A 111,980-nucleotide genomic window follows, 5' to 3' on the forward strand; every position below is an offset into this window, starting at 1 on the left:
GAAATGCTCTCCCGGCCGCCGCTGCGGGACGCGCTCACCGCGCCGGTGCGGGTGCTGCTGCCGGACGGCACCACCGAATCCGTACGGCCCTACACCGCCTGGTGGCTGCGCGGGCACCCGGTGCTCGACGGCCGGCGGCCGGCGGGCCTGCGGTCGGCCGGTGGCGATCCGCTGCTGGCCGGACTGTACGAGCCCGCCGACGCGGGCGAGGTCGACGCGCAGGTGCTGCGCGCCCTCGGCGTCCGCACCTCCGTCGCGGCGCTCCTGGAGGAACCGGGCGGCGCGGCGGAACTGCTGGGCCGCCTGGCCGACGCGGAGTCGACCGTCGGCGCCGCCCAACTCCACGCGCTCTACGGCGCGTTGGCCGAACTCGACCCCGATCAGGTGACGCTCCCCGACGAGCTGCGGGCCGTGGTGGACGGCACGGTCACCGTCGTCGACGCCGCCGACGCGGTGGTCGCCGACGCCCCCGACCTGATGCCGCTGGCCGCCGGCCTCGCCCTGCTGCCGGTATCGCCGTCCCGGGCCGCCGCGCTGGCAGAACTCCTCCAGGTCCGCCGCCTGAGCGAGGTGGTCGCCGCCGAGGTCCGCTCCGAGGGCGTACGGCGCGACGTACCCGAGGCGGTACGCGTCCTGCTGGGCACCGGCACGCCCCGCACGTACGCCGAGCACGAGGAACTCCTCGTCGGCGACGGCGAGGGCGACGAGCCCGCCGAACTGGACTGGCACCGGACCCCGGACGGCACCCTGCACGCGGCCACACTGGAGGGCCTGGCCGCCGCCCTGGCCTGGTCCACCGCCCAGTGGCCCCGCCGCTTCGAGGTCGCGGCCCTCCTGGAGGAGCCGGAACGGGGCGAAGAACTGGCGCGGGCCCGCTGGTTCGACTAGCCGTCGAGTGGCGGTCGAGCGGGCGGCCCCCGTCGTATGCGGCGGGGGCCGTGCTGCTGCGCCGCGTCGGCTCAGGCGGAGAACTTCCCGCTTTTGACGGCGGCGACGAAGGACGACCAGTCGTCCGCCGGGAAGACGCAGGCCGGGCCGTGCGGATTCTTGGAGTCGCGAACGGGGACGGCGCCGGGGGCCCCGTCGGCGACCTCGACGCACTCGGCTCCCTGGCCGTTGCTGTAGCTGGACTTGCGCCAGCCGGTCAGAGCGGACGCGTCAGGAATCGTCTTCATCTTCGTGCTCCCTCGGTTGGCCCCCAGTTCGCTCAGGCGGAGAACTTGCCGGCCTTGACGGCGGTGACGAACGACGACCAGTCGGTCGCCGGGAAGACCAGCGCCGGACCGTGCGGGGCCTTGCTGTCGCGTACGGGGACGCCGCCGGGAAATCCATCGGCGACCTCCACGCAATCCCCGTTCTCGGAGCCGCTGTAGGACGACTTGCGCCACGTCGTGAGAGCGGACGCTGCGGGGATGCGGTTAGCGGTCATCGGCCTACTCTTTCAGGTAACTACGAATCAGGTCGAGAGATTCACGTTCTGGAAGGGCCTTTGAGCGCAGCCTGTCGAAGCGCTGAACAAGCTCGACAACCCTCTTTGGTGAGTCTACTGCGTCGCCTGAAATGAAGCTTTCGACAAGAGCCTCGGTGGTGCCGTCCTTGAACGTCAGCAGCGTCAGACTGCCACCCATCATGTCGTACAGCGCCTGCTCGAACGGAAGTACTTGAAGGGTGACGTTCGGGTTCTCGCTGACTTCCAGTAGGTGTTCGAGTTGCTCGCGCATGGCCTCTTTGTTCCGCAATGGACGCCTTAGCGCTGCTTCGTCCATGATGGCCCAGTAGGGTGGCGCGTCCGGGCGCTCGAAAATTCGCTGCCGATTCATTCGGGTGGTCACCCGCGCTTCGAGTTCGCATAGCAATTCAGTGGCCAATCCGTGACGGAAGAGCTCCCGGGTGTACTCCGCCGTTTGCATAAGGCCGGGAATGACGCTGCTCGTGAAGACCTGGATTCGAATGGCGTCACCCTCTTTGGCGACGAACTCGCGACTGTAGTTGGCGATCAGGGCGTCCTGTGCCATGCCGAGTAGTTCGGTGAACAATCCGTCCGTGCCGAAATGCTCATCAAAAGCCTGCGCCAGCGCCTCCGACGGAAGCTGCTCCCCTCGCTCCACCCGGCTGATGTACGTGTGCGGGTAGCCGACCTTGTCGGCCAGGGCTCGTTGGGACAGGCCCGCCGACTCCCGTAGGCGGCGCAGGCGGCGGCCCAGCATCGTGCGGGGGGTGGCCTTGTCGCCGTCGTCCTCGTTGTTCAACTCCATAGCTCGAACACGCTTTCAACTCGCTGTCCACTGGGGGACTTTGGTGACACGCAAAGCGTGCACCCATCGTGCTGGATCGGCAATGCTGAGTAACGAGAGAAGACCCCCGCGACCGCTGCCACGGTCCGGGGGCGTGGTCATCACCAGATGGAGGTCGACGACATGAAACACGCTATCGCGAAGCTCTTCGGGCCGCTGCTGAGTCTGTTGTTTCCGCCCTCGGGGCGTCGTAGGGGCGACACTTGTGCGGACGTTGTGCGGTGCCCGGAGGTCCCGCCCGTCGTGCGGCGGCCGCGCGCCGCGTACGTCCCGATGGTGCGGGGTGAGGACACGGTCATGGTCCGTCCGTACCTCGTCGCGTACGAGCGGGCCCATGGGCTGGAGATGGTCGCGCCATGACGCACACCGATGCCGTGCGGCTGCTGCCGTGGGCGAGTGCGGAGGGGAATCCCTGCTACCTCGTGGGGGACGGGGCCGGGTACGTCTCGCGGGTCGCCGACGACATCGAGCGCCTGCAACTCGACATGGCGGACGACATTCTCGGCCACGCCGCCGACATACTCGCCGGCTACGAGGTCACCAGGCGGGAGCTGCGGTTCCTCGCCCGGGCGTTGAGCGACGCCCTGCGGGACGTGCGGCGGGTCGCGGAGAGCCGGGGAGCGCGTCTGGGGCGGCACCTGGCCGCGTCCGCGGGGGCCGGGGCCGCCGAGGGGCGGGGCCGGGTCAGTCGGAGCTGAACTTCTTGGCGATGCCCCAGATGAGGACGGCCGCGGAGACAAGGACGATCAGCCATACCCACCACGGGTCGCTGCTGCCGCCGTGGTGGCCGTAGGAGCCGTAGCCGGAGTGGTAGTGGTAGTGGCGGTGTGTGCCCGCCAGGAGCTGGTGGGTGAGGTCCCCCGGGTGGAATGTCATGGGCACGGACACTATGCGGTGGCCGGTATTGATCGCCATCGCGGGGGACGATCCGTGACCGTGCTGTCATCGCGCCGCGCTCGGGCAGGGCGGCGGCCACGGCCGTGCGTCACGCCGGGAACCTGCGGGTGACCCGGCGCCAGGTGATCTCCAGCAGCAGCGCCGCGATCACGGCGATGCCCACCGCCGTCCACGGCATCGTCACCCCCACCAGCTTCAGGTCGAAGAAGCGCTGCAGCCACGGTGTGATCAGGACGGCGAGGAAGCCCGCGGCCATCGTCGCGACCAGGCCGATCCGCCACCAGGTGTAGGGGCGGGCGATGATCGTCAGGACCCACATCGCGGTGAGGAAGAGGGTCAGGGTCGCCGTGCTGGTCTCGGCGGGCAGGGCGTCCGGGCCGCTGTAGTGGGAACGGGCCAGGAGGTAGGTGACGAAGGCGGCGGTGCCGGTGATGAGGCCGGAGGGGACGGCGTAGCGCATCACGCGCCGGACGAAGTGCGGGCGGGCGCGCTCGGTGTTGGGCGCCAGCGCCAGGAAGAACGCCGGGACGCCGATGGTCAGGGTGGACAGCAGCGTCAGATGGCGGGGCAGGTACGGATAGGGGATCTGCCAGCAGGCCACCAGGACCGCCAGCAGCACCGAGTAGACGGTCTTGGTGAGGAAGAGGGTGGCGACGCGGGTGATGTTGCCGATCACGCGGCGGCCCTCGGCGACCACCGACGGCAGCGTCGCGAAGCTGTTGTTCAGCAGCACGATCTGCGCGACCGCGCGGGTCGCCTCCGAGCCGGCGCCCATCGCGACGCCGATGTCCGCGTCCTTGAGGGCGAGCACGTCGTTGACGCCGTCGCCGGTCATCGCGACGTGGTGGCCGCGCGACTGGAGGGCGGCGACCATCTCCCGCTTCTGCCGCGGGGTGACCCGGCCGAACACCCCGCCCTCGTCGAGCGCCGCCGCCATCTCGTCCCGGCCCGCCGGCAGCTCGCGGGCGTCCACCGGGGCGTCCGCGCCCGGCAGTGCGAGCTTGCCGGCCACCGCGCCCACCGACACCGCGTTGTCACCGGAGAGGACCTTGGCCCGCACGCCCTGCTCCGCGAAGTAGCGCAGGGTATCCCCGGCGTCCGGGCGCAGCCGCTGTTCCAGGACGACGAGCGCGGTGGGCCGGAGGCTCTCGGTGACCGCCGGATCGTCCAGCTCCCGTTCGGCGCGGGCCAGCAGCAGCACCCGCATGCCCTGGGAGTTCAGCGCGTCGGTCTCGGCCAGGGCGGGATCGCCGGCCGCCAGCAGGACGTCGGGGGCGCCCAGCAGCCAGGTGGTGCTCTCGCCGTCCGGGCCGTTGAGGGAGGCGCCGCTGTATTTGCGGGCGGAGGAGAACGGCAGCGACTCGGTGCAGCGCCAGGCCGCGTCGGACGGGTAGGCGTCGATGACGGCCTGGAGGGAGGTGTTGGGGCGGGGGTCGGCCTCGCCGAGGGCGCCCAGCACCTGCCTGACGTAGACCTCGTCGGGCGCGTCCGGGTCGGCGTCGGGGGCCGCGGTGTCCGGGCCCGCCGCCGGGCCGTCGGGGGCGGGGCCGAGCAGGCGCAGCGCGCGGACGTCCATGCCGCCCTCGGTGAGCGTGCCGGTCTTGTCCAGGCAGACCACGTCCACCCGGGCCAGGCCCTCGATGGCGGGCAGTTCCTGGACCAGGCACTGCCTGCGGCCGAGCCGGATGACGCCGATGGCGAAGGCGACGGAGGTGAGCAGCACCAGGCCCTCGGGGATCATCGGCACGATGCCGGCGACCATCCGGCGCACCGAGTCGTCGCCCGCCATGTTGAGGGTGTAGAGGTGGCTGAGGACGAGGCCGATCGCGGTGGGGATCATCATCCACGTCACGTACTTCAGGATCTGGCTGATGCCGGTGCGCAGCTCGGAGTGGACCAGGGTGAAGCGGCTGGCCTCCTCGGCGAGCTGGGCGGCGTACGCCTCGCGGCCCACCTTGGTCGCGGTGAACGCGCCGCCGCCCGCGACGACGAAGCTGCCGGACATCACCGGCTCGCCGGGCCTCTTCAGCACCGGATCGGCCTCGCCGGTCAGCAGCGACTCGTCGACCTCCAGGCCGTCGGCCTCCAGCACCTCGCCGTCGACGATGACCTTGTCGCCGGGGCCGAGTTCGAGGACGTCCCCGAGGACCACCTCGGAGGTGGGGATCTCCGCGGCCACGCCGTCGCGCCGCACGGTCGGGCGGGCCTCGCCGATGACGGCGAGGTGGTCGAGCGTCTTCTTGGCGCGCAGTTCCTGGACGATGCCGATGCCGGTGTTGGCGACGATGACGAAGCCGAACAGGCCGTCCTGGATCGGGCCGACGATCAGGATGATGGCGAAGAGCACGCCGATGATGGCGTTGAAGCGGGTGAAGACGTTGGAGCGGATGATGTCGGCGGCCGAGCGGGAGGAGCGCAGGGGGACGTCGTTGACCTCGCCCCTGGCCACCCGTTCGGCGACCTCGGCGGCGGTCAGTCCCCGGTGGGCCGGTCGACCGGCGGCCCGGCCGGTGGGGCGGCCGCCCGGTCCGGGTTCCCCGACTTCGGTCCTCGCCCGCTGCGTCACTCCCCCGACACTACGGGCGGAACGCGCAAATCACCCGCCGACTGTGCGGGCGGCGGGGGTGGGTGTGTTGGTGGGGGTGGGCGGCTGGGGTTCTCGGTCAGGCCGAGTGGTTCGCCGCCGCGCGCTTGAGGGCCGCGTCGCGCCTGCGGACGTACCAGATGCCCACGATGCCCAGGGCGCCGCCGGCCAGGCAGGTCCACACCCACCAGCCGTGGCCGCGGTCGGCGTACCAGTTATAGAAGGGGAGCTGGCCGAGGAAGAGCACGAACCAGATGATGGTGCCGCCGGTGATCGTGCCGACGACGGGACCTTCGAGAGGCGCCGGGGCCTCGCGCAATTCGGACTTCTTCCACATGGTGCTCAGCTTAAGGGGCGCCCCGGCGGGGGTGCGGGCGGTGGTGAGGGGCGGTGCGGGGTGCGGACGGGTGGGGACGGTCCGTACGCCACGGGGGTCTACGCGCGGAGATAGCGATCAACGACTTGTTTATTCATACTGAACCTTTCTGGATCTGACTGGTTCGGCTCGTCAAAACACCCCATCTGATCCGGTTGTTCAATGTTCTGGGCCCTCGGGCCCCCGCGCCGCCTCCAGGCCCGTACGACTGAGGTCCCCGCATGTCCCCCTCGGCCTCCACGCCGGTCGACACCCTCAAGAACCCAGGTCCCAAGCCTCCCAAGAACGCTCTGGACCGCTTCTTCAAGATCTCCGAGCGGGGGTCGACGGTCGGCCGCGAACTGCGCGGCGGCCTGGCGACGTTCTTCGCGATGGCCTACATCATCGTGCTGAACCCGATCATCCTCGGCGCCGGCACGGACAAGTTCGGCCACCACCTGGACAACGCCCAACTGGTCACCGCCACCGCGCTGATGGCCGGCCTGAGCACCGTCCTGATGGGCGTCATAGGGAACGTCCCGATCGCCGTCGCCGCCGGCCTCGGCATCAACGCCGTCGTCTCGCTCCAGCTCGCCCCCAAGATGAGCTGGCCGGACGCGATGGGCATGGTGGTGCTCGCCGGCCTGGTGCTGATGATCCTGGTCGCCTCCGGTCTGCGGCAGCGGGTGATGGACGCGATCCCGAACGGGCTGCGGCGGGCCATCGCCATCGGGATCGGCATGTTCATCTCGCTGATCGGCCTGGTCGACGCGGGCTTCGTCACGCGCAACCCGGACGCCGCGCACACCACCGTGCCGCTGGGCCTGGGCCAGGGCGGGCAGCTCAAGGGCTGGCCGGTGCTGGTCTTCGTCATCGGCCTGGTGCTGATGTTCATGCTGATCGTGCGCAGGACCAAGGGCGCCATCCTCATCGGCATGGTCACCATGGCCGTCGTCGCGATCATCATCAACGCCGTCGCCACCATCCCGGACGCCGCCTGGGGCCTGGCCGTGCCCAACGTCCCGGACAAGATCGTCGGCGCGCCGGACTTCGGCCTGATCGGTCAGATCAGCCTCTTCGGCGGCTTCAAGGAGGTCGGCGTCCTAACCGGCTGCCTGTTCGTCTTCACCGTCCTGCTCTCCGGCTTCTTCGACGCCATGGGCACGATCATCGGCGTCGGCGAGGAGGCCGGGCTGACGGACGAGAACGGCAACCTGCCGGGCATGGGCCGCATCCTGATGGTGGACGGCATCGCGGTCGCGGCCGGCGGCGCGGGCTCGGCCTCCGCCAACACCTGCTTCGTGGAGTCCACGGCCGGCGTCGGCGAGGGCGCCCGTACGGGCCTGGCGAACGTGATGACCGGCGGGCTCTTCCTGCTCGCGCTGATCTTCACCCCGCTGGCGACCGTGGTGCCCTCGCAGGCCGCGACGCCCGCACTGATCGTCGTCGGCTTCCTGATCATGGCCTCGAACGTCAAGGACATCGACTGGGCCGACTTCACCGTCGGCATCCCGGCGTTCCTGACGATGGTCTCGATGCCGTTCACCTACAGCATCACCAACGGCATCGGCATCGGGGTCCTGGCCTTCATCCTGCTGCGGACGGCGACCGGCCGCTTCCGCCAGATCCCCTGGCTGCTGGACGTCGTCGGGCTGTGCTTCCTCATCTACTTCCTGCTGGATCCGATCCAGCAGGTGCTGGGTGTGAAGTGACGCCCGGCCCGGCGGCGGGCCCCTACAGCGGCGCCGCGTAGAACTTCTCCGTCTCGTCGACCGACGTCTTGAAGCGTTCGTCGAAATCATCGCGGATGAGCGTCCGGACCACGTAGTCCTGGACGCTCATTCCGCGTTTGGCGGCGTGCTGCCGAACGCGCTCCAGCAGCTCACCGTCGACGCGCAGGCTGAGCACTCTCGATCCCATACGGACACGGTCCCCGCACCAGGTGGTCAGGTGTGTCGCTTTCGGCCACGCCCTCACCCGGATGGGTGAACCGAGAGGTCCGCTAGGGGGTCCACGAGAGGCTTTCCTTAGAAAGGGTAATGAGTTACCCTAATGACCATGTCGGAACAGACCCACTCCCGGCCCGCGGGCCGGGGAGTGCACCCAGATGACGCCGCGGCCGTCAACGCACTGCGGTCCGCCGTCATGCGCCTGTCCCGCCGACTCAAGCACCAGCGGGTCGACGAGTCGCTGAGCCCCACCGAGATGTCGGTGCTCGGCACCCTCGCCCGGTGCGGGCACGCCACCCCGGGTGAGCTGGCCCGCAAGGAGCATGTGCAGCCGCCGTCGATGACGCGGATCGTGGCCATGCTGGAGGCCAAGGGGCTGGTCCGGCTGGAGCCGCACCCCGACGACCGCCGCCAGAAGGTGGTCACCCAGACCGAGCAGGCCGAGGCGATGCTCGAAGAGAGCCGCCGCAAGCGCAACGCATGGCTCGCCGAGCTGGCCGCCGGGCTGGACGAGGACGAGTGGGCGAAGGTACGCGCCGCCGCGCCCGTCCTGGAAAAACTCGCACAGATGTAGAAGCCGCACGGCCGTGGAAGCGCGTACGGCCGGAAAAATCGCACGGCCAGAAAAATCGCACGGCCAGCAAAAACGCACGGCAGTAAACGCGCCCGCAAGACACCGAGCCCAAGGAGGCGAAGCCACTTTGAGTACGGGATCCGGAGCACACTCCGCCCCCGCACCGAACTCCCACCACGACACGGTCCCCACCACACCCCGGCGCCAGGGCATGTTCCGTTCGCTCCGCGTACGCAACTACCGGCTCTTCGCCACCGGACAGGTGGTGTCCAACACCGGCACGTGGATGCAGCGCATCGCCCAGGACTGGCTGGTGCTCAGCCTGACCGGCTCCTCCGCCGCCGTCGGCATCACCACGGCCCTGCAGTTCCTGCCCATGCTGCTCCTCGGGCTCTACGGCGGCGTCATCGCCGACCGCTTCCCCAAGCGCACGCTCCTGCTGTTCACCCAGTCCGCGATGGGCCTGACCGGCGTCGCCCTCGCCGTCCTCACACTCAGCGGCCACGTCCAGGTCTGGCACGTCTACCTGGTCGCCTTCGTCCTGGGCCTGATCACCGTCCTGGACAACCCCTGCCGGCAGGCTTTCGTCTCCGAGATGGTCGGCCAGGACGAGCTGCGCAACGCCGTCAGCCTGAACTCCGCCAACTTCCAGTCCGCCCGGCTGATCGGCCCCGCCGTCGCCGGCGTGCTGATCACCGCCTTCGGCAGCGGCTGGGCCTTCCTCCTCAACGGCCTGTCGTTCCTCGCGCCGGTCGCCGGTCTGCTGATGATGCGCACCGCCGAACTCCACAAGGTCGAGCCGGTCCCGCGCAGCAAGGGACAGTTGCGCGAGGGCCTGCGGTACGTGGCGAAGCGGCCCGACCTCGTCTGGCCGATCGTGCTGGTCGGCTTCATCGGCACCTTCGGCTTCAACTTCCCGATCTGGCTGACCGCGTTCGTCCACCACGTCTTCCACGAGGACGCCGGCACCTACGCGCTGTTCAACGCCCTGATGGCCGCCGGCTCCCTGATCGGCGCCCTGCTCGCCGCCCGGCGCGGATCGTCCCGGCTGCGGCTGCTGGTCGGCGCGGCCCTGGCCTTCGGCGTACTGGAGATCGCGGCCGCCCTGGCCCCATCCTTCTGGATGTTCGCGGCGCTGCTCGCCCCGATCGGGATGGTCGGCCTGACCATCAACGTCACGGCCAATTCGAGCGTGCAGATGGCCACCGATCCGCTGATGCGCGGGCGCGTGATGAGCCTGTTCATGATGGTCTTCATGGGCGGTACGCCGGTGGGCGCGCCGCTCGTCGGCTGGGTCACCGACACGTGGGGCGCCCGGGCCGGCTTCCTGACCGGCGGAGCGATATCCGCCGTGGCCGCGGTCGTCATCGGGCTGATCCTCGCCCGGGTCGGCGGGCTGCGGTTGAAGGTGGACCTGCGCCGCGGGCACCGTCGCGTGCTGTTCGTGCCGCGGCAGACCGCCGCGACGCGGGAGGAGCGGCCGGCCCCGGTGGCCTGACCGGGCCGCGGCCCGCCGCCCGCCAGGAAACCCCGCGCGCCGGTGGCCTGTTGGGCGAGACTTGCCGTATGAGACTCTTCGCCGCCGTCCTGCCGCCGCCCCCCGTCGTCCACGAACTGGCCGACGAGGTCGCGGCGCTGCGGGCACTGCCGGGCGCGGACGGGCTGCGCTGGACCGGGCCGGACGGGTGGCACTTCACCCTCGCGTTCTACGGCGAGGTCGCCGAGGAGGTCGTGCCCGAACTGCGCGAGCGGCTGGCCCGGGCCGCGCACCGGCATCCGCCGTACGAGCTGCGGATCTCCGGCGGCGGGCGGTTCGCGGACCGGGTGGTGTGGGCGGGCACCGAGGGCGACCGGGAGGCCATGCGCAAGCTGGCGGACTCGGCGACGGCGGGCGGGCGCCGGGTGGGTCTGGAGATGGCCGAGCAGCACCGCCCCTACCACCCGCATCTCACGCTCGCCAGGAACCGCACCGCCGGCCTCGACCTCGCCCCGTTCGTCGCCGGACTCGGCGACTTCGCGGGCACGCCGTGGACGGTCGGCGCGCTGGCCCTGGTGCGCAGCCACCCGCCGGTAGCGGGCGTCGTGGGCGCTCAGCCGCGTTACGAGGCGCTGGCGTCCTGGCCCCTGGGCCACTGAGAGGCGGCGCAACCGGGCCATGGGCCGCGTCCCCGCGTTCCCGGGTCGCCGAAGTGTTCGTATCCGGTCCGGTTACGCTCAAGGGGTGGACCCCAAAACACGTAACCGGATCATGTCCGGTCTTTTCGCCGTGCTCCTCGTCGTGGTGATCGTGGCGGCCGCCTTCCGCTGACCGGGCCGTCCGTGGGCCGGGCACCCTTGCGTTGAGCGGACTCGAAGGCGTTGGCTGGCTCGTCATGAAGTACACGCAGCTCGGACGCACGGGACTCAAGGTCAGCAGGCTCGTCCTCGGGACGATGAACTTCGGGCCGCAGACCGATGAGGCGGACAGTCACTCGATCATGGATGCCGCGCTCGACGCGGGTCTGAACTTCTTCGACACCGCGAATGTGTACGGATGGGGGGAGAACAAGGGCCGCACCGAATCGATCATCGGCAGTTGGTTCGCCAAGGGCGGCGACCGCCGGGACAAGGTCGTACTCGCCACCAAGGTGTACGGGAACATGGCCGCCGACGGCGACGCCTGGCCCAACCACGACCGGCTCTCCGCGCTCAACATCCGCCGGGCCGTCGACGCCTCGCTCAAGCGGCTCCGGACGGACCACATCGACCTCTACCAGTTCCACCACGTCGACCGCCGGACCCCCTTCGAGGAGATCTGGCAGGCCGTCGACGTACTGATCCAGCAGGGCAAGATCCTCTACGCGGGGTCGTCCAACTTCCCCGGCTACAAGATCGCCCAGGCGAACGAGGCCGCCGCCCGGCGCGGCATGGTCGGCCTGGTCAGCGAGCAGTGCCTCTACAACCTGGCCGAGCGCCGCGCCGAGATGGAGGTCATCCCGGCCGCGCGCGACTACGGTCTCGGCGTCATCCCGTGGTCGCCGCTGCACGGCGGACTGCTGGGCGGCGTCATCAAGAAGGAGAACGACGGCCCGACCGGGCGCCGCGCCTCGGGACGTTCGGCCGACGCACTCGCCAACACGGCTGTGCGGGAGCGGATCCAGGCGTACGAGGACCTGCTCGACAAGAACGGCCTGGAGCCCGGAGAGGTCGCCCTGGCCTGGCTGCTGACCCGCCCCGGGGTGACGGGGCCGATCGTCGGTCCGCGCACACCGGCCCAGTTGGCGAGCGCGCTACGCGCGGTGGACCTGGAACTCGGCGAGGACCTCACGGCCTCGCTGGATCAGATCTTCCCGGGACCGGGCCCGGCCCCGGAGGCGTTCGCGTGGTGATCTGACGCGGCAGCGGTCGCCCGGCCGCCGCCATCCGGCCCGCTGACCGGGGCCGGGGGAGCGGCGGCCGGCGCGTACGGCCCCCCGACGCCCCACGCCTGGTGCATCGCGTCGGCGAACGCGCCCGCCAGCAGATGCTCGCCCAGAGCCGAGGGGTGCGTCCCGTCGTAGGTGGCGGTGGCGATGTCCCAGCCGGCCGGCTCGGAGGCCAGCAGCAGGGGCGAGCCGGGGGTGGAGAGGTCCGCGACGGCCTTGGCGAGCAGCTCGTTGAAGTGGGTGCACGCGGCGCCGAACGCCGGGTCGGTCGCGGCCCGGACGTTGGGTATCACCGGCATCAGCACCGCCCGGATGTGCGGTGCGGCCTGACGGGCCGCGGCCACGAAGTGCCGTACGTTCTCCGCGGTCTGGGTGGCGTTCGTATAGAAGCCGAGGTCTATCAGGCCGAGCGAGACCAGCAGGGTGTCGGCCCGGTGGCGGCGGACCGCGTCACCGATCAGCGGGGCCATGTGCAGCCAGCCCTCGCCCCAGCCGGCCAGGTGGCGCCGGGCCTCGGCGGGGAAGGCCGGGTCGCCGTAGTCGTGCGAGACGGGGGCGTCCTGGAGGGTGTCATGCAGCGCCCGGCGCGGGCCGACGAGGTGGCAGGGGCCGTCCAGCGTGGCCGTCAGGTGCTGCCAGAGGCGATAGCGCCACGTGAAATCGCCGGTGTGCCCAATGGTCATCGAGTCACCGACGCACATGATCCTCATCCGGCCATGATGGCCGACAACCCCACGTGCCTGATACGTGACGCTGAACACGCCCGACACGCGGTGGCCGCGCGGATGGCAGGCTGTGCCCATGCGTTCGCTTCTGTGCGCGGCCGGTGCCGCGGGGTTGCTGCTGTGCGCGGCGGTCGCGCCGGCCGCCGCCGACGAGTCCGACGGCTTCACCCTTCGCGATCCCCGGATCAGCGAGTCCAGCGGGCTGGCCGCCAGCCGCCTGCACCCCGGCGTCTACTGGACCCACAACGACAGCGACGACGGCCCCTACCTCTACGCCGTCGACGGCAGGTCCGGCCGTACGGTCGCCACCCTCACGCTGCGCGGCGTCGGCGCCCCCCGGGACGTCGAGGCGATCTCGGTCGGCCCGGACGGCGACATCTACGTCGGCGACATCGGCGACAACCTCGGCGGGACGTGGGACCACGTCTGGATCTATCGCTTCCGCGAGCCCCGGCAACTGCGCGACGCCACCGTCACGGCCACGCAGTTCACCGTGAAGTACGCCGACGGGCCGCGCGACGCCGAAGCCCTGATGGTGCATCCCACGACCGGCCGGGTCTACCTCGCCAGCAAGAAGCAGGGCGGGGGCGGCGCGCTCTACGAAGGCCCGCGGCGGCTGACCGCCTCCGGCGCCAACACCTTCCGCAAGGTCGCGCCGATCGATCTGTGGGTCACCGACGGGGCGTTCTCGCCGGACGGCACCCGGCTGGTGATGCGCAGCTACTTCGGGGCCCGGATGTACCGGTGGCGGGACGGCGTACCGAAGGACCTCGGCAGCGTCGGCGTGCCGATCCAGCAGCAGGGCGAGTCGGTGACGTTCACCCCGGACGGCCGGACGCTGCTGTACGGCTCCGAAGGGCGCGGCAGCCAGGTCGAGCCGGTCGGCCTGACCGGCGACGAACTGCCGGAGTCGGCGAAGGACGATCCGGCGTCCGGCTCGCCCACCAAGGGGCCCGACGGCCGGGACGACGCGGGCCCGGGCCCCAGCTTCGGAAAGGGCGCGCTGGTCTTCGCGGCGGCGACGGTGCTGGTCGTGGCCCTGCGCCGACTGCTGCGCCGTCGGCGTTGACGCAGCGTCACGACGCGTCCGAGCCCCCTTCCCGCTCCCCGTCCCCCTTCGCGTCCCCGCCGTCGATCAGCCGCAGCTCGTAGTGCAGCGTCCGGTCCTTGCGCAGACGGTGCAGGAGCGGCACGAACAGGCCGTGCAGCAGCGGGTATTTACGCGTCAGCAGGCGCTCGGCGCGCCGGTACTCGCGCGTCGCGGGGTCCAGCAGCCGCACCCGTGCCCGGTAGGCGGGCCCGGTGGGCCGGCCGCGCAGGGTGGAGGCGCGGAACTCCACCTCCGGGTTGGCGCGCATCCGCTTGGCCTTGCCCGCGCTGTCGTAGGTGCGGATGTAGGCGTGGTCGCCGTCGACGACGATGCTGACCGGGGTGCCGACGCCGGTGCCGTCCTGCCGATACGTCGTGAGCAGGATCGTGCCCTGGCGTTCGAAGGCGGCGAGGCCGGGGGCCGTGGGAGTCGTCATCTCTCCATACAGGCACAGACGTCCCGATTCGTCCTGCCGTACCGCGTCCGTTCGGGGGCGTGCGACGGGCGCCGAGCCGGGCCGCGGGAACGAGCGGGCCCCCGGCGAAGGACGCCGGGGGCCCGAGCGGACGCGGTGAGGGGACGCGGCGGCTACAGCTTCTCGATGACGTAGTCGACGCACGCCGTCAGCGCCTCGACGTCCGACGGGTCGATCGCCGGGAACATCGCGACGCGCAGTTGGTTGCGGCCCAGCTTGCGGTACGGCTCGGTGTCGACGATGCCGTTGGCGCGCAGCGCCTTGGCGACCGCCGCCGCGTCGATGTCGTCGTTGAAGTCGATCGTGCCGATGACCTGCGAGCGCTTGGCCGGGTCGGTGACGAAGGGGGTGGCGTACTTGGAGTCCTCGGCCCAGCCGTACAGGGTGCGCGCGGAGGTCGCGGTGCGGCGGACCGCCCAGTCCAGACCGCCCTGGCCGTTGATCCACTCGAGCTGCTCGTTGAGCAGGAAGAGGGTGGCGAGCGCCGGGGTGTTGTACGTCTGGTTCTTCAGCGAGTTGTCGATCGCCGTGGGGAGCGAGAAGAACTCCGGGATGTGGCGGCCGGAGGTGTGGATGGCGCGCGCACGCTCCAGGGCGGCCGGGGAGAAGACGGCCAGCCAGAGGCCGCCGTCGGCGGCGAAGGACTTCTGCGGGGCGAAGTAGTAGACGTCGCTCTGGGTGATGTCCACGGGCAGGCCGCCGGCGCCGGAGGTGGCGTCGACCAGGACCAGGGAGTCGTTGTCCGCGCCCGCGACCCGCTGGATGGGGGCCGCGACACCGGTGGAGGTCTCGTTGTGGGTCAGGGCGTAGACGTCCACGCCCTTCTCCGCCGTGGCCTCCGGGTGGGTGCCCGGGTCGGCGGAGATGACGGTGGGCTCCTTCAGCCACGGCGCGAGCTTGGCCGCCTTGGCGAACTTGGAGGAGAACTCACCGAACGTCAGGTGCTGGGACTTGCGCGCGATCAGGCCGTGCGTCGCGATGTCCCAGAACGCGGTCGAGCCGCCGTTGCCGAGGACAACCTCGTAGCCCTCGGGGAGCTGGAAGAGGTCGCGCACGCCCTCGCGCACCTTGCCCACCAGGTTCTTGACCGGGGCCTGGCGGTGAGAGGTGCCGAGAAGGGAGCTACCGGTTGCGGCGAGGGCGCCGAGCGCCTCCGTACGCACTTTGGAGGGGCCCGCGCCGAAGCGTCCGTCGGCGGGCTTGATGTCAGCGGGAATCTGGATATCAGCCACGGGGCGAAGCCTAATCCGTCGCGGGCGGGGCGCCCGCCGCGCGTCCACCCGATGAGATGGGATCAGCCTCCTGGTGGACGCCCGGCGCAAGGTCCGCGGCGTACAGCCCGGTGACGGCGGCCGCAGCGTCGGCCAGCACCCGGCGGGCCTCCGGCGGATCCAGCACCTCGAGGGAATCGGCGAACTGGAGCAACTGGCGGACGGCCCGCACCTCCGGATACGCCAGCTCGATGACGGCCCAGCCGCCGCCCGCCGCGCCCTGGGCGCCACCGGAGTCGTCCGTCCGGGGCGGGCCGGTCAGCGAGGCCCCCAGGATGCGGACGGCCAGGTCCAGCCGCTCGCGCCGGATCCGGGCGGTCACCCGCACCGGCGCCGGCCGCTCCTCGACCTGGCGCCGCAGCAGCCGCCACACCTCCGCCAGCTCCACGCCCGGCCGCCGGCGCACCGGCGCGTCGGTGAGGGTGGCCGACGCGACCCGGTCGGCCCGGAACAGCCGCGGCCGGCCGCGCCGGTCCGCGACCAGGTACCAGATGCCGGCCTTCGCCACCAGGCCGTACGGATCGACGGTGTACGTCCGCGCCCGGGTCTCGCCGCTGTGCCGGTAGCGCAGGCGCAGCCGGCGGTCGGTGAACACCGCGGTGTGCAGCTCGCCCAGGTCCACGGCCCGGCGCGGGCCGCTCATCCAGCGGTCGGGGTCGACCAGGATGCGCCGGCTCGCCAGCTCCGCGCCCGGCCGGTGCGGGGCGGGCAGCGCCGCCATCACCTTGCGCAGCGCCGAGCCGAGCGCGTCGTCCAGGCCGAGCGCGGTGTGCGCGCCGTCGGCCGCCAGGACGAACAGGGCCCGGGCCTCGTCGGCGGTCATCCCCGTCACGTCCGTACGGAAGCCCGGCAGCAGCGCGATACCGCCGTGCCGGCCGCGTTCGGCGTAGACCGGCACACCGGCCGCCGACAGCGACTCCACATCCCGGTAGACGGTCCGGGTGGAGACCTCCAGGCGCCGGGCGAGTTCGGCGGCGGGGACCCGCCCACGGGTCTGGAGGAGCAGCAGGAGGGAGAGCAGACGGTCGGACTTCACCTCAGGATTTATATACGGCGACTTGTACAGGCGAGCCGGCGAGCTATATATGACGGCAGGTGTCAACTTATGGCGGCAGGGTGCCGTCCATGACGATCGAGAACCGCACGCAGACCCCGCCCGCCCCCTTCACCCCGACCGCTCTGGCGGCCCTCACCCGTCAGGTCGGCGGCCCCGTCCTCCTCCCCGGCGACGAGGGCTACGACGCCGAGCGGTCCGGCTTCCAGGCGGCCTACGCGCACCGCCCGGCCGTCATCGTCGGCGCCGAGGGCCCCGGCGACGTGGCCGCCGCCGTCGCCTTCGCCCGCGACCAGGGACTGCCGGTCGCCGTCCAGGCCACCGGCCACGGGCTGTCCGCGGCCACCGACGGGGGCCTGCTGATCAGTACGCGGCGGATGACCGGGCTCCGGGTGGACGCGGCGGCCGGCACCGCGCGGGTCGCGGCGGGCGTCGTCTGGGAGCAGGTCGTCGAGGCGGCCGCCCCGCACGGCCTCGCCCCGCTCAACGGCTCCTCCCCGGGCGTCGGCGTCATCGGCTACACCCTCGGCGGCGGGGTCGGCGTCCTCGCCCGCACCTACGGGTTCGCAGCGGACCGGGTGCGCTCCGTCGACCTCGTCACCGCCGACGCCCGGCAGCTCCACGTCACCGCCGACAGCGACCCCGAACTCTTCGCGGCCCTGCTCGGCGGCGGCCACGGCCTGGGCGTGGTGACCGCCATGGAGTTCGGCCTGGTGCCCGTCGCCCGGCTGTACGGTGGGCAGCTCGTCTTCGGCGGCGAGCAGGTCGACGACGCGCTGGCGGCCTACCTGAGCTGGACCGAGACCGTCCCCGACCAACTGACGTCCTCCCTCGCGCTGGTCGCCTACCCCGACGTCGAGCAGTTGCCGCCCTCGCTGCGCGGCCGCTACCTCGCCCAGATCCGCATCGCCTACACCGGCACCGCCGCGGACGGCGAGAAGCTGGTCGCGCCGCTGCGCGCGGTGGGGCCGCGGGTCGCCGACGACCTGCGCGAGATGCCGTACACCGAGGCGCACACCATCCACCGCGACCCCAGCGACCCGCACGCCTACAACGGCGACAACGCGCTGCTCGACGGCCTCGACGCGGCGGCCCTGCGTCGGGTGGCGGCCCTGACCGGACCGCAGGCGCCGGTCATGTGCGTCGTGCAGCTCAACCACCTCGGCGGCGCCCTGGCCACGCCGACCACCGCATCCGCCGTCGGGCACCGCGACGCCCGGTTCGCGCTGCGCCTGCTGTCGCCGCTGGACGCCGCCGACCCGGCCGCGGACCTGCCGGTCGTACGGAGCGTGCACGCCGAGGCCCTCGCGGCCGTCGCGCCCCGGCGGCTCGGCCGCAGCGTGAACTTCCTGCTGGGCGCGCACGCGGAGCGGCCCGACGCCGACGAGGTGGCGCGCAGCACGCACGAGGAGGACGCGCACCGGCGGCGTACCGCCCAGAAGGCCGCCCACGACCCGGCCGGCCTGTTCCGCTTCCACCCGCTCGCCGGCGCGACCGCCCACGATCCGGCCCCGGGCGCCCGGCCCACCGCACTCACCGGCCGCTGACCTTTACGTCGGGCACCGCTCGGCCCGCCCGGCCAGTGCTCGGCCCTCCGGGCGGGAGGAACCCGCCCGGAGCGGGCAGGCTGGAGGAATGGCTGAGCGTACGGAGACGGAGAAGCGGGATCTGGAGAAGGAGTTGGCGGCCGCGGTGCGGGGGGAGGTGTCCTTCACCGCCGCCGACCGGGCGCTGGTGACGATGGACGCGTCCAACTACCGGCGGGTGCCCACCGCGGTCGTCGCACCGCGCGACGCGGCGGATGTCGCGGCGGCGCTGCGGGTGTGCCGCGAGCACGGCGTGCCCGTCGTGCCGCGCGGCGGCGGGACGAGCATCGCGGGGCAGGCGACCGGCGTCGGCGTGGTGCTCGACTTCACCCGGCACCTGCGGCACATCGTGTCGCTGGACCCGGCCGCCCGCACCGCCGTCGTCCAGCCCGGCGTGATCCTCGACGACCTGCGGGCGGCGGCCGGCAAACACGGCCTGACCTTCGGCCCCGACCCCTCCACCCACAGCCGCTGCACCCTCGGCGGCATGATCGGCAACAACTCCTGCGGCTCCCACTCGGTGGCCTGGGGCACCACCGCCGACAACGTCCGCGCACTGGAGCTGCTGACCTACGGCGGCGAACCGGTGCGGGCCGGGCGCGGCACGGACTCCACCGGATGCCCCACCGGCCTGCCGCCCCGCCTGCGCGACGGCGTCAAAGCCCTGGTGGACGGCGAGTTGGCGCTGCTGCGCACCGGCTACCCCGAACTGCCCCGCAGGATCTCCGGCTACGCGCTGGACGCCCTGCTGCCCGAGGCGGGCACGCACCTGGCGCGGGCGCTCACCGGCAGCGAGGGCACCCTCGGCGTCCTGACCGAGGCGACCGTGGATCTGGTGCGGACCCCGGCCGCGCGGGCGCTCGCCGTACTCGGCTACGCCGACGAGAGCGCGGCGGCCGAGGCGGCCCACACCCTGCTGCCGCACCGCCCGCTGACCGTCGAGGGAATGGCCGCCGACCTGGTGGGCGACGCGTCCGGGCTGCCCCGGGGCGGCGCCTGGCTGTTCGTCGAGATGGGCGGCGACAGCCCGGCCGAGGCGGCGGCGCGGGCCGGTGCGCTGTGCCGGGCGGCGGCCGCCGACGGCACCACCGGCCACACCGTCGTCACCGACCCGACCGGGCAGCGGGCCCTGTGGCGGGTACGCGAGGACGCCTCCGGCACCGCGACCCGGCTGCTGGACGGCAGCGAAGCCTGGCCCGGCTGGGAGGACTGCGCCGTGCCGCCCGCCCGGCTCGGCCCGTACCTGCGGGAATTCCGCGCCCTGCTGGCCCAGTACGGACTGCGCGGCACGCCCTACGGCCACTTCGGCGACGGCTGCATCCACGTCCGCATCGACTTCGATCTGCTGACCCCGCCCGGCATCCGCCGCTTCCGCGCGTTCTCCTACGACCTGGGCGAGTTGGTCGTGGCGCACGGCGGTTCCCTGTCCGGCGAGCACGGCGACGGCCAGGCCCGCGCGGAGCTGCTGCCGAAGATGTACGGGCCGGAGCTGGTGCGCCTCTTCGACCGCTTCAAGGACCTGTGGGACCCGGCCGGCGGACTGAACCCCGGCATGCTCGTCCGCCCCGACCGGCTCGACGACAACCTGCGCTTCGACGTCCTGCCGAAACGGCCCGTCCCGGTCGAATTCGGCTACCCGCACGACGGCGGGGACTTCTCGGCGGCCGTGCGGCGCTGCGTCGGCGTCGCCAAATGCCGCCAGACCACGACGAACGCCGGCTCGGCCGACGTCATGTGCCCGTCCTTCCGCGCCACCGGCGAGGAACGCCACTCCACCCGCGGCCGGGCCCGGCTGCTGCACGAGATGCTCGCCGGCGAGGTCGTCACCGACGGCTGGCGCTCACCCGAGGTACGCGACGCCCTCGACCTGTGCCTGTCCTGCAAGGGCTGCCGCAGCGACTGCCCGGTCGGCGTGGACATGGCCACCTACAAGGCGGAATTCCTGCACCACCACTACGCGGGCCGGCCGCGCCCCGCCGCCCACTACGCGATGGGCCGGCTGCCGCGCTGGCTGCGCGCCGCCGCCCCCCTCGCCCCGGTGCTCAACGCCCTCGCCCGCACCCCGCTCGCCACCCCCGGCAAACGCCTCGCCGGCATCGCCGCCGAACGCCCGCTTCCCCGGCTGGCCACCGAGCCGTTCACCCGGTGGTGGTGGCACCGGCGGCGGACCACGCGCGCCCCCGCCACCGGCCGCACGGTCATCCTCTGGGCCGACACCTTCACCAACTACCTTTCCCCGCAGGTCGGCCGGGCCGCCGTCACCGTCCTGGAAGCCGCCGGGCTGCGCCCCCTGCTGCCGCCCACCGCACCCCTGCCCCCGGCCGGCGCCGCGCCCCGCCGGCTCCCGCCGCGCTCGCACCGCCCGCTGTGCTGCGGACTGACGTACGTCTCCACCGGCCAGCTCGACCAGGCCCGGGCCGTGATGCGGCGCACGGTCGAGGTGCTCGACCCGCTGCTCGCCGACGGCCGTCCGCTGGTCGTCCTCGAACCGAGCTGCGCGGCGGCCCTGCGCACGGACCTGCCCGAACTCCTGCCGGACGACCCGCGCGCCGCACGCCTCGCCGCGTCCGTACGCACCTTCGCCCAGGCCCTGGAGGAACTGGCCCCCGACTGGCGGCCGCCCCGCGTCGACCGCCCGGTGGCCGGCCAGACCCACTGCCACCAGCACGCCGTCCTCGGCGACGCCGCGGACCAGCGGCTACGGCAACAGGCCGGCCTGACAGGCGAGTTGATTGGCGGCTGCTGCGGCCTGGCCGGCAACTTCGGCTTCGAGCGCGGCCACTACGACATCTCCGTCGCCTGCGCCGAGGACCGCCTGCTGCCCGCCGTGCGGGCCGCGACCCCCGACACCGAAATCCTCGCCGACGGCTTCTCCTGCCGCACCCAACTCGACCACCTCGGCGACCGCCCCGCCCGCCACCTCGCGGAGGTGCTGGCTCAGGCGCTGGAATCCCAGGAATCCCAGGACTCCCAGGTGGCGCCCGTCAGCCCTCGTCGCCGCCGATGACCTCCCGGGCCAGTGCGACCAGGTCCGCGATGCGGGGGTGGCCGGGGCCGTCGCGCCAGGCCAGGACTACGGGGACGGGTGGGGCGTCGGTCAGTGGGAGGTAGGCCATCGCCGGGTGCGGGTGCATGCCGGCGGTGGCGGTGGTGGTGACGCCCACCGCCCGGCCGCCGGTGATGGCGGCCAGCCAGTCGTCGGTGTTGCCGATGGTGAGCGTGGTGGCGGGGCGGGCACCGGCGGGCCACAGGTCGAGAGTGGTGCTGCCGGAGACGGTGTTGAGGGCGATGGTGCGGTCGGAAAGCTCGGTGAGGGAGAGGGTGGCGCGGCGGGCGAGCGGGTCGTCGGCGGGCAGCCCCGCCACCCGCGGCTCGGAGGTCAGCCGCGCGGTGATCAGCCCCGGGGCGTGGACCTCGCCGCGCAGCAGGGCCACGTCCACCTCGCCGCGGGCCAGGCCGGCCGTACGGTCGTCGACGCGCAGGAGTTCGAGCGGGGTGTCGGGGTGCCGCTCGTGCCAGCGGCGCAGCAGCGCGGTGGTGGAGGCGCCGGCCGCCGACCAGGCGTGGCCCAGGCGCAGCGGCCAGCCGGTGCGGTGGGCCTGGCCGAGCGCCCGGTCGAACGCGGTCACCGCGATGGCCGCCTGGTCGCGGAAGGTGACGCCGTCGGGGGTGAGCGCGAGGTGGTGGGTGGAGCGGTCGATGAGGCGGGTGCCCATCTCCTGCTCCAGTTGGCGCAGGGTCCGGGAGACGGCGGGCTGGGTCAGATGCAGACGCTCGGCCGCGCGGGTCACGCTCAAGGTATCGGCGATGGCCAGAAAGCAGCGGAAATGGCGGAGCTCGATGCTCATGCCTGCCGAGCATAACAACAGGGGAAACGGCATTTCACGAACCGGAAGGCGGGGTCTTAGCGTGAGGGGGTGAACGCTTCCCCCGCCGACTCCGATGGCTCGATATCGGCCACTTCCGCTCCCACCGCCCCTTCCACCCCCACCGCCGCATCCGCCACCGCGGTACCGGGGCCGGTGCCCGCCTCGGCCGAGGTGCTGACGGCGGAAGCCGCGGCCACGGGCCCGGCGGCGCCGCGCGAGCGGATCGCTTCGGTGGCGCTGGTCATCGGCGGGATCGTCTCCCTCCAGTTCGGCGCGTCCGTGGCCGTGCTGCTCTTCCCGCGAGCCGGCGCGCTGGGCGTCGTCACGCTCCGCCTGGTCGCCGCCTCGCTGGTGCTGTTGCTGCTCTGCCGCCCCAAGGTGCGCGGTTACTCGCGTGGCGACTGGGCCACCGTGGCCGGCTTCGGCGTCGCGCTGTTCGGTATGAACTCGCTCTTCTACCAGGCCATCGACCGCATCCCGCTGGGCGCGGCGGTCACTTTGGAGTTCCTCGGCCCGCTGATCCTCTCGGTGGCCACCTCCCGGCGGGCGCTGAGCCTGCTGTGGGCGGCGCTGGCGCTCGGCGGCGTGGGACTGCTGGGACGGGAGGGCTTCGACGGGCTGGACGCGCTGGGGGCCGGCTTCGCGCTGGCGGCCGGCGGACTGTGGGCCGCGTACATCCTGCTCTCGGCTCGTGCCGGAGCGCGTTTTCCGCAGGCGGACGGGCTCGCGCTGGCCATGACCGTCGCCGCGGTGCTGAGCCTGCCGCTGGGCATCTCCACCGGGGGCGCCGCGCTGCTGAACCCGGTCACCCTGGGCCTGGGCGCCGCCGTCGCCCTGATGTCCTCGGTCGTGCCCTACACGCTGGAACTCCTCGCCCTGCGCAAGCTCCCGGCGTCCGGCTTCGCGGTCATGATGAGCCTGGAACCGGCCGCCGCGGCCACCGCCGGCTTCCTCGTCCTCCACCAGGCGCTGGGCTGGGCCGAGGTGCTGGCGATCGGCCTGGTCGTCGCGGCGAGCGTGGGCGCGGTGCGCAGCGCGGGGGCGTCGTCGCACGGTTGATCCCGGCCGCCACTCTGCTGTTCCCGGCCACCACCTGCTGTTCCTGGCCGCCGCCCGCTGGTCCCGGCCGCCCTCGGGTGTGGGCGCCTCAGCCGCCACGGCCGTGCAGTACGGCACGCAGCGGCGGGTCCGGTTGGAGCAGCATCCCGGCCTCCGGGCGTACCTCGCGCGGCGTGACCTCCAGATGGAAGCGCTGCGCCAGCGTGGCCAGCACCAGTGCCGCCTCCACCTGGGCGAAGCGGGCTCCCAGGCAGGCGCGCTGCCCGCCGCCGAAGGGGAACCACGCGCGGTCGCGTACGGCGTCCGGGGCGTCCGCGGCGGCCCCGGCATCCGCGGCGTCCGGGTCCCAGCGTTCGGGGCGGAAGGCGGCGGGGTCGGGGAACCAGCGCGGGTCGCGGTGCGTGGTCCACTGGCTGCACCAGACCGTGGTCCCGGCCCGGATCGCGGTGCCGCCGAGCGTGGCGCCCTCCCGGGCCACGGCGGGCATCAGCCACGCGGGCGGATACAGCCGCAGCGTCTCCTTGACGATCTGCCGGGTCCACGTCAGCCGCTCGTAGTCGTCGAGGCCCGGCAGCCGCCCGCCGAGCACCCGCGCCAGCTCCTCGTCCAGCCGGGCGCGGACCTCCGGCGCCCCCGACAGCAGATACCAGGCCCAGGTCAGCGCGGTGGACGTCGTCTCGTGACCGGCCGCCCACAGCGTGACCGCCTCGTCCCTGACCTCCCGGGCGGACAGCGGTCGGCCCTCCTCGTCGCGGGCGGCGAGCAGCCGGCTCAGCAGGTCGTCGCGGTCACCGCCGTCCGGCGCGGTGGCCCGCCGCTCGCCGATCAGCCGGTGCACCTCGGCGTCCACGGTGGCGACGGCGGCGAGCAGCCGGCGCCGGGCGGGGGTGCGTACGTACGCGGGCAGGAAGAGACCGACGCCGCGCAGTTCGCCGCCGACCACCCGCTGGGCCACGCCCATGGCCTCGCCCAGCGCGCGGGTGCTCCCTCCCAGGTCGTTGCCGAACAGTGTCCGGAGCACGACGCGCTGGGTGAGGCGCGCCATCTCCGCGCGGACGTCGATCCGGTCCCCCGGCCGCCAGTGCCCGGCCGTCAGCCGTGCGCAGTCGACCATCGTGGCGGCGTACCCGCGTACCTGGCGGGGGCGGACCGTCGGCTGCACCAGGGAGCGTTTGCGGCGCCAGTCCGCGCCCCGGCTGAGGATCACGCTGCGGCCGGTCACCTGCCGGAACGCCCAACTGATCTCCAGGATGTCGAAGGTGTGCTCCCGCGCCGCCAGCATTTCCGCGATGTGCTGCGGATGCGCGAGGAACAGGCTGCGCAGGGGGCCGAGCGACCAGGTCACCGTGTCGCCGAACTCGTCCCGGAGCCGGACCAGGAAGCTCAGCGGGTCCTTGCCGAACGCGGGCAGATTCCCCAGCCACGGCAGGCCGCGCGGACCGGCGACGGGGGTCAGCGGTACCAGGCAGGGTGCGGCGGACGTCATGGGCGGCTCCTCCGGGGCGGCGCGGCGGACCTACGCGCCGCTGGGGGCGCCGGAGGAGCAGAGCGCGTACGCCGTGCCGCCGACCGGTGCCCGCTGCGGCAGGTCATAGGCCACTTTCCGCGCCTCCTCCAGGGCTTTCGCGGCGACGCGCCGCTCCTCCTCGGTGGCGGCCTTGTCCAGCGCGGCCTGCTTGGCCTGGATGACCTCCAGTTGCCGGAGCAGCGCCGGGTTGACGGAGTCGGCGCTGACCATCCAGCCGTCCCCGGCGGGGGTCGGGTGGGAGGCGGTGACGGCCTGTTCCATCTGGTAGCCGGAGATCTCGTAGCCGCCACCGGTGACATGGGAACCGGCCGGGCAGCGCGCGGTCAGCTTGTCCAGGGCGCCCTTCACCGTGACCGTACGGGGGGTGTCCCCGGGCGCGCGGCCGGTGTGGTGCGGCGCGGGCCGGGTGCGGGCGGTGGCCGGGACGGCGGTCAGGAGCAGGCCGGCGGCGGTGGCCGCGCAGAGGGTCAGTGCGGTGGCGCGCATGGCGGCTCGGCCGTTCCTTCCGTGGCGGGGCGTGACGTACGGGCCTCGACGGGCCCTTGTTACCCCTTGCCGGTTTCGGTGCAGATCCTCTGCCGGAGCGTCAGATTCACCGCCTTGGCGGCGAGGACCGGACGGAGGCCGGGCGGGAGACGGGAAGGAGGCCGGGCGGGAGACGGGACGGAGGCCGGGCGGGAGACGGGAAGGAGGTCGGGCGGGAGACGGGACGGAGGCCGGGCGGGAGACGGGAAGGAGGTCGGGACACCGGAAGAGGGCCGGAAAATAAAATCATGCAGGCGTGCTTGATTGTTTCTTCGGGCGCTGCCACGCTCGGAGCGCACCGCACCGCACCGCACCGCACCGCACAAGCACCACATGCCACCGCGCCCCGCCCGCACGGCGGTTGGCCGATGAGGGGAGTGTCGCGTGTCCGATCCCGGCGCCGTACTGGCCGATCTCAGGGCCGAGAGCGAGGAACTCGACGCGCTCGTCGCCGGACTCCCGGCCGCGCGCTGGGCGGCCCCCACGCCCGCCGAGGGCTGGACCCTCGCCCACCAGATCGCCCACCTCGCCTGGACCGACCGGCAGGCACTGCTCTCGGCCACCGACCCCGAGGGCTTCGCACGGGCCGTACGCAAGGCCCTCGCCTCGCCGCTGACCTTCGTCGACGAGGGCGCCGAAGAGGGCGCCCAGGCCCCGCCCGCACGGCTCCTCGCCGACTGGCGGGCGGGCCGCGAGGCGCTGTGGGAGGCGCTCGCGACGCGGCCGGCCGGTCAGCGGCTGCCGTGGTACGGGCCGCCGATGAGCGTGGCGTCGATGGCGACCGCGCGGCTGATGGAGACCTGGGCGCACGGCCAGGACGTCGCCGACACGCTGGGCGTCCACCGCACCCCGACGGCCCGGCTGCGGCAGGTCGCCCGGATCGGCGTCCGCACCCGCGACTTCGCCTACTCCGTGCACCGGCTCGACCCGCCCGACGAGGAGTTCCGTATCGAACTGCGGGCGCCGGACGGGGATGTGTGGACCTACGGGCCGCCGGAGGCCGCGCAGCGGGTCACCGGTGACGCACTGGAGTTCTGCCTGCTGGTCACCCAGCGGGCCCACCCCGCCGACCTGCCGTCCCTCCGGGCCGAGGGGGCGGACGCGCGGCGGTGGCTGGGCATCGCCCAGGCGTTCGCCGGCCCGCCGGGAAAGGGACGGAAGCCCGCCGCCGGCGCGGGCACGGCGGGCGGCCCCGCGTGAGCGCCGCCCGGCCCGGCGCCCGCCCGGCCGCACCCCCCGCCGCCGGCCCCGGCCCGCTGCGGATCGGCAACGCCTCCGGCTTCTACGGCGACCGCTTCGACGCCCTGCGCGAGATGCTCACCGGCGGCCCGCTGGACGTGCTCACCGGCGACTACCTCGCCGAACTCACCATGCTCATCCTCGGCCGCGACCGCCTGAAGGACCCCCGGCGCGGCTACGCCAAGACCTTCCTGCGGCAACTGGAGGACGGCCTCGGCCTGGCCGCCGACCGCGGGGTGCGGATCGTCACCAACGCGGGCGGCCTCAACCCGGCCGGACTCGCCCACGCCGTACGGGAGTTGGCGCAGCGCGTCGGCGTGCCCGTACAGGTGGCGCACGTGGAGGGCGACGACCTGCTGCCGCGCGGGGGCTGGGGCGAGGGGGTGCTGACCGCCAACGCCTACCTGGGCGGCGAGGGCATCGCCGCCTGTCTGCGGGCCGGCGCCGATGTGGTGGTGACCGGCCGGGTCACCGACGCCGCTCTGGTCAGCGGCGCGGCCACCGCCCACTTCGGATGGCGGCCGCGGGATCTCGACCAGATGGCCGGCGCGGTCGTCGCCGGGCACGTCCTGGAATGCGGTACCCAGGCCACCGGCGGCAACTACTCCTTCTTCGCCGCCCACGACGTGCTGCGGCCCGGCTTCCCGCTCGCCGAGATCGCCGCCGACGGCAGCGCGGTGATCACCAAGCACCCGGGCACCGGCGGCGCGGTCACGGCCGGTACGGTCACCGCCCAACTGCTGTACGAGACCGGTGGCGCGCGCTACGCCGGGCCCGACGTGACGGCCCGCCTGGACACCCTCCGCCTGGTGGAGGAGGGCCCGGACCGGGTCCGGATCGAGGGGGTGCGCGGTGAGGCGCCGCCGCCGACCCTCAAGGCCGGGCTGACCCGGCTCGGCGGCTGGCGCAACGAGGTCACCTTCGTCCTGACCGGGCTGGACGTGGAGGCCAAGGCCGACCTGGTCCGCGACCAGATGGACGCGGCCCTCGGCGCCGCCGCCAAACGCCCCGCCGACGTGTGGTGGACGCTGGCCCGCACCGACCGGGCGGACGCCGACGTCCAGGAGGAGGCGAGCGCGCTGCTGCGGCTGGTGGTGCGCGACGCCGACGAGGAGGCGGTCGGGCGGGCCGTCAGCGGCGCCGCCATCGAACTGGCGCTGTCCAGTTGCCCCGGCTTCCACGTCACCGCGCCGCCCGGCAAGGCCGCCCCGTACGGCGTCTTCGAGGCGGTCGCGGTGGACGCGGCCACGGTGCCGCACACCGCGGTACTGCCGGACGGCACCCGCACCCCGATCCCGCCCGCCCCGCACACCCAGGTGGTGCGGCGGCCGGCGGACCCCGCCCTGCCCGAGCCCCTCGACCCGGCCCTGCCCACCCGCCGCGCGCCGCTCGGCCTGGTCGCCGGCGCGCGCAGCGGCGACAAGGGCGGTGCGGCCAACGTCGGGGTGTGGGCCCGCACCGACGAGGCGTGGCGCTGGCTGGCGCACGCGCTGACCGTCGACACCTTCCGCCAACTGCTGCCCGAGACCGCGCCGCTGCCCGTCGACCGGCATGTGCTGCCAAGGCTGCGGGCGCTGAACTTCGTCGTCGAGGGACTGCTGGGGGAGGGCGTCGCCGCGCGGGCCCGGTTCGATCCGCAGGCCAAGGCCGTGGGGGAGTGGCTGCGCTCGCGGCACATGGACATACCGGAGGTGTTGCTGTGACCGTGCTCGCGACCGGGCTCGACCCGACGAGCGCCGCATACGCCGAGCGTCGTGCCGCGATGCTCGCCAAACTCGCGGACGTCGAGGCCGCGCACGCCAAGGCCGTCGAGGGCGGCGGCGAGAAGTACCTCGCCCGGCACCGCGCACGCGGCAAACTGCCGGCCCGCGAACGCATCGAACTGCTCCTGGACCCCGACACCCCGTTCCTGGAACTGTCCCCCCTCGCCGCCTGGGGCAGCGACTACGCCGTGGGCGCGGCCCTGGTCACCGGCATCGGCGTCGTCGAAGGCGTGGAATGCCTGATCACCGCCAACGACCCCACGGTCCGCGGCGGGGCCAGCAACCCCTGGACGCTGAAGAAGGCGCTGCGCGCCAACGAGATCGCCCGCGCCAACCGCCTCCCGGTCCTCTCCCTGGTGGAGTCCGGCGGCGCCGATCTGCCGAGCCAGAAAGAGATCTTCATCCCCGGCGGGGCGCTGTTCAGGGACCTCACCCGGCTGTCGGCGGCGGGCATCCCCACCATCGCCGTGGTCTTCGGCAACTCCACCGCCGGCGGCGCGTACGTCCCCGGCATGTCCGACCACGTCATCATGGTCAAGGAACGCGCCAAGGTCTTCCTGGGCGGGCCGCCGCTGGTGAAGATGGCGACCGGCGAGGAGAGCGACGACGAGTCCCTCGGCGGCGCCGGGATGCACGCCCGCGTCTCCGGACTCGCCGACCACTTCGCCCTCGACGAGCCGGACGCGCTGCGCCGGGCCCGGCGGATCGTCGCCCGCCTCAACTGGCGCAAGGCACACGCCGATCCGGCGCCGGCCGCGCCACCGAAATACGACGAGGACGAGCTGCTGGGCATCGTCCCCGGCGACCTCAAGGCGCCGTTCGACCCCCGCGAGGTCATCGCCCGCCTCGTGGACGGCTCCGACTTCGACGAGTTCAAGCCCCTGTACGGACCGAGCCTGGCGACGGGCTGGGCCGCCCTGCACGGCTACCCCGTCGGCATCCTCGCCAACGCGCAAGGGGTGCTGTTCAGCGCGGAATCCCAAAAAGCCGCCCAGTTCATCCAGTTGGCGAACCAGCGGGACATCCCGCTGCTGTTCCTGCACAACACCACCGGCTACATGGTCGGCAGGGAATACGAGCAGGGCGGCATCATCAAACACGGCGCGATGATGATCAACGCGGTGTCGAACTCCAAGGTCCCGCACCTGAGCGTCCTCATGGGCGCCTCCTACGGCGCCGGGCACTACGGCATGTGCGGCCGCGCCTACGACCCGCGCTTCCTGTTCTCCTGGCCGAGCGCCAAATCCGCCGTCATGGGCCCGCAGCAGCTCGCCGGTGTCCTGTCGATCGTCGCCCGCGCCTCGGCCGCCGCGAAGGGGCAGCCCTACGACGACGAGGCGGACGCCGGGCTGCGCGCCATGGTCGAGCAGCAGATCGAGTCCGAGTCGCTGCCGATGTTCCTGTCCGGGCGGCTCTACGACGACGGCGTCATCGACCCCCGCGACACCCGCACCGTCCTCGGCCTGTGCCTGTCCGCCCTCCACACCGCCCCGGTCGAGGGCGCGCGGGGCGGCTTCGGCGTCTTCCGGATGTGAGGCAGGAATGATCTCTTCGGTACTCGTCGCCAACCGCGGCGAAATCGCCCGGCGGGTCTTTCGCACCTGCCGCGACCTGGGCATCTCCACCGTCGCCGTGTACTCCGACGCGGACGCGTCCGCCGCGCACGTCCGCGAGGCCGACGCCGCCGTACGCCTGCCGGGCGACGCCCCGGCCGACACCTATCTGCGCGGCGACCTGATCGTGAAGGCGGCCCTCGCCGCCGGCGCCGGCGCCGTCCACCCGGGCTACGGCTTCCTGTCCGAGAACGCCGGCTTCGCCGCCGCCGTTACCGACGCCGGTCTCCTGTGGATCGGCCCGCCCCCCGCCGCCATCGAGGCGATGGCCTCCAAGACACGGGCCAAGGAACTGATGGCCCGCGCCGGAGTGCCGCTGCTCGCCGCCCTCGACGCCGGCCGGGTGACCGCCGCGGACCTGCCGCTGCTGATCAAGGCGGCGGCGGGCGGCGGCGGCCGCGGCATGCGGATCGTACGAGACCTGGCGGAGCTGCCCGACGCGCTGGTGGCCGCCCGGGCCGAGGCGGCATCGGCGTTCGGCGACGACGAGGTCTTCCTGGAGCCCTACGTCGTCCGGGGACGCCACGTCGAGGTGCAGATCCTCGCCGACGCGCACGGCACCGTCTGGACGCTGGGGACCCGCGACTGCTCGCTCCAGCGCCGCCACCAGAAGGTCATCGAGGAAGCCCCCGCGCCCGGCCTGGACGACGCGCTGCGCGAGAGCCTGCACACCGCCGCCGCCGAGGCGGCCCGCGCGATCGGCTACCGGGGCGCCGGCACCGTCGAATTCCTCCTCTCGGACGAGCGGCGGCCGTACTTCCTGGAGATGAACACCCGCCTCCAGGTCGAACACCCCGTCACCGAAGCCGTCCACGGCATCGACCTCGTCGCCCTCCAACTCGGCGTCGCCGAAGGGCAGCCGCTGCCGGACCGGCCACCGCCGCCCACCGGCCACGCCGTCGAGGCCCGGCTGTACGCCGAGGACCCGGCGCACGACTGGCAGCCGCAGACCGGGACGCTGCACCACTTCCACGTCCCCGGCGAGATCCGGCTCGACACCGGCGTCACCGACGGCGACACCATCGGCGTCCACTACGACGCGATGCTCGCCAAGGTCATCGCCTGGGCACCCACCCGCGCCGAGGCCGTCCGCCGCCTCGCGCACGCCCTGGAGCGGGCCCGCATCCACGGCCCGGTCACCAACCGCGACCTGCTGCTGCGCTCCCTGCGCCACCCGGACTTCGCCGCCGCCCGCCTCGACACCGGCTTCTACACACGTCACCTCGCCGCGCTGACCGAGCCGGACACCGCCGCGGCCGCCGTCTCCGCGCTCGCCGCGGCCCTCGCCGACGCCCACGGCCGCTCCCGCTTCGGCGGCTTCCGCAACCTGCCCTCCCGGCCCCAGGTCAAGAAATACGCCGCGGGCACCACGGAACACGAGATCCGCTACCGCCTCACCCGGCACGGCCTCGACGCCGAGGACTTCCCCGGCGTCCGCCTCCTGGAGCTCCACCCCGAACGCGTGGTCCTCGAAGTGACCGGAATCCGGCGGCAGTTCACCGTCGCCCGCTACGGCGAGGACCGGGTCTTCGTCGACTCCCCGCTCGGCTCCTACGCCCTCGCGCCGCTGCCGCGCTTTCCCGACCCCGAGGCCCACACCGCCCCGGGCTCGCTCCTGGCCCCCATGCCCGGCACGGTGGTCCGCGTCGCGGACGGCCTGACCGAAGGGGCCCGGGTCGAGGCCGGCCAGCCCCTGCTCTGGCTGGAGGCGATGAAGATGGAACACCAGATCACCGCTCCCGCCGCCGGCACCCTGACCGCCCTCCACGCCACGCCCGGCCGCCAGGTCGAGCCGGGCACCCTGCTCGCCGTCGTCACGACCTGACCCCCGCCGCGGACCGCCCTCCCGGGCCGCCCGCCAACCCACGGAGCCGCCATGAGCAACGTCCTCAGCAACGCCATGAGCAGCAACGCCCCGCACAACCCGGTGACCGAGTCCGAGGAGCACCGCGCCCTGCGCGACGCCGTCGCCGCGCTCGGCAAGCGCTACGGCCGCGACTACTTCACCCGGGTCGTCGCCGACGGCGAGCACACCGACGCGCTCTGGGCGGAAGCGGCGGCCCTCGGCTACCTCGGCGTCAACCTCCCCGAGGAGTACGGCGGCGGAGGCGGCGGCATCACCGAACTCGCCCTCGTCCTGGAGGAGTTGGGCGCCGCGGGCTGCCCCCTCCTCATGCTCGTCGTCTCCCCCGCCATCTGCGGTACGGTCATCGCCCGCTTCGGCACCGAGGAGCAGAAGCGCACCTGGCTACCGGGCCTGGCCGACGGCACCCGCAAGATGGCCTTCGGCATCACCGAACCGGACGCCGGCTCCAACTCCCACCGCATCACCACCACCGCCCGGCGCGACGGGGCGGACTGGATCCTCAACGGCCGCAAGGTCTTCGTCTCCGGCGTGGACATCGCCGAGGCCACCCTGATCGTCGGCCGCACCGAGGACGCGCGGACCGGCCGCCTCAAACCCTGCCTTTTCATCGTTCCGCGCGACACCCCCGGCTTCGGCCGCAGCCCCATCCCCATGGAACTCGCCGCCCCGGAGAAGCAGTTCGAACTGACCCTGGACGACGTACGGCTGCCCGCCGACGCGCTGGTCGGCGACGAGGACGCCGGACTGCTCCAACTGTTCGCCGGCCTCAACCCCGAACGCGTCATGACCGCCGCGTTCGCCCTCGGCATGGGCCGCTACGCCCTCGACCGTGCCGTCGACTACGCCCGCACCCGCCAGGTCTGGAACGCCCCCATCGGCGCCCACCAGGCCATCGCCCACCCGCTCGCGCAGTCCCACATCGAGCTGGAACTCGCCCGCCTGATGACGCGCAAGGCGGCGTACCTGTACGACGCGGGCGACGACACGGGCGCCGGCGAGGCGGCCAACATGGCCAAATACGCGGCCGCCGAAGCCGCCGTCCACGCCGTGGACCAGGCCGTCCACACCCTCGGCGGCAACGGCCTCACCCACGAATACGGCCTCGCCTCCCTGATCACCGCCGCCCGCGTCGCCCGGATAGCCCCCGTCAGCCGGGAAATGATCCTCAACTACGTCTCCCACCAGTCCCTGGGCCTGCCGAAGTCGTACTGAGGCGGGGCGGGGGGGGGGGGGGGGGGGGGGGGGGGGGGGGGGGGGGGGGGGGGGGGGGGGGGGGGGGGGGGGGGGGGGGGGGGGGGGGGGGGGGTGGGGTGTCTCTGTGTCTCACCCCCCCCCCCCCCCCCCCCCCCCCCCCCCCCCCCCCCCCCCCCCCCCCCCCCCCCCCCCCCCCCCCCCCCCACGGCCGGGCGTGCCGTACGCCGGGGCGGCGGCCGGAGCGGCCGCGCCCGAACCTGCCCGCCGTCACTGTAGGATCTCGCGCTTCGCTTCATGTGCGGGGTGCTGTGACCTGCGGAGTCTCCGGCTGTCTCATGCCGCTTCACCAAGGTCAGCCTCAATTTCCGCTGCACTTCTTCGCAATGGGGCGAGAAGACGCTGGGAACCTTCTAACCGGCCGGGGCTGCTCGTCGCCCCACTCGCTCTGGCGTTCACTGAAGTGTGGAGTCGACGAACTGCTGGGTTCCCTCGGGACGTGCCGTCGCCGATCTGCCCGGAGACATTGTCGCCCCACGCCTTCACCGCGCCGTCCTTGAGCAGTGCGAGCGCGAAGCCGTGCTCGAAGGAGTAGCCGCCGGCGGACAGCTTCGCGACCCCGCCGCGTTCAGATCGGTGACCACGACGGGGGAGGCGCTTCTGTCGGCGGTGGTGCCCTTCCCGAGCTGGCCGGTCAGACCGGCTCCCAGCTCAGCATCACGGCGTCATCGGCGTTGCGGACCATCAAACCCTCCAGGTAGTCAACAGAACGGATGGGACGTGCGCGGTCAGTCTGGGTGCCGGCCTCAGGGACCGCGGCGATCAGATCTGCCGTTCACCCGTCGAGTGTGCTGATCCACGCCATGAAATACCGCGGAAATCGGCCACAGGCAACGCGGGGTGGGGAGATTCATTGAACCTGTTTCACCCTCCAGTACAGGATGAAACAGGTTCAGTAACCGGGGCGCCTACCCCTTCGTTCGATTCCTCTTCGCCGCAGGCGTCTTCTTCGCCACGACTTCATTCGCCGTCGCCGTCTTCTTCGCCGCGGTGGCCTTCTTCACGGGCGCCTTCTTCGCTGCGGTCTCCTTCTTGGCCGCGGTCTTCTTTTTGGTCGCGGTCTTCTTCGCCGTCGGGGCCTTCTTGGTTGGGGTCTTCTTTTCCGCGGCCACCTTCTTGCCGGACGACCTCTTCGCTGCGGCCTTCTTCGCCGACGTCTTCTTCCTCACGGCTCGCTTCGCCGTGGTCGACACGCTCACCGTGCCTGCGGGGTCGATGTTCACCGTAAGGTCAACAGCCTCCTCAAGAACTGCGTCGACCGCCTCCGCTGCCCGCTCCCGGCTACCGAGTCGCTTAGCGACTTTGGCAATGAGAGCAGGCCGATCCGCGACACTGACGCCTTTCCAGGGTCCAACGTCAGATGTCAGACTCGTCCCCGTCCAGGGAGTCACATCCCCAGATTCCCGCTCCCGATCTTTGTCCATGGCCACGCGTCCAATCGACTCGTTTAGGGTTGCGCCACGAGGGCGCTTGTGAGGACAGCGGCCATTTCAAGACCTAGGGCAAGTACGCCGTACCGGAACCAAGCGGCCTTCCGGTCGATGATCTGCTGGTTGTCCTCCAACGCCTGCAAGTGACCACGGACGATGCCTCGATGGAGGCTCTGCTCTTCCTGCCCGGTCACCTCCCTTTCGAGAAGGACTTGGACGGGATGCGCAGCCGCGTAGGACCAGTTTTTCACTGGCCACAACACCCAGAGAGCGCACACGAGCACTAGTCCCAGGCTCGCCATCATCCAGACAAGGTAGGCGAGTGGTGGTGGGTGATCTTTAGCGATGAAGCCTACGTTCGAGGCGAACGTTGCAATCAAGGCGGCAACTGTAAACAGTCCTGTGGACCGGTTGCGATAGTTGCCCAATGTGGTGTCTTGCTGTGCAATGATCTTGATAACCGACTCGTAGGCGATCTTGAGCTTCGCCGCGCTAGCGGTGTTTGCGGCGGCCCGGGCCTCGTTTAGTGCCTCGCACGATTTACGCACTTTGACAAGATCCATCGGCACACTCCCCGGTCGGCGGCTGCAGTCGGATCGCAGAGCCCTTCCAAGTCATCACACGTGGAGTGTTCCGAACACCCTGCAGTGCTCTGTATGCCCGCAGAACTCACGCCCCCGGGTGAACTCTTCTCGTGAAACGACAGCAGCCAGGGAAGCAATTGAGCGAGTGCGCGGCCGGCCCTGAGTGGGTTGCCGCGTGTCACGGTCGCTTCATAAGCGCAACCAATATGAAGCGGAGGGTGAGACTGTGCAGCGAAATTTGAGATCCTACAGTCACACCGCCCAGGAGTCGGACGGGTCGTCCAGCCAGGCCCGTTCGCCCTCGGCGGTCACCGTCAGGCCGAACCGGCTCCGTTCGGGCCGTCCGCGGCCGACCCACCACCGGTAGGCGGCCTCCACCTCGTCCCACAACCGGCGCGGGCCCGACTGCCAGACGCGCGCCCGATCACCGTCCCGGAACATCACACACGCCCAGGAACGGTCCGCCAGGCCGTAGAACCAGACCGGCCGGGCACCGTCGACCTTTCGGGCGACGGCGTGCCAACACCGGGACACACGGAGTCCCACGACGAACTCTTCCGGCCCGAACCGCTCACCGACGAACTCCTCCTCCGTCACCGACGTGGACGACTCATCGCCCTCGGCCACACTGCCCGTGACGTACTCGGAGTGGACCACCGGCGAAAGCCGCTGGGAGCGCAGCTTCATGAACTCCACGGGCCCGGCGAACCTCCCGGACGCGCTTTCTCCGCTCGGCGCGACCACGAGACGGGCCACCGCGTCACCATGGCCGTAGTTTGTCCCCCATGGGGCCACGATGACGCCCCCGGGCCGGCACTGCTCCACCCAGGCGAACGGAAGGGAGCGAAGGCCGCAGGTCGCGATGACCCGGTCGTACGGCGCTCCTCCCGGGTGCCCCCGCGCCCCGTCACCCCACAGAACCCGAACGCCGAGACCGAACCGCTCCACGGTCGCCCGGGCCGCCGCGGCCAGAGCCTCATCCACCTCCATCGTCGTGACCTTCCCCGGCCCGGTGCGGTGGGCCATGAGCAGCGCGTTCCAGGCCGTGGCGGTGCCGACCTCCAGCACCTTCTGCCCGGGGCGAAGGTCCAGTTCCCGGAGCATCCCGAACACGACGGAGGGCATGGACGCGGAACTGGTGGGCACCTCGCCCGGTTCGGTGCCGCTGTGCCGGCCGTCGTCCCACTGCGTGACGATCGGTACATCGCGGGCGTCCGCGTAGTCCCGCCAGCGCGCCGGCTCCCGCGACCGGGAAACGGGGACGCTCCTGCCCGCCACCATGTCGAACGGCCAGACCAGATCCGGCAGTACGGCGGGCCGGGGTACGGCTGCGTACGCGGCGGCCCAGTCAGGGGAGAGGACCCCGGCAGCCATGAGGGCACGCCCCAGCCCGTCCGGACCGGGGCGCTCCTGGTGTGCGTCGGGGATCACCGGTCAGCCGGCCTTCGGCGGGTTGGGGACGCCGGGACCGCCATCCGGAGTCGGTGACGGATGCGGTCCGGGGTAGGGCTCTCCCGGGAGCTTGTCGCCGCCGTCGTTCCACAAGACCGTGTTCATCGTTCCTCCTGCTGATGTCAGTACGTGCGTGGGTTCGGTGCCCGAGCGATTTCGACCGGGACCGGTTCGCCGTCGTGTCGCGGGTGACGCCGGAGCAGCACCCGGCAGTCCACCGCCTTGGTCAAGTCGCGTGCCCGCTCAGCCGTTTGCAGCAGGCGAGCCAGCTCCTGGCACGTGGTGCAGGCCATCGCGGACCTCGCTGCCGGATTTCCCGTCACGGCCGCTCCCTCCTCTCGTGCGGGTGGCTCGCCATCTCCTCGTCGATGCTCCGGACCCAACGGGGCCGACCCGTCGCGTGAGCCGTCTGCCGTTGCCGGTCAAGCGCCCGGCACACGTCGCACCCCGGCACCGGCACGGGCTCCGGCGCGCATCGCTCAACCATCCGAACCCCTCACTCTTTGTGGCTGGTTGGTGAACAGAGTGCAGCAAGTCTCAGTAATCTCAGAGAGATTCAGCGCCCAACCTGGGCGTTGGGAAAAGCGCGTGACTTGCGGGCCGCTGACCGGCGTGAACGCCGTTACCGTCGGTGGTGACCAGCCAAGTGGTCAGGGGGAGTTTTGGCCGAGCGAAGCGGAACAACCGGGGGTTCGCCGGGGGCTAAGGACCCGCGTCTGCGGTTCGCGGAGGAATGTCGGAGCGCCCGGGAGCTGTACCCGGCCGGGCCGTTGACCCAGACGCAGTTGGCGCGGCTGGCCCGGACGTCCAAGTCCACCATCAGCCGCGTGGAGACGTGTGTAGGGCCTGTCCCATCCAGCCTTCCGGCCGTGCTGGACCAGGTCTTCTCGACGGACGGACTGTTCAAGCGCCTCTATGCGGAGATCGCCGCACAGACCTACCCGGCGCATTCCCGGCGACGGATCGAGATGGAGCCCCGGTCGCTTGCCATCGCGGAGTGGTCGCCAACGGCGGTGCCCGGCTTGTTGCAGACGGCGAGGTACTGCTATTCGCTCTTCAGGGAGGGCAATCCGCGAGCCAGTGAGGCGGAGATCTCGCTCATGGTGCGCTACAGGATGGAGAGGCAAGAGATTTTCAAAGGCAGCTCCCCGCCCGATTTCTCCGTCATCATCTGTGAGTCGGTCATCCGGCGGACTGTAGGGGATGCGGAAGTGATGCGGGGGCAGCTCGCCGCGCTCCTGGAAGGCGGCGCTCGACCGACCACCGTGCTGCAAGTGCTGCCACTCAACGCCGGCACCCATGGGCTGATGGACGGCTCGATGTCGATTCTGACGCCCGCGGAAGGTGCGCAGATCGTCTATACCGAAGGCATCAGGTCTGCATCGATCATCGAGGAACCCTCGACGGTGCGTCATCTGGCTCGGGCCTACGATCGACTTACCGCTTCGGCCCTCTCGCGTGACGCGTCCGCTCACCTGATCCGCACGTTTTTGGAGACATTGTGACCTCGCCCCTCCACCATCCTTGGGTCAAGTCCAGCTACAGCAACCAGGAAGGCGGCAACTGCGTGGAGTGGTCGCCCGCCTATGCCCGGGAGCATGGCGCGGTTCCGGTGCGGGACAGCAAGGACCCGGCCGGCCCGGCGCTCTTCGTGGAGCGGTCGGCGTTCTCCGCGTTCGTCCGCGCGGTCAGGAACGGACAGTTCGGGGAGGTCTGACCGCGAACGGCGTCAGACGCGAAGGCCGGCTCGCCCCCAGGGAATCATGCAGGCACGCTTGATTGTTTCCCGGCCCGCTGCCACGCTCTGAGGGTCGCGTGAGCAGCCGTTCGGAACGGGGCGCGCGTGCCGGGGAAAGGAGCCGATCACCCGATGACCGACGTGACGAACGAGGCCGACGCGGGCGCCGAGGCGCCCGTGGAGTCGCTGGTGCGCCGTACGCACGACCGCGGCATCACCACGCTCACCCTGGACTCCCCGCGCAACCGCAACGCGCTCTCCGCCCGGCTGGTCGCCGAGTTGCGCGGCGCGCTGGCGTGGGCGGCCGGGGACAAGGCGACCCGGGCCGTGGTCCTGGCGCACACCGGTACCACCTTCTGCGCGGGCGCGGACCTCTCCGAGGCCACCGCCACCGATACGCCGACGGCCGGACCGCTGGGGCTGGTCCGGTTGTTGCGCGGCCTGGTGGAGCTGCCCAAACCGGTCGTGGCCCGGGTCACCGGCCACGTACGGGCGGGCGGTCTCGGCCTGCTCGGTGCCTGTGACCTCTCGGTGGCCGGCCAGGACGCCACCTTCGCCTTCACCGAGGCCCGGCTCGGCCTCGCCCCGGCCGTCATCTCCCTGCCGCTGCTGCCGCGTCTGGACGCCCGCGCCGCGAGCCGCTACTACCTGACCGGCGAGAAGTTCGGCGCGGCGGAAGCGGCCCGGATCGGGCTGGTGACACTGGCCGCCGAGGACGTGGACGGCTCCCTCGCGCCCCTTCTGGACGGGCTGCGCAAGGGCTCCCCGCAGGGCCTGGCCGAGTCCAAGAAGCTGGTCACCGCCGAGGTGCTGCGCGCCTTCGACCGGGACACCGACGCGCTCGCCGCCACCTCCGCGCGGCTCTTCGCCTCCGCCGAGGCGCGCGAGGGCATGACCGCCTTCCTGGAGCGGCGGGCCCCGGCATGGGCGCGGTGAGCCCGGCGCGCGGCCCCAAACAGCCGCAGCAGGAACGCAGCCGCGCCACCCGCCTCAAACTGCTGGAGGCCGCCATCTTCTGCCTGGCGGAACGCGGCTGGAGCGGCAGCACCGTCTCGGTCGTGGCCGAGCGGGCGGGCGTCTCGCGGGGCGCGGCCCAGCACCACTTCCGTACCCGGGAGGACCTCTTCACGGCGGCCGTCGAGCACGTCGCCGAGAAACGCCGGGGTGCCGTCAAGGCGGTCGCGGACAACCTGCCGCCGGCCGGGTCCGTGGCCCGCACCCGGGTCGTCGTCGAGGAACTCGTCGGGCTCTACACCGGGCCGCTCTTCCGTGCCGCGCTCCACCTGTGGGTCGCGGCCTCCGACGAGGAGCAGCTCCGCGACCGCGTCACCGCCCTGGAGGCCCGCGTCGGGCGGGAGGCGCACCGCACCGCGGTGGCACTCCTGGAGGCCGACGAGAGCGTTCCCGGCGTCCGCGAAACCGTCCAGGGCCTGCTGGACATGGCCCGCGGCCTGGGTCTCGCCAACCTGCTGACGGACGACTCGGCCCGCCGGGACCGGGTGGTCGCGCAGTGGGCGAAGATCATCGATGACGTGCTGAACCCGGCGGGGGCGTAGGGACGGGCCTCCGGCGGGCGACCCGGAGGGCCGGCCCCCGACGCGCCGTACGGCTGCGCGGGAGCGACCCGAGCCGCGGACCGTACGGCCCGCGGCTCACGGGGCGACATCGCTCAGCGGGCGATGTCGTCGAAGCCGGTGATCTCCCGCGGGCTGCGCGAGGCCGGGCCCACGTAGCGGGCCGAGGGCCGCACCAGCCGGCCGGTCCGCTTCTGCTCCAGGATGTGCGCGCTCCAGCCGGCCGTACGGGCGCAGGTGAACATCGAGGTGAACATGTGCGCCGGCACCTCGGCGAAGTCCAGGACGATGGCCGCCCAGAACTCGACGTTGGTGGCCAGCACCCGGTCCGGGCGGCGGCTGTGCAGCTCGTCCAGCGCGGCCTTCTCCAGCGCCTCGGCGACCTCGAAGCGGGGCGCGCCCAGCTCCTTGGCCGTACGCCGCAGCACCCGCGCCCGCGGGTCCTCGGCGCGGTAGACGCGGTGGCCGAAGCCCATCAGCCGCTCGCCCTTGTCCAGCGCCTGCCGGACGTAGGCGGCCGCGTCACCGGTCCGCTCGATCTCCTCGATCATGCCCAGGACGCGGGAGGGCGCGCCGCCGTGCAGCGGGCCCGACATCGCGCCGACCGCGCCGGACAGCGCGGCCGCCACGTCGGCGCCGGTCGAGGCGATGACCCGGGCGGTGAAGGTGGAGGCGTTCATGCCGTGCTCGGCGGCCGACGTCCAGTAGGCGTCGACGGCCTTGACGTGCTTGGGGTCGGGCTCGCCGCGCCAGCGCTTCATGAAGCGCTCCACGACGGTCTCGGCCTTGTCGATCTCCTTCTGCGGCACCATCGGCAGGCCCTGGCCGCGCGCCGACTGGGCGACGTAGGACAGCGCCATGACGGCGGCCCGCGCGAGGTTGTCGCGGGCCGTCTTCTCGTCAATGTCCAGCAGCGGTTTCAGGCCCCATACGGGCGCGAGCATGGCGAGCGCGGACTGCACGTCGACCCGGATGTCCCCGGAATGCACCGGAATGGGGAACGGCTCGGCGGGCGGCAGACCGGGGTTGAACGCCCCGTCGACCAGCAGGCCCCACACGTTCCCGAAGGACACATGACCGACGAGTTCCTCGATGTCGACCCCGCGGTAGCGGAGCGCGCCGCCCTCCTTATCCGGTTCGGCGATCTCCGTCTCGAACGCGACGACTCCCTCGAGTCCGGGTACGAAGTCGGACATCAGGCGGCTCCTCAAGATGGGGACGGCATCCGGTCCGTGACCAGATGCCGTGCAGTCGAGTCTGGTGTGCGGCGCCGGCGCGGTTACGCGGCTGCGGCGGGCAGCTCGCGGTCCGTACCGGTCGCCCCGGTGATGCCCCGCCGGCGCGGGATCACGCGGCGGTTGCGTCCGCGGTGGGTCGGGCCGCGGGCGGAGATGCGAGGTGGTGCGCTTACGTCATGGTGGTTTCCGGGGCCGTCTCCTCAGGGCGCGCGGTACGTCCCCTCAGGCCGGCCACGATAGCTTCCGATGTTCGGAGGCCACAGTGGGCCGACCCATGATTTTGGCGGGTTCACCACCTGCGGGGAAGCGTGACATCCGGCACACTGGGCGATTCGCCGACGGGAGGGTTACGAGCCGTCGACGAGGGGCAGGCTTCTCTCCTTCCCGGCTGCTTCCGCGCGCCCCCATGCTGCAAGATGAGGCCGTGCACTCCGCCGACACGCCCTCTCCCGTGACCCCCGACCCCGCCTCCATGCGCGCGCACTACCGCGCCGAGGGACTCGCCGAGTCCGAGCTCGCGCCCAGCCCGTACGAGCAGTTCGCGTACTGGTTCAAGGAGGCGACCGCCGCCGGCCTGCACGAGCCGAACGCCATGGTCCTCTCGACCGCGGACGCCGCCGGCCGGCCCAGCGCGCGGACCGTACTCCTCAAGGGCTTCGACGAGCGCGGCTTCGTCTTCTTCACCAACTACACCAGCCGCAAAGGCCGCGAATTGGCCGAAAACCCCCACTGTTCGCTGCTCTTCCCCTGGCACGCCCTGGCCCGCCAGGTCATCGTGAACGGCACCGCGGAGCGCATCGGCCGGGACGAGACCGCCGCCTACTTCCGCACCCGCCCGCACGGCTCCCAACTGGGCGCCTGGGCCAGCGACCAGTCCTCGACGGTCGGCGGCCGAACGGAACTGGAGCGGGTCTACGAGGAACTGGTGGCCCGTTACCCGGAGGGCGAGCAGGTGCCGGCGCCGCCGCACTGGGGCGGCTACCGCGTCACCGCCGAAACCGTCGAATTCTGGCAGGGCCGGCAGAACCGGCTGCACGACCGGCTGCGGTACGTGCGGGAGGCGGGCGACACGGGGGCGGTGCCCGAGGTGTGGCGCGTGGAGCGGCTGGCGCCCTGAGAGGGCCGCCGGGTCGCGGCTCGCCGCCCGGCGGGCCGCCGCACACGCAGACGACCCGCGGGCTGCTTCCCCCGCGCTCGGTGGCGCGAAGGGCCGGTCGGACGAACCGGCAGCCCGCGGGTCGGGTGACTGCTTGGGATTGGCCGGCTGCGCATCCTGCAGTATGCGCGGGTCCGGCGCTGCACTGGGTGAAGCGACGGGCCCTAGCCCGCAGCCACCTCACGCGTCCGGTGCGAAATCATTGGCCGAACCACCTCCCTTCTCGTGTGCTCCACACAGTAGGAAGTGCTTCAGAGGCGCACAAGCGAATTTTCCGGCGGCTACGATTTCGGGAATCGGGTGTGTGCTGGGTCACGTTCCAGTTGAATGAGCCCAGGTGCAGCACGTGCGGCCGCGTTCGTAAGGGGTGCCAGTGACTGCTTCGTCCGCTTCCTCCGCCTCCTCAGCCTCGCCGTCCGACCATCGCGCCGAGGCCGCGTCCGGTGGACCGGGCCGACAGCGGACCCCGGAGCCGGCGGTCCCACCGCCCGGCGCCGCGGCCGACCCCGACCCACCCGCCACCGACGACTCCGGCCTGCTCGCCGCCCTCCTGGACGGCATGGACGCCGCCCTGATCGCCTTCGCGGCCGACGGTGCCGTCACCCACTGGAACCACGAAGCGGCCCGCATCCTGGGCTGGACCACCGAGGAAGCGGTCGGCCGGACGGGCCTGGCCGGCTGGGCGGCCCGCAAGGAGGACGCCGACGCCATCGAGGCCGCCCTCACGGCCGCCATGCGCTCCCGGGGCCGCCAGGTGCACGAGTTCGCCCTGCTGACCAAGGACGGCCACCGCGTCCTCGTCCGCACCCAGTCCTCGGCCGTCCGCGGCCCCGACGGCCGGGTCGCCGGCGTCTACTGCGCCTTCAGCGAGGCCGGCGCGCAGGTCGACCTGGAGCGGTCCATCGCGCTCAGCGAGGCGCTGTTCGAGGATGCCTCGTGGGGCGTCGTCCTGGTCGACGCCGACCTGCGGCCCGCCGCCGTCAACGCCCACGCCGCCCGCGTCCTGGGCGTCGGCCGCACCGCCCTGCTGGGCCGCCCGCTGGGCGACCTCCTGGCGCAGGGCGTGGAGGAGCTGGAGAGCGCGCTCCAGCACGTCCTGGCCGAGGGCGCGCCGCCCGCCGCCGCCGAACTGTGGGTGACGCTGCGCTCCGAGGAGGCCGAAGTCCCGCGCCGGTGCTGGCGCAGCGGCTTCGTCCGGCTGGCCTCACCGCTGGCGGAGGAACCGGTTCCGCTGGGCGTCGCCTGGCTCTTCCAGGACGTCACGGACGCCAAGCGGACCGAACAGGACAACGCCCTGCTCCGCTTCCGCGCCCACCAACTGCACCGCGCCGGCCGCGCGGCCGCGGAGTGCCCCGACCCCTCCGAGGCCGCCGCCGTCCACCTCGACTTCGCCCTCGCCGGCTTCGCCGACCACGGACTGGTCGACCTCGCCACGACCCCCGCGGCCGCGCCGTACGGAGCGGCCGACGCCGAGGGAGAGTGGGACGACGAGCGGCCCGGCGCTCCGGGCGGCGGCCCCGGGTCCGCCGCCCACCCACCGCGGCTGGTGCGGGCGCTGGCCTCCCCGGCCGGTTCGCCCGGCCCCTCGGAGACCGTTCCGGCGACCGGCATCCCGGTCGCCTACCCGCCGGGGCATCCCGCGGCGCAGGCGTACGAGCGGCGCGGATCGGTGCGCACCAGCGCCGGCCCCGACGCGTCCGAGGGCTGGGCGGCGGCCCGCAAGTGGCCGGACGGCACGGTGCACGGGCTGTGCGTGGTGCTGCGCAGCCGCGGCCGCACCCTGGGTGTCGTGACGTTTCTGCGACTGCCCGCGCGCCGCCCCTTCGACCGCGCGGACGCGGCGTACGCGGAGGAGGTCGCGGCCCGGATCGCGGCGGCCCTGGACCTCGCGGGCGCGGCGGCGCTGTGAGCGCGGGCCCGGCCGGGGCGCGCCCGAGCCGGTCCGCCCGAGTCCGCCGTCAGTGCCGGTAGAAGATCCGGTCCGCGTACTCCTCCATGACCTGACCGTTCCAGTCGTGGCCGCCGTCGACGTTGCCCGAGCGCAGCAGCGGCGGATCGATGCCCCGCTCGGCCAGCGCGCCGGCGGCGGTGGCGACCATCGCCTGCATGATCGCGCTGGTGACCACCGTGGAGGCGGGGGCGAAGGGCGCGTCGATGCCGGGCAGCGTCAGCTCCGCGTCGCCGACCGGGATGCCGCTGTCCAGGACGAGGTCGCAGTGGTTCATGAGGTACGTCCCCGAGGAGTGCCGGGATTTCATGGCGTCCGCGTACGCCACCGACGTCACGCCGATGACCTTGATGCCGAGCGCCCGGGCGTTCATCGCCATCTCCACGGGCAGCGCGTTGCGGCCGGAGAGCGAGATGATCACCAGTACGTCGCCGGCCTCCAGCGGGCTGGTGTCCAGCACGGCCGCGGCCAGCCCGTCGACCCGCTCCAGCGCGCTGCCGAGCGTCGCGGGCCGTACGTCCACGCCGACGACGCCGGGCACGGACAGCAGGTTCATGACCGCCAGGCCGCCGGCGCGGTAGACGGTGTCCTGGGCGGGCAGCGAGGAGTGGCCGGCACCGAAGGAGAAGACCCGCCCGCCCGCCTCGACGGTGTCGGCGATCAGCCGGCCGGCCGCGGTGATCCGCTCGCCCTCCGCGTCGCGGACCCGTCCCAGGAGGTCGATCGCGGCGTCGAAGTACCGCCCGGTCAGCTCCTGGCCCGGCCGCTCGCTCCGGTTGCTTTCCGCCATTGCCGCGGGCCCCTCTCGTCGCGTCCGGTCCAGGCTTCGCCCCGCCCTCCCCGCCGTCGGCCGGGGTGGATTCGCCCGGGCTGGCGGTCGTGGCGCGGATCACGTTGCGGTCCGGACCGGTGCCCTGTCAACACGGACGCGCGGTCCGGTGCGCGGACGAGGGCACACCGTTGTCGGTGGGATGCGTCAGAATTGAGTCCAGGGCCACCGCACGACACATCGAGGGGCACGCATGTCCGGACTGATCGACACCACGGAGATGTATCTCCGCACCATCCTCGAACTCGAAGAGGAAGGTGTGGTCCCCATGCGCGCCAGGATCGCGGAGCGGCTCGAACAGAGCGGCCCGACGGTCAGCCAGACGGTGGCGCGCATGGAGCGAGACGGACTGCTGACGGTCGCCGGTGACCGGCACCTGGAGCTGACGGAAGAGGGCCGGCGGCTGGCGACGAGGGTGATGCGCAAGCACCGCCTCGCCGAGTGCCTGCTCGTCGACGTCATCGGGCTGGAGTGGGAACAGGTGCACGCCGAGGCGTGCCGCTGGGAGCACGTCATGAGCGAGGCGGTCGAGCGCCGCGTCCTGGAGCTGCTGCGGCACCCGACGGAGTCGCCCTACGGCAACCCCATTCCGGGCCTGGAGGAGCTGGGCGAGAAGTCCGAGGTGGACCCGTTCCTGGACGCCGGCATGGTGAGCCTGATGGACCTGGACGCCGGCGCCGACGGCAAGACGGTCGTGGTGCGCCGGATCGGTGAGCCGATCCAGGCGGACGCCCAGCTCATGTACACCCTGCGGCGGGCCGGCGTGCAGCCGGGCGCCGTGGTCAGCGTGACGGAGTCACCGGCCGGCGTGCTGGTCGGCAGCAGCGGCGAGGCCGCCGAGCTGGACGCCCAGATCGCCTCCCACGTCTTCGTCGCCAAGCGCTGACCCGATGGCGGGGCGCCGGCGCGGACCGCCGGCGCTCGCCCCCGCGCCCCGCTCGTGTTCGTTGTCCTCCGCTTCGCCTCCCGCTCCACCCGTTTCCTCGCCCGGGGTGTTGAGCTGCGCCGACGCGCGTTCGGTCGCTCGGTCGGCTGGTTGTTCGTTGAACGGACTTGTGCGAATCCGTGCGTTCGGGCCGCGAGCGTGCCACGCTGGCGCTCACGCATAGGCATACGTGTAGGCATACGTGGCTATGGCCAGGTGTCGTGTTGCGCTGAAAACCCGGAGGCCGGGCGGCTGGAGTGGCGGAGCCGCTGAGCGCTGGGCCGCGAGGCGGCTGAGCGCGTGCGGGGCGGGGAACGCCCGCCCGCCGGCCTTCCGGGTGGGGAGGGAGCTCGGGTGCGTCCATACGGTCCGATCGGGCGGTCGCGCGCCCTCGCGCCTCTCGGCCTGCGGCTCGTTGCCGGGAGGAGCCACGGTCAGGGCCCCGGCGCTGCGAGCAGCCGGGGCCCTGCCTCCCCATGTCCCCCCGCCAAGACCCGGAGCCCCGAGCTCCCAGGGTCTTTCCCTGCGGGCCCCCTTCCCGGTAGGGCCCGCCTCCCGGCAGATGTCTCCCCGCCCGAGCGGCGGCCAATCCTTGAGCAGGGTCACCCGAAAGAGGGGTGTTGAGCGCGAGACGAGCATGTTCGAATAAAGATTCGATAGCGTGGAGTTGGTCGAGGACGAGTGGGGGTGCCAGAGCAGGATGGTGCGGCGCATCGATGTGAGAGGGGCCGGCGGTGTCCGGCTCGCGGCCTGGGAGTTCACCGACCCGCCCAAGGGCGCGGGCGGACCGGAGGAGGCCGGTCCGGTGCCCGGCGTGCTGCTCCTGCACGGCCTGATGGGCCGCGCGGCGCACTGGACGGACACCGCGCGCTGGCTCGGCGGGCGTTATCGCCCGGTAGCGCTGGACCAGCGCGGCCACGGCCGCAGCGAGAAGCCCCCCGAGGGGCCGTACGACCGCGAGGCGTATGTCGACGACGCCATCGCGGCCGTCGAGCAGCTCGGCCTCGGCCCGGTCGCCCTGATCGGCCATTCCATGGGGGCCCTGACGGCGTGGCAGGTCGCGGCCCGCCGTCCGGATCTGGTCAGCGCCCTGGTGATCTGCGATATGCGCGCCTCGGCGCTGGGCGCGGCCTCGCAGCGCGAATGGACCGAATGGTTCCGGTCCTGGCCGCTGCCGTTCGCCACCCTCGCCGACGTCCGTAAGTGGTTCGGCGAGGACGATCCGACCCTGGAGCGGCCCCGGCCGGCCCGCGGTGCGTTCTTCGCCGAGGTGATGGCCGAGCGGGCCGACGGCTGGCGCCCCGTCTTCTCCCGCCGCCAGATGCTCACCGCCCGCGAAACGTGGGTCAGCGACGCCCATTGGGAAGAGCTCGCCCAAGTGCGTTGCCCCGCCCTCGTCGTGCGCGGTCTCGACGGCGAACTGGGCCGCGCCGAGGCCCAGGAAATGGTCCGCGTCCTCCCCGGCGGCAGCTACGCCGAGATACCGGACGCCGGCCATCTGGTGCCCTGGGAACGGCCCGGAGAATGGCGCCGCGTCGTCGAGCCGTTCCTCCAGTCGGTCATCCGGGTGTGAGGCGGGGCGGGTGGGGGCGACCCGGGGACGCCGGGCGACCCGGGGGACGCCGGGTGGGGGAGCCGAGGGAGCGCCGGGTCGGGCGTGGGGCCCTGCGGGACGCCGGGTGGGGGAGCCGAGGGAGCGCCGGGCCGGGGCGGCGTGGGCCTGCCGCCGCCGTCGGCCCTGCCCTCCCGCTCTCTCAGCCCTTGCTCACCGCCGCCAGGATCTCCGGCAGTCGCCGTGCCACCAGAGGGGCGGCCACCCGCAGCCCCAGCGTCGCGATGCCGGCGCCGTAGGCCGCGCCGACCGGCAGCAGGATCCACAACAGGCCGTGCAGGCCCGCCACATGCAGCCAGATCGTCAGGCCCAGCAGCGGTGAGCTCAGCACGGCGCCCACCAGTACGCCGCCGAAGAGGCTGAACCAGGCGAGGGGGCCCTGCCCCGGCGCGACGTTCTTGTTGCCCTCCGAGGGGATCGAGTAGGGGAACAGCGCGGACGCCAGCGCGCCGGTGGCCAGCAGCGCGCCCAGCAGGGTCAGCGACAGGCCGTAGACCTCCAGGAAGGACGACCACGGGCCGATGAGCGCCGCGGCGCCGACCACGACCAGCGTGACGTACGGCACGGCCACCAGCGCCAGCGTCAACGCCCGGGCGCGCAGCTCCTGATACCCCTCACGCGGCGTGGAGATCGTCGAGGCCACCATCCAGAACGCCGAGGTGTCCTGCCCGAACTGGTTGTACATCTGCATGCCGAGCAGCGCGGACGCCGAGAAGGAGGTGTAGATGCTGCCGTTGCCCTGCACCGCCGAGACGATCGGCACCAGCAGACCGACGGCCAGCGAAGTCGCCCACGACATCTTCGACTTCGGGTCGCGCCAGGCGTAGCGCAGGGCGCGCAGCATGACCGTGCCCGTCCGCCCGTCCGGCAGCAGGCGGACGAGCCCGCCCCGGCCGGACCCGGCCGCCCCGCGCGCGCTGTCCTTCTCGACGGCCTGGAGGGTGGAGGAGTCCGGCGACGTCATCAAGGTGGTCAGCGTCCGCTGCCACCACCACAGCAGCAGGCCCAGCGCCAGCGCCGTCAGCGCCAGGCCGGCCGCGGCCCGCCCGTACGCCCCGTGGCCGGCGTCCGCGACGGCGCCGATCGCCGAGGCCGGCGGCACCCAGCGCAGGACGTCACCCAGCGGCTCCAATACGGACAGGCCGTCCGGGCGGCCCAGTTTCTGGGCGGCGATATTGACGCCCTGCGCGCCGACGGCGATGAACAGGCCGCTCAGCACGGCCAGATCGCGGCCGCGGCGGCTGGTCAGCAGCCGCACCGACGCCGTCGCGACGGCGCGCGCCAGGGACACGCACACCAGCACCACCAGGACGACGGCGAGGACGCCGGCGACCGCGGCGGCCGGCCCCTCGGCGACCGCGATGACCGAGCCGGTCACCAACGCGAACGTCACCAGCGGGCCGACCCCCACCAGGGACGCGACCAGCAGCGAGACGATCAGCGGGCGCGGCCGCAGCGGCAGCATGACCAGCCGCGTCGGATCGAGGGTCTCGTCGGCCGCCGGGAAGAACAGCGGCATCACCGCCCAGCCCAGCGTCAGGATGCCGGTGAGCAGCACGACCAGGGCGCCCGCGTGCGCGTTGCCGCGCAGCGCGACCAGGCCGGTCACGGCACCGGCCGCGAACAGCAGGCCGACGAGGAGCGAGGCGGCATACGCCATGGCGCGGCCCGTCGACCGGCGCAGGCCGTTGCGCAGCAACGACAGCTTCAGCCGTATGAAGACGGGGGTCAGGGAGGGCGCGGCGGCCGGGCGGACGGCCGCGGCGACGGATTCGGTGCTCATCGGGCGCCGCCACCGCCGAGCCAGTCGAGGTGCTGCCCGGCGCCGCGGTCGCTCGCGCCGACCAGTTCGAGGAACGCGTCCTGGAGCGAGGGGGCGTCGCCGCGCACCTGCGCGAGCGGGCCGTCGGCCCGGATCCGGCCGCCCGCCATCACGGCCACCCAGTCGCACAGCGACTCCACCAGCTCCATCACATGGCTGGAGAAGACGACCGTGGCGCCGGAGGCGGTATAGCGCTCCAGGACGCCGCGGATGGTCTGCGCCGACACCGGGTCGACGCCCTCGAACGGCTCGTCCAGGAAAAGGATCTCCGGGTTGTGCAGCAGGGCCGCGGCCAGCCCGATCTTCTTGCGCATGCCGGTGGAGTAGTCCACGACCAGTTTGTTCTGGGAGCCGGACAGGTCCAGTACGTCCAGCAACTGGTCGGCCCGCTTGTCGACCTCCTCACCGGGCAGGCCGCGCAACCGGCCGGTGTATCCGAGGAGTTCGCGGCCCGACAGCCGCTCGAAGAGCCGCAGGCCCTCGGGCAGCACACCGATCCGGGACTTCACCGCCACCGGGTCCCGCCAGACGTCGTGGCCGCCGATCTCGACCTGCCCCGCGTCGGGCCGCAGCAGCCCCGTCACCATGGACAGGGTGGTGGTCTTGCCCGCGCCGTTGGGGCCGACGAGTCCGATGAAGCGGCCGGCGGGCAGCGTCAGATCGATGCCGGAGACGGCGACCTGCTCGCCGAACCTCTTCCACAGGCCCTGGACGCGGACGGCGGGCGGGCCGGCCGCGGCGGAGGCGGCCGCAGCGGAGGCGGCCGCCGCCGACCCGCCAGGAGCGGTGTCCGGGGTGGTCGGCGGCGCCGACTCACCCCGCTCTTCGATGTGTTCCGGCTTGTTGGCCACCGGCCCTGCCCTTCGACGTCCCCGCAGGGGCCGCTGGAGCCCCCGTCCGTGATCCCACGATACGGGCGGGTACCGACAACGGCCGGGCCGTGCACGCGTCGGGCGTCAGGCGGGCGGGCAGCAGGCGAGGGCCCGGCGCCCGGGGGACCCCGCAACCACCCGCCTCACTTCCCCCGTGCCGCCGCCGCGTCGCGCCCGCAGGCGTACGCGAGCGCGCTGATCAGCTCCTCCGCGTCCGGCAGCCAGCGGTTGGTGGCGGTGGGCCGGCGCGCCCACTGCACCGACCCGTGGACGCCCACCCGGGTCGGCGGCGCGGCGATGTACTCGCCCTCGCCGCGGCACACCAGGTCCAGCGCGGCCGGCGCCCAGCCCAGAGAGCGGATGAGATCGGGCACCTTCACCGAGGCGCCGGGCAGGACGAGGAAGAGCATCCGGCGGTGGGGGGTGCGAGTGACCGGGCCGAGCGGCAGCTCCATCCGTTCCATACGGGCCAGCGCCAGGCAGCCCGCGCTCTCCGGCACGTCCAGCGCCTCGAACGTCCGGCCCGTGGGCAGCAGGATCGAGGCACGGGGGGTCTTGCTCCACATGCGGCGCACGGCCGTGGCGCTGCCGCTGGCGAGCCCCGCCCACCCGGGGCCGGTGGGGTGCGCGCCGGGCAGGGGGCAGTCGGCGGCCTCGCACGAGCAGCGCGGCGTCTGGCCGTCGTGCTCCAGCCATGCGCCGGGGAACACCTCCCAGTGCCGCTCTTCGGCGTAACGCACCGCAGTGTCGAGCAGCCGCTCGCCGCGCTGCTTGGGGATCTGTGAGGCTCCTGTGACTCCGATGGTCTCTTCCACGCAGAGGACAACTTCCCTTGTCACCAAGGGTTACGGCCGATACGGGGTATGCCCCGGCGCATCGTTCTTGCACGTGGGGCGCATGGGTGCATGGGCGGGGGCGCGTATGCGGCGGCGGCCCCGGGAGCGGGTAGCCACCTGCCTGCGGGCGGAGAGGCCGCCCGGCGGCAGGCCGTGGTGGGGGCGGGCGGGATCCCGGTCCCACGGCGGGCACCGCTGTCCGAGCACGGGCACCGCGCGCCACTCAGTTCTTCTTTTCCGTGTGTTCTCCGCAAAGCGGTGATGAGCCGCATCACTCGTATCCGGCATATTCCGGATATCCGGGATGCCCTTGGGGAATCGATCACGGGGAACGGCGTTCGACGGTGAACGCGCAGCAGTAACAGGGGGTACAGCATGGCCGCCAGGCCACTTGTCGCGCGGCAGCCCAATGAGCGGCTGCAAGCGCTGATCCAGGAAGCCGCCTGCTCCAACGCGGGACTTGCCCGCCGCGTCAACATGTGCGGCGCGGAACACGGTCTCGACCTGCGGTACGACAAGACCTCCGTGGCGCGGTGGCTGCGCGGGCAGCAGCCGCGCGGGCGCGCCCCCGCCATCATCGCGGAGGCGCTGGGCCGCAAGCTCGGGCGCACGGTCACCATCGACGAGATCGGGATGGCCGACGGCAAGAACCTCGCCTCCGGGGTGGGGCTGCAGTTCTCCCCGACCGTGCTCGGCGCGATCGAGCAGGTCTGTGAGCTGTGGCGCAGCGATGTGGGGCGCCGCGACTTCCTCAGCGGCTCGACGGTGGCGGCCTCGGCGCTGGTGGAGCCGAGCCGCGACTGGCTGATCACCGGGGCGGACACGCAGGTCGCCCGCAACGCCGGTGCCCGGGTGGGCATTTCGGACGTCGAGGCGGTACGCGCCATGACCTCGGCGCTCAGCGAACTGGACCACCGCTTCGGCGCCGGGCACGTCCGGCCGGTCGTCGTGCACTACCTCAACAGCGTCGTGTCGGGGCTGCTGGCGGGCTCGTACCGCGAATCCGTCGGACGCGAACTGTTCGCGGCCGTCGCCCGGTTGACCGAACTGGGCGGCTACATGGCCGTCGACACCGGCCAGCCCGGCCTCGCCCAGCGCTACTACATCCAGGCGCTGCGGCTCGCCCAGGCCGCCGGCGACCGGGGCTACGGCGGCTACGTACTGGCCGCGAGCATGAGCCACCTCGCCGCCTCGCTCGGCAATCCGCGGGAGATCGCCCAGCTCGCCCGGGCCGCGCAGGAGGGCGCCCGGGGGCAGGTCACGCCCCGGGCGGAGGCGATGTTCTTCGCGGCGGAGGCGCGCGGGCACGCCCTGATGGGCGACGGACGGGCCTTCCAGACGGTCGCGGGCCGCGCGGTGGCCGCCATGGAACGCGCCGAGGCGACCGCCGAATCGGGTGACGACCCGGTCTGGATCGGCCACTTCGACCCGGCGTACCTGGCCGACGAACTCGCGCACTGCCACCGCGACCTGGGTCAGCCGGGCCCCGCCGAGGCGCGGGCGCGGGAGGCCCTGGAGGGCCACCCCGAGGGCCGGGCGCGGCGGCGCGCCATCGGGCTGGTGCTGCTCGCCGGCGCCCAGGTGCAGCAGCGCGAGATCGAGCGGGCCTGCCATACGGCCACCGAGGCGGTGGAACTGCTGGGCCAACTGCGTTCGGACCGGGGCGCGGAGTATCTGGAGGACCTTCAGCTACGCCTCCAGCCGTATCGGGAGGAACCGGTGGTACGCGAATTCAGCGCGCGGCTGGAATTGGGGGCCGCGGCGGCATAGGGGAGGTCGGCTCGTCGGGCGGGCCGGAGAGTCCGGCCCGCCCCGGGCGCGTACGGGGGCGGGCCGGGGTGGTGACCAGGGGACGTGGTCGAACGGAGCTGCGACCCGGTAGCGTGAGCCGACGATTCCGTAGGTCTGCACGATGGTAGGAGTCCCGGTGACGCAGAGCGGACAGGGTCACGACCCGCAGGATTCTGCGGCCGGTCCCGCGCGAGAGGGCATTGTGCTGCCCGCTCAGGGTGAGCCGTGGGTGCCCGAGCAGCAGGCCGCACCGCCGCCCGGCCGCCCGTGGGGCCAGCCCTGGGGCCCCGCCGAGCAGGCCGGACCCCCGTCGGAGCAGCCCGCCCAGGGACAGCCGGCCGCGCAGCCGCCCGTCTACGGGCAGCAGCCGGTGTACGGCGGGCAGGCACCGATGCCTCAGCAGGCCCAGCAGCCTCAGCAGGGGCTGCCGCAGGGCGAGGGCTTCCCGCCGCCCCAGGGGCAGCCGCCCGTGCCGCCCCTGCCGCCGTCCGCGCCCCAGGGCGCCCCGCAGCTCCCGCCGGCCGCCGCGGCGCCCTCCGGCGCCTTGCCGCCTGAAGGCCAGCCCTATGGCGCCGGGCCGCAGCAGGGCTACGGCCAGCAGCAGGCTTTCGGCCAGCCCCAGCCGTCGGCGTACGGGCAGCAGGCCCCGCAACAGCCCCAGCAGGCCCCGCAGGCTCAGCAGCCCCAGCAATACGGGCAGCAGCAGCCGCAGCAGCCGTGGCAGCAGCCCCAGCCCGAGCAGTCCTACGGGCAGCAGCAGCCCCAGCCGCAGCAGCAGTACGGCCAGCAGCCCCCGCAGCGCCAGCAAGCTCAGCCCCCGCAGCCCCGGACCACCTCCGGTGAACTCGTCCCGGCGACGCCCAAGGCCGGCGCGCCGCTGCCGCCCGCCGCCGGGGACGCGGAGGCGACCGCGCTGATACCGCCCCTCGGCGCGGCCTCCGGCGCCCCCGGTGTCGCCCCGCTGCCGCCCGAGGCGGCCTCGCGGCCCGAGACGCCCGGTGAGTCGACCCAGATGCTGCGCCGGGTGAAGCCGCCGCAGGGCGGGCCGATGCCGCAGCCGCAGTCCCAGCCGATGCCCGGCCCGGGCGCCGCGGGCGACTCCGAGGCCACCCAGTTGATCCCCCCGATCGCCGCGGGCACCCCGGCGCCGCCGCCCGGCGCCCCGTTCGGCATCCGCCCCGGCGCGCCCGGGGACCGTCCGACGCCCGCCGAGTTCGACGGGCTCTTCCGTGCCGAGCCCGCCGGGCCCGCACCGACCGCCGCACCGGACGCCACCGCGCAACTGCCGCGCTTCGAGGACCCGGGCCAGCCGCCGTACGGCCGGCAGGGCTACGGGCAGCAGGCGCCGCCGCCCGGTGGTGGCTACGACCAGCAGCCCTCCTACGACGACGACGGTCACGGCGCGCGCCGCCGCCGGCTGGCCCCCGCCGCGATCATCGGCATCATCGTCGTCGTGCTGGCGGGCGCCGGCCTCGGCGTCGGCTGGGCGCTGAGCGGCGGCGGTGACGACGCCGCCAAGAAGAAGGACCCCGGCACCGGCACGCAGCAGTCGGCCAAGGAGAAGCCGTCGGCCGAGCCGACCGCGGACCCGGCCGAGGCGCAGGCCAAGGGCCTGGAAGCACTGCTGGGCGACAGCAACAACAGCCGGTCCTCGGTGGTCGACGCCGTCAACGCCATCAAGTCCTGCGACAACCTGGCCGGCGCGGCCAGGGATCTGCGCGCCGCGGCCGGGCAGCGCAACGACCTGGTGAAGCGGTTGCGGCAACTGCCCGTCGACAAGATCCCGGGCAATGCCGCGCTGACCGCCGCGCTGACCAAGGCGTGGCAGTCCTCCGCCGCGGCGGACAACCACTACGCGGCATGGGCCGGCCAGGTCGCCGGTAAGAAGGGCTGCCACAAGGGGCGCGCCCGCGGCACCCACCAGGCCGTAGAGGGCAACGCGGCCAGCGGTGAGGCGACGACCGCCAAGCAGCAGGCGGCCAAGCTCTGGAACCCCATCGCCCGCAAATACGCCCTGACCGAGCGCCGCCCCGACCAGCTCTGAGCGGGCGCGGCCGGGCGCCCGTCCCCGGAGCCCGGCCGCGCCCGCCGGTTGCGGCGCGCCCCTCAGCCGTCCGTCCGGCGCCGCTCCAGCGTCTTGGTGACGTTCACGAAGCCGTCCTGGACGGCGACCAGCCGTCCGTCGCGTACGGCCTGGTAGGTCACCATCCCGTTCACGATGCGCGGGAAGTCCTGGACGGCGAGCATGTCGTCGGAGCGCCAGCGCAGCTTGGGGGTCAGCCCGCCGGTGTCGATGGGGCGGTCGCCGCGGTCCAGCGCCTTCTGGAGGGCGTGCGAGGTGATCTCCTCGACGCCCTCCGCGTCGAGCTGGTCCACCAGGGCCCGCAGCACGGTGTAGGCGACCCACGTGGTCTGGACGCCCTGGTCGGCCGGGTCGATGCGGTTGTCGCCGAAGGCGTGCTCGTGGATCACCTCGCGCATCGGCCGCCAGCGGTCGTCGCTCGCGACCGGGTACCAGCCGGTGAGGTACGCGCCCTCCAGGGGCCCGGACCTGCCGCCCGTACGGTCCACCAGCGCCTGGCCGACGCTGCCGAGGACGGAGGCGATCCGCACCTTGGGGCCCTCCTCCTGGAGCCGCCGGAAGGAGTCGAAGAACGCGTCGGTGTGGTCGCCGAGCGAGGCGGTCACGCACGAGCCGGCCGCCCGGCCGACGGCTGCCTCGCCACCGGCCGCGACCGTGCCGTTGACGACCGGGTCCGCGGCGACGCCGGCCAGTGCGCGGGAGACCTCGCCCGAGTAGTCGGTGCCGTCCTCGGGCGCCCTGATGTCCGCCGCCGGCCGCCGGCTGCCGTTCTCCAGGCCGGAGTTGAGCAGGGACGGCATCTGGTCGCCCTGGATGGTGTCCGGCCGGACCAGCGCGACGCGCTCGCACTCGCGCGCCAACTGCCGCCCGTTCCCGGCCAGCAGCGACGCCTGGCCGCCGTTGACGGGATACGACAGCGGGCTGGCGAACTCCTCGTCGGAGGCACCGTAGCCGCCGATGAACGGGATGCCCTTGACTTCCAGCGGCGACATGAAGGAGCGGCCGAACTGGCTGTAGGAGCCGACGACGGCGACCGCGCCCTCGTCCACCGCCCGCTGCCCGCACCGCGCGGCGGCCACCGAGTCGTTGTGCTCGTTGCAGGTGAGGACCTTCAGCCGGTGGCCGGCCAGCCCGCCCCGGGAGTTGACCCACCGGGCGTACGCCTGGGCCATCGCCGGCATACCCGGCATATTGGTCGCCTTGGTGCCCTGGGGAGCCCACGTCATCACCGTGATCGGCTCCTTCTCCCCGGAATCCCCCGAGGTGCCGGGGAGGGAGCCGCAGCCCGAGAGCAGTGACGCGAGGACCGCCGCACCGGCCACCGCCGAAGCGAGCGCGACCACGGGAGCGGGGGAGGAGGGGCGGAGGGAGGTGCGTCGCCGTCCGGTCATGTCCCGGGAGCCTTCCGGGCCGCCCGGAACGCGTGCGTGACGCGAGCGCAACAGATGGTGACGATCAGGTGAACTCCAGGGGGCCGCCGGAGATCATCTTCGAGGAACGTACGATCGAATACTGTGCAAGGTTCGGAGAAGTCTTCCCGTCGCGGCCGCCGCTCGACCACCATGGGCGGCATGCCACTCAATGACATGCCGTGGTGGCGCTGGCGCAGCAATGTGCGCTCCGCGCTGCACATGCTCTCCGACCCCGCCTTCCAGCACGAGACCTGGCTGGCGGGCCGCCCCGGGTACGGAGACGTCACCGACGCCGTCTACCGCCTCGTCGAGGACACCTGGCTCGACAACTGGTCCGCCGACAAATACCTCGGCACGATCTTCCGGGACGCCCAGGAAGCCCAGCTCGTCGACGCCGCCGTGCTGCGGGTGCTGCGCATCATGCACCAGGTCGGCGCGGATGCCCCGGTGGCCGCCTACATGGAGCACCAGGCCTGGCCCGAAGCCGTCCGGGCGGCCCGCGAGGCCCATGTGCGGCTCGCGACGGCGGACGGCGAGGACCCCGACGTGCCGCCGCGCTCGCTGGAGGCGCTGGCCATCATGACCGGCGGCCTGGACGCCCCGGCCTGACCGGCCCGGCGGATGTGCGACCCTATGAGGTCATGAGCGAGTCGCAGCCCACCACCCAGCCAGATCGCGCCGACCGGACCGATCAGTACGTCCTCACGCTGTCCTGCCCGGACAAGCAGGGGATCGTGCACGCCGTGTCCAGTTACCTCTTCATCACCGGCTGCAACATCGAGGACAGTCAGCAGTTCGGCGACCACGACACCGGGCTGTTCTTCATGCGCGTCCACTTCAGCGCGGACGCCTCGGTGAGCGTGGAGAAGCTGCGCGCCAGCTTCGCGGCGGTGGGCGACTCCTTCCAGATGGACTGGCAGATCAACCGGGCCGACGAGAAGATGCGCGTCATCCTGATGGTGTCCAAGTTCGGGCACTGCCTCAACGACCTGCTCTTCCGCTCCCGCATCGGCGCGCTGCCCGTCGAGATCGCGGCCGTGGTCTCCAACCACACGGACTTCGCCGAGCTCGTCGGCTCCTACGGCATCCCCTTCCGCCACATCCCCGTCACCCGCGACACCAAGGCCGCGGCGGAGGCGGAACTGCTGGAGCTGGTGCGCGCGGAGAACGTCGAGCTGGTCGTCCTCGCCCGCTACATGCAGGTGCTCTCCGACGACCTGTGCAAGGCGCTGTCCGGCCGGATCATCAACATCCACCACTCCTTCCTGCCGAGCTTCAAGGGCGCCAAGCCGTACCACCAGGCGCACGCGCGCGGCGTGAAGCTGATCGGCGCCACCGCGCACTACGTGACGGCGGACCTCGACGAGGGCCCGATCATCGAGCAGGAGGTCGAGCGCGTCGGCCACGAGGTCACGCCCGACCAGCTCGTGGCGATCGGCCGCGATGTCGAGTGCCAGGCGCTGGCCCGCGCCGTGAAGTGGCACAGCGAACGCCGGGTGCTGCTGAACGGCACCCGCACGGTCGTCTTCGCCTGACGGCACGCCCCTGACCGCCTGACGACACGCCTCTGACCGCCGGGCGGTCAGAGGCGGTACGGCGACGGGGCCGGAGCGGGACCGCCCCGCCTCACAGGCGCGACAGCGACGCGGTGGCGAACAGGACGTCGCGGATCGCTTCCCGCTCGCCGTGCTGCCCGGCGGCCGCCTCCTCCGGGGAGACGTGCCCGGCCGCGAGCTGGCAGAACTCCGCGCTGTCCAGGGCGATGTGCGCCACCGTGCGGTCCGCGCTGCCGAGCGCGCCCGGGGAGTCCAGGGCTATGTACCAGTGCCCGCCGCCGCTGCCCTCGACCTCCAGATGGAGCGTCCGGCCCGGCGCGCCCACCTCGACCAGCCGCTGCGGCGACGCGGCGAGACCGGCCCGGCGGCGGTCGGCCAGCGCGCTGGGCAGCAGCCGGGCGGCGAGATCGACCAGCCGGTGCAGATGACCGGCGGCCGGCGGTTCGTAGGGATAGTCCACCGCGTCCGCGATGTCGCCCGCGTGCACCCAGCACTCGAAGGCGCGGTCGAGGAAGGCGTCCCGCAGGGGGAGCTGGAAGCCGCCGTACGGCACGGACAGCTCGGCCACCCCGGCGCCGGCGAAGGACGCCGTTCTTATCAACGCGTGGCTCTGGTCGCGCCAGGGCCCGTGGGTGGCGAGCGGGCCGCACTCCTCACCGGCCGTCCGCCAGTACGTCTCCGTACGGGACCGCGGACCGCCGCGGCCGTGCGGCGCGGCGTCGCCCAGCGGATCGGGCAGGCCGAGCGACGTCGCGACCAGGCCGTCGACCGTCCGCAGATGCCCGATGACACCCGCGACGGTGGTCTCCCGCTCGACCGGGCGCTCGCCCTCGAACCAGCGCAGCCGCACCGGCGCGCGCCACTCGGCCTCGCCCATGTCACGCAGCAGCGCGTCGAGTTTGGCGGTCTCCGCGTCGTAGGGCGCGGCCCACTCCGGGACCGGGATACGGGCGGGGCGACGACCCAGGCAGCCCTCCAGCACGCGGGAGCGCAGCAGCGGATCCAGGTCGAGGCTGTCGGCGGGATGCAGCAGGCCGACGGCGTCGCGCAACCGCAGCGCCTCGTCCGCGCAGGAGGCGCAGTCGGTCAGGTGCGCCTCGACCGCGGCCGTCTCCTCGGCGGAGCAGGCCGCCAGCGCCCAGGCGCCGAGCAGCGACTTCAGGACCTTGTGCGGCGGCGCGGGGACCGCGGCGGGCGGCACCTGGTCGGGCCGTGCGGAAGCCGCCCGTGACGGTGTGGGCGGCGCCGGGGCGGGCGGCGTCGGGCCGGGCGGCTCGCCCACCGGGCCGCCCTCGGCCCCGGGCGCACCGCGGGAGCCGGCGGGGTCGCTCCAGGGGGCGGACGGCCGTGGCGGGTCGGGCAGCGGACCGTGGTCCTCGGCGGCCGAGCGCGGGGACGGTATGCGCGGCCGACCGGCCGGACCGCGCGGCAGATCGCGACCCGGCGGCTCCGGCGGATACGCGTCCGGAGATCCGCACGCGTCCGGGGAATCGTGCCCGCACGGGGAGTCGTGCTCGCCCGGGGACGCGTAGGCGTCCCGCCCGGTCGCGGCGCTGTCGCCGGTGTCGTCCCGGTGGCTCGCCTCGTCACCGGGCGGGAAGGGCTCCGGCGGCTCGTCGGGGTCGTAACCGTCCCACTCCTGCGGGCCGTTCACAGCGACCGTCCGTGGCCCGGGCCGGGCGGCGGCATCGTTCCCGGGCGCGCGGGCGGCAGCGTCCGGGCGCGCATCCCACGGGACGCGGCGGGCGGCAGGGCCGGGTGGCGGTGGGCGGTGGACAGCAGTTGCAGGCCCAGGCGGAGGCGGCGCCGGGCCTCGTCTTCCGTGACGCCCAGGTCGGCGGCGGTCTGGCGGTAGTCGCGCCGCTGGAAGTACGCCAGCTCCAGGGCGGCCCGCAGCGGCGCGGGCATGGACGTGACGATGTAGTCGGCGCGGGCGGCGGTGGAGGCTTCGCGGATCTTCTGCTCTATCTCGGCGGGCTCGGGGGCGTCCGGCCCGCCGTCGCGCGCCGAGGCCGCCTCGGTCTGGCGCAGGCGCTGGACGGCCTGGTGGCGGGTGAGCGCGGCGACCCAGGAGCGCAGGGAGCCCTGCTTGGGGTCGTAGGAATCGGGGTTTTCCCAGATGTAGCCGAAGACCTCGCGGGTGACGCGGTCGGCGGCTTCCTCGTCGTCCAGGACGCGGTAGGCCAGGCTGTGGACGAGCGAGGCGAAACGGTCGTAGAGCTCGCCGAGCGCGGCGGCCTCGCCACGCGCGAGCCGCTGCTGCATCCGCCTGTCCCAGCGCGGTGGTGCGTCGTTTCCCATCGGACCCCCATACCTGTCCGTCGCCGCCGAGCTCACACCTCTACCGACACCTTCGCCCCTCCCCGTGCCCGCGCTTGTGCGTACGGTCACAGAGTCCGCCGCAGTCGAATGTAGTGGGCGGGTCCGACAACGCACCCTCCTTTGCGGCAAACCGAACCCTGCGGGGGATGCGGATGGTAGGGCGGCCATCACTTTGGGGTGGTAATTCCCGATCGGCGGCGATCGATGCGGACCGTTCGTGGCCGTATCGGCAGAGGTGTTATCCGGGTGTGACCAGGCAACGAGCACAAAACCAGGTGCCGGTGGGCATAGCCTTGGGCGGGAGCGGCCTGTTGCGCCAAGGATTCGGAAGAGTTTCAGGGGAGAGAGGCCGGGCAGTCGACCCGGGGAAGGGTGAGTTCCGGATGCATCCGAGGCCCATCCGTTCCGAAAGCGAGCGAAAGGCTTCGAGCGCGTGTCGTTGAAGGTGGCAGAGGGCGAACAGGGCCGATGGGCCGTACTGCAGGTTTCCGGGGAGATGGACCTGGTGACGTCGCCCGCGGTGCGCCAGCATGTGCACGACGCGGTCGCGGACGGCCGGCGAAGTGTCGTCCTCGATCTCTCCGAGGTCCGGTTCTGCGATTCCAGCGGTGTGGGCGTACTGATCGCCGCGCGCCGCCTGATGCGCTCCTGCCAGGGGCGGCTGCGCTTGATCCTGCCCGCCCAGGGCGCCGTCGACGGCTCGCACGTCAACCGCGTACTGGCCGCGCTCGGGGTCCGCCGCCTCTTCGAGGTCTACCCGGACCTGCACACCGCCGTCGACGAGGCCGCCGCCCCGCTCTCGGCCTGAGCCGGCCGGCGCCTCACCCCGCCCCGTAGGGAAACTCCGCCCGCACGACGAAACCGCCGTCGGAGGTCGGACGCGCCTCCAGCGTCCCCCCGAGGCTCTGGGCGCGCTCGCGCAGCCCCACCAGACCGTGACCGCCCCCGGGCAGCGCGGGCGGCGTGGCCGTCGCGTCCGGCGGCCCGTTGCGGATCTCCACCCGCAGCCCCGGCCCGTGAGACCCGTCAGCTCCTTCCGCCCCGGTCCCGTCCGTGTCGCCGACCCGCTCCCCGCCCGGAGTCCGGACCGGATCGACGCGGACCCTCACCCGGGCCCCCGGCGCGTGCTTGCGGACGTTGGTGAGCGCCTCCTGGACCGTACGGAACGCGGCCCGCTCCACGGTCTTCGCCCCGCTCGCGCCGGCCACCACACCGCCCTCGTACGTCACATCCAGCGCGCTCATCTCGATCAGCCGCGGCAACTCCTCCAGGTCCGGCTGCGGAGCCAGCCCGTCCGCCTGGGCCGCGTCCCCGCCGGCCGCCCGCAGCACTCCGACCATGTGCCGCAGCTCCTCCAGCGTCCGGTTGGACAGCTCGCGGATGGTCCGGGCGCCCGCGCGGGCCGTCTCGTCCTCCGTGCTGACCTGCACCGCCCCGGCCTGGAGGCTGATCAGACTGACCTGGTGGGCGACCACGTCGTGCATCTCGCGGGCGAGGCGGGCGCGCTCGGTGGTCTTCACCCGGTCCGCGAGCAGCCGGTCCTCGCGGCGCAGGCTGCGGGTGAGGTCCTCGACGCGCGAGGCCAACTCGCGGCGGGTGCGGGCCAGCAGGCCCAGGGCGATGGGCGCCGCCGAGGTGACGCAGGCGTCGATCAGCACCAGGGTGTTCTCCCGGTACGCGGTCGGCTCCAGATCGGAGATCGGGTACGGGAAGAAGTGCGCGGCGATCAGCAGCACCGCGCAGACGCCGAGCCGGACGCGGCCGGGGCGGCGCACGGCGAGGGTGTAGAGCGCGATCATCGGCGCGAACCAGATGTAGCCGATGTAGAGGCCCGGCAGGGTGAACAGGAAGACCAGCAGCGGGAGGCGGCGGCGCACCAGGAGGGCGGCCGCGGCGAGCACCGAGACGCCCAGCTCCAGGCCGATCTCCACCCCGTTGACGAGGACCGCGTCGGCGATGGCGAGGAGGACCGGGACCACCACCGGCGCGATCCGGCGCAGCCGGCGCGCCACCGCCCCGCGGGCGAGCGCCCCCGGCCACCGGCGCGCGGCTGCCGCGGCCACCCTCACCACGCTCCTCGGGGCGTGCCCGTCACCAGGCCCGCGCGGTCGGCGACGATGGCCGCCTGGATGCGGTTGATGCCGCCCAGCTTCGCCAGGACGGCCCGTACGTGATCCTTGACGGTGCTGGGGGCCAGGCCCATCCGTTCGGCTATCTGGGCGTTGCCCAGGCCCTCGCCGAGCAGCGCCAGCACCTCCGACTCCCGGGGCGTGAGCCCGCTGACCGCCCGCGCGGCCGCGGCCTGGTCCTCGGCGGTGAGATACCCGCCGATCACGGCCCGGGTGACGCCCGGGTCCAGCACGCTGCCGCCCGCCGCCAGCGTCCGTACGGCCCGCAGGAGCTGTTCGGGGTCGGAATCCTTGAGCAGGAAGCCGGCCGCGCCCGCGCGCAGCGCCGCGGTCAGGTACTCCTGGGCGTCGAAGGTGGTCAGCATCGCCACGGCCGGGGGATCGGCGGCGGCGCGCAGGCCGCGCAGCACGGTCAGGCCGTCCACGTCGGGCATCCGGATATCGAGGAGCACGACTTCCGCCGCGCTCTCCAGCACGGTGTCCACCGCCTCGGCACCGCCGCAGTCCGCGACCATCTCGATGTCCGGAGCGGTCCCCAGAATCATCCGCAGTCCGGACCTGACGAGCCGCTCGTCGTCCACCACAGCGACACGGATCACCGGCCGCCCCTTTCTCCGTCGCACCCATCCGAGCCGTCCGGGACCGCCTCGTCCCGCACCTCCTCGCCCGCCTCTCCCGGGTCTCCGCCTCCCGGCGGTCCCACACCCCCGCCGAGCGGCGGGGGTGAGCCCGCGACCTGTGGAGGATGCCGTGGGGTGGCACCCACGGGCAGAGTGGTTCACATGCTGCACCACTGAAGAGGCCACAAGCCTCAGACGCGTCGCAGTTCACATTGGCGGCCGCCGCGACCCCCACACGCGACGGCCGTCTTTGGCATACGGGAGGGCCGGTCGTGCGGGGGCGTTTCGGAGGGGAATCTCCCCCGCGCGACCGGGGGGCGACGGCGGCGGCTACTCGGACGGGCCGCCGCCGTCCCCCGACCGCCCACCCCGGCTCCCGGCGTCCCGCGACGCCCCGTCAGTTGGCCAGCCGCTCGCTCTCCGGATCCGCCGGCCGCCGGCCCGCCGTACGGCCCCGGTCGGTGGCGTGGCCTTCGTGGGGCGGTGGGGGCGTGCCGCGGCCGAGCCAGACGAGGAGGATGCCGAGGGTGCCGGCGAGGGCGGGCCAGTAGACGTAGCGGAAGTCCGTCGCGGGCATGATGGGCAGATAGCCGACCACGTAGGCCACCGAGCTGACCGCCACACCGCGGACCGGGATCGCGAAGCTCCCCTTCCCGGGGCGGAGGGCCAACAGGAGCCCCACGGCGAGCCAGAACCAGCCCGTGAAGAGGAACGGCAGGTCCTCGACCGCGCCCTCGACGTAGGTCTGGAGGGCGTCCTCCAGACGGGGGTACGAAACGCTCTGCCCCAGGTCGTTGGGGATGGTTCCGTCCTGGTACTCGTCGCGGTCGTGGAGGAGCAACTCCGAGAAGAGCCGCAGCCGGTACCGGAGGTAGTCCGGGAAGTGGCGGGGGATCTCGCTGGTCCACAGGGACGTGATCTGGTGCGCGTCCGGTGCCAGCCCCGCAGGAGGGGACTTGTAACAGGTGAAGTAGGTGTTCGACAGGGAGTTGACGCGGTCGCATTCCTGCACCGCGGCCACGAGGCGGTCGCGCAGGGCCGGTGACACGGGCGCCGACCGCAGTTCGTCCGCGCTGACCACATGGAGCAGGTCGTCCAGCATGATCTGCGAGCCCTGGCTCATCTGCACCGGGCGGGCGAAGGTGGAGATGGCGGCGGTCGGCACGACGAAGGCGACGACGAGGGCCGCCGTGGAGAGCAGCCAGACGCGGCGTCCGGGCCGGTGCCACAGCGCGAGGACGAGCATCACGAAGACCGGGATCACCGCGAAGACCGCGTTCTTGCGCACCAGGACGGCGTAGACGAGGAAGAGCACGCCGAGCCCGAAAAGGGCCCCGCGCAGGGCGGGGCGCGGCGCTCGCAGGCGTCGGCCGACGAACGCGACCGCGGTGGTGGCGAGGAGCGCGAACGCCATGTGGACGTCTTTCCACACCACTCCGGTGAACGTCACGACGTGGGGGGTCAGCCCCAGGACGAGGACCGCGAGGGAGCCCGGCCGGCTGGCGGTCGCGTCCCAGACGCACCAGGCGATCGTCCCGAGCGAGGCCCACAGGACGACGGACTGGATGACGGCCATGGTCGCGGGCGTGCCGGTCACGGCGATGAGCGCCTGCCAGACCAGGCTCATGACGGGCGGATGCCAGTCGCTGAGCGGTTCTTCGCCCATGGCCTGCCGGAGCTGGGAAACGCTGTCCGGGCTCAGGTATCCGGGGTGGAACACGACGACGGTGGCCAGGCAACAGGCCGCGGCGATGAGCGCCAGAGCCCAGGGCCAGCGTCGTTCGCGCCGGATCCCTCGGGGGAGTTGTCCCATATGTCGGGATGCTAACAGCGGGTGCGGGGCGGGGCGCGCATTAGGGCTGAAGGGCTGGCTGCGGCTCGCGCCTGAAGGATGGTCAGGGGGCGACGAAGACGTAGCGACGGTAGGTGACGAAGCGGAAGAGCGTGGCGGCGCCCCAGCCGAAGACGCGGGCGGCGTTGTCGGCGAGGGCCGAGTCGAGTCCGAGCAGGTGGCGTGAGAGGTAGACCGTGCCCGCCGTGATGACCAGCCCGACGGCGTTCACCAGGACGAACAGCGTCAGCTCTTGGGAGACCTTCTCGCGATGCCGGTGGCGGTAGGTCCAAAAGCGGTTCCCGGCCCAACTGAAGACCGTGGCGGCGCCCGTCGCGATCACGGACGCCTGGACGGGCGCGGCCCCCATCGGCCCGCCGCCCGCCCCGGGAGGGCCGAAGACCAGGAGGTTGTAGCCGCCGTTGTCCAGCACGAAGGCGAGGGCCCCGATGACCCCGAACTTGGCCGCCTCCCGCCAGATGGCCCGGACGGCCCCGAGGGCCCGGGTGGACCTGAGGGCGTCACCCATGTGCGGGGACAAGTCGGAGCAAAGTAGCGGGAAATGGCACGAAGGGATGCTAACAGGGTCGCTTGGCCTCGCCGCTTATCACCGGCTATGCCATATTAATTTCCGATATGGCCACCCTGAGGGCCGGAGTCGATTCAGCCGAGGAGAGTGAGGAGAGGCTGTGAGCCCGACGATCGCCTGCGTCGTGCCCTGCCACAACGAGGAAGCGGCCGTCGGCAAGGTGGTGCGCGATCTGCGAGCGACGCTCCCCGAAGCCGACATCTACGTCTACGACAACGCCTCGACCGACCGCACGGTGGAGGTGGCCCGCGAGGCGGGCGCGATCATCCGGGAGGAGCCACGCAAGGGCAAGGGCAACGTCATCCGGCGCGCCTTCGCCGATATCGACGCCGACGCCCTGCTCATCATCGACGGTGACGACACGTATGACGCCTCACGGGCGCGCGAGATGGTGGACCTGCTCTTCGAGGGGCCCTACGACCAGGTCCTCGGCGCCCGCCGCGAAACCGTCGACGGTGCCTACCGGGCGGGCCACGCCGTCGGCAACAAGGTACTGACCGGAGCGGTGCGCTCCCTTTTCGGCAACGACGTGACCGACCTGCTCAGCGGCTACCGGGTCTTCTCCCGGCGCTTCGTGAAGTCCTTCCCGGCGCTCTCCCGCCAGTTCGAGACCGAGACCGAGATGACGGTCCACGCCCTCATGCTCCGCCTGCCGACGGCGGAGCTGACGGTCGGCTTCAAGGACCGGCCGGCCGGCAGCGAGAGCAAACTGCGGACCTATCGGGACGGCTGGCGCATCCTGCGGGTGATCCTCAACCTGGCGCGGCGCGAACGGCCCTCGCTCGTCCATACGGTGGTCGCGGGCCTGCTCGCGTTCGTCGCGGTCGTTCTGGGGATACCCGTAGTGATCGACTTCCTCCGCACGGGAACGGTGCCGCGCCTGCCCACCGCGATCCTCGCGGCCGCGATCATGACCATCGCGACCCTCGTCCTGCTGGTGGGCTACATCCTCGAATCGGTCATGCACATGCGTCAGGAACAGTCCCGGCTGGTGCATCTCGCCTATCCGGCGCCGGTGCGCTCCCCGCGCCTCAAGAGACCCGGGGCCGGCGACGATCCGCTGCCGACCCCGGAGCCTCCCGTACGTGAGGAGTCCGCGCCCGCGGCCGGTTGACCCGGCCTACCGCCCCCCGTACCGCCCGTCCAGCACCGCGCGGAACGGTTCGGGGGAGCGGGCGTCGGCGTACGCGCCGAAGCCGCGGCCCGTCGCCAGGACGACCACGGACGTCATCGCGGCCAGGCTGTAGGCCGTGGTCGCCATCGACAGGGCCCCCTCGGTCGTCTCGAACGACCGGTTGAAGGAGTCGGTGACGGTCAGCCAGACCACCGCCCGGACGGTGAGGTAGAGCTCCACCGACGCGAAGACCAGCAGCGCCCCCCGCACGTCCCGCCGGCCGCGCAGGGCCAGCGCGCCGAGGACCAGCAGCACGACGATCGAGTCGACGGTGGAGAACTCGGAGCTGGCGGACAGGTCGAGGTTGCCGAGCGCCGAGCTGTCGACCACCGCGCGCAGATAGCGGCCGGCGTCCATCTCGGCCGAGGTCAGCTCGCGTACGGTCCACGCCAGGCGGGCCACGCCCGTGAGCACGAACAGGGCGCCGCAGATCCGCGCCGGGCGGCGCCACCGGGCCTCGGGGCCGGCGGGAGTCCCGGCGGCGGCCGCTGCGGCCCGCGGCCCGCGCCGCTCACCCGCCCGGAGCATCGCGGGCAGGACGACCAGCGCCGCCAGGAGCCCCAGCCCGCGCGTGGTGAGCGCCCAGCCGCCGACGGGGTCGGTGGCGTACTGGTCGCGGTACGCCGCGTCGAACAGCCCCACGGCCTCCCGGAGCGAGACGGCGAGCAGCACGGAGGCCGACAGCAGCGCGGCGGTGCGCGCCACCCGCCGCCGCGCCAGCGCGAGCGCGCCGGTGGCCAGGAAGGCGACCGTGAACGCCCATTCGTACGGGCCGAGCAACTGCGCCGACGGGGAGGCGCCCGGATTGAACAGGCCCTCCACGAAGTCCCCGAGGCTGCCGTCCGCCTGGACGATGCCGTAGACGGTCCAGGCCAGCAGCACCGCGGCGTAGCCCGTCAGGCACACGCCGGTCGCCAGATAGGCGCCGCGGTGCTCCGGTGCCGCCCGCCCGGGGTCGGGGCCCGGCCGGACATCCAGCGTTCCGCCGTCCTGCATCACCATGGCCGCCCTCGATCCGCCTGTACCCGCTGCCGTACCGGCCCGTTCCCGTACACAGCCTCACTGTGTCAAGGACGGGCGGACAGACGGTGGAGGTTCCACCCCGGGTGTCGCGAGGTGCCACGGGCCGAACTCGCCGCGGACAGGGGCGAGGTCCTCAGCGCAGGCGCGGGGCGGCGGCCGTGATGAAGTCGCGTATCCGCTGCCGGGTGCTGGCCCGCAGTTCGGTCAGCGCGGCCGGGTCCCGGGCCCAGTGCAGCTCCGTGACCTCCGCCATCACCTGCTCGGTACGGGCGCGGATCTCCGGGTCGTCGGTCACCATCTGCGCCCGGAACATGGCCTCTTGGGCGGCAAGGCGGGTCTTGTACATCTCCTCCCGCAGCGTGGGGGAGTCCTCGTCGCAGGGCTCGTCCTCGTGGAGGACGAACCAGCGGTGGACGACGACCCGGCGGTAGTCCAGCAGCGCCCCCGCGAAGGCGCAGTACGCGTCGATGCGCTCCTGCCGCAGCCGCTCCGCGCGGGCGGAACGCTCGCCGCGGTCGGCGGCCCGCCGCTGGAAGAAATGGGTGAGGGCCGACCCCAGCAGGGTTCCGATGACGGCCACGACGCTCGCGACAACTGCCTCCATACCAGCAGTGGATCACCCCCGCGCCGGTCCTCGCAGCGCATTCCACCGCACTCGCAGGTCAGCGGCTTCGCCGACGGGGCCGGGACCGGTGCGCGGGGAGCCGCTCCCGCCGGCGCGGCGGCCGTGGGGCACTATGGCCCCATGGGGAGCTTCGGGGGCGAGGGCCGGCTGGTCGCCGGCCGGTATCGCTTGGGCAGACGGCTGGGCCGCGGCGGCATGGGGACGGTGTGGCGGGCCACCGACGAGTTGCTGGGCCGCCAAGTGGCCGTCAAACAGCTTCACTTGGACGAGGCGGCGGCCGACGAGCCGGAGGCGCTGGAGCAGCGGGCGCGGGCGATGCGAGAGGCGCGCACGGTCGCCCAGATCAAGCACCCGAACGTGATCGTGGTGCATGACGTCGTCGAGCAGGACGGCCGGCCGTGGATCGTGATGGAGCTGGTGGAGGGTGCCTCGCTCGCCGACCGGCTGGCCGGCGGCGGGCCCGTGGCGCCGCGCGAGGCGGCCAGGATCGGCGTCGCGCTGCTGGGCGCGCTGCGGGCCGCGCACGCCCGCGGGGTGCTGCACCGCGACCTCAAGCCCGCCAACGTCCTGATGGAGGCCGGCACCGGCCGGGTCGTCCTGACCGACTTCGGTATCGCCCAGGTCCCCGGCGTCACGACGCTGACCGAGACCGGCGGCTTCGTCGGGTCGCCCGAATACACCGCGCCGGAGCGGATGGCCGGTCGCGGCACCGGCCCGGAGGCCGACCTGTGGTCGCTCGGGGTGCTGCTCTGCGCCGCGTTGAGCGGCGTCTCGCCGTTCCGCCGCGACTCGCTGGGCGGTGTGCTGCACGCCGTGGTCTACGACGAGATCGAACTCCCCGAAGCCGCCCGGCCGTTGCTCGCCGTCGTCGGCGGACTGCTGGAACGCGATCCGCTGCGCCGGCTGGACCTGGAGGAGACCGAGCGGCTGCTGCGCGGCTATCTGCACTCGGGGCGCGCTCCCGAACGCGGCGCGGGCGCCCACTGGGGGCACGGCCACGGCCACGGGTCCGTACGCGGAGCCGGCCACACACCCGGCCACACACCCGGCCATGACGCGGCGGAGGCCGTGGCGGCCGCTCCCGGCGGCTTCGGCGGCCCGGACTCCGGCGCGCACGCGCCCTCCCCCGACGGCCCCGGCGGCGGCCGGCCCAGCGAACACCCGCAGAGCGAGGAGCCGGCGCCGACGCCTCCCCCGACCGGCGCCACCCCCCTCGCCCCCTCTCCGGCCGACGCCACGCACCACCGGACGCCCGGCGGCCGCGGCACCGGGCTCCTGGGCGGACGTACGGGCGGACGCACCCCCGGCATGCCGATCCCGGACGCGCTGGACGACCGGGCGCTGGCCGCCGCCGCCCGCCCGCACACCGGCCGGACCCGCGTCGCACTGCTCGCCGCGCTGGTCGTGCTCGGCCTCGCGGGCGCCGGCGCGGGCATCGCCGCCCTGGTCATGAACCGCGACGGCGGCCCGGGCGCGAACGCCGGGCGCGGCCCCGAGCAGTCTCGGGAGGCGCCCGGCCCGCACGCCACCGGTGGCACCCGCCCGGCGCCCCGCCCCACGCCCCACGCGACGGTCACGGTCACCTCCGCGCCCGCCCCCGGCAGCACCGCCAAGATCCCGGCCGGCTACGGCGTCGTCCGCGACCCGCGCGGCTTCAGCCTCGCCGTCCCCCTCGGCTTCACCCGCTCGTACGAGAAGCCGCGGGTCTACTACTACTCCGAGAACAAGCGCTTCCGGATCGGCGTGCACCTCCAGCGGCAGGTGCCCGAGGGCGCGCTCGGCACGATGCGCGCGGCCCACGCGGACGGCCCTCGCGACTACCCCGGCTACCGCGCCGGCCAGGTCACCGAAACCACCCATAACGGACGCCAGGCCGGGCTCTGGGAGTTCATCTGGAACGGCGCGCCCGAGGACGGCGGTCCGCGCTACACCTACGACCTCAGTTGGAACGAGGGCGGCCGGATGATCGACGTATGGATCTCCGCCCCGCTCGGCTCGCGCGCCGAGGCCAAACGGCATTTCGACACCGCGCTCGACAGCTTCCGGCTGACGGCCCCGGCGGACAAACCCTGAAGCCGGCACCCTTGTAGCCAGCGATTGCTGGCGCGATTGTGCGGGCGGCGTGAAAACTCGTTACTGCCGGGTACACAAAGGGCCCACGGAGGCATACCCTCGCCGACATGACGGACTCGCAGGACACCGGACAAGCCGACTCCACCGCCGGCGACGGGCCGATAGCAACGGCTCCCGCCGCGCCCTCCGCCCCGCCCGCCGACGGCAATCCGGTCGCGCCCGCCGCGCCCGGCACCCGTACCGCCGCGGACGTCGTCACCCCGGAGGTGGCCGCCCGGCTCACCCGGGGCGTGGTCGGCAGCGGTCGCACCGCCAACCACACCCCCTTCACCGGCGAGAAGCTGGCCGACCTGCCCGAATCCACCCCCGAGGACGTCGCCACCGCCTTCGAGCGGGCCCGCGCCGCCCAGGAACGCTGGGCGAAGGTCCCCGTCAAGCAGCGCGCCGCCGTCCTGCTCCGCTTCCACGACCTGGTGCTCAGCCGCCAGGCCGAGGTGCTCGACCTGATCCAGTTGGAGACCGGCAAGGCGCGCCTGCACGCCCACGAGGAGGTGCAGGCCGTCGCCGTCGCCGCCCGCCACTACGGCCGCAAGGCCCCCGCCTACCTCAAGCCGCGCGGCCACACCGGTGTCGTCCCGACCCTGACCAAGGTCACCGAGCTGCGCCAGCCGCGCGGCGTCGTCGGGCAGATAGCCCCCTGGAACTACCCCCTCGAACTCTCCGTGGGGGACGCCCTGCCCGCCTTCGTCGCGGGCAACGCCGTCGTGATGAAGCCCGACACCGAGACCGCGCTGACCGCGCTGTGGGCCCGTGAGCAACTGATCGAGGCGGGCCTGCCGGAGGACGTCTGGCAGGTTGTCATCGGCGAGGGCCCGGTCGTCGGCCCCGCCGTCGTCGCGCACGCCGACTACGTCTCCTTCACCGGCTCGACCCGTACGGGCCGCGAGGTCGCCCAGGGCGCCGCGGCCCGCCTGGTCGGCGTCTCCCTCGAACTCGGCGGCAAGAACGCCATGCTGGTGCTGCGCGACGCCGACGTGGAGAAGGCCGCCGCCGGCGCGGTCCGCGGCTGCTTCTCCTCCGCCGGCCAGTTGTGCATCTCCATCGAGCGGCTCTACGTCCACGAGTCCATCGCCGACGACTTCCTCCAGCGCTTCGCCGCCCGCACCAAGGCCATGCGGCTGGGCAACGCCCTCGCCTACGGCGCCGACATGGGCTCGCTGGTCGGCGAACGCCAGTTGGAGACCGTCATCCGGCACGTCGAGGAAGCCGTCGCCAAGGGCGCCGAGCTGGTCGCCGGCGGCCGCCCCCGCCCCGACATCGGCCCCCTCTTCTACGAGCCGACCATCCTCGACGGCGTGCAGGCACCGATGGCCGTCTGCGGCGAGGAGACCTTCGGCCCGGTCGTCTCGGTCTACCGCTTCAGCGACGAGGACGAGGCGGTGGCCCTCGCCAACGCCACGCCCTACGGCCTCAATTCGAGCGTCTGGACCAAGGACGGCCGGCGCGGCCGCGCCCTCGCCGCCCGGCTGCGCACCGGCACGGTCAACGTCAACGAGTCCTACGCCGCCGGTTACGGCAGCGTGCAGGCGCCGATGGGCGGCATGGGCGACTCGGGCCTGGGCCGCCGGCACGGATCCGAGGGCATCTTGAAGTACACCGAGGCGCAGACCATCGCCCAGCAGCGGGTGATGCCGCTCGCGCCGTCCTTCGGGATGACGGATGAGAAGTACGCACAGTTCATGACCCGCAGCCTGCGCGCGATGAAGGCGTTCCGACTCCGCTGACCCACCAGGAGAGCGCATGTCCCAGGAGAACTCCGTCCCCCGTCCGGAGGACGGCCCCGCCGCACCCGCCGGCTCCGGCTCGCCCGAGGACGGCTACGACTACGACGTCCTCGTCGTCGGCTCCGGCTTCGGCGGCTCGGTCTCCGCCCTGCGGCTGACCGAGAAGGGCTACCGCGTCGGCGTCCTGGAAGCCGGCCGGCGCTTCACCCGGCAGACCCTGCCCAAGACCTCCTGGGACGTCCGCAACTACCTGTGGGCCCCCGCGCTCGGCTGCTACGGCATCCAGCGGGTGCACCTGCTCGGCAACGTCATGGTGCTGGCGGGCGCCGGGGTCGGCGGCGGTTCGCTCAACTACGCCAACACCCTCTACGTCCCCCCGAAGCAGTTCTTCGACGACCAGCAGTGGGGCCACATCACCGACTGGCAGGCGGAACTGGCGCCGTACTACGACCAGGCCAAGCGGATGCTCGGAGTCCGCCTCAACCCGACGATGACGCCCTCCGACGTCCATCTGCGGGCCGCCGCGGAGAAGATGGGCGTCGGCGACTCCTTCCACCTCGCGCCGGTCGGCGTCTTCTTCGGCGACGGACGCGACGCCGACGGCACGGCGAAGGCCGCACCGGGCGCGGAGGTGCCCGACCCGTACTTCGGCGGCAAGGGCCCCTCCCGCAAAGCCTGCACGGAGTGCGGCGAGTGCATGACCGGCTGCCGGCACGGCGCCAAGAACACCCTCAACGAGAACTACCTGTACCTCGCCGAACAGGCCGGCGCGGTCATCCACCCGATGACCTCCGTCGTCACCGTCACCGAGGACTCCCGGGGCGGCTTCGCCGTCGCCACCCTCCCCACCGACGCCAAACGCAAGGGCCGGGGCCGCACCTTCACCGCCCGCCGCGTCGTCATCGCCGCCGGCACGTACGGCACCCAGACGCTGCTGCACAAGATGAAGGACAGCGGACTGCTGCCGGGCATCTCCGCGCGGCTGGGCGAGCTGACCCGCACCAACTCCGAGGCGCTGGTGGGCGCGCAGACCGACAACCGCCGCTACCGCAAGGCGCACGGCGGCAAGGCCGACTTCACCCGCGGCGTCGCCATCACCTCCTCCATCCACCCCGACGCCGACACCCACATCGAGCCGGTCCGCTACGGCCGGGGCTCCAACGCCATGGGCGCCATGTCCGTCCTCCAGGTGCCGCTCGCCGCCCGCCGCGGCAAGCGCGCCCTGGCCTGGGCCGGCCGATGCGCCCGGCACCCGCTGCTGCTGCTCCGCTCGCTGTCCAACCGCCGCTGGTCCGAGCGCACCATCATCGGCCTGGTGATGCAGTCGCTGGACAACTCCCTGACGACGTACCGCAAACCGGGCGGAATCGGCAAGGGCCTGCTCACCGCCCGCCAGGGCCACGGCGCGCCCAACCCCGAGCAGATACCGGCGGCGACACAGGCCGCCACGCTGCTGGCGCAGGAGATCAACGGCTTCGCGGGCAGCAACGTCGGCGAGCTGATGGGCACGCCGCTGACCGCGCACTTCCTGGGCGGCTGCCCGATCGGTGAGGACGCCGAGCGCGGTGTCATCGACCCCTACCACCGCCTCTACGGCCACCCGGGCATCTCCGTCGTCGACGGCGCCGCGGTCTCCGCCAACCTCGGCGTCAACCCGTCCCTGACGATCACCGCGCAGGCCGAACGCGCCATGTCCTTCTGGCCGAACAAGGGCGAACCGGACCCGCGCCCCGCCCAGGGCCGCGCCTACCGCCGACTGGCGCCGGTCGAGCCGGTCAGCCCCGCGGTGCCCGAGAAGGCGTTCGGCGCGCTGAACCTGCCGTTCCTGGAGGTCCCCCGGGTCCCCCCGAAGAAGTCCCTCGCCTGACGCCTCGCGCCAGTGGGGAGCCACGGACGACGAAGGGCCGCACCTCCGCCGAGGTGCGGCCCTTCCTTCAGGTGCCTGTGCCGTTAGGCGGCGGCGCCGTCCGTCTTACGACGGCGGACGACGAAGATCGCGCCGGCGCCCACGGCCATCGCGACCCCGCCGACGAGGCCGATGGTCGGCAGCGCGGAGGACGAACCGGTCTCGGCGAGCTTGCCGGTGACCGGGAGCTTCTCCAGGCCGCCCTGCGGAGCCGGCGTGTTGGGCTTGTTCTTGCCCGGCTTGCCCTTGGCCGGCGGCACGGTGCCCGGCTTGCTGCCCGCGACCAGGATGTCGAAGTCGTAATCCGAGACCTCGGAGTAGCCGCAGACGTCGTTCTCGTCGTGGTACGCGCCGATGGTGAAGGCGAAGCCGTAGCTGCCCGGGGTCTTGGCGTCGACCTTCAGGCGCAGCTTGGCGTCGGAGTACTCGCCGGGCTTGAGGTCGGTGGTGGAGGCGAAGTAGCCGCTCTCGTCGGAGATGGTCTCCCAGGCGCCGGCTTCCTCGTTGTACCACTGCACCGTCAGGTGCTTGGAGATGTCGCGGTAGGTGTCGCCCGTGATGCCGGCCAGCGCGACGAACGCGTCGACCGACTTCATCGTCTTGTCCGAGGTGTTGGTGGCGCGGAAGGTGAAGTTCTTCCAGCCGGAACCGGCCACGACCTTGCTGGGCAGGCCGCGCAGCTCGGTGCTGATGGCCACCTCTTCCGACTCCTCGGCGCAGGTCGGCTCGTCGGACGGCTCGTCCGTCGGCTTGGCGGTGGCGGTCGCCGTCGCGGTCGGCTTGTCCGTCGGCTTGTCGGTCGCCGCACCGGTCGGCTTGTCGGTGGGGGCGGCGGTGGTGGCCGTGTCCGAGGGCTCCTCGGCGGACTCGTCGGCGGGCTCATCGGCCGGCGCCGGGGTGGTGGGGCCCTCGGTGGGCTCGTCGGACGGGGTGGACGTCGCGTCCGCGTCCGGTGCGGGGGCCGTGGCCTCCGTGGTCGCGGCCGTGGTCGGCTCGGCGTCCGCGTAGGCGGCGGGGGCCGCCATCAGGGCGGCGGGAGCTATGACAGCCGTCGCGGCGACGGCCGTCAGGGCACGGCGAAGCTTCATCGAGAAGACCTCTCAGGGTCCAAAGTGCCAGTGCTGGCACACGTTGGGGCGGGCCGTCGCGGTGGGGGCGGGATGGCCGTGCGATTGCACGTACATGACCGGCCATGGCCGAAAAAGGTTGTCCGTTCGACCAGTCAAGATCGCGTGATCCGCGTCACATTCGCCACAGCGGTCACACAGGAAGCGCGGGGAACGGCCCCGACGGGCGCCGGACCAGAGAAGAGCGAAGGGCCCCGGGCGCCGTCCGCGAGGGGGATGCGGGCGGCCACGGGGCCCTTGGCTTTCGGTGCCGGCGTCAGGGCAGCGCCGGCACCGAGGGGCGGCGCCGGGGGGTGCGCCGCTGGCTATGGGTGGTGCGTGAGCTGGGTGCCGTGCGGTGGTCGGACCAATGGCGGTGCCGGAAGTCCGCACCGGGCGCGGTGGGTGGTGCGTCATGCATCGTCGTGGATGCGCCTCATCCGGCGCAACCGTTTCGACCGGATGCGGTCGGTCCCGGGCGTCCCCAGGACCGACCACCCCATCGGATGTGACCGGGCTGCTGTCCCCTGCCGACCGGCCACCGCACCGGAACGAGGTCCCACGACGCGACCGCGGTGAGCGGCGGCGTCTCATCGTTCCGGAGTTTTTCCGCCCGCGGGGCGGCGTCTACGCGTAGTCCTGCGAGGCCGCGCCTGGCTGGCGTGGCACCGGGAACAACGACCCCCCGCGGCGGGCGGTCACGCGCCGTACGGGTGAGACGGCAACCGAACTCAGATGCGGCCGGTGCGCCCGTCGCGCACCTCGGCCGGACGCGGAAGCGGTGCGTGCGGCCGACCGCTCGGCAAGGTCAGATCCGGCCACGTGACAGCTCCAGCAAGGTCATCGCCAGCGCGGTGCCCGGCTTGCCGAGCTGATCGCGGTAGTGGGCGAGGATCTCCATCTCCCGGGAGAGGTTCACCCGGCGCCCGCCCGACCCGAGCCGCTCGCCCTGGATGACGGCCGAGACGGCCATCCGTTCCTGCACGAGGCCGATGATCCGGCCGTCGAGATCATCGATCCGGGCGCGCGCGTCGGTGATCACGCCGGCCGCCTCGGGGGTGCGGGCGCCGGTGTCGGGCACGGCGGTGGCGGGGCCGGTCGTGGCGCGGGTGGGCGCGGTCGGGGCGGCGGTGGTCTCGGTGCTCATATCCGTCTCTCCTGGGGTCGAGGACCCCGGAGCCGATGATCAGGCCCGGACACACACAGACGCCCCGGGCCTTGTCGGCCCGGGGCGCCTGGGGAAGTCGCTTGTCAGTGGATCAAGCAGCATGACCATGGCAGCCGGTCGGGCCGGTGCCATAGGTAAAGACGAAGGTCTGCTGCTTGGACATGGCGCTCAGTATGAGCCCGTTAGAATCGAAAGTCCAACCCCTTGCTCCACACCGCCGGAAGGCCGCCGAAGTGCCATCAGCGCCCCCCGCCGCCCCGGACGTCGTCCTCGTAGTCGACTTCGGCGCGCAGTATGCCCAGCTCATCGCCCGCCGCGTCCGCGAGGCCCGGGTTTACAGCGAGATCGTCCCGTCCACCATGCCGGTGGCCGAGATGCTCGCCAAGAACCCGAAGGCGATCATCCTCTCCGGCGGCCCCTCGTCGGTCTACGCCGAGAACGCCCCCCGCCTCGACCGTGCCCTGTTCGAATCCGGCATTCCGGTCTTCGGCATGTGCTACGGATTCCAGCTCATGGCCACCACCCTCGGCGGCACCGTCGACAACACCGGTGCCCGCGAGTACGGCCGCACCCCGCTGACCGTCTCCCGCCCCGGCTCGACCCTCTTCGAGGGCACCCCGGCGCAGCAGTCGGTGTGGATGTCGCACGGCGACGCCTGCTCCGCCGCGCCCGAGGGCTTCACGGTCACCGCCTCCACCGACGTCGTGCCGGTCGCCGCCTTCGAGAACGACGACAAGAAGCTCTACGGCGTCCAGTACCACCCGGAGGTCATGCACACCACGCACGGCCAGCAGGTCCTGGAGCACTTCCTCTACCGCGGCGCGGGCATCGAGCCGAACTGGACCACCACCAGCGTGGTCGAGGAGCAGGTCGCGGCGATCCGCGAGCGGGTCGGCAGCAAGCGGGCGATCTGCGGGCTGTCCGGCGGCGTGGACTCCTCCGTGGCCGCCGCGATCGTGCAGAAGGCCATCGGCGACCAGCTCACCTGCGTCTACGTCGACCACGGCCTCCAGCGCAAGGGCGAGTCCGAGCAGGTCGAGAAGGACTTCGTGGCCGCGACCGGCGTCCAACTGAAGGTCGTCGACGCCGAGGAGCGCTTCCTGACCGCGCTGGCCGGGGTCACCGACCCCGAGGAAAAGCGGAAGATCATCGGGCGCGAGTTCATCCGCGTCTTCGAGCAGGCCCAGGCCGAACTGGTCGCCGAGGCCGGCGCCGAGGGCGAGTCGGTCGCCTTCCTCGTCCAGGGCACGCTCTACCCGGACATCGTCGAGTCCGGCGGCGGCACGGGCACCGCCAACATCAAGTCGCACCACAACGTGGGCGGCCTGCCCGACGACATCGAGTTCGAGCTGATCGAGCCGCTGCGGCAGTTGTTCAAGGACGAGGTCCGGATGGTGGGCACCGAGCTCGGCCTGCCGGACGAGATCGTCCAGCGCCAGCCGTTCCCCGGCCCCGGCCTGGGCATCCGCATCGTCGGCGAGGTCACCAAGGACCGCCTGGACCTGCTGCGCGAGGCCGACGCCATCGCCCGCGAGGAGCTGACCGCGGCCGGCCTGGACCGCGAGATCTGGCAGTGCCCGGTCGTGCTGCTCGCCGACGTCCGCTCGGTGGGCGTCCAAGGCGACGGCCGCACCTACGGCCACCCGATCGTGCTGCGCCCGGTCTCGTCCGAGGACGCCATGACGGCCGACTGGACCCGGATGCCGTACGACGTGCTGGCGCGCATCTCCACCCGCATCACCAACGAGGTCGCCGACGTCAACCGCGTCGTCCTCGACGTCACCAGCAAGCCCCCGGGCACCATCGAGTGGGAGTGACCTCCCCCTGATGTCAACGACCACGCCGTCGCTCATTCGTTTGGGCGGCGGCGCTGTCGTTCCCGCTCGGTACGCTGGCGACACGGCCCAGAATCCCGTCCATGGGAGGACTTATGACCGCTGAGACCGCGCCCCACTGGCCGGTGCCGCCGCAGGACGGTTACACGGTGGACGACCTGCTGACGCTGCCCGACCTCCCGCCGCACACGGAGTTGCTCGACGGGAGTCTGATTTTTGTGAGTCCGCAGCGGAGTTTCCACAGCATCGTCATCGACTTGCTGGTGAATGGGCTGCGCCGAACGGCACCGCCTGAGCTGAAAGTCCGGCGCGAAATGACCGTAGTGATCGACAAGCGCAATGGCCCGGAACCGGATGTGTCGGTGCTGCGCGCTGCCGCGGTGCGAAGCCTGGACCAGACCTACTTCCAGGTCCGGGACGTGATGCTCGCCGTAGAGGTGGTCTCGCCCGAATCCGAGGCCCGGGATTTCGACACCAAGCCGCACAAGTACGCCAACGCCGGGATCCCGTACTTCTGGCGGGTGGAGATGACCGGCCGTGACCACCATCCGGTCGTCGTGCACGCCTTCGAGCTCGACAAGGAGAGGCGTCTCTACAGTCCCACCGGCATCTACCGCGACCGACTCAAGCTCTCCGTTCCCTATGACATCGACATCGATCTGACCGCGATCGACGAGCTCTGACGTTGACGCGTGCGGCCACGACGCCGATGATGGTTTCCGAATAGCGATATGGTGATTCTGCTATGCGGAAGTTAGTGGGTGGCGGAATGGGCACGATCGGTTTCATCGGCCTCGGCATCATGGGCAGCCCGATGGCGGTGAATCTCGCGAAGGCCGGGCACACCGTGCTCGGCTGGAACCGCAGTCCCGGGCGGGCGAAGGCGCTGGTCGCGGCCGGTGGCAAGGAGGCGGCGTCCCTCGCGGAGGCGGTGCGTGAGGCGGACGTCGTCATCACCATGGTCCCCGCGTCGCCGCAGGTCGAGGCCGTCGCGTACGGACCCGGGGGCATCCTGGAGAACGCCCGGCCCGGCACGCTGCTGATCGACCACTCCTCGATCACCCCCCAGACCTCCGTGGAGCTTGCCCGGGCGGCCGGCGAGAAGGGCATCCGGGTGCTGGACGCGCCCGTGTCGGGCGGTGAGGCGGGCGCCGTCGAGGGCGTCCTGTCGATCATGGTCGGTGGCGAGCGGGCCGACTTCGACGCGGCCCGGCCCGTCTTCGAAGCCGTCGGCAAGACCGTCGTGCTGTGCGGTCCGCACGGTTCCGGCCAGACGGTCAAGGCCGCCAACCAGCTCATCGTCGCCGTCAACCTCCAGGCGCTGGCGGAGGCCGTGGTCTTCCTGGAGAAGTCCGGCGTCGACCTCGCCGCCGCCCTGGAGGTCCTGGGCGGCGGGCTGGCCGGCTCCGCCGTCCTGGACCGCAAGAAGGGCAACCTCCTCGCCCGCGACTTCGCCCCCGGCTTCAAACTGGAGCTCCACCACAAGGACATGGGCATCGTCACCGACGCCGCCCGCAGCGTCGGCGTCCCCCTGCCCGTCGGCGCCCTCGCCGCCCAGCTCATCGCCTCCGCCGTCGCCCGCGGCGACGGCGCCCTGGACCACTCGGCGCTGCTGCGCGGGGTGGAACTGCTGAGCGGCGTGGAACCGCTGAGTGGCGTGGAACCGCTGAGCGGCGAGCGGGGCGCGTAGGCGGCCTGCCGGGGCCGTCCGTAGCGGCCCCGTGTTGTGCGGCGGGCCTTCGCGGCCCGCCAACGCCTAGCCCGGCTGCGGCCCGACGCGGTCGGGGCCGTCCTCCGGTGCCTCGGTGGACACCGCGAGCCGGTTCAGGGTGCGGCGCATAGCAGGCTCCATCCGCCGTGGGTAGCCCGGGAGTTCGATGACCAGGCGGGGCCAGCGCGCGCGAGTCCAGTCGTAGGTGTGGACGACGCGGGTGCGGTGGGGGGCGAGCACCTCCAGCTCGTAGCGCCAGCGCTGCCCGCCGACGAGCCGCCGGCCGCGGAACTCGCCCCACGTCTCCCAGGCGAGCAACCGGTCCTTCTCGTACTCCACCACGACGTTCACCGACCGGTACGGCACCCGCCCCTGCCGCATCGCCATCCGGAAACGGTCGCCGGGACCCAGCGGGGACGGGCCCTCGGGGCGGCCGCGCAGCATGCCCGAGCCGTCCAGCCCGGCGTGCCGGGCCGGGGCCCGCAGGACGTCGAAGATCTGCCGCGCCGTGGCGTCGATGTCCTTGCTGACCGAAATCGCTCTCATGGTGCCCCCTGAGTGTCGTGTGCGCCCGCCGCTGCGGACAGGGCCCGTGCCCACGCCTGGGCCTGTTGCCCGTGCCCCCTGATCGTGCCCCTCCTGCCGATCGTGCGGCCTCGCGGGTGCCTGCCCGCCCGTCCGTCGGTCGTAACCCTGGTCACCCGAGGTACCGAAAGGTAGCTTCCGGCCATAGCGAGTGACCGCACGTGCGAGGAGGAGAGCGCGATGCCCGAGCCGACGCCCATTCCCACCGAGCGGTTGCGGTTCGCCATGCCGCCGGCGCACGAGACCGCCGAGGACGAGCGGCGCCACCGCAAGGAACGCCTCGCCGCGGCCCTGCGCCTCTTCGGGCGCCTCGGCTTCGAGGAGGGCGTCGCGGGGCACATCACCGCCCGCGACCCGGAATTCACCGACTGCTTCTGGGTCAACCCCTTCGGGATGTCCTTCCGGCATATCACCGTCAGCGATCTGATCCTCGTCAACGACGAGGGGAAGGTCGTGGAAGGCCGCTACCACGTCAACCAGGCGGCCTTCGCGATCCATGCGCAGATCCACCGGGCCCGTCCGGACGTCGTCGCCGCGGCCCACAGCCACTCCGTCCACGGCCGGGCGCTCTCCGCCCTCGGCGAGCTGCTGGAGCCGATCACCCAGGACGTGTGCGCGTTCTACGAATCCCACGCGCTCTACGACGCGTACACGGGTGTGGTGGTGGACGAGGAGGAGGGCCGCCGGATCGCGGCCGCCCTCGGACCGCACAAGGCGGTGATCCTGCGCAATCACGGGCTGCTGACGGTCGGCGGTTCGGTGGACGCGGCGGCGTGGTGGTTCCTCGCGATGGAGCGTTCCTGCCAGGTGCAGTTGACCGCGAAGGCCGCCGGCAAGCCGGTGCCGATCGACCACCATGACGCCGTCCGGACGCGCGAGCAGCTCGGCACCGACCTGGTGGCCTGGATCAACTACCAGCCGCTTTTCCAGGAGATGGCACGCAGTGAGCCGGAGTTGTTCGAGTAGGGGTGGTGGGTGCCTGACGGGCTGACCTGTCGTCACGTATGTGGATGGGCATGCGTAGGCGTAGGCGTAGGCGTAGGCGTGAGATATGTGGTCGTCCAGGGGCCGGAATAGACGCGTCGATCAAGAGGTTCGAGCCTGACACGACTCACGGGCAGCACCCTCGCGGAGGAACTCCATGAAGATCGGCATCATCGGCGCAGGCAACATCGGCGGCAACCTCACGCGCCGGCTCACCGCTCTCGGCCACACCGTCTCGGTCGCCAACTCGCGTGGACCGCATACGCTGTCCGCCCTCGCCGAGGAGACCGGCGCCACGCCCGTCACGGCGGCCGAGGCGACGCGCGACGCCGAGGTGGTGATCGTGACCGTCCCCCTGAAGGCCGTCCCCGACCTGCCGTCCGGGCTGTTCGACCACGCGGCGGAGGGCGTGGCCGTCCTCGACACCGGCAACTACTACCCGAAGGAGCGCGACGGCCGGATCGCGCCCATCGAGGAGGGAATGACCGAGAGCCGCTGGACCGAGCGGCAGATCGGCCATCCCGTCATCAAGGCGTTCAACGGCACCTACGCCCAGGACATCCTCGACAAGCCTCGCCCCCAGGGAGACCCGGAGCGGATCGCGCTGCCGGTGGCCGGCGACGACGAGCGGGCCAAGCGGGTGGTCCGCGACCTCATCGACGAGCTGGGTTTCGACACCGTCGACGCGGGCGGCATCGACGAGTCCTGGCGCCAGCAGCCCGACACCCCCGTGTACGGCTTGCGGGCGGGCGTCGAGCAGGTCACGAAGGCCCTGGCGGAGGCGTCCCCGGAGCGGCCGGCGGGGTTCCGGGCGGAGGACTGAGGAGCAGGGGGCCTTGGGGGCGGCAGGGGGGGGGGGGGGGGGGGGGGGGGGGGGGGGGGGACCCCCCCCCCCCCCCCCCCCCCCCCACCCCCCTGATCACGGGGCGCTCTCCCTCACGCTCACGCTCACGGTTGCGGGAACAGGTCGGTGAAGGATTCGACGGCCGTCGCGATGCCACGGCTGAAGGGCGCGTCGAAGTCCCACACCAGGAACAGCAGGAAGGCGATCAGCGCGCTGAAGAGCCCGGCCATCAGCAACTCGCGCCCCGAGCGGCGGATCTGGAGCGTGAAGATGACGCCGACGGTGACGGCCGCACCGGTGATCAGCCCGAACCACACCAACGACGGCAGCGTCGAACCGGCCGCGTCCGCACGGGCGTTACGGGCCCCGTCGGCCACCGCGACCTGATCGACCAGCGGCTGGTAGGACTGCTCCTCGAAGCTGTCGCGCGGGTGGTAGTCGGTGACATCGGCCCGCACCTTGGTCAGCAGTTCCGTACCGCGCGAGGTCAACTCCCCCCGCTCGCGCATCACCGGCCACTCCTTCTTCACCACATAGCTGACGTACGTATCGACATCCGAGCGGATACGGTCGCGCACCGGCTGCGGATAGGCCCGCGCCCGCTCGCTGACCTCGTGCAGAGCCTGCGCCTCGGTCCGTACGGTGTCCTCGGCCGCGCTCCTGGCCTCCCAGACGCCGGCGATGGCGAGGCCCAGGACGATCGCGTAGACCACCCCCACCATCATCGTCATGTACTCGATCACGTCGGGCGTCTCGGACGGGTCGTCGTCGTCCCCGAGCCGGCGCTGCCGGAGCACCGTGATGGCCAGGACGACGCCGCAGGCAGCGGCCATGGCGAGGGTCAGCACCAGCCATTGCGACATGGAACCTCCTACGAGGAACGGCGGCCGGCGGAGCCGGACGAGGAGTTCGAACGGGGACGGAGTGCGGCGGCGGCCAGGACGGCCGGCGCGGTGATCAGCAAGGTCGTGGTCACCATGGAGCGCGCGGCCCGTGGCTTGCGGGCCACCGCCGCGTAGTTGCGCGGCGGGGCGGGGGTGGCGGCCGCCATGCGGGGAGTCACCTTTGGCGCTGGAGGGGTCGGGATCGCGGGGCGGGCCTGGGGTGCGGTGGGTCGGGGGGTGGGTCGAGTCGGCCGGGGAGTGGGTGCGGGCGGCGGCTCGGGAGCCTTCGCGCGCGGCGCCGGCGGGGGAGTGGGGGTGGGTTTGGGTTTGGTGCAGGGGAATTGCCAGTGGCGCGGCATGGGGAAGCCGGTGGGGACGTCGACGGGGGGACCGGTGCCGGCGAAGGCGCAGTTGTCGTGTCCTGGGCGGCCGTGGGAGTGGCTCGCGTGGGCTTCGGCTGTGCCCGCGTGCGCGTGCGCATGGGCGTTGCCGTGGCCGTAGCTATTGCCGTTGCCGTTGCCGTTGCCGTAGCTCTTCCCTTGGCCGTTGCTGTGGGCTTTGCCTGGGCGGGAGTTGTCGTGTCGGGGGCCCGGTCCGGCGTGGTGTCGGGGGCCGGGGGAGGTGGTGGCCGTAGCCCTGGTCGTGGTCCCGGTCGTGGCCGTGGTCGTGGTCGTGAAGGTGGTCGCGGTCATGGTCATGGCGTGGCTCTTGGCGGGTGCGCCTTGGGCACCGGCCTCCGGCGTCGCCGTGCCCAGCAGGGGGGTGGCGCCGGCGAGCAGCAGGATTGCGACGGCCGCGAAGCCCCGACCCGCACGGGATATCGCGCGTGGGCGGGGCGTCTGAGGTAGGGGGGAGAGGCGGGGCAGGTCGGACGGACCGGACAGGCGGTGGTCGGACTGTCCGGGGTGACCGGCGTGGCCCGCTTGATCGGGGTGACCGGCGCAGCCACCGCGCTTCCGGCATGGGCGGCATCTACGGACTCCGCGGAATCCGAATCCGAATCCGCCGATGCCGTGAAATCCGCGAGGTCGAGGGAGTTCACACACGCCGAGAGCTTGCGCCCTGTGGGGGCGGCTCAGCGCAGTGATCCACCGGGTTCGTCCGAACGGGGGAAGTGCGGGGGTTGCGCGGGTGCGCGCCGTGCAGGTGTGCGTCGCACGCGCGCAAGCTCGCACGTCAACCCGCCGACGTCGTACGCCCCCCGCCATCAACTGGACGTTTGACGGGCCCGCCCGGCACGTAGGGCACAATTCCCCTTCCTGGAAGAGAAGTTGGCGACAAGTGGCGGCGGGGCGGTAGCGGACGTGTCGGTTGAGGCGGCGGGTAGGCCGGGGGCGGGTGAGCCGGGAGGCGGCGCGGGGCGCGCGGGCGAGGGCGTGTGTCTGTGCGGGCAGTGTCCGCACGGCGCCCGCGAGGGGCACCGGCGGGCGGTCGCCGCGTTCGTCGCGCTGCGCGAGGAGTTCGCCACCGGTCGGGGTGTCCCGGCCGGCCTCGCGCACTCCGCCGGTGCGGCCCGGCAGTGGGTGTCCGACGAACTCACGCTCTCGGCGCGGACGTTGGCCGAACGTGCCGGTGCCGAGCGGGCCGCCTGGCTGGCCGCCGTACGACGGCGCACCGTCCTCGTCGTGTGGGGCGCGGTCGTGGCCCTCCTCCTCGGTCAGGCGCTGACCGCCATCGGGTCGGGCTGGACACCGGCCCGTACGGCGGGGCTCACCGCCGCCGTCGTGACGGCGCTCTGCCTGACGGCGGTGGCCTGGCGGCACGGCCCGCACGGCGGGGCGCTCGCGCCGCTGATCGGCGAGGACGGGCGGCTGTCCACGTCGCGGGCGGTCGCGGCGATCTGGGTGACCGCGACCTTCTACGCGGTGCTGATGGCGGCCGTTCACCTGGCCACGGCACCCCGGCCGCACGGGCGCCGGCACCTGCTCGCGGGTCACGTACTCACCGGTCAGGACCTCACCGGGCAGGACCTCACGGGTCACGCCGTCACCGGCCGTGAACTCGCCGGATTCGCGCCATTTCTGGCCGTACTGGCCGCCGTCTGCGCGGTGGCGGTGCTCGCGCACGGCCTGGTGGCGGCGCGTGTCCGTACGGGCCGACTGCAGAAGGTGCCGGCCGAGCGGCCGCGAGCCGTCGATCTCCTGGCGGACGACGCGGGGCGCGGCAATTTCGCGGACGCGCAGTACCTGCTGGTGAACGCGGTCGTGGCGGCCCACGCCCTGGCGCGCCTGGCCGTCCGGCCGAACCAACTGCCGCAGGTGCCATGGGTGTTGGCCGCCGTGGTGATGGTTTCCGGAGCCGCGTATCTGGCGGGGAAGAGCGTGGCGGGCGGACGTCCGGTCATCCTGTCGGTCGTCCGCTCCCGTGAGTTGGGCGACCTCGCCGCGCCGATCCGTACCGGTGACGACATCGAGATCCGCGGCACCGGCTTCGTCCCGCCGGGCGCCGGGAGCCCCGACCGGCTCGCCCGCACCGTCGTACGGATCGGCGCGGTGCACGTCCCGGTCCCCCTGGTCCCGGTGGCGGGCGGCTTCGCCAATCCGACGGACGGGGTGCTGACCGTGCCGGTGCCGGCCGACGTCGAACCGGGCCGCGTCGAGGTCCGCGTCGTCACGGCGGCGGGCGTGGAGACGGGCGGGTACGCGATCGAGGTGCAGGAGTGAGTGGGGGGAGTGGGGAGCGGGGTGAGCGGGTGAGCCGGGTGGGCCGGGTGGGCCGTGGGCGAACCGCGCGGCGGGCTGTGTCCCGGCTCGGGGCGCACGCCGGGGCATATGCGGGGGACGCGTCTCCGAGGTGTGTCGGATCGTTGAACGTTGAGCGCACAGGTGTCCGTATCTCCCCATGAGGCGCGGGTGGGGGGCACAATCGGCTGCCCCGGTCGCAACGGAGAGGCGGACGTCATGGTTCACGCGGATCGAACGCTCGGAGCCGACCTGGGCGGGGCGGCCATCGGCCCGGCCACCGGACTGCGGGCGCGGCTGGCGCGCCACGCACTGCTGCCGTTGCGGATCTTCCTGGGTGTCACGTTCCTCTACGCGGGGATCGACAAGCTGACCGACCGGGCGTTCCTGTCCGCCGGTGGCACGGGTTCGCTCGGCAACCTGCTGCGGCAGGTCCATGACGCGGCGGCGCTGCCGTTCCTGGTGGACCTCGCGGAGAAGAACCCGGTGGGCTTCGGCTACGCCCTCGCCATCGGCGAGGTGGCGGTCGGCGTCGGCATCCTCATCGGCCTCCTGGGCCGCCTGGCGGCCCTCGGCGGCGCCCTGATCTCCCTCACCCTCTGGCTCACCGTGAGCTGGTCGACGGAGCCGTACTACTACGTCAACGACCTGGCCTACCTGGTGGCCTGGCTCCCCCTCCTCATGGCCGGCACCCCACGCTTCTCCCTGGACGCCGCCCTGTCACACCGACGCAGCAGGCAGGGACGGAAGTTGTTCGGCTGAGGTAGCGGGGGTGCGGAGGTAGTGGGCGCGGTGAGGTAGTGGGCGCGGTGAGGTAGCGGGCGCGGTGAGGTAGCGGGGGTGGTGGACGCGTCGGCGTGCGGGCGGTGGTTGGCCGGCGTCGGCGTACGGGTGGCGGTGGTTCGCCCACGCCGGGCCGACCGCCGGGTCCCCGGACACGACCGGCGGGCCGCCCACCGGGCACGACCGCCGGGCCCCCACCGGGCCCCCGCCGGGCCGACCGCCGCCCGGTGCGGGGTACCCCGGAGAACCGTCCTCGTGGACGCCCTCGTCCCCGTCGTCCGACCGACGTCGGCGGCTGGCGTGGGACGAGGGGGAGTTGGCCGCCTACCTGGACAGTGCGGCCAACTGGGACCGTCGGGACAGCCAGGACCGTCGGGACAGCCGGACCTGCGCGTCGCGTCGCCACCCGTCAGGGGGAGCCGCCTGGCGACCGAGCGGCCGCCCTCCGTGACCCGCCCGACCCGCCCGGCCCGCCCGGCCCGGCGTCACCCTTCCGACGGACCCCGGTGACGGGTCGTGGTCCACAGGGCGGCGGTTATGCCGGACAGGAGGAGGCCGGCGGGGAGGGCGAGGAAGAGCCAGGGGCCGGGGGCGTGCCAGACGTCGAGGGCGTCCAGGCCGTAGCCGGTGCCTACGGCGAGGGCGGTCAGGCCGGAGATCAGGCGGGTCGGTTCGAAGGGGTGACGGGTCATGAGCGGGCTCCCTCGGGAGTCGGGGTGGCCGTCGGAGGCGCGGCGCGGTGGATGACGATCTGGCCGGCGCCGACCGTCAGATCCACGTTCAACGAGCCGCGTGGTTTCTCGCCCTTGTTCAGGCCCTCGGCGGGCAGTCTGACGGTCCGGTCCTGACCCCGGGCGGAGATGTCCACGTCGTCGGGCGCGTCGCCGGGCAGTTGGACGTCGCCGAGACCGAGCGAGAGGTGGAGGGTGACGGGAACGCTCCGGGGCACGGTGACCTGGAGGCGGCCGGCACCCAGGTCCGCGCCGGTGCGGACCGTACGGCCGTCCTTCAGCGGCAGTCCGCTCAGGTCCAACTCGCCGTCGCCCGAGCCGAGCTCGTAGTGCGGGCGCAGGGCGGAGAGGCTGGTGGGGGCCCAGACGCGGTGCTGCCAGTTGGTGGTGAGGTTGGCGGGGAGGGCGGTGGCGCCGGCCAGCAGGACGGCGGTCAGCACCACCATGAAGACCGTGCCGCCGCCCGTCCGGCCGTACCAGGCGCTGAGCACCAGTCCCAGCCCGAACACGACGAGGGCGCCGGCCAGGCCCGCCTGGAGGGACGCCGCGAGGCTCCCGTCCTGGGAGACGGCGAGAGCGGTGCCCGCGCCGGCGAGCATCGCCAGGAGGAACGTCCGGCCGCCGATGGGGCGGCCGGGGCGGGGCGTTCCGCGCGGCGCGGGCCCGTGGGCGGGGGGCGCGGCCTGCCGGGCGCGGTGCGCGTCGGCCCGGGCGGCCTTCCGTACGGAGTCGTCGACCAGGCCCGCGCCGTGCCGGAACTCGTAGGTGATGTCCAAAGGGGTCCTGTCCGGCCCCCAGAGATACAGGCCCGGCGTCGCTTCCTTGGAGCGCGGGTCGCGCCACCAGGACGGCATGTTCGGCGCGGGCGGCGCCTTCGTCTCGGGCGGGGCGTCGGCGACCGCCTGCGCGGTGGCGGCGTCCACGGACTCCGGTCCTTCCGACTCCGCCCGCCGCCGCTGGCCCGACCAGTAGGCGGAGCCCGCCAGGGCCAGCGTCAGCATGAGGGCGAAGGACATCACGCTGCCCTTGCCCAACGTCGTCAGGAACAGCCCGCAGCCGACCAGCGCGCAGAGCAGAGCCGTCAGCGCCGAACCCTCGACGCGGCCCGACAGCAGCCTGCGGCCCTCGTTCTCCTCCGCGCCCTCCTGCGGGATGATCAGCCACGCGAAGCCGTAGACGATGAGGCCGATGCCGCCGGAAAGGGCGAGGACGGCGAGCACGATCCGGAAGATCACCGGATCCAGCTCCCACCGCCGGCCCAGGCCGCCGCACACGCCCGCGACCACCTTGTGCCGCCGGCTGCGGCGCAGCGGGGCCTTGGGTGGGGTGGGGCCGGCGGGCTCGGAGGGCGCCGACTCCTCGACGGGGGCTGCATCGTTCATGAAGCCATGGTGACAAGGCCGGCACGGTCCCGGTATCCGTGACAACCCTGGCAGAACCCTGAGATCCGCCCCGGAACCCCTACGGCCCACGCGTCCGCCACGCCCCGCCACGCCCCATGAGGCCCCTGACGCCTCGCGAATCCCCGCCGCCCTCACGAATTCGCGCCACCCACGCCGGCCTGATTTCCCCCGCGCGTTCGCATATCCCCGCGAGTCTCCCCGGCCCGCGGAAAGACGCGGCGGACCAGCGGCGGCCGAGGGCCGATCCGGCGCCGCCGGAGACTATCGTTGCGCCCTGGATACGTACGGGTTTCCGAAGGGGCGTGCGGTGACGGAGGCGGCGTCGGTGAACGAGGGGCGACTGGTCGCCGGGCGATATCGCCTCATCGAACGGATAGGGCAAGGCGGCATGGGCACCGTCTGGCGGTCCCGGGACGAAGTCCTCGGGCGCCAGGTCGCGGTCAAGCGCCTGCACGTCTCGCCCGAGCTGGAACCGGACGAACTGGCCACGCGCTACGAGCGCACCACACGGGAGGCGCAGGCCGCGGCCCGTATCAACCACCCCAACGTGGTGGGCGTGCACGACGTCGTGGACGACGCCGGACTGCCCTGCATCGTCATGGAGTACGTCCCGTCCACGACGCTCGGCGACGCCATCAAGGAAGCCGCGCGCACCGACAGCCCGATCACCCCGCGCGAGGCCGCCCGCATCGGGCGCGGCATGATCGCGGCGCTGCGTGCCGCGCACTCCGCCGGCGTCCTGCACCGTGACGTCAAGCCGGGCAACGTGCTGCTCGGTGAGGACGGCAGGGTCGTCCTCACCGACTTCGGCATCGCGGTCGCCAGCGGCACCTCGACGCTCACCAAAACCGGCGAGCTGGTGGGCTCCATCGACTACTTGGCGCCCGAGCGGGTCAAGGGCGGCACCCCGGGACCCGCCTCCGACCTGTGGGCGCTGGGCGCGACGCTCTATCAGGCGGTCGAGGGGCGGCCACCGTTCCGTAAGAACACCGCCATCGAGACGGCGTACGCCATCGCCGTCGACCCGCTCGCGCCACCGCGCAACGCCGGGCCGCTGACCCCACTGATCGAGGCGCTGCTCGCCAAGGAGCCGGCGGACCGGCCGAGCGCCGAGGTCGTCGAGCAGGCCCTGCGGGCCGCCGAGGCCGATTCGGACACCGCGCTGATGGGCTGGCCGACCCTGGCGCTCGGCACGGTCCAAGAGCGCGCGGAGCCGGTCGCTTCGGAGGAGGCGCCCACCCGTGCCGTCCCGCCGACGGGAGTCCGCCGGTCCAGGACGGACACCCCGGCCGGGGCTTCCCTGGCGGCCATGGCGGCCACGGGCGCGGGCCGGGACACGGCCGCCACGGGCACGGGCGGCGCCCACCCGGGCAGCGCCGTGGACGGCTCCTCCGGTGCCAGCCGGACGGACGTACTGCCCGCCGGACGGCCACGCCGGCGCCGCGCCCGGATGGCGGTCTGGAGCCTCGTCGGCCTGCTGATCGCCGGTGGCGGCGGTGGCGCGGCGTGGTATCTGACGCACCGCGACGACGCCTCCGCGCCCACGAAGTCGGCCGGAGACAAGAGCGACCAGGGCGTCCCGGTCCTCCCCGGCGTCCCGAACACCAGCATCGGACCGCCGCCGCCCCTGCCCGACGGCTACCGCCGGGCCAGGGAGACGGCGCTCGGCCTCACCTTCCCCGTCCCCGAGGGCTGGCAGCGGAAGGTCGCGGACGGCGGCCGGCAGATCGTCTACGCCTCCGACCCGGAAAAGGCCCAGCTCACCGTCAGCGTCCTGGATTTCTCCTCGGCGGACCAGGTGCGGCACTTCAAGGACATGGAGGTGGACTTCAAGGCGAAGTACCCCGTCTACACGCGACTGCGGCTGCAGGACACCGTCTTCCAGGGCGACCCGGCCGCGATCTGGGAATTCTCCTTCCAGGGCCGGGAACGGGAGTTCCGGGGCATCGACCTCGGCTTCGGCCGCGAGGGCGCCAAGGAGTACGCGATCTACGTCTCCGCGCCGAGCGCCAACTGGGCGAAGTACGAAGAGGTCTTCTCGCATGTGAAGGACGGATTCCGCAAGGTCACGCCCAAGAGCTGAACGGGTGGACGCCGCCCGGAGAAACCTCAGGGACGGCGTCAGGGTCCTCCCTGATGTGCCCGGGCCCGGCCGCGTGTGACGATCTGGGACATGACCACCGAGCCGCCCCGCGCCGGGACGATCTACGCTCCGGCGCCGGACCCCGACGAACCGCCCGTGCGCAAGCTCTACCGCAGCGCCGACGGGCGGCTGCTCGGCGGTGTCGCGCGCGGTCTGGCCGGGCACGTCGGCCTGCCCGTCTCCTGGGTGCGGATCGTGTTCGTGGCGCTGTTCATGGCCGAGGGCATGGGTGCGGTGCTCTATGCCGCGTTCTGGTTCTTCGTGCCGCTGGGCATCGGCGGAGTGGAGGCGCGGCGACCGGCGGCGGGTGAGGACAAACGGCGGCTGCTCGGCCGCAAGCCGGACAAGGGCCAGGTCTTCGCGCTGATCGCGCTGCTGATCGGCGCCACGATCGTCGCCTCCAGATTCCAACTGGGGCGGGCCGACGGCTATCTGTGGCCGGTGCTGCTGATCGGCGCCGGCGTCGCCCTGGTGTGGCGGCAGGCGGACAACTCCCGGCGCGCCCAGTGGCTGGAGCTCGGCCGGCGCAAGGGGCTGCTGCCGGTGGTGCGCGGCGCGGCCGGCGTCGTCCTCGTCGGCGTCGGCGTGACCGGCATCGTCGTGCTCCAGGGCTCGGTGCGGTATCTGGGCTCGGTCCTCCAGGCGGCGCTGGCCGTCGTGGTCGGCATCGCGCTGTTGGCCGGGCCCTACCTCGTGCGGATCATGCAGGACCTCTCCGAAGAACGACTGATGCGTATCCGCGCCCAGGAGCGCGCGGAGGTCGCCGCCCATGTCCACGACTCCGTCCTGCACACCCTCACCCTGATCCAGCGCAATGCCGACGACCCCCGGGAGGTGGCGCGGCTGGCGCGCGCCCAGGAGCGGGAACTGCGCGCGTGGCTCTACAAACCGGAGGGCCGCGGCAAGGAGGAGGACGAGGAGCCGGCCACCGTCGCGGACGCGGTGCGCACGGCCGCGGCCGAGGTGGAGGACCACCACGGTGTGCCGATCGAGGTCGTGGTCGTCGGCGACTGCCCGCTGGACGAGGTGCTGGGCGCGCAGATGCAGGCCGCGCGCGAGGCGATGGTCAACGCCGCGAAGTACGGCGGGGAAGGCGGCGCGGTGCAGGTGTTCGCCGAGGTGGAGGGCCGTACGGTCTTCGTCTCGGTGCGCGACCGCGGCCCCGGGTTCGACCTCGACGCGGTGCCGGAGGACCGGATGGGGGTCCGGGAGTCCATCATCGGCCGGATGGAGCGCAACGGCGGCACGGCCCGGCTGCGCTCCGCGCCCGACGGCGGCACGGTGGTCGAGCTGGAGATGGAGCGCGCACCGGAGCACGCGGAATGACCCTCCCGGCGGCGCCCGGCTTCCCGGCGCGCGATGATGACAGGTCAGACACCCACGGACGGACGGACGAGATGAGCAGCGAGGACGCACAGCAGGGCGACGCCGGCGGCGAGGCGGCGGAGGGCCGGACCGTAAGGGTCGTGCTGGTCGACGACCACCGGATGTTCCGGACGGGCGTGCAGGCGGAGATCGGCGAGACCGAGCGTACGGGTGTGGAGGTGGTGGGGGAGGCCGCGGACGTGGACCAGGCGCTGACGGTCATCGGCGCCACCCGCCCCGAGGTCGTCCTCCTGGACGTGCACCTGCCCGGGGGCGGCGGCGTCGAGGTGCTGCGCCGCAGCGCCGCGATGATGGCCGACCCCGACCGTCCCGTCCGCTTCCTGGCGCTGTCGGTGTCGGACGCGGCCGAGGACGTCATCGGCGTCATCCGGGGCGGCGCCCGCGGCTATGTCACCAAGACGATCACCGGTACGGACCTGGTCAACGCCATCTTCCGGGTCGCCGACGGCGACGCGGTCTTCTCCCCGCGGCTCGCCGGTTTCGTGCTGGACGCCTTCGCCTCCACCGACGCACCGCCCGTCGACGAGGACATGGACCGCCTCACCCAGCGCGAGCGCGAGGTGCTGCGGCTGATCGCCCGCGGCTATGCGTACAAGGAGATCGCCAAGCAGCTCTTCATCTCCGTCAAGACGGTCGAATCGCATGTCTCGGCGGTGCTCAGGAAGCTCCAGCTCTCCAACCGCCATGAGCTGACGCGGTGGGCGGCGGCCCGGCGCCTGGTCTGAGCGGACCGGCGACGGGCCGGCGACGGGCCGGGGCGGCCGAGGGCCGACGGGGCCGACAGGGGCGGCCGGAGGCGGCGGCATGTGACCGAGTGTGGCGAAGAAGGGGCGAAACGCGGGCAACCAGGACCGCGGGGATCGCCATCTAAGGGCCAGGAGAGGCTCGCTGCCGGAGGCGGGGCCGGAACCACGCCCACGTCCTTCGTGTCACTGTCCTGGAAGCGAGATCCCGATGAGCCTGACGGGCACGCCCTTCTTCCTCACCTCGGTCGCGCTGCTGATCGTCGCCCTCGTGCTGCCGCTGGCCCTGTGGAGCCGAATAGCCGGGCCCCGCCTGGTGCGCGGGCTCGTCCGGCTGATGATGCTCGGATTCGCGCAGGTCACGGCCATCACCGTGGTCTTCGTCCTGGTCAACAACGCCAACAGCCTCTACGACACCTGGGACGACCTGCTCGGCACCGGCAGCCACATCGAGGCGGCCCGGGACCTCGGGCCGGACGGCATGGGCGGCAAGCAGATCAGCAACGAGCCCAAGCAGCTCCAGCGCTTCCGGCCGGCCGACGACCCGGTGGTGGGGCCGGGCGTGCGGATGACCGAGCTGACGGGCCGGATATCGGGCGTGAACGGCGAGGTCTATGTGTGGCTGCCGCCGCAGTACGACGACCCCGCCTACAGGAACACCAAGTTCCCGGTCGTCGAGCTGCTGCCCGGCTACCCCGGCTCGTCGAAGTCCTGGCTGGGCTCCCTGGAGGCGGGAAAGCAGCTCGACCCGCTCATGCGCAGCGGTCAGGTCAAGCCGTTCATCCTGGTCGCACCGCGTACCAACGTGCTCAGCGGTGCGGACACCGGCTGCGTGAACATCCCCGGCAAGGCCAACGCCGACAGTTGGCTGACGGTCGACGTACGGCGCATGGTCATCGACAACTTCCGGGCGGGGGACACGCCGGACGCCTGGGCGCTGGCGGGCTATTCGGCGGGCGCCCACTGCGCCACGAAGCTCGCGCTGGCCCACCCCGACCGCTACCGTGCCGCGGTCTCCATGTCCGGCTACAACGACCCCGCCCTGGAGCGCGATTCGCTCGCGGGCAAGGACCCCGCCCTGCGCCTGCGGTCCAACCCGCTCAACATCCTCAAGTCCGCCAACGCGGCCGGGAAGCCGCCGCGTACGGCGCTGTACATCTCCGGCGCGTCGGGCGACGGGTACCAGGCCGGCCTCGCGCTCCAGCAGATCGCCCGGCGGCCGACGACGGTGACCGTCCAGCCGATCGCGCCCGGGGCCGGCGGCCACTCCACGGTGGTGTGGAGGAACCAGGTGCCGGAGGTCTTCCGCTGGCTCGGGCAGCGGATCACCGCGTCCGGGCAGCTCACCCGGTGAGTACGGCCGCGATGGCGGCGGCTCACCCGGTGAGGACGGCCTCCGTCACCGGAGCGCGCAGCCGCCAGCCCATCGCCGCGTAGAGGGCGCGTCCTTCGGGACCCGTCACCACAATCCCCTGGCGGGCACCCCGTTCGGCGGCGTGACGGGCGAGCGCGGCCATGAGGAACCGGCCCAGACCGCGGCGGCGGTGGGTGGGCTCGGTGCCGACCAGGTCGAAGACGACGGAGGGGGCGTACGTGGTCATGCCCGGCGCGGTCGTGGTGAGCGCGGCGCGGCCGCTCGCGGCGGGCGAGGCGTCCGGGGCGCGGGCGGCGTCGGCGGACAGGAGGCGGGCGTCGTACACACCGTCGCGGTAGGCGACATCGAGGTGGTAGCCGGGCGGGCGCGGGGCGGTCGACACCGGCCCCAGCGCGGTCGTCATCAGGTACTGCGGCTCGCTGATCTCCCAGGCGGGCGGGAGGGCCGCGGCGACCACCTCCCTGGGCGCGCAGACCTTGATCCGGAGCCCGGGCGTGGTGAGCGTGGCGACGAGATCCGCCAGCACCGCCGGGTCGGCGGCGGGCAGGACGTGACGCGCGAGGTGATCGGGCGCTCCGGCCTCGATCCGGAACCCGCCGGGCACCTCCCGTGGCGCGCCCGTACGGCGCGAACGCGCCCAGCCGTCGGTCCAGGCGCGCACGACCGAGGTGAGATCGGAGCCTGGCGGATCCGCGGGGGAGCCGCCCGGGGCGGCGAGGGGACGGGTCACGCCCCGAGCGTAGGCCGACGGGCTCGGACGCATGATCGGTTTTGGTGGATCGGCGGCGACCCGGCCTCCGCGCCGGCGCCGGCCTAAGCGGGCCGCGTGGCGCCCGCGAACGGCATCTGGTCGATCGGCGCGATCCGCACCGGGGCTCCGGGATGCGGGGCGTGGATCATCTTGCCGTCCCCGATGTAGATCCCGACATGGCTGATCCCGGAGTAGAAGAACACCAGGTCGCCGGGGGCGAGCGCGGACTTGGCGATGCGCGGGCCGGCGTTGATCTGGGTGTAGGTCGTACGGGGCAGCGCGACGCCGCCGGATTTCCAGGCGGCCTGCGTCAGCCCCGAGCAGTCGAACGCGGAGGGGCCGGTCGCGCCCCATACGTACGGCTTGCCGAGCGCGGCGTAGGCGAAGGACACCGCGCGCGCGGCACGGGAGCCCTCCAGGGCGGCGCCCGCGCCCTCCAGACCGGCGAGCGCCTCGTCCAGGCCGTCCCGCTCCGCGCCCCGCCCGGCGCGCGCCCCCCGCCCGTCCTCGCCGGCCATCCGCCGCCGCTGCTCGTCGGTGAGACGGTCCAGCAACCGCTCGGCGCGGTCCAGCTTCCGCACGATCGTCACCCGGTGCTTCTTCAGCGTGCTCTCGGTGCGCTCCAGTTGTTCGACGGTGTCCGCCGCCCGCGCGCGGACCTGCCGGACGCTGCCGAGCCGGCGGGCGTATCCGGCCACCGCGCTCGCCTGGTGGCTGCCGGCGCGCTCCAGGACGGTGGCGCCGTCGAGGTAGCGCTGAGGGTCGGCGGACATCATGAGCCGCACGGTGGGGTCCACGCCGCCGGAGCGGTACTGGACGGCGGCCATGGTGCCGAGTTCGTCGCGCGCGGCGTTCAGCTTCTGGGTGCGGCGGGCGGCCTCGTCCTGGAGCTCGCGCAGCTCACGGCGGGCCGCGTCTGCCCGCTCCTTCGCGCCGTCGTACTTCTGCGTCGCCACCTCGGCCTCCTTGTACAGCGCGTCGACCTGGTCCTTGACCTGGGTGGGGGTGGGCCGGTGGGCGGCCTGGGCGGTGCCGTCGAAGGCGGTCGCGGTGGCGGCGCCGGCGAGGGCCAGGGTGGCCGCGGTACGCGCGGTGCTCCCGGGGCTGCCGAGCGGGCCGAGCTGGATGAGCGGGTGGTGCCTGGTCTTGCGGTGCGACGCCACTGCGGCCGTCACTTCCTTCCCTGCGGGCCGTGGGCGGCCCGGGTGGTCCGGGGGGTTCCGGGGGTCCGGCGGCGGGGAGTCGGCCGCCTGACGGAAGGACGCTAAACCTGCACGTCACGGCCGTGAGTGCGGATGCCGGGCATTGCTCGTTTCCGACCACTGGCCGTTCGCGAATGACCGGCCGAATGCCCGAGGGAAGGCGGGTGGCACCGGTCGCTGACCGAACCGGCGATTGCTGCCGCCCTGCCGCGAAGGGCGTGTTATACGGCGGATACGATCCAGCACTATGGACGTAGTAATCAATATCTTCGTCGGCCTGCACATCATCGGCATCGCCTCCCTCCTGGGCGGCTTCCTCACCCAGATGAAGGCGATGAGCGCGGGTGGGGCCCGCTTCGTGCCGGCCATGCTGCACGGCGCGCTGACGATGCTCGTCACCGGCATCGTGCTGGTCGGCCTCAACCAGGCCGAGGATCACCCGCTCAACAACCTCAAGCTCGGCATCAAGATGGCCGTCCTGGTGGTGATCCTGGCGCTGGTCTACGTCAAGCGGGACGAGGAGACGGTGGCCAAGCCGCTCTTCGGCGCGGTCGGCCTGCTCACCGTCGCCAACATCTTCCTCGCGGTGCTCTGGACCTGAGCCGCCCGCGCCCCCGCCAACGGGCGCGGGCCGGGCCTCAGGCCGGGCGGACGCTCCCGTAGATCGGCATGTAGTAGATCGACTCCTCCCGGACGTTGGCGCCCGGCTTCGGTGCGTGGATCATCTTGCCGTCACCTATGTACATGCCGACGTGGCTGATGTCGTCATAGAAGAACACCAGGTCACCGGGCTGAAGGTCGTTCGTGGCCACCCGCTCGCCGACCTTGACCTGATCCCACGTCGTCCGCGGCAGATCGACCCCGGCCGCTTTCCACGCCGCCTGCGTCAGCCCCGAGCAGTCGTACGACGTGGGGCCGGTCGCGCCCCAGACGTAGGGCTTGCCGAGCTGGGCGCGGGCGAAGGCGAGCGCCTTGTCGGCCTTGGTGGAGTACGAGCCGCCCGTATCGCCGCCCGTCTCGCCCCCGGCGGTGCCCCCGCCGGTCGAGCCGTCCGAGGTGCCGCCGCCGTCGGGCTGCCGCTGCTCCTCGCGCTCCCGGCGCTCCTGCTCGGCCTGCTTGCGCGCCAGCTCCTCGGCCTTGCGCCGGGCCTCCGCCTCCTTCTCGCGCTCCAGTCGCGCGAGCCGCGCCTTCTCCTGGGCGGTCAGCCGGGACAGCAACTGCCGGGCCTCGGCCAGCTTGCCCTGCACGGACCGCTTGGACTCCCGGAGCGCGGTCCGCGACTCCTGGAGCCGCTCCAGGCTGCGGGTCGCCTCGGCCCGCTGCCGCACGGCCGCCGCCTGCTGCTCCTGGTAGTCGGTGACGGCCTGCTTCTGCCGGCCGGTCAGCCGCTCCATGAGGTGCGAACGGTCGAAGAACTGCTGCGGGTCCCGGGCGAACATCAGTTGCGCGGTCTGGCTCATCCCACCGCTGCGGTACTGCGCCGAGGCGAAGGTGCCCAGCCGGCGCCGGGACTCGTTCATCCGCTCCGCGCGCTCGGCGGCGGCGTCGAGCAACCCGTCGACGGTCTCGCGCCGCTCGGTCGCCTTCTCCTCGGCGGCGTTGTACTTCTGCGTGGCGACCTCCGCCTGGCGGTAGAGGCTGTCGACCTGCTGCTTGACCTCTTCGATGCCGGGCCGGGGCGCCCTGGGGGCCGCGTCGGCGGTCTGCGAGAGCAGCGTGACCGAGGCGAGGGCGGCGGTGGTGAGCCCGGCCGCCGTACGGCTTCCGGGCGAGGTGAGGACGCGGGTGCGCGGCTTGCGATGCGACGCCAAGGCCGGCAACTCCTTCCGTGGACCGCCTACCGGGTTGCGAGGGGGGTACCCCCAGGCCGTGCAGGCTCTGGGGGAGGGTTCGGGCGGTGACGCTGACGGAAGGCTTGCCCTACGTTCGGAACGTCCGTTGCCGGCCGTACCGTTCGATTCACCCCGGTGGTGCTTGGTGGGTCCCCGGCTCCGGATGCCGTCGTGGCAGGGCCGGACTCGGCGGGGGCGGCCCGTGCTGACGCTGTCGTCGGCGGGGAGGCGGGCTGCCCGAGCGAGCACGGTAGCCAACTCGTGTGGCTCGTGTGAAGGCTGATGTTCGATATGCCCGAAACCTTTTCGTGACCTGACCGCGATCCGGGGTTTCTTGCGCCAGATGTCGGGTTCGGTTACGGGGCCGGGAGCGGCCCCGGCCCGAATTCGCCGACTGCGGGACCGGCTGTCAGTGCGGCCGCCTAGACTCGGTGGGCGATGAGCAGCCTCTTTGACGACAGCTTCCTGGCGGACCTCGGCCCCAAGAGCGAGGAGCACCCGCCGCCCCCCGAGGACGAGCACGGCCCGGCCCCGGAGGAGATCCCCGCCGACCTCTTCGGCGGGAAGTTCGACGCGCCCGTGCCCAGGGAGGCGTACTACCGCGACGGCGCCGCCCGCCCCGTCGTCGATCCGGCCGCGCTGCTGGAGGGGCTCAACGACGAGCAGAAGGCCGCCGTGACGCACACCGGCGGCCCGCTGCTGATCGTCGCCGGCGCCGGCTCCGGCAAGACCCGGGTGCTGACCCACCGCATCGCGCATCTGCTCGGCGCGCGCGACGTCCACCCCGGCCAGATCCTCGCGATCACCTTCACCAACAAGGCCGCGGGCGAGATGAAGGAGCGTGTCGAGGAGCTCGTCGGCCCGCGCGCCAACGCCATGTGGGTCTCCACCTTCCACAGCGCCTGCGTCCGTATCCTGCGCCGCGAGTCCAAGAGGCTGGGCTTCACGTCCTCCTTCTCGATCTACGACGCCGCCGACTCCAAGCGGCTGATGGCCCTCGTCTGCCGGGACCTCGACCTCGACCCCAAGCGGTTCCCGCCCAAGTCCTTCAGCGCGAAGATCTCCAACCTCAAGAACGAGCTCATCGACGAGGAGACCTTCGCCGGGACGGCCGCCGAGGGTCTGGAGAAGACGCTGGCCGAGGCGTACACCATGTACCAGGCGCGGCTGCGCGAGGCCAACGCCCTGGACTTCGACGACATCATCATGACGACGGTCCACCTGCTCCAGGCGTTCCCGGATGTCGCCGACCACTACCGCCGCCGCTTCCGGCACGTCCTCGTCGACGAGTACCAGGACACCAACCACGCGCAGTACACCCTCGTGCGCGAGCTGGTCGGCCCGGCCGAGTCCGCCGCCGAGCTGTGCGTGGTCGGTGACGCCGACCAGTCGATCTACGCCTTCCGCGGCGCCACGATCCGCAACATCCTCCAGTTCGAGGAGGACTACCCGGACGCGACGACGATCCTCCTGGAGCAGAACTACCGCTCCAGCCAGACCATCCTGTCCGCGGCCAACGCCGTCATCGAGCGCAACGAGAACCGCCGCCCCAAGAACCTCTGGACGGACGCCGGCGCCGGACCGAGGATCACCGGCTATGTCGCCGACACCGAGCACGACGAGGCGCAGTTCGTCGCGGACGAGATCGACCGGCTCACCGACGCCGGCGACGCCCGGGCCGGCGACGTCGCCGTCTTCTACCGCACCAACGCCCAGTCCCGTGTCTTCGAAGAGATCTTCATCCGGGTCGGGCTGCCCTACAAGGTCGTCGGCGGCGTGCGGTTCTACGAGCGCAAGGAGGTCCGCGACGTCCTCGCGTATCTGCGGGTGCTCGCCAACCCCGAGGACACCGTCCCGCTCCGCCGCATCCTCAACGTCCCCAAGCGCGGCATCGGCGACCGCGCCGAGGCGATGATCGACGCCCTCTCGCTCCGGGAGAAGATCACCTTCGCCCAGGCGCTGCGCCGCGTCGACGAGGCGTACGGCATGGCCGCCCGCTCCGCGAACGCCGTCAAGCGGTTCAACGTCCTGATGGAGGAGCTGCGCACGATCGTGGAGTCCGGCGCGGGACCGGCGACGGTCCTGGAGGCGGTGCTGGAGCGCACCGGCTACCTCGCCGAGCTGCAGTCCTCCACCGACCCGCAGGACGAGACCCGGATCGAGAACCTCCAGGAACTCGCCGCGGTGGCCCTGGAGTTCGAGCAGGACCGCGGCGTGGACGCGGAGTCGGCCGGGCCAGCCGGCCCGGGAGCCACCCTCTCCGACTTCCTGGAGCAGGTCGCGCTGGTCGCCGACTCCGACCAGATCCCCGACGAGGACGAGGACGGCAGCGGCGTCATCACCCTCATGACCCTGCACACCGCCAAGGGCCTGGAATTCCCGGTGGTCTTCCTGACGGGCATGGAGGACGGCGTCTTCCCGCACATGCGCGCGCTGGGCCAGACCAAGGAGCTGGAGGAGGAGCGCCGGCTGGCCTACGTCGGCATCACCCGCGCCCGCGAGCGGCTCTACCTCACCCGCTCGACGATGCGCAGCGCGTGGGGCCAGCCCTCCTACAACCCGGCCTCCCGGTTCCTGGAGGAGATCCCGGACGACTACGTCCAGTGGAAGCGGACCGGGCCCGCGACACCGTCCGCCTCGATGGGCGGGCTGTCGTCGGGCGGCGGGGGCGGCTTCGGCGGCGGCATCGCCTCCACGCTGTCCGCCGCCCGGGCCAAGGGGCCGAGCGGCTTCGCGACCCGCCGGGCCTCGAACCGCCAGGTGGTCTCGCTGGCCATCGGCGACCGCGTCACCCACGACAGCTTCGGGCTGGGCACGGTGGTGGGCGTCAAGGGCAGCGGCGACAACGCCGAGGCGACCATCGACTTCGGCGGCGAGAAGCCCAAGCGGCTGCTGCTGCGGTACGCGCCGGTGGAGAAGCTCTAGCCGGGCGGCCGGCCGGGGCCCGTTGTCGACGGGCCCGTTGTCGGCGGCCGGTGGTTGGCGGGCCGGCCTCAGCGGCGGCCGGCCGGGCCGGTCAGTTCGGGTCGAGTCCGTGGCTGCGCAGCCACGGCAGCGGGTCTATCGCCGAGCCGCTGCCGGGACGCACCTCGAAGTGCAGATGCGGGCCGGTGGAGTTGCCCGAGTTGCCCGAGTAGGCGATCTGGTCACCGGCCTTGACCGAGCCCGAACGGATCTTGGTGCTGCTCAGGTGGCAGTACCACGTCTCGGTGCCGTCGGCCGCCGTCACGATCGCCATGTTGCCGTAGGCGGAGTTCCACTGGGTGCGTACGGTGCCGTCGGTGGCGGCCATGACGGGCGTGCCGTAGCTGACGGGGAAGTCGATCCCGGTGTGCACGGACATCCAGTTGACGCCGGCCTGGCCGTAGAGGGCGCTCAGCCCGGGCTGCGACACCGGCAGCACGAACTTGGGGCGGGCGGCCTCCTTGCGGGCCGCCTCCTCCGCCTTGCGCTTGCGCTCCAGCGCCTGCCGCTCCTTGAGGTCGATCCGCTCCTGGGTACGGCTGGCGCGGTCGGCGAAGTCGTCGGCGCCCCTGGTCAGACCGGCGAGCTGGGTGTCGAGCTTGCTGTTGGCCACGGCCGGTTTGACCGCCCCCGCGTCCGGGGCGGCCTGCGCGGTCGCGTCGTCCTTGTCCTCGGAGGCGAAGCCGGTGACGGAGGCGGCGGCCACCGCGCACACGCCCATCGCGGCGACCGAGGGGACGGCGACGGTCAGCAGCGCCGACCGCTTCGCCGTACGGCGACGGCCGCGGCCCCGGACCGGCTTTCCGGCCGCCGGGCCCGCGACGCGCCGCGCGGCGGGGACGGTGGCCGACGGGGTGACCGGCATGGCCTGCGTCATCGCGTCGGCGACCGTCGCGGCGTCGTCATCGGGGGCCGGAGTGGCGGAGGGGTCCTCCGAGGCTTCCGGGGCGTCCGGGGCCTCGGCGGCGGGCTCGTACGGGGACTCGTACGGCGCGCTGTCGTAAGCGGAGCCGGCGTCCCACGTCGTGGTCTCCCACTGGCTCATGTCGGTCGGCGGCGGTCCCGCCTGGGCCGGGATGCCGGAGATCAGGTTCGCGTCGGCGGTGGACCACACGGCGGTCGCCTCGAAGCCGGCGGTGTCCTCGGCGACGGCCGTGAAGCCGGCGGTGTCGTAGGTGCCGGTGGCGTAACCGCCCGTGTCGTACGTCCCGGTGGCGTAACTCCCGGTGTCGTACCCGCCCGTCGTGTCGTACGTAGCGCTGCCGTAGCCGCCGTCGTAGCCGTTGCCGGCGTCGTGGCCCGGCTCGTGGCCGGCGAGGTCGTAGGCGGGCGTCGGCGCCTCGTAGCCGGTGTGGGCGTACGGGGCGAAGCCCGCGCCCTGCTCCGCGCCCGGGGCGGCGTAACCGTCGGTGGCGTAGCCGCCCTGGTCGTGGGCGACGGCCTCGTAGGCACCGGTGTCGTAGGCGCCGCCCCCATGGCCGCCGGTCGTCGCGTACGCGCCGGTGTCGTACTGGCCGGCGTCGTACTGGGTGCCGTTGCCGTACGGCGCGTGGTCGTAGGAGGCACTGCCGTAGGAGGTGACGCCGGTGGCGTCGTACGCGGTGGTGTCGTACTGGCCGGTCTCGTAGGAGCCGGGAAGCGAACCGAAGAGGGGGTCGCCGTCGCCGTACTCGGCGCAGGCGTCCTGGGAATGCTGCTGCCCGTAGGAGTCGTAGGCCGGATAATGCGCATACGAGGCGTCGGAAGTGGGGCCGGTCGGAAGCTGAGCCCCCGATGGGTGACGGTCGTTCACCAACTTCTCTTTCGCCTCGGCAGCAGGAGAATTAGCGGCGACTGTACCCGGCGGTACGCGACGGCGACAATCTTCCACAGGTTTCGGGCTCGGCGAGACCGGGCATTTGGCCGCCTTTCGCCAATGCCCATGCGAGTTCTTGGCGCCCCGTTCGAGACATGTTCGAGAAATTGTCGTCAGCACGTCGATGACGCGGCCCCGCGGCGGCCGCCCACCGCGCGGTTCAGGCCACCGAAATGACGTTCGCGGCTCCTTCCACGACCTCCGCCGAGGTGAGGGCTTCGCGGATACCGGCGGCGACGGTGCCGTTGACCGGCAGGGCGAGGTGGCCCACGCCGCTGACCCGGACGTTCTCCGCGGTGAGGTCCGGGTGCGTGATCCGGGCCGTCTCCGGCGGCTGCATGACGTGGTCCTCCGCGCTCCAGAACGCCACGAAACGCGTCCGGCAGCGCGGCGCCGGAAGGGCCAACTCCGCGATCACATCGGACTCCGGGCGCATCTGGCGGATGATCGGGTGCGCCGACATCACGGGCGCCACGCTCGTCCCGGCATGCGGCGTGCCGAGGGTGATCACCGTGCGTACGCGGGCGTCTCCGCCCAGGCGCTGGACGTAGTAACGGGCGATGAGGCCGCCGAGGCTGTGGCCCACGATGTCGACGCGGCCGTGGCCGGTGCGCGCGCAGATCTCCTCCACATGCTTGCCCAACAGGTCGGCCGCCTTGCGGATGTCGCAGGTGAGCGGGGAGTAGTTGAGCGCCTCGACATGGCGCCAGCCGTACCGGTGCAGGGAGCGGCGCAGCAGGAGGAAGACGGAGCGGTTGTCGATGAAGCCGTGCAGCAGCAGGACCGGGGGGTGGGCGCGGCCCTCCGTCGGCAGCAGGGCCGGAGAGCCGGGCTCCGGGTCCCGGTCACCGGAGCGGTGCCCGGCGGTGGCATGCGGTGGCGGCTGTTCCTGCGAGATGCCGGTGGGGTAGAGGACGAGATGGCCGGCGAGGATCGCCAGCTCGATGGCCGTACTGGGCGCGAGCAGCGAGGTCAGGCGCGTGCCGAGCGCGCGGGTGCCCCGGAGTGGCGCGCCGAGGAAGCGGGCGAGCGGAAGAGGTGTGGAGAGAAAGGGCAGGGCCTGCATGGCCGACCTCCCGAACGGCACACGGGAGGCGGCTTCGACACCCGTGAGCCCTCGTGGGAAGTCATGAGCAGCAGGGCGAGGGCGGTGCCTCGCCTGATGAGGGCCGTGCGGCTCGCGGGCCCGGCTGCGACTCCCCTCGCGCCCGGCCCGCACGCCCGCCGCCCGACCGTGCGGCGCTGCACGCGGGACGCGGCGCGTAGCGAACGTGTCCCATGTGTGATTTCCCCCTCCCCGCATGTCACGAAACGACTGGAGTACGGGATGCTGGCGATAACGTTCGTTCACGCTCGTGGCCGCCCGACGGCGGTGGCGCGGGCGATTGTCGGCTCGGCGGCACCCTCCTGGGAGTGCCGTGCATGGCTTGGAGGCAGTGATGGATGTGGCTCGGCACGACGGAGCGCAAGCGGGAAGCCAGGGCGCGGCGGGCAGGTCGGGGCCGATCCGCGTCGTCGTGGCCAAGCCGGGGCTGGACGGTCACGACCGGGGCGCCAAGGTCATCGCGCGGGCCCTGCGCGACGCCGGTATGGAGGTCATCTACACCGGGCTGCACCAGACCCCCGAGCAGATCGTCGACACCGCTATCCAGGAGGACGCCGACGCGATCGGGCTGTCCATCCTCTCCGGCGCCCACAACACCCTCTTCGCGAAGGTGATCGCCCTGCTGGAGGAGCGCGACGCGGCGGACATCAAGGTCTTCGGCGGCGGGATCATCCCCGAGGCGGACATCGCGCCGCTCAAGGAGCAGGGTGTGGCGGAGATCTTCACGCCGGGCGCGACGACCGCCTCGATCGTGGAGTGGGTCAACGCGCACGTGCGCCCGCTGGCGGTCTGAGGCGGACGACCCGGCCCGGGGCGGCGGCCCGGGGCCGGTCATGGCGTGGCCTCCTGTCCGAGGGCGGGAGCGGGTGCGGCGGCCGGGGTGTCGGGCCGGCCGGCGAGTTCGGCGTGCATGGTGGCGCGCAGGCGCAGGGTGCCGACCAGGCGCTGGAAGGCTTCCGACCAGTAGCCGCCGGCGCCCGGTGAGGCGCCCTCCGGCTCGTCGGTGAGGGCGGTCAGCATGTCCAGCCGATCCGCCGCGGCCGGGTCCAGGCAGCGCTCGGCCAGGCCCATCACCCCGCTGAAGCTCCACGGATAGCTGCCGGCGTCCCGGGCGATGTCCAGCGCGTCGATGACCGCCCCGCCCAGCGGCTCGGACCAGGGCACCGCGCAGACCCCCAGCATCCGGAAAGCCTCCGACAGGCCGTGTGCGGCGATGAAGCCCGCCACCCACAGCGCCCGTTCCTCATCGGGCAGGACGGTCAGCAGCTTCGCCAGGTCGCGCGACGAGCCGGCCGGAGCCTCGTCGTCCGCCCCCGCCGGGATGCCGGGATTGCCCAGCAGCGCCCGCGCCCACGCGGCGTCGCGCTGGCGCACCGCCGCGCGGCACCAGGCGTCGTGCAGCTCCGTGCGCCGGCCGTCGGCCACCGGAAGGGCGACGATCTCCTGCGGCTCGCGGCCCCCGAGCCGTTCGCGCCACCCGTCCAACGGCGCCGCCTCCACCAACTGGCCCAGCCACCACGACCGTTCGCCCCGGCCCGTGGGCGGCTTGGCGGCCACACCGTCCCGCTGCATCCCGGCATCACACGCCTGCGGTGGCTCCACGCCGATCACCGGTCCGTCCGCCAGGCCGACGCACCGCCCGGCGCGCTCGGCCATCCGGGCCGCGAGGGCGGAGTCGGGCAGCGCGGACAGCAGCTCGGCGGCGGTGGCGCGGACGTTGCGGCTGCGGTCGGACAGCGCCTCTTCCAGGAACGGCTCGTCGGCAGCGGAGAGGCCCTCGCGCAGCGAGTCCAGGAACATCAGGCGGTCCTCCGCCCGCTCGGTGGCCCAGGTCGTGGCGAGCAGGGCGAGGCCGGCCGCCGCGTCACGGCGGCGTACGGCGGTCAGCAGCGCGACCCGCTCCGCGAACAGGCCCTCCTCCCACAACTCCCGGATTTTCTCGGGGTCTTCGGCGCCGGCCACGGCCGACGCGCCGCCCAGGCCGCGCAGCGCGAACTTCCATTCGTCGTTGAGCCGCGCCAGCCACAGGGCACGCGGCCCGGCCAGGGCGAGCGCGGCGGGCCGCAGGTCCGTACGGGCGCGCGCGGCGTCGAGCAGCGCGGGCAGCAGCGCCTCGGGGGCGCGATAGCCGTAGGAACCGGCGGCGGCCAGCCACTGGGGCAGCAGCTCCGTCAGGTCGGGGGCGGTGCCGCGCCGGCTGCCGCCGCTGCCGCCACGGTCGGCGAGCAGCAGCGCGAGTCTGCGCCGTGCGGCGGGCGGCAGCGGCGGACGCGGGTCGGCGGGGGCCGGTGCGGGCCGTTCGCCGGCCGGGGCGGGGCGCAGGGCGGCCCGGCGGCGCACCGTGCTGACGGCGGCGCCGTCAAGGAGAGCGGCGGCGCCACTCTGCCCGGCCCGCACGGCCACCGGCGGCGTCCGGCGCTCCGTACCGAGCAGCGCGGCGCTGACCAGGTCCGCCCATGACGCTTCCGCGGCCGGTGCGAGCGGGGTGGCGGGAGGGGGCGAGGTGAGGGGAGTGGAGGGGGTGGAGGGGGTGGTGTCGGTGGCGGGGGCGTTCGGCGCGGCGTTCAGCGGGGCGTGCATGGCGTTCCTCCAGGAGTCGGGCGGCGCGGGTGAGGGCGGCGGGACGGCCGGGGGCGGCTCACAAGGACACCGGAGCGGGATCCCAGGCGGTCAGCGGCAGGAAGCCGCGGTGGCCGCATTCGCCGAAGACCGTGATCGGCGCGCCCCCCGATATGGCCGCCAGTTGCCACAGGGCGGCCGGACGGCCCAGGCAGCGCGGGTCCAGCGGCAGCGCCGACTCCCCGTCCGCGTCGGCCAGTTGCCAGCCCTCGCCATCGTGGCCCGGTATGGGCGTGACGTCGGCGAGCACCACCGGCCAGGAATCCAGCCAGGGATCGTCGCGCAGCGCGTCGCCGTACGCGGCCAGCGCGGCGTCGATGCCGCAGCCCGGCGGCACCGGGCCGGGGACGGCCGGGGCATGGCGCTCACCCAGGGTGGCGCGCAGCGGGCGGGCGCCGGGGTAGTAGGCCAGGTCCGCGTCCAGGAGCAGACCGGGCGGCAGCGCCGTGGCCGGTGGGCGGTTCGCGCCGGTGAAGGAGAGGTGCAGCGCCATCCGGCCGGTGCGCTCACCGCGCAGGAAGATCCGGCGGGTGGTCAGCTTGCCGTCCTCCCTGTCGTGCTGCGCGAGCACCAGCCAGCGGTCCCGGACCGTCGCCGCCTCCGGGCCGGCCAGCAGGTCCGCGGCCTCCGTCGTCAGCCCCACGCGGGCGCGCACCGTCGCCGCGAGCGGGGCCGGCAGGCGTTCGATCCCGAGGAAGCCCCGGTCGAGGAGATGGAGCAGCGCGCACTCCTCCAGCAGGCGTGCCGGCCAGTTGGCACCGGAAGCCGCGACCGAGGCCAACTCCCGTACGCGCGAGGCGAGGCCGGGCGCCTGCGCGTCGACCATGCGGGCCGCCGTCTCGTCCCACGAGCCGTAGCCACCGGGGCCGGTCGCGGCCAGCCCGGAGTGCAGCAGGTCCTCCAGACGGCGCTCCAGCTCCGACGCGCCCGCGCCGATCCGCCGCATCCGGCGCTCGGCCCGCTGCCGGGCGGCCTCCGGATCGGCGGGCGCGCGCGAGGCGGCGCCGGAGCCCGCCGCGGCACCCGCGGCCCGCCCGGCCCGCTCCCGGCGCGCCGCCAGCCACTCGCCCGCCCACTGCGGCGGCTCGCCCGCCGCCACCGCCCCGTCCGCGCCCGCCCAGAGCAGCAGCAGCCCCAGCGCGTGCTTGCACGGGAACTTACGGCTCGGGCAACTGCAGGTGAAAGCCGGGCCGTTGATGTCGACAACGGCTTGATACGGCTCCTTGCCGCTGCCCTCGCACCGCCCCCACACCGCGCCGTCGCCGGCGCCCGTCTCCGACCACGGACCGGGCCTCGCGAGCCTGCCGCCCGCCGTGCGTGATGCGGCGTCGGGCGCCAGCGCGAGCACCTGATCCGTCGTCCAGCGTTCCCCCTGCGGATTCATGCCAACGACGCTACGACCCGCCACTGACAATCGCCTTCGGCGCACCCGAACTCCCAGGTCACAGACGGTTTTCGGGGCGTTGTCAGTGGCGTGGTGCAGGCTTGTTCACGCAAGCGGCCGGCGGGATTTTCGGGGTGCGGGCCGCACACCGTGCGACGAGGGGGAGCCATGTCCGACAACGGCATCACGACGGGGGATGACGCGGCGCGGGAGGCCGCTTCCGGCGAGGCGCTGCGACCGCACGCGGAGGTCACCTTCGCGCAGGAGCTCAAGGCCCTCGCCGCGTCCGACGACCGGCCCCGGCCCGAGCGGTGGCTCCTCTCGCCGTGGGCGGTCGCGACGTATCTGCTGGGCGGCACGCTCGCGGACGGCACGGTCATCACGCCGAAATACGTCGGCCCGCGCCGGATCGTCGAGGTCGCCGTGACGACCCTCGCGACGGACCGCGCGCTGCTGCTGCTCGGTGTGCCGGGCACCGCCAAGACGTGGGTGTCGGAGCATTTGGCGGCCGCGGTCAGCGGCGACTCCACGCTGCTCGTCCAGGGCACCGCCGGCACCCCCGAAGAGGCCATCCGCTACGGCTGGAACTACGCCCAGTTGCTCGCGAACGGCCCCAGCCGCGAGGCGCTCGTGCCCAGCCCGGTGATGCGCGCGATGGCGCGGGGCATGACCGCGCGGGTCGAGGAGCTGACCCGCATCCCGGCCGACGTACAGGACACGCTCATCACCGTCCTGTCCGAAAAGACCCTGCCCATACCGGAATTGGGGCAGGAGGTGCAGGCCGTCCGCGGCTTCAACCTGATCGCCACGGCCAACGACCGCGACCGCGGCGTCAACGAACTCTCCAGCGCGCTGCGCCGTCGCTTCAACACCGTCGTCCTGCCGCTGCCCGCGACACCGGACGAAGAGGTGGACATCGTCTCGCGCCGCGTCGACCAGATCGGCCGCTCGCTGGACCTGCCGGCCGCGCCGGAGGGCATGGACGAGATCCGGCGGGTCGTGACGGTCTTCCGGGAGCTGCGCGACGGCGTCACGGCCGACGGCCGCACCAAGCTCAAGTCGCCCTCCGGCACGCTGTCCACGGCCGAGGCGATCTCCGTGGTGACGAACGGCCTGGCACTGGCCGCCCACTTCGGGGACGGTGTGCTGCGCCCCGGGGATGTCGCCGCGGGGATCCTGGGCGCGGTCGTCCGCGATCCGGCCGCCGACCGGGTCATCTGGCAGGAGTACCTGGAGGCGGTCGTGCGCGAGCGCGACGGCTGGAAGGACTTCTACCGCGCCTGCCGGGAGGTGAGCGCATGAGCGGGCGCGAGGCGGCCGGGAGCCGGGCGGCGGAGCGGGGGACGGCCGGGCTGGGGACGGCCGGGCCGGAGACGACTGGGCCGGTGCTGCTCGGCGTGCGGCACCACGGGCCCGGGTCGGCGCGGGCCGTCCGGGCCGCCCTGGAGCAGTGCCTGCCCGGCGCGGTCCTGATCGAGGGCCCACCGGAAGCCGACGCACTGGTCCCGCTGGCCGCACGGGAGGACATGCGGCCGCCGGTGGCCCTGCTCGCGCACGTCCTGGACGACCCCGGCCGGGCCGCGTTCTGGCCGCTGGCGGAGTTCTCCCCCGAGTGGGTGGCGCTGCGCTGGGCGTGCGAGCGCCAGGTGCCGGTCCGCTTCATCGACCTGCCGGCGGCGCACACCCTGGCCACGGCCGACGCGGCGGATGACGAGGGGCCCGGGGACCCGGGGGACGTACGGGTCGATCCGATCGGGGTGCTGGCCGAGACCGCCGGCTACGACGACCCCGAGCGCTGGTGGGAGGACGTCGTCGAGCACCGCCGCGCTCCCGGTTCCGGGGCGGACGCGCTCGCCCCGTTCGCCGCGCTGGCCGAGGCGATGGGGGCGCTGCGCGAGAGGTACGGCGACGGCGGGCACGACCGCGATCCGGTGCGCGAGGCCCATATGCGGCTGCGCCTGCGGGACGCCCGCCGCGAGTTCGGCGACGACCTCGCCGTGGTGTGCGGGGCGTGGCACGTCCCGGCGCTGGCCCGCCGCAGCACCGTCGCCGCCGACCGGCGACTGCTCAAGGGCCTGCCGAAGGCGAAGACCGAGGTGACCTGGGTGCCGTGGACGCACCGGCGGCTCTCCCGGCGCAGCGGCTACGGCGCCGGTATCGCCTCACCCGGCTGGTACGGCCATCTCTTCAGCGCCCCCGACCGGCCCATCGAGCGCTGGATGACCAAGGTCGCCGGCCTGCTGCGCGAAGAGGACTACGCCGTCTCCTCCGCGCATGTCATCGAAGCGGTGCGGCTCGCCGAGGGCCTCGCCACGGTCCGCGGGCGCCCGCTGGCCGGGCTGACGGAGACGCAGGACGCGATCAGCGCCGTCATGGGCGACGGCTCCCAGGCACCGACCTCGCTGATCCACGACCGTCTGGTGGTCGGGGACGTCCTGGGCGAGGTGCCCGAGGACGCCCCCGCCGTGCCGCTCCAGCGGGACCTCGCCCGCAGCCAGCGCACCCTGCGACTCAAACCGGAGGCGCTGGAGCGGGAGCGGGAGCTGGACCTGCGCAAGGAGACCGACGCCGCGCGCAGCAGGCTGCTGCACCGGCTGCGGCTGCTCGGCATCCCCTGGGGCGAGCCCGCCGCCGACTCCCGTGGCAGTACGGGCACGTTCCGGGAGACATGGCGGCTGCGCTGGGAGCCGGAGCTGGCCGTGCGGGTCGCGGAGGCCGGGATCTGGGGCACGACCGTGCTGTTCGCCGCCACCGCCAAGGCCGCGTCCGAGGCGGCGAAGGCGGCCTCGCTCGCCGAGATCACGGCGCTCGCCGAACGCTGCCTGCTCGCCGACCTGCCGGACGCCCTGCCGGTGGTCATGCGGGCCCTGTCGGACCGGGCCGCCCTGGACTCCGACGTCGGCCATCTCGCCCAGGCGCTGCCCGCGCTCGTACGGTCCGTGCGCTACGGCGATGTGCGGGGGACGGACGGCGCGGCGCTTTTGGAGGTGGCGCGGGGGCTGGCCGAGCGGGTCTTCATCGGGCTGCCGCCGGCCTGCGCCGGACTGGACGCGGACGGCGCCGCGGAGATGCGCGGCCATCTCGACGCCACCCACCAGGCCGTCGGCCTCCTCGGCCAGCTCCCGGCCGACGCGCCGGCCGATCTGCGGGCGCGCTGGGCGGTGGTGCTGCGGGGCGTGGCCGGACGCGACGCGGTGCCGGGGCTGATACGCGGCCGGGCGGCCCGGCTGCTGCTGGACGACGGCCAGTTGGGCGACGCCGGCGCGGCGCGGCTGATGGGGCTCGCCCTGTCACCGGGCACCGCGCCCGCCGAAGCCGCCGCGTGGATCGAGGGATTCCTCGGCGGCGGGGACGGCGGCGGCATGCTGCTGGTCCATGACGAGCGGCTGCTCGCGCTCGTGGACGGCTGGCTGACGCGGGTACCGGCCAACGCCTTCACGGCTGTGCTGCCGCTGCTGCGCCGGACGTTCGCGGAGTACGAGGAAGGGGTGCGCCGCACCCTGGGCGAGCTGGTGCGGCGCGGCCCCGGGGCCGCCGGCGAGACGGCCGCGGGATCCGAGGCGGCGGCTCCAGGGTTCGGCCCCGGCCTGGACCGGGACCGCGCCGCGGCCGTGCTCCCCACCCTGCGGCTGCTGCTGGGCACCGGCCAGGACGGCTTCGGCGTCGGCGTCGGTGACGGCGTCGGCGGGGACGAGGAAGAGGACGCGAGGGAGCACAACGGACTGACGGGGGTGGCGACATGACCGACACACAGGCCGAGAGGCTGCGGCGCTGGCGGCTGGTGCTCGGCGGGCACGGGGCGGACGGCACGGGGTGCGAGCTGCGGGGGCGGGACGCCGCGATGGACGGCGCCCTGGCCTCGCTCTACAACGAGGGGAGCGGCGGGGGCCGGGCGGACCGGCGGGCCGGTGACGGGCGGCGTTCGGGGGGACTGGGCGCCTCGGCGCCCGGCGTGGCCCGCTGGCTCGGCGACATCCGCACCTACTTCCCCTCCTCCGTG

The 111,980-nt window shown here is 73.1% G+C and carries 98 protein-coding genes (2 of these 98 running past the window's edge); 51 read left to right on the top strand and 47 right to left on the bottom strand.

What is annotated here, in order from left to right; all coding sequences use genetic code 11:
- Positions 1-888: the 3' end of a sacsin N-terminal ATP-binding-like domain-containing protein gene (locus ACZ45Z_RS17105; protein WP_468362959.1), read on the top strand. The gene continues 2,478 nt to the left of window position 1, outside the view; 888 of the gene's 3,366 nt are visible here — the last part of the coding sequence; the start codon falls outside the window, past its left edge; it ends in the stop codon at positions 886-888.
- Between the two features lie 71 nt (positions 889-959).
- Here ACZ45Z_RS17105 and ACZ45Z_RS17110 read toward each other — a convergent pair whose 3' ends face one another.
- The 3 genes from ACZ45Z_RS17110 to ACZ45Z_RS17120 are packed head-to-tail and all read right to left on the bottom strand — an operon-like array spanning position 960 to position 2,255.
- Positions 960-1,175 carry a DUF397 domain-containing protein gene (locus tag ACZ45Z_RS17110; protein WP_468362669.1) on the bottom strand — a complete coding sequence of 72 codons (216 nt, stop codon included), beginning with the start codon at positions 1,173-1,175 and terminating at the stop codon, positions 960-962.
- A 32-nt stretch (positions 1,176-1,207) separates the two neighbouring features.
- Complete coding sequence (locus ACZ45Z_RS17115) at positions 1,208-1,429, bottom strand: DUF397 domain-containing protein (RefSeq protein ID WP_468362671.1); 222 nt, start codon at positions 1,427-1,429, stop codon at positions 1,208-1,210.
- A 4-nt stretch (positions 1,430-1,433) separates the two neighbouring features.
- Entirely contained in the window at positions 1,434-2,255 is an 822-nt protein-coding gene (locus ACZ45Z_RS17120) for a helix-turn-helix domain-containing protein (RefSeq protein ID WP_468362673.1), read from the bottom strand.
- A 162-nt stretch (positions 2,256-2,417) separates the two neighbouring features.
- On the opposite strand from ACZ45Z_RS17120, the gene ACZ45Z_RS17125 reads away from it, so the two are divergent.
- Together ACZ45Z_RS17125 and ACZ45Z_RS17130 are read left to right on the top strand one after the other, a co-directional pair.
- Positions 2,418-2,654: a hypothetical protein gene (locus ACZ45Z_RS17125; protein ID WP_468362675.1), complete on the top strand. Its 237-nt coding sequence runs from the start codon at positions 2,418-2,420 to the stop codon at positions 2,652-2,654.
- Complete coding sequence (locus ACZ45Z_RS17130; RefSeq protein ID WP_468362677.1) at positions 2,651-2,992, top strand: hypothetical protein; 342 nt, start codon at positions 2,651-2,653, stop codon at positions 2,990-2,992. The genes ACZ45Z_RS17125 and ACZ45Z_RS17130 overlap by 4 nt, the downstream gene beginning before the upstream one ends.
- Here the strand turns inward: ACZ45Z_RS17130 and ACZ45Z_RS17135 are convergent.
- From ACZ45Z_RS17135 to ACZ45Z_RS17145, 3 genes are all read right to left on the bottom strand, one after another.
- Complete coding sequence (locus ACZ45Z_RS17135; protein ID WP_468362679.1) at positions 2,979-3,170, bottom strand: hypothetical protein; 192 nt, start codon at positions 3,168-3,170, stop codon at positions 2,979-2,981. The genes ACZ45Z_RS17130 and ACZ45Z_RS17135 overlap by 14 nt on opposite strands.
- A gap of 109 nt (positions 3,171-3,279) precedes the next feature.
- Complete coding sequence (locus tag ACZ45Z_RS17140) at positions 3,280-5,757, bottom strand: cation-translocating P-type ATPase (RefSeq protein WP_468362681.1); 2,478 nt, start codon at positions 5,755-5,757, stop codon at positions 3,280-3,282.
- 97 nt (positions 5,758-5,854) lie between these two features.
- On the bottom strand, positions 5,855-6,112 hold the full coding sequence (locus ACZ45Z_RS17145) for a DUF2530 domain-containing protein (RefSeq protein WP_468362683.1): 258 nt from the start codon (positions 6,110-6,112) through the stop codon (positions 5,855-5,857).
- A gap of 260 nt (positions 6,113-6,372) precedes the next feature.
- On the opposite strand from ACZ45Z_RS17145, the gene ACZ45Z_RS17150 reads away from it, so the two are divergent.
- A complete protein-coding gene (locus ACZ45Z_RS17150) occupies positions 6,373-7,842 on the top strand; it encodes an NCS2 family permease (protein ID WP_468362685.1) in 1,470 nt (489 codons plus the stop codon).
- Between the two features lie 22 nt (positions 7,843-7,864).
- Here ACZ45Z_RS17150 and ACZ45Z_RS17155 read toward each other — a convergent pair whose 3' ends face one another.
- On the bottom strand, positions 7,865-8,050 hold the full coding sequence (locus ACZ45Z_RS17155; protein WP_468362687.1) for a ribbon-helix-helix protein, CopG family: 186 nt from the start codon (positions 8,048-8,050) through the stop codon (positions 7,865-7,867).
- 138 nt (positions 8,051-8,188) lie between these two features.
- On the opposite strand from ACZ45Z_RS17155, the gene ACZ45Z_RS17160 reads away from it, so the two are divergent.
- From ACZ45Z_RS17160 to ACZ45Z_RS17175, 4 genes are all read left to right on the top strand, one after another.
- Positions 8,189-8,653 (top strand): MarR family winged helix-turn-helix transcriptional regulator, encoded by a 465-nt coding sequence (locus ACZ45Z_RS17160; RefSeq protein WP_468362689.1) that lies wholly within the window; start codon positions 8,189-8,191, stop codon positions 8,651-8,653.
- Between the two features lie 127 nt (positions 8,654-8,780).
- Positions 8,781-10,151, top strand: coding sequence for an MFS transporter (locus tag ACZ45Z_RS17165; protein WP_468362691.1), 1,371 nt, complete (start codon positions 8,781-8,783; stop codon positions 10,149-10,151).
- Positions 10,152-10,219: 68 nt separating this feature from the next.
- Positions 10,220-10,789, top strand: a complete 570-nt coding sequence (thpR, locus tag ACZ45Z_RS17170) for an RNA 2',3'-cyclic phosphodiesterase (RefSeq protein WP_468362693.1) — start codon at positions 10,220-10,222, stop codon at positions 10,787-10,789.
- A gap of 236 nt (positions 10,790-11,025) precedes the next feature.
- The gene (locus ACZ45Z_RS17175) at positions 11,026-12,021 is read left to right on the top strand and encodes an aldo/keto reductase (protein WP_468362695.1); all 996 of its coding nucleotides are present in this window, start codon (positions 11,026-11,028) and stop codon (positions 12,019-12,021) included.
- Here the strand turns inward: ACZ45Z_RS17175 and ACZ45Z_RS17180 are convergent.
- Complete coding sequence (locus ACZ45Z_RS17180) at positions 11,973-12,767, bottom strand: GDSL-type esterase/lipase family protein (RefSeq protein ID WP_468362697.1); 795 nt, start codon at positions 12,765-12,767, stop codon at positions 11,973-11,975. The genes ACZ45Z_RS17175 and ACZ45Z_RS17180 overlap by 49 nt on opposite strands.
- Positions 12,768-12,858: 91 nt before the next feature.
- On the opposite strand from ACZ45Z_RS17180, the gene ACZ45Z_RS17185 reads away from it, so the two are divergent.
- Complete coding sequence (locus ACZ45Z_RS17185) at positions 12,859-13,851, top strand: hypothetical protein (protein ID WP_468362699.1); 993 nt, start codon at positions 12,859-12,861, stop codon at positions 13,849-13,851.
- A gap of 7 nt (positions 13,852-13,858) precedes the next feature.
- Here the strand turns inward: ACZ45Z_RS17185 and ACZ45Z_RS17190 are convergent, their stop codons facing one another.
- From ACZ45Z_RS17190 to ACZ45Z_RS17200, 3 genes are all read right to left on the bottom strand, one after another.
- Positions 13,859-14,308, bottom strand: a complete 450-nt coding sequence (locus ACZ45Z_RS17190) for a PPOX class F420-dependent oxidoreductase (RefSeq protein WP_468362701.1) — start codon at positions 14,306-14,308, stop codon at positions 13,859-13,861.
- A gap of 152 nt (positions 14,309-14,460) precedes the next feature.
- Positions 14,461-15,579 carry a phosphoserine transaminase gene (gene serC, locus ACZ45Z_RS17195; RefSeq protein ID WP_468362702.1) on the bottom strand — a complete coding sequence of 373 codons (1,119 nt, stop codon included), beginning with the start codon at positions 15,577-15,579 and terminating at the stop codon, positions 14,461-14,463.
- A gap of 10 nt (positions 15,580-15,589) precedes the next feature.
- On the bottom strand, positions 15,590-16,654 hold the full coding sequence (locus ACZ45Z_RS17200; protein WP_468362704.1) for a helix-turn-helix transcriptional regulator: 1,065 nt from the start codon (positions 16,652-16,654) through the stop codon (positions 15,590-15,592).
- 89 nt (positions 16,655-16,743) lie between these two features.
- On the opposite strand from ACZ45Z_RS17200, the gene ACZ45Z_RS17205 reads away from it, so the two are divergent.
- Entirely contained in the window at positions 16,744-18,219 is a 1,476-nt protein-coding gene (locus ACZ45Z_RS17205) for an FAD-binding oxidoreductase (protein ID WP_468362706.1), read from the top strand.
- A gap of 88 nt (positions 18,220-18,307) precedes the next feature.
- Positions 18,308-21,265, top strand: a complete 2,958-nt coding sequence (locus tag ACZ45Z_RS17210) for an FAD-binding and (Fe-S)-binding domain-containing protein (protein WP_468362708.1) — start codon at positions 18,308-18,310, stop codon at positions 21,263-21,265.
- Here ACZ45Z_RS17210 and ACZ45Z_RS17215 read toward each other — a convergent pair.
- Positions 21,243-22,106, bottom strand: a complete 864-nt coding sequence (locus ACZ45Z_RS17215; RefSeq protein ID WP_468362710.1) for a LysR family transcriptional regulator — start codon at positions 22,104-22,106, stop codon at positions 21,243-21,245. The genes ACZ45Z_RS17210 and ACZ45Z_RS17215 overlap by 23 nt on opposite strands.
- A gap of 102 nt (positions 22,107-22,208) precedes the next feature.
- On the opposite strand from ACZ45Z_RS17215, the gene ACZ45Z_RS17220 reads away from it, so the two are divergent.
- Complete coding sequence (locus tag ACZ45Z_RS17220) at positions 22,209-23,186, top strand: EamA family transporter (protein WP_468362961.1); 978 nt, start codon at positions 22,209-22,211, stop codon at positions 23,184-23,186.
- Positions 23,187-23,274: 88 nt separating this feature from the next.
- Here ACZ45Z_RS17220 and ACZ45Z_RS17225 read toward each other — a convergent pair whose 3' ends face one another.
- Both ACZ45Z_RS17225 and ACZ45Z_RS17230 read right to left on the bottom strand, forming a co-directional pair.
- Positions 23,275-24,672: a cytochrome P450 gene (locus ACZ45Z_RS17225; RefSeq protein WP_468362712.1), complete on the bottom strand. Its 1,398-nt coding sequence runs from the start codon at positions 24,670-24,672 to the stop codon at positions 23,275-23,277.
- A 30-nt stretch (positions 24,673-24,702) separates the two neighbouring features.
- A complete protein-coding gene (locus ACZ45Z_RS17230) occupies positions 24,703-25,200 on the bottom strand; it encodes a hypothetical protein (RefSeq protein WP_468362714.1) in 498 nt (165 codons plus the stop codon).
- Positions 25,201-25,623: 423 nt separating this feature from the next.
- Here ACZ45Z_RS17230 and ACZ45Z_RS17235 point away from each other — a divergent pair, with 423 nt between their 5' ends.
- Genes ACZ45Z_RS17235 through ACZ45Z_RS17255 form a run of 5 tightly spaced genes read left to right on the top strand, consistent with a single transcriptional unit; the run spans position 25,624 to position 32,933 of the window.
- On the top strand, positions 25,624-26,439 hold the full coding sequence (locus ACZ45Z_RS17235; protein ID WP_468362716.1) for a TIGR03084 family metal-binding protein: 816 nt from the start codon (positions 25,624-25,626) through the stop codon (positions 26,437-26,439).
- Positions 26,436-28,181, top strand: coding sequence for an acyclic terpene utilization AtuA family protein (locus ACZ45Z_RS17240; protein ID WP_468362718.1), 1,746 nt, complete (start codon positions 26,436-26,438; stop codon positions 28,179-28,181). Before ACZ45Z_RS17235 ends, ACZ45Z_RS17240 begins: the two co-directional genes overlap by 4 nt.
- Complete coding sequence (locus ACZ45Z_RS17245; RefSeq protein ID WP_468362720.1) at positions 28,178-29,776, top strand: acyl-CoA carboxylase subunit beta; 1,599 nt, start codon at positions 28,178-28,180, stop codon at positions 29,774-29,776. Before ACZ45Z_RS17240 ends, ACZ45Z_RS17245 begins: the two co-directional genes overlap by 4 nt.
- A 7-nt stretch (positions 29,777-29,783) precedes the next feature.
- Entirely contained in the window at positions 29,784-31,679 is a 1,896-nt protein-coding gene (locus ACZ45Z_RS17250) for an acetyl/propionyl/methylcrotonyl-CoA carboxylase subunit alpha (RefSeq protein WP_468362722.1), read from the top strand.
- Between the two features lie 51 nt (positions 31,680-31,730).
- A complete protein-coding gene (locus tag ACZ45Z_RS17255; RefSeq protein ID WP_468362724.1) occupies positions 31,731-32,933 on the top strand; it encodes an acyl-CoA dehydrogenase family protein in 1,203 nt (400 codons plus the stop codon).
- Between the two features lie 315 nt (positions 32,934-33,248).
- Here ACZ45Z_RS17255 and ACZ45Z_RS17260 read toward each other — a convergent pair whose 3' ends face one another.
- The 5 genes from ACZ45Z_RS17260 to ACZ45Z_RS17280 all read right to left on the bottom strand — a co-directional run bounded on the left by ACZ45Z_RS17260 (position 33,249) and on the right by ACZ45Z_RS17280 (position 36,543).
- On the bottom strand, positions 33,249-33,521 hold the full coding sequence (locus ACZ45Z_RS17260; protein WP_468362963.1) for a hypothetical protein: 273 nt from the start codon (positions 33,519-33,521) through the stop codon (positions 33,249-33,251).
- 359 nt (positions 33,522-33,880) lie between these two features.
- Complete coding sequence (locus ACZ45Z_RS17265; protein ID WP_468362965.1) at positions 33,881-34,396, bottom strand: hypothetical protein; 516 nt, start codon at positions 34,394-34,396, stop codon at positions 33,881-33,883.
- 23 nt (positions 34,397-34,419) lie between these two features.
- Positions 34,420-34,965, bottom strand: coding sequence for a Pycsar system effector family protein (locus ACZ45Z_RS17270; RefSeq protein WP_468362725.1), 546 nt, complete (start codon positions 34,963-34,965; stop codon positions 34,420-34,422).
- 273 nt (positions 34,966-35,238) lie between these two features.
- Positions 35,239-36,360 carry a methyltransferase domain-containing protein gene (locus tag ACZ45Z_RS17275; RefSeq protein WP_468362727.1) on the bottom strand — a complete coding sequence of 374 codons (1,122 nt, stop codon included), beginning with the start codon at positions 36,358-36,360 and terminating at the stop codon, positions 35,239-35,241.
- Positions 36,361-36,420: 60 nt separating this feature from the next.
- Positions 36,421-36,543, bottom strand: a complete 123-nt coding sequence (locus tag ACZ45Z_RS17280; RefSeq protein ID WP_468362729.1) for a hypothetical protein — start codon at positions 36,541-36,543, stop codon at positions 36,421-36,423.
- 764 nt (positions 36,544-37,307) lie between these two features.
- Here ACZ45Z_RS17280 and ACZ45Z_RS17285 point away from each other — a divergent pair.
- From ACZ45Z_RS17285 to ACZ45Z_RS17300, 4 genes are all read left to right on the top strand, one after another.
- Complete coding sequence (locus tag ACZ45Z_RS17285; protein ID WP_468362731.1) at positions 37,308-37,943, top strand: DUF5753 domain-containing protein; 636 nt, start codon at positions 37,308-37,310, stop codon at positions 37,941-37,943.
- Positions 37,940-38,155: a DUF397 domain-containing protein gene (locus ACZ45Z_RS17290; protein WP_468362733.1), complete on the top strand. Its 216-nt coding sequence runs from the start codon at positions 37,940-37,942 to the stop codon at positions 38,153-38,155. The genes ACZ45Z_RS17285 and ACZ45Z_RS17290 overlap by 4 nt, the downstream gene beginning before the upstream one ends.
- 153 nt (positions 38,156-38,308) lie before the next feature.
- Complete coding sequence (locus ACZ45Z_RS17295) at positions 38,309-39,112, top strand: enoyl-CoA hydratase family protein (RefSeq protein WP_468362735.1); 804 nt, start codon at positions 38,309-38,311, stop codon at positions 39,110-39,112.
- Positions 39,100-39,732, top strand: a complete 633-nt coding sequence (locus ACZ45Z_RS17300; protein WP_468362737.1) for a TetR/AcrR family transcriptional regulator — start codon at positions 39,100-39,102, stop codon at positions 39,730-39,732. The genes ACZ45Z_RS17295 and ACZ45Z_RS17300 overlap by 13 nt, the downstream gene beginning before the upstream one ends.
- A gap of 113 nt (positions 39,733-39,845) precedes the next feature.
- Here the strand turns inward: ACZ45Z_RS17300 and ACZ45Z_RS17305 are convergent, their stop codons facing one another.
- Positions 39,846-40,946, bottom strand: a complete 1,101-nt coding sequence (locus ACZ45Z_RS17305) for a citrate synthase 2 (RefSeq protein WP_468362739.1) — start codon at positions 40,944-40,946, stop codon at positions 39,846-39,848.
- A gap of 448 nt (positions 40,947-41,394) precedes the next feature.
- On the opposite strand from ACZ45Z_RS17305, the gene pdxH reads away from it, so the two are divergent.
- Positions 41,395-42,105, top strand: coding sequence for a pyridoxamine 5'-phosphate oxidase (pdxH, locus tag ACZ45Z_RS17310; RefSeq protein ID WP_468362741.1), 711 nt, complete (start codon positions 41,395-41,397; stop codon positions 42,103-42,105).
- Between the two features lie 412 nt (positions 42,106-42,517).
- Positions 42,518-44,053, top strand: coding sequence for a PAS domain-containing protein (locus ACZ45Z_RS17315; RefSeq protein ID WP_468362743.1), 1,536 nt, complete (start codon positions 42,518-42,520; stop codon positions 44,051-44,053).
- A gap of 49 nt (positions 44,054-44,102) precedes the next feature.
- Here ACZ45Z_RS17315 and ACZ45Z_RS17320 read toward each other — a convergent pair whose 3' ends face one another.
- Positions 44,103-44,882 carry an SIS domain-containing protein gene (locus ACZ45Z_RS17320; protein ID WP_468362745.1) on the bottom strand — a complete coding sequence of 260 codons (780 nt, stop codon included), beginning with the start codon at positions 44,880-44,882 and terminating at the stop codon, positions 44,103-44,105.
- A 232-nt stretch (positions 44,883-45,114) separates the two neighbouring features.
- Here ACZ45Z_RS17320 and ACZ45Z_RS17325 point away from each other — a divergent pair, with 232 nt between their 5' ends.
- Entirely contained in the window at positions 45,115-45,807 is a 693-nt protein-coding gene (locus ACZ45Z_RS17325; RefSeq protein ID WP_468362747.1) for a metal-dependent transcriptional regulator, read from the top strand.
- A gap of 739 nt (positions 45,808-46,546) precedes the next feature.
- Complete coding sequence (locus ACZ45Z_RS17330) at positions 46,547-47,419, top strand: alpha/beta fold hydrolase (protein ID WP_468362967.1); 873 nt, start codon at positions 46,547-46,549, stop codon at positions 47,417-47,419.
- Positions 47,420-47,600: 181 nt separating this feature from the next.
- Here the strand turns inward: ACZ45Z_RS17330 and ACZ45Z_RS17335 are convergent, their stop codons facing one another.
- The 3 genes from ACZ45Z_RS17335 to ACZ45Z_RS17345 all read right to left on the bottom strand — a co-directional run bounded on the left by ACZ45Z_RS17335 (position 47,601) and on the right by ACZ45Z_RS17345 (position 50,967).
- Complete coding sequence (locus ACZ45Z_RS17335; protein ID WP_468362749.1) at positions 47,601-49,241, bottom strand: transporter; 1,641 nt, start codon at positions 49,239-49,241, stop codon at positions 47,601-47,603.
- A complete protein-coding gene (locus ACZ45Z_RS17340; protein WP_468362751.1) occupies positions 49,238-50,131 on the bottom strand; it encodes an ABC transporter ATP-binding protein in 894 nt (297 codons plus the stop codon). The genes ACZ45Z_RS17335 and ACZ45Z_RS17340 overlap by 4 nt, the downstream gene beginning before the upstream one ends.
- 164 nt (positions 50,132-50,295) lie before the next feature.
- Positions 50,296-50,967 (bottom strand): bifunctional DNA primase/polymerase, encoded by a 672-nt coding sequence (locus ACZ45Z_RS17345; RefSeq protein WP_468362753.1) that lies wholly within the window; start codon positions 50,965-50,967, stop codon positions 50,296-50,298.
- 396 nt (positions 50,968-51,363) lie between these two features.
- On the opposite strand from ACZ45Z_RS17345, the gene ACZ45Z_RS17350 reads away from it, so the two are divergent.
- Positions 51,364-52,758, top strand: a complete 1,395-nt coding sequence (locus ACZ45Z_RS17350; RefSeq protein WP_468362755.1) for a transcriptional regulator — start codon at positions 51,364-51,366, stop codon at positions 52,756-52,758.
- Positions 52,759-53,008: 250 nt separating this feature from the next.
- Positions 53,009-54,823 carry a hypothetical protein gene (locus ACZ45Z_RS17355; protein WP_468362757.1) on the top strand — a complete coding sequence of 605 codons (1,815 nt, stop codon included), beginning with the start codon at positions 53,009-53,011 and terminating at the stop codon, positions 54,821-54,823.
- Between the two features lie 62 nt (positions 54,824-54,885).
- Here ACZ45Z_RS17355 and ACZ45Z_RS17360 read toward each other — a convergent pair whose 3' ends face one another.
- Positions 54,886-56,253, bottom strand: a complete 1,368-nt coding sequence (locus tag ACZ45Z_RS17360; RefSeq protein WP_468362759.1) for an ABC transporter substrate-binding protein — start codon at positions 56,251-56,253, stop codon at positions 54,886-54,888.
- A 171-nt stretch (positions 56,254-56,424) separates the two neighbouring features.
- Between ACZ45Z_RS17360 and ACZ45Z_RS17365 the strand changes: the two genes are divergently transcribed.
- A complete protein-coding gene (locus ACZ45Z_RS17365; protein ID WP_468362761.1) occupies positions 56,425-56,883 on the top strand; it encodes an SCO4402 family protein in 459 nt (152 codons plus the stop codon).
- Positions 56,884-56,915: 32 nt separating this feature from the next.
- Positions 56,916-57,809 (top strand): formyltetrahydrofolate deformylase, encoded by an 894-nt coding sequence (purU, locus tag ACZ45Z_RS17370; RefSeq protein WP_468362763.1) that lies wholly within the window; start codon positions 56,916-56,918, stop codon positions 57,807-57,809.
- Positions 57,810-57,900: 91 nt separating this feature from the next.
- Here purU and ACZ45Z_RS17375 read toward each other — a convergent pair whose 3' ends face one another.
- A complete protein-coding gene (locus tag ACZ45Z_RS17375) occupies positions 57,901-59,262 on the bottom strand; it encodes a zf-HC2 domain-containing protein (RefSeq protein ID WP_468362969.1) in 1,362 nt (453 codons plus the stop codon).
- Between the two features lie 218 nt (positions 59,263-59,480).
- Positions 59,481-60,131: a sigma-70 family RNA polymerase sigma factor gene (locus ACZ45Z_RS17380; protein WP_468362765.1), complete on the bottom strand. Its 651-nt coding sequence runs from the start codon at positions 60,129-60,131 to the stop codon at positions 59,481-59,483.
- Between the two features lie 454 nt (positions 60,132-60,585).
- On the opposite strand from ACZ45Z_RS17380, the gene ACZ45Z_RS17385 reads away from it, so the two are divergent.
- Complete coding sequence (locus ACZ45Z_RS17385; RefSeq protein WP_393538666.1) at positions 60,586-60,960, top strand: STAS domain-containing protein; 375 nt, start codon at positions 60,586-60,588, stop codon at positions 60,958-60,960.
- A gap of 13 nt (positions 60,961-60,973) precedes the next feature.
- Here the strand turns inward: ACZ45Z_RS17385 and ACZ45Z_RS17390 are convergent, their stop codons facing one another.
- From ACZ45Z_RS17390 to ACZ45Z_RS17405, 4 genes are all read right to left on the bottom strand, one after another.
- Positions 60,974-62,215: a sensor histidine kinase gene (locus ACZ45Z_RS17390; protein WP_468362767.1), complete on the bottom strand. Its 1,242-nt coding sequence runs from the start codon at positions 62,213-62,215 to the stop codon at positions 60,974-60,976.
- 2 nt (positions 62,216-62,217) lie between these two features.
- On the bottom strand, positions 62,218-62,880 hold the full coding sequence (locus tag ACZ45Z_RS17395) for a response regulator (RefSeq protein ID WP_468362770.1): 663 nt from the start codon (positions 62,878-62,880) through the stop codon (positions 62,218-62,220).
- A gap of 418 nt (positions 62,881-63,298) precedes the next feature.
- Entirely contained in the window at positions 63,299-64,714 is a 1,416-nt protein-coding gene (locus ACZ45Z_RS17400) for a hypothetical protein (protein ID WP_468362772.1), read from the bottom strand.
- Between the two features lie 82 nt (positions 64,715-64,796).
- Complete coding sequence (locus ACZ45Z_RS17405) at positions 64,797-65,273, bottom strand: GtrA family protein (protein WP_468362774.1); 477 nt, start codon at positions 65,271-65,273, stop codon at positions 64,797-64,799.
- 148 nt (positions 65,274-65,421) lie between these two features.
- On the opposite strand from ACZ45Z_RS17405, the gene ACZ45Z_RS17410 reads away from it, so the two are divergent.
- Complete coding sequence (locus ACZ45Z_RS17410) at positions 65,422-66,435, top strand: glycosyltransferase family 2 protein (RefSeq protein WP_468362776.1); 1,014 nt, start codon at positions 65,422-65,424, stop codon at positions 66,433-66,435.
- A gap of 6 nt (positions 66,436-66,441) precedes the next feature.
- On the opposite strand, the gene ACZ45Z_RS17415 is transcribed toward ACZ45Z_RS17410, so the two are convergent.
- Together ACZ45Z_RS17415 and ACZ45Z_RS17420 are read right to left on the bottom strand one after the other, a co-directional pair.
- Positions 66,442-67,497 carry a hypothetical protein gene (locus ACZ45Z_RS17415; RefSeq protein ID WP_468362778.1) on the bottom strand — a complete coding sequence of 352 codons (1,056 nt, stop codon included), beginning with the start codon at positions 67,495-67,497 and terminating at the stop codon, positions 66,442-66,444.
- Between the two features lie 154 nt (positions 67,498-67,651).
- Positions 67,652-68,122, bottom strand: coding sequence for a hypothetical protein (locus tag ACZ45Z_RS17420; RefSeq protein WP_468362780.1), 471 nt, complete (start codon positions 68,120-68,122; stop codon positions 67,652-67,654).
- A 141-nt stretch (positions 68,123-68,263) separates the two neighbouring features.
- Here ACZ45Z_RS17420 and ACZ45Z_RS17425 point away from each other — a divergent pair, with 141 nt between their 5' ends.
- From ACZ45Z_RS17425 to ACZ45Z_RS17435, 3 genes are all read left to right on the top strand, one after another.
- Complete coding sequence (locus ACZ45Z_RS17425; protein WP_468362782.1) at positions 68,264-70,216, top strand: serine/threonine-protein kinase; 1,953 nt, start codon at positions 68,264-68,266, stop codon at positions 70,214-70,216.
- Positions 70,217-70,323: 107 nt separating this feature from the next.
- The gene (locus ACZ45Z_RS17430; RefSeq protein ID WP_468362784.1) at positions 70,324-72,000 is read left to right on the top strand and encodes a succinic semialdehyde dehydrogenase; all 1,677 of its coding nucleotides are present in this window, start codon (positions 70,324-70,326) and stop codon (positions 71,998-72,000) included.
- A 16-nt stretch (positions 72,001-72,016) separates the two neighbouring features.
- Positions 72,017-73,867, top strand: a complete 1,851-nt coding sequence (locus ACZ45Z_RS17435) for a GMC family oxidoreductase N-terminal domain-containing protein (RefSeq protein WP_468362786.1) — start codon at positions 72,017-72,019, stop codon at positions 73,865-73,867.
- A gap of 83 nt (positions 73,868-73,950) precedes the next feature.
- Here the strand turns inward: ACZ45Z_RS17435 and ACZ45Z_RS17440 are convergent, their stop codons facing one another.
- A complete protein-coding gene (locus ACZ45Z_RS17440) occupies positions 73,951-74,994 on the bottom strand; it encodes an LAETG motif-containing sortase-dependent surface protein (protein WP_468362788.1) in 1,044 nt (347 codons plus the stop codon).
- 826 nt (positions 74,995-75,820) lie between these two features.
- Complete coding sequence (locus ACZ45Z_RS17445; RefSeq protein ID WP_468362790.1) at positions 75,821-76,159, bottom strand: chorismate mutase; 339 nt, start codon at positions 76,157-76,159, stop codon at positions 75,821-75,823.
- A gap of 254 nt (positions 76,160-76,413) precedes the next feature.
- Here ACZ45Z_RS17445 and guaA point away from each other — a divergent pair, with 254 nt between their 5' ends.
- The 3 genes from guaA (at position 76,414) to ACZ45Z_RS17460 (ending at position 79,705) form a co-directional block, all read left to right on the top strand.
- Positions 76,414-77,997 carry a glutamine-hydrolyzing GMP synthase gene (gene guaA, locus ACZ45Z_RS17450; protein ID WP_468362792.1) on the top strand — a complete coding sequence of 528 codons (1,584 nt, stop codon included), beginning with the start codon at positions 76,414-76,416 and terminating at the stop codon, positions 77,995-77,997.
- Positions 77,998-78,110: 113 nt separating this feature from the next.
- On the top strand, positions 78,111-78,698 hold the full coding sequence (locus tag ACZ45Z_RS17455; protein WP_468362794.1) for a Uma2 family endonuclease: 588 nt from the start codon (positions 78,111-78,113) through the stop codon (positions 78,696-78,698).
- 86 nt (positions 78,699-78,784) lie between these two features.
- Positions 78,785-79,705: a 2-hydroxy-3-oxopropionate reductase gene (locus tag ACZ45Z_RS17460; RefSeq protein ID WP_468362796.1), complete on the top strand. Its 921-nt coding sequence runs from the start codon at positions 78,785-78,787 to the stop codon at positions 79,703-79,705.
- A gap of 66 nt (positions 79,706-79,771) precedes the next feature.
- Here the strand turns inward: ACZ45Z_RS17460 and ACZ45Z_RS17465 are convergent, their stop codons facing one another.
- Positions 79,772-80,272 carry an SRPBCC family protein gene (locus tag ACZ45Z_RS17465; protein ID WP_468362798.1) on the bottom strand — a complete coding sequence of 167 codons (501 nt, stop codon included), beginning with the start codon at positions 80,270-80,272 and terminating at the stop codon, positions 79,772-79,774.
- A 219-nt stretch (positions 80,273-80,491) separates the two neighbouring features.
- Between ACZ45Z_RS17465 and ACZ45Z_RS17470 the strand changes: the two genes are divergently transcribed.
- Positions 80,492-81,277: a class II aldolase/adducin family protein gene (locus ACZ45Z_RS17470; protein ID WP_468362800.1), complete on the top strand. Its 786-nt coding sequence runs from the start codon at positions 80,492-80,494 to the stop codon at positions 81,275-81,277.
- Positions 81,278-81,452: 175 nt separating this feature from the next.
- On the top strand, positions 81,453-82,118 hold the full coding sequence (locus ACZ45Z_RS17475; protein ID WP_468362802.1) for an NADPH-dependent F420 reductase: 666 nt from the start codon (positions 81,453-81,455) through the stop codon (positions 82,116-82,118).
- 125 nt (positions 82,119-82,243) lie between these two features.
- Here ACZ45Z_RS17475 and ACZ45Z_RS17480 read toward each other — a convergent pair whose 3' ends face one another.
- Complete coding sequence (locus ACZ45Z_RS17480) at positions 82,244-83,002, bottom strand: bestrophin-like domain (protein ID WP_468362804.1); 759 nt, start codon at positions 83,000-83,002, stop codon at positions 82,244-82,246.
- Positions 83,003-83,010: 8 nt separating this feature from the next.
- Complete coding sequence (locus ACZ45Z_RS17485; protein WP_468362806.1) at positions 83,011-83,190, bottom strand: hypothetical protein; 180 nt, start codon at positions 83,188-83,190, stop codon at positions 83,011-83,013.
- 1,137 nt (positions 83,191-84,327) lie between these two features.
- Between ACZ45Z_RS17485 and ACZ45Z_RS17490 the strand changes: the two genes are divergently transcribed.
- Together ACZ45Z_RS17490 and ACZ45Z_RS17495 are read left to right on the top strand one after the other, a co-directional pair.
- Positions 84,328-85,686: a hypothetical protein gene (locus ACZ45Z_RS17490; protein ID WP_468362808.1), complete on the top strand. Its 1,359-nt coding sequence runs from the start codon at positions 84,328-84,330 to the stop codon at positions 85,684-85,686.
- Positions 85,687-85,923: 237 nt separating this feature from the next.
- Positions 85,924-86,466, top strand: coding sequence for a DoxX family protein (locus tag ACZ45Z_RS17495; protein WP_468362810.1), 543 nt, complete (start codon positions 85,924-85,926; stop codon positions 86,464-86,466).
- A gap of 506 nt (positions 86,467-86,972) precedes the next feature.
- Here the strand turns inward: ACZ45Z_RS17495 and ACZ45Z_RS17500 are convergent.
- Positions 86,973-87,179 carry a hypothetical protein gene (locus ACZ45Z_RS17500; protein ID WP_468362812.1) on the bottom strand — a complete coding sequence of 69 codons (207 nt, stop codon included), beginning with the start codon at positions 87,177-87,179 and terminating at the stop codon, positions 86,973-86,975.
- Positions 87,176-88,600: a PspC domain-containing protein gene (locus tag ACZ45Z_RS17505; protein WP_468362814.1), complete on the bottom strand. Its 1,425-nt coding sequence runs from the start codon at positions 88,598-88,600 to the stop codon at positions 87,176-87,178. Before ACZ45Z_RS17505 ends, ACZ45Z_RS17500 begins: the two co-directional genes overlap by 4 nt.
- Positions 88,601-88,928: 328 nt before the next feature.
- Between ACZ45Z_RS17505 and ACZ45Z_RS17510 the strand changes: the two genes are divergently transcribed.
- From ACZ45Z_RS17510 to ACZ45Z_RS17525, 4 genes are all read left to right on the top strand, one after another.
- On the top strand, positions 88,929-90,704 hold the full coding sequence (locus ACZ45Z_RS17510; protein WP_468362816.1) for a serine/threonine-protein kinase: 1,776 nt from the start codon (positions 88,929-88,931) through the stop codon (positions 90,702-90,704).
- A 90-nt stretch (positions 90,705-90,794) separates the two neighbouring features.
- Complete coding sequence (locus ACZ45Z_RS17515; RefSeq protein WP_468362818.1) at positions 90,795-92,090, top strand: PspC domain-containing protein; 1,296 nt, start codon at positions 90,795-90,797, stop codon at positions 92,088-92,090.
- A gap of 71 nt (positions 92,091-92,161) precedes the next feature.
- A complete protein-coding gene (locus ACZ45Z_RS17520; RefSeq protein WP_468362820.1) occupies positions 92,162-92,875 on the top strand; it encodes a LuxR C-terminal-related transcriptional regulator in 714 nt (237 codons plus the stop codon).
- Positions 92,876-93,104: 229 nt separating this feature from the next.
- Entirely contained in the window at positions 93,105-94,247 is a 1,143-nt protein-coding gene (locus ACZ45Z_RS17525) for an alpha/beta hydrolase (RefSeq protein ID WP_468362822.1), read from the top strand.
- Between the two features lie 22 nt (positions 94,248-94,269).
- Here ACZ45Z_RS17525 and ACZ45Z_RS17530 read toward each other — a convergent pair whose 3' ends face one another.
- Together ACZ45Z_RS17530 and ACZ45Z_RS17535 are read right to left on the bottom strand one after the other, a co-directional pair.
- Entirely contained in the window at positions 94,270-94,998 is a 729-nt protein-coding gene (locus ACZ45Z_RS17530) for a GNAT family N-acetyltransferase (protein ID WP_468362824.1), read from the bottom strand.
- Positions 94,999-95,081: 83 nt separating this feature from the next.
- Entirely contained in the window at positions 95,082-96,194 is a 1,113-nt protein-coding gene (locus ACZ45Z_RS17535) for a C40 family peptidase (RefSeq protein WP_468362826.1), read from the bottom strand.
- A gap of 274 nt (positions 96,195-96,468) precedes the next feature.
- Between ACZ45Z_RS17535 and ACZ45Z_RS17540 the strand changes: the two genes are divergently transcribed.
- Positions 96,469-96,822 (top strand): hypothetical protein, encoded by a 354-nt coding sequence (locus ACZ45Z_RS17540; RefSeq protein ID WP_468362828.1) that lies wholly within the window; start codon positions 96,469-96,471, stop codon positions 96,820-96,822.
- A 37-nt stretch (positions 96,823-96,859) separates the two neighbouring features.
- Here ACZ45Z_RS17540 and ACZ45Z_RS17545 read toward each other — a convergent pair whose 3' ends face one another.
- Positions 96,860-98,032 (bottom strand): C40 family peptidase, encoded by a 1,173-nt coding sequence (locus tag ACZ45Z_RS17545; RefSeq protein WP_468362830.1) that lies wholly within the window; start codon positions 98,030-98,032, stop codon positions 96,860-96,862.
- 459 nt (positions 98,033-98,491) lie between these two features.
- Here ACZ45Z_RS17545 and pcrA point away from each other — a divergent pair, with 459 nt between their 5' ends.
- Positions 98,492-100,978 (top strand): DNA helicase PcrA, encoded by a 2,487-nt coding sequence (pcrA, locus tag ACZ45Z_RS17550; RefSeq protein WP_468362832.1) that lies wholly within the window; start codon positions 98,492-98,494, stop codon positions 100,976-100,978.
- Positions 100,979-101,069: 91 nt separating this feature from the next.
- Here pcrA and ACZ45Z_RS17555 read toward each other — a convergent pair whose 3' ends face one another.
- Both ACZ45Z_RS17555 and ACZ45Z_RS17560 read right to left on the bottom strand, forming a co-directional pair.
- Entirely contained in the window at positions 101,070-102,809 is a 1,740-nt protein-coding gene (locus tag ACZ45Z_RS17555; RefSeq protein WP_468362834.1) for a M23 family metallopeptidase, read from the bottom strand.
- A gap of 223 nt (positions 102,810-103,032) precedes the next feature.
- On the bottom strand, positions 103,033-103,938 hold the full coding sequence (locus tag ACZ45Z_RS17560; protein ID WP_468362836.1) for an alpha/beta fold hydrolase: 906 nt from the start codon (positions 103,936-103,938) through the stop codon (positions 103,033-103,035).
- A gap of 373 nt (positions 103,939-104,311) precedes the next feature.
- Between ACZ45Z_RS17560 and ACZ45Z_RS17565 the strand changes: the two genes are divergently transcribed.
- Positions 104,312-104,770 (top strand): cobalamin B12-binding domain-containing protein, encoded by a 459-nt coding sequence (locus ACZ45Z_RS17565; protein ID WP_468362838.1) that lies wholly within the window; start codon positions 104,312-104,314, stop codon positions 104,768-104,770.
- Between the two features lie 38 nt (positions 104,771-104,808).
- Here the strand turns inward: ACZ45Z_RS17565 and ACZ45Z_RS17570 are convergent, their stop codons facing one another.
- Together ACZ45Z_RS17570 and ACZ45Z_RS17575 are read right to left on the bottom strand one after the other, a co-directional pair.
- The gene (locus ACZ45Z_RS17570; RefSeq protein WP_468362840.1) at positions 104,809-106,557 is read right to left on the bottom strand and encodes a DUF5691 domain-containing protein; all 1,749 of its coding nucleotides are present in this window, start codon (positions 106,555-106,557) and stop codon (positions 104,809-104,811) included.
- 58 nt (positions 106,558-106,615) lie between these two features.
- A complete protein-coding gene (locus ACZ45Z_RS17575) occupies positions 106,616-107,980 on the bottom strand; it encodes an SWIM zinc finger family protein (protein WP_468362842.1) in 1,365 nt (454 codons plus the stop codon).
- Between the two features lie 168 nt (positions 107,981-108,148).
- Here ACZ45Z_RS17575 and ACZ45Z_RS17580 point away from each other — a divergent pair, with 168 nt between their 5' ends.
- The 3 genes in view from ACZ45Z_RS17580 to ACZ45Z_RS17590 are tightly spaced (each overlapping or abutting the next) and all read left to right on the top strand, a layout consistent with a single transcriptional unit that may run on beyond the window.
- On the top strand, positions 108,149-109,282 hold the full coding sequence (locus tag ACZ45Z_RS17580) for an ATP-binding protein (protein WP_468362844.1): 1,134 nt from the start codon (positions 108,149-108,151) through the stop codon (positions 109,280-109,282).
- On the top strand, positions 109,279-111,723 hold the full coding sequence (locus tag ACZ45Z_RS17585; protein WP_468362846.1) for a DUF5682 family protein: 2,445 nt from the start codon (positions 109,279-109,281) through the stop codon (positions 111,721-111,723). The genes ACZ45Z_RS17580 and ACZ45Z_RS17585 overlap by 4 nt, the downstream gene beginning before the upstream one ends.
- A protein-coding gene (locus tag ACZ45Z_RS17590; protein ID WP_468362848.1) for a VWA domain-containing protein crosses the window boundary here: on the top strand, positions 111,720-111,980 show its start. It continues 918 nt past the right edge of the window; the window shows 261 of its 1,179 coding nt (coding positions 1-261); its start codon is at positions 111,720-111,722; its stop codon lies off the right edge, out of view. Before ACZ45Z_RS17585 ends, ACZ45Z_RS17590 begins: the two co-directional genes overlap by 4 nt.

The organism is Streptomyces sp. NPDC031210 (assembly GCF_055570395.1).

What these genes read in the sequence shown, in the direction of transcription:
- ACZ45Z_RS17110 (WP_468362669.1), bottom strand. Translation starts at nt 1,175, where the DNA reads ATGAAGACGATTCCTGACGCGTCCGCTCTGACCGGCTGGCGCAAGTCC.
- ACZ45Z_RS17115 (WP_468362671.1), bottom strand. Translation starts at nt 1,429, where the DNA reads ATGACCGCTAACCGCATCCCCGCAGCGTCCGCTCTCACGACGTGGCGC.
- ACZ45Z_RS17120 (WP_468362673.1), bottom strand. Translation starts at nt 2,255, where the DNA reads ATGGAGTTGAACAACGAGGACGACGGCGACAAGGCCACCCCCCGCACG.
- ACZ45Z_RS17125 (WP_468362675.1), top strand. Translation starts at nt 2,418, where the DNA reads ATGAAACACGCTATCGCGAAGCTCTTCGGGCCGCTGCTGAGTCTGTTG.
- ACZ45Z_RS17130 (WP_468362677.1), top strand. Translation starts at nt 2,651, where the DNA reads ATGACGCACACCGATGCCGTGCGGCTGCTGCCGTGGGCGAGTGCGGAG.
- ACZ45Z_RS17135 (WP_468362679.1), bottom strand. Translation starts at nt 3,170, where the DNA reads ATGACATTCCACCCGGGGGACCTCACCCACCAGCTCCTGGCGGGCACA.
- ACZ45Z_RS17145 (WP_468362683.1), bottom strand. Translation starts at nt 6,112, where the DNA reads ATGTGGAAGAAGTCCGAATTGCGCGAGGCCCCGGCGCCTCTCGAAGGT.
- ACZ45Z_RS17150 (WP_468362685.1), top strand. Translation starts at nt 6,373, where the DNA reads ATGTCCCCCTCGGCCTCCACGCCGGTCGACACCCTCAAGAACCCAGGT.
- ACZ45Z_RS17155 (WP_468362687.1), bottom strand. Translation starts at nt 8,050, where the DNA reads ATGGGATCGAGAGTGCTCAGCCTGCGCGTCGACGGTGAGCTGCTGGAG.
- ACZ45Z_RS17160 (WP_468362689.1), top strand. Translation starts at nt 8,189, where the DNA reads ATGTCGGAACAGACCCACTCCCGGCCCGCGGGCCGGGGAGTGCACCCA.
- thpR (WP_468362693.1), top strand. Translation starts at nt 10,220, where the DNA reads ATGAGACTCTTCGCCGCCGTCCTGCCGCCGCCCCCCGTCGTCCACGAA.
- ACZ45Z_RS17175 (WP_468362695.1), top strand. Translation starts at nt 11,026, where the DNA reads ATGAAGTACACGCAGCTCGGACGCACGGGACTCAAGGTCAGCAGGCTC.
- ACZ45Z_RS17180 (WP_468362697.1), bottom strand. Translation starts at nt 12,767, where the DNA reads ATGAGGATCATGTGCGTCGGTGACTCGATGACCATTGGGCACACCGGC.
- ACZ45Z_RS17185 (WP_468362699.1), top strand. Translation starts at nt 12,859, where the DNA reads ATGCGTTCGCTTCTGTGCGCGGCCGGTGCCGCGGGGTTGCTGCTGTGC.
- ACZ45Z_RS17190 (WP_468362701.1), bottom strand. Translation starts at nt 14,308, where the DNA reads ATGACGACTCCCACGGCCCCCGGCCTCGCCGCCTTCGAACGCCAGGGC.
- ACZ45Z_RS17205 (WP_468362706.1), top strand. Translation starts at nt 16,744, where the DNA reads ATGACGATCGAGAACCGCACGCAGACCCCGCCCGCCCCCTTCACCCCG.
- ACZ45Z_RS17210 (WP_468362708.1), top strand. Translation starts at nt 18,308, where the DNA reads ATGGCTGAGCGTACGGAGACGGAGAAGCGGGATCTGGAGAAGGAGTTG.
- ACZ45Z_RS17215 (WP_468362710.1), bottom strand. Translation starts at nt 22,106, where the DNA reads ATGAGCATCGAGCTCCGCCATTTCCGCTGCTTTCTGGCCATCGCCGAT.
- ACZ45Z_RS17225 (WP_468362712.1), bottom strand. Translation starts at nt 24,672, where the DNA reads ATGACGTCCGCCGCACCCTGCCTGGTACCGCTGACCCCCGTCGCCGGT.
- ACZ45Z_RS17230 (WP_468362714.1), bottom strand. Translation starts at nt 25,200, where the DNA reads ATGCGCGCCACCGCACTGACCCTCTGCGCGGCCACCGCCGCCGGCCTG.
- ACZ45Z_RS17250 (WP_468362722.1), top strand. Translation starts at nt 29,784, where the DNA reads ATGATCTCTTCGGTACTCGTCGCCAACCGCGGCGAAATCGCCCGGCGG.
- ACZ45Z_RS17255 (WP_468362724.1), top strand. Translation starts at nt 31,731, where the DNA reads ATGAGCAACGTCCTCAGCAACGCCATGAGCAGCAACGCCCCGCACAAC.
- ACZ45Z_RS17265 (WP_468362965.1), bottom strand. Translation starts at nt 34,396, where the DNA reads ATGGACAAAGATCGGGAGCGGGAATCTGGGGATGTGACTCCCTGGACG.
- ACZ45Z_RS17270 (WP_468362725.1), bottom strand. Translation starts at nt 34,965, where the DNA reads ATGGATCTTGTCAAAGTGCGTAAATCGTGCGAGGCACTAAACGAGGCC.
- ACZ45Z_RS17275 (WP_468362727.1), bottom strand. Translation starts at nt 36,360, where the DNA reads ATGGCTGCCGGGGTCCTCTCCCCTGACTGGGCCGCCGCGTACGCAGCC.
- ACZ45Z_RS17280 (WP_468362729.1), bottom strand. Translation starts at nt 36,543, where the DNA reads ATGAACACGGTCTTGTGGAACGACGGCGGCGACAAGCTCCCGGGAGAG.
- ACZ45Z_RS17295 (WP_468362735.1), top strand. Translation starts at nt 38,309, where the DNA reads ATGACCGACGTGACGAACGAGGCCGACGCGGGCGCCGAGGCGCCCGTG.
- ACZ45Z_RS17300 (WP_468362737.1), top strand. Translation starts at nt 39,100, where the DNA reads ATGGGCGCGGTGAGCCCGGCGCGCGGCCCCAAACAGCCGCAGCAGGAA.
- ACZ45Z_RS17305 (WP_468362739.1), bottom strand. Translation starts at nt 40,946, where the DNA reads ATGTCCGACTTCGTACCCGGACTCGAGGGAGTCGTCGCGTTCGAGACG.
- pdxH (WP_468362741.1), top strand. Translation starts at nt 41,395, where the DNA reads ATGCTGCAAGATGAGGCCGTGCACTCCGCCGACACGCCCTCTCCCGTG.
- ACZ45Z_RS17320 (WP_468362745.1), bottom strand. Translation starts at nt 44,882, where the DNA reads ATGGCGGAAAGCAACCGGAGCGAGCGGCCGGGCCAGGAGCTGACCGGG.
- ACZ45Z_RS17325 (WP_468362747.1), top strand. Translation starts at nt 45,115, where the DNA reads ATGTCCGGACTGATCGACACCACGGAGATGTATCTCCGCACCATCCTC.
- ACZ45Z_RS17330 (WP_468362967.1), top strand. Translation starts at nt 46,547, where the DNA reads ATGGTGCGGCGCATCGATGTGAGAGGGGCCGGCGGTGTCCGGCTCGCG.
- ACZ45Z_RS17335 (WP_468362749.1), bottom strand. Translation starts at nt 49,241, where the DNA reads ATGAGCACCGAATCCGTCGCCGCGGCCGTCCGCCCGGCCGCCGCGCCC.
- ACZ45Z_RS17350 (WP_468362755.1), top strand. Translation starts at nt 51,364, where the DNA reads ATGGCCGCCAGGCCACTTGTCGCGCGGCAGCCCAATGAGCGGCTGCAA.
- ACZ45Z_RS17360 (WP_468362759.1), bottom strand. Translation starts at nt 56,253, where the DNA reads ATGACCGGACGGCGACGCACCTCCCTCCGCCCCTCCTCCCCCGCTCCC.
- ACZ45Z_RS17365 (WP_468362761.1), top strand. Translation starts at nt 56,425, where the DNA reads ATGGGCGGCATGCCACTCAATGACATGCCGTGGTGGCGCTGGCGCAGC.
- purU (WP_468362763.1), top strand. Translation starts at nt 56,916, where the DNA reads ATGAGCGAGTCGCAGCCCACCACCCAGCCAGATCGCGCCGACCGGACC.
- ACZ45Z_RS17380 (WP_468362765.1), bottom strand. Translation starts at nt 60,131, where the DNA reads ATGGGAAACGACGCACCACCGCGCTGGGACAGGCGGATGCAGCAGCGG.
- ACZ45Z_RS17400 (WP_468362772.1), bottom strand. Translation starts at nt 64,714, where the DNA reads ATGGGACAACTCCCCCGAGGGATCCGGCGCGAACGACGCTGGCCCTGG.
- ACZ45Z_RS17415 (WP_468362778.1), bottom strand. Translation starts at nt 67,497, where the DNA reads ATGGTGATGCAGGACGGCGGAACGCTGGATGTCCGGCCGGGCCCCGAC.
- ACZ45Z_RS17420 (WP_468362780.1), bottom strand. Translation starts at nt 68,122, where the DNA reads ATGGAGGCAGTTGTCGCGAGCGTCGTGGCCGTCATCGGAACCCTGCTG.
- ACZ45Z_RS17425 (WP_468362782.1), top strand. Translation starts at nt 68,264, where the DNA reads ATGGGGAGCTTCGGGGGCGAGGGCCGGCTGGTCGCCGGCCGGTATCGC.
- ACZ45Z_RS17430 (WP_468362784.1), top strand. Translation starts at nt 70,324, where the DNA reads ATGACGGACTCGCAGGACACCGGACAAGCCGACTCCACCGCCGGCGAC.
- ACZ45Z_RS17435 (WP_468362786.1), top strand. Translation starts at nt 72,017, where the DNA reads ATGTCCCAGGAGAACTCCGTCCCCCGTCCGGAGGACGGCCCCGCCGCA.
- ACZ45Z_RS17440 (WP_468362788.1), bottom strand. Translation starts at nt 74,994, where the DNA reads ATGAAGCTTCGCCGTGCCCTGACGGCCGTCGCCGCGACGGCTGTCATA.
- ACZ45Z_RS17445 (WP_468362790.1), bottom strand. Translation starts at nt 76,159, where the DNA reads ATGAGCACCGAGACCACCGCCGCCCCGACCGCGCCCACCCGCGCCACG.
- ACZ45Z_RS17455 (WP_468362794.1), top strand. Translation starts at nt 78,111, where the DNA reads ATGACCGCTGAGACCGCGCCCCACTGGCCGGTGCCGCCGCAGGACGGT.
- ACZ45Z_RS17460 (WP_468362796.1), top strand. Translation starts at nt 78,785, where the DNA reads ATGGGCACGATCGGTTTCATCGGCCTCGGCATCATGGGCAGCCCGATG.
- ACZ45Z_RS17465 (WP_468362798.1), bottom strand. Translation starts at nt 80,272, where the DNA reads ATGAGAGCGATTTCGGTCAGCAAGGACATCGACGCCACGGCGCGGCAG.
- ACZ45Z_RS17470 (WP_468362800.1), top strand. Translation starts at nt 80,492, where the DNA reads ATGCCCGAGCCGACGCCCATTCCCACCGAGCGGTTGCGGTTCGCCATG.
- ACZ45Z_RS17475 (WP_468362802.1), top strand. Translation starts at nt 81,453, where the DNA reads ATGAAGATCGGCATCATCGGCGCAGGCAACATCGGCGGCAACCTCACG.
- ACZ45Z_RS17480 (WP_468362804.1), bottom strand. Translation starts at nt 83,002, where the DNA reads ATGTCGCAATGGCTGGTGCTGACCCTCGCCATGGCCGCTGCCTGCGGC.
- ACZ45Z_RS17485 (WP_468362806.1), bottom strand. Translation starts at nt 83,190, where the DNA reads ATGGCGGCCGCCACCCCCGCCCCGCCGCGCAACTACGCGGCGGTGGCC.
- ACZ45Z_RS17495 (WP_468362810.1), top strand. Translation starts at nt 85,924, where the DNA reads ATGGTTCACGCGGATCGAACGCTCGGAGCCGACCTGGGCGGGGCGGCC.
- ACZ45Z_RS17500 (WP_468362812.1), bottom strand. Translation starts at nt 87,179, where the DNA reads ATGACCCGTCACCCCTTCGAACCGACCCGCCTGATCTCCGGCCTGACC.
- ACZ45Z_RS17505 (WP_468362814.1), bottom strand. Translation starts at nt 88,600, where the DNA reads ATGAACGATGCAGCCCCCGTCGAGGAGTCGGCGCCCTCCGAGCCCGCC.
- ACZ45Z_RS17515 (WP_468362818.1), top strand. Translation starts at nt 90,795, where the DNA reads ATGACCACCGAGCCGCCCCGCGCCGGGACGATCTACGCTCCGGCGCCG.
- ACZ45Z_RS17520 (WP_468362820.1), top strand. Translation starts at nt 92,162, where the DNA reads ATGAGCAGCGAGGACGCACAGCAGGGCGACGCCGGCGGCGAGGCGGCG.
- ACZ45Z_RS17525 (WP_468362822.1), top strand. Translation starts at nt 93,105, where the DNA reads ATGAGCCTGACGGGCACGCCCTTCTTCCTCACCTCGGTCGCGCTGCTG.
- ACZ45Z_RS17540 (WP_468362828.1), top strand. Translation starts at nt 96,469, where the DNA reads ATGGACGTAGTAATCAATATCTTCGTCGGCCTGCACATCATCGGCATC.
- pcrA (WP_468362832.1), top strand. Translation starts at nt 98,492, where the DNA reads ATGAGCAGCCTCTTTGACGACAGCTTCCTGGCGGACCTCGGCCCCAAG.
- ACZ45Z_RS17560 (WP_468362836.1), bottom strand. Translation starts at nt 103,938, where the DNA reads ATGCAGGCCCTGCCCTTTCTCTCCACACCTCTTCCGCTCGCCCGCTTC.
- ACZ45Z_RS17565 (WP_468362838.1), top strand. Translation starts at nt 104,312, where the DNA reads ATGGATGTGGCTCGGCACGACGGAGCGCAAGCGGGAAGCCAGGGCGCG.
- ACZ45Z_RS17570 (WP_468362840.1), bottom strand. Translation starts at nt 106,557, where the DNA reads ATGCACGCCCCGCTGAACGCCGCGCCGAACGCCCCCGCCACCGACACC.
- ACZ45Z_RS17575 (WP_468362842.1), bottom strand. Translation starts at nt 107,980, where the DNA reads ATGAATCCGCAGGGGGAACGCTGGACGACGGATCAGGTGCTCGCGCTG.
- ACZ45Z_RS17580 (WP_468362844.1), top strand. Translation starts at nt 108,149, where the DNA reads ATGTCCGACAACGGCATCACGACGGGGGATGACGCGGCGCGGGAGGCC.
- ACZ45Z_RS17585 (WP_468362846.1), top strand. Translation starts at nt 109,279, where the DNA reads ATGAGCGGGCGCGAGGCGGCCGGGAGCCGGGCGGCGGAGCGGGGGACG.